The organism is Actinomadura madurae (assembly GCF_900115095.1).
GTDB classification, from domain to species: domain Bacteria; phylum Actinomycetota; class Actinomycetes; order Streptosporangiales; family Streptosporangiaceae; genus Spirillospora; species Spirillospora madurae.
The window spans coordinates 454062-567056 of record NZ_FOVH01000001.1 but is presented as its reverse complement, the minus strand read 5'-3'; the positions used below and the strand labels follow the sequence as shown (position 1 = coordinate 567056).

At 73.6% G+C, this 112995-nt stretch carries 110 protein-coding genes, 2 tRNA genes and 1 pseudogene (2 of these 113 running past the window's edge); 43 read left to right on the top strand and 70 right to left on the bottom strand.

Annotation, left to right across the window (positions count from 1 at the left end):
* The 5 genes from BM339_RS02725 to BM339_RS02705 form a co-directional block, all read right to left on the bottom strand.
* On the bottom strand, window positions 1-1194 hold the beginning of the coding sequence (locus tag BM339_RS02725) for a bifunctional [glutamine synthetase] adenylyltransferase/[glutamine synthetase]-adenylyl-L-tyrosine phosphorylase (protein ID WP_075019799.1). It extends 1860 nt beyond the left edge of the window; only the first 1194 of its 3054 coding nucleotides appear in the window; it begins with the start codon at window positions 1192-1194; its stop codon lies beyond the left edge, outside the window.
* 28 nt (window positions 1195-1222) lie between these two features.
* The gene (locus BM339_RS02720) at window positions 1223-2584 is read right to left on the bottom strand and encodes a glutamine synthetase family protein (RefSeq protein WP_021599040.1); all 1362 of its coding nucleotides are present in this window, start codon (window positions 2582-2584) and stop codon (window positions 1223-1225) included.
* Between the two features lie 144 nt (window positions 2585-2728).
* Window positions 2729-3538, bottom strand: a complete 810-nt coding sequence (locus tag BM339_RS02715) for an amino acid ABC transporter ATP-binding protein (RefSeq protein ID WP_021599041.1) — start codon at window positions 3536-3538, stop codon at window positions 2729-2731.
* On the bottom strand, window positions 3535-4419 hold the full coding sequence (locus BM339_RS02710; protein WP_256255182.1) for an amino acid ABC transporter permease: 885 nt from the start codon (window positions 4417-4419) through the stop codon (window positions 3535-3537). The genes BM339_RS02715 and BM339_RS02710 overlap by 4 nt, the downstream gene beginning before the upstream one ends.
* Window positions 4377-5204 carry a transporter substrate-binding domain-containing protein gene (locus BM339_RS02705; RefSeq protein ID WP_021599043.1) on the bottom strand — a complete coding sequence of 276 codons (828 nt, stop codon included), beginning with the start codon at window positions 5202-5204 and terminating at the stop codon, window positions 4377-4379. The genes BM339_RS02710 and BM339_RS02705 overlap by 43 nt, the downstream gene beginning before the upstream one ends.
* 160 nt (window positions 5205-5364) lie before the next feature.
* Here BM339_RS02705 and BM339_RS02700 point away from each other — a divergent pair, with 160 nt between their 5' ends.
* A complete protein-coding gene (locus tag BM339_RS02700; RefSeq protein ID WP_161791048.1) occupies window positions 5365-6396 on the top strand; it encodes a terpene synthase family protein in 1032 nt (343 codons plus the stop codon).
* On the opposite strand, the gene BM339_RS02695 is transcribed toward BM339_RS02700, so the two are convergent.
* On the bottom strand, window positions 6336-7361 hold the full coding sequence (locus BM339_RS02695; RefSeq protein WP_075019798.1) for an ArsR/SmtB family transcription factor: 1026 nt from the start codon (window positions 7359-7361) through the stop codon (window positions 6336-6338). The genes BM339_RS02700 and BM339_RS02695 overlap by 61 nt on opposite strands.
* 55 nt (window positions 7362-7416) lie before the next feature.
* Between BM339_RS02695 and BM339_RS02690 the strand changes: the two genes are divergently transcribed.
* The gene (locus tag BM339_RS02690; RefSeq protein ID WP_337959895.1) at window positions 7417-8676 is read left to right on the top strand and encodes an MDR family MFS transporter; all 1260 of its coding nucleotides are present in this window, start codon (window positions 7417-7419) and stop codon (window positions 8674-8676) included.
* Window positions 8677-8708: 32 nt separating this feature from the next.
* The gene (locus tag BM339_RS02685) at window positions 8709-10505 is read left to right on the top strand and encodes an NAD+ synthase (protein ID WP_075019797.1); all 1797 of its coding nucleotides are present in this window, start codon (window positions 8709-8711) and stop codon (window positions 10503-10505) included.
* Between the two features lie 82 nt (window positions 10506-10587).
* Here BM339_RS02685 and BM339_RS02680 read toward each other — a convergent pair whose 3' ends face one another.
* The 3 genes from BM339_RS02680 to BM339_RS02670 form a co-directional block, all read right to left on the bottom strand.
* On the bottom strand, window positions 10588-12720 hold the full coding sequence (locus tag BM339_RS02680) for a SpoIIE family protein phosphatase (protein WP_235206519.1): 2133 nt from the start codon (window positions 12718-12720) through the stop codon (window positions 10588-10590).
* Window positions 12721-12844: 124 nt separating this feature from the next.
* Window positions 12845-13474, bottom strand: coding sequence for a TetR/AcrR family transcriptional regulator (locus tag BM339_RS02675; protein WP_075019796.1), 630 nt, complete (start codon window positions 13472-13474; stop codon window positions 12845-12847).
* Between the two features lie 14 nt (window positions 13475-13488).
* Complete coding sequence (locus tag BM339_RS02670; RefSeq protein WP_021598171.1) at window positions 13489-15066, bottom strand: MFS transporter; 1578 nt, start codon at window positions 15064-15066, stop codon at window positions 13489-13491.
* A 143-nt stretch (window positions 15067-15209) separates the two neighbouring features.
* On the opposite strand from BM339_RS02670, the gene panB reads away from it, so the two are divergent.
* Entirely contained in the window at window positions 15210-16061 is an 852-nt protein-coding gene (panB, locus tag BM339_RS02665; RefSeq protein WP_075019795.1) for a 3-methyl-2-oxobutanoate hydroxymethyltransferase, read from the top strand.
* Window positions 16062-16153: 92 nt separating this feature from the next.
* On the opposite strand, the gene BM339_RS02660 is transcribed toward panB, so the two are convergent.
* From BM339_RS02660 to npdG, 4 genes are all read right to left on the bottom strand, one after another.
* Window positions 16154-16906: a hypothetical protein gene (locus BM339_RS02660; protein WP_021598169.1), complete on the bottom strand. Its 753-nt coding sequence runs from the start codon at window positions 16904-16906 to the stop codon at window positions 16154-16156.
* 10 nt (window positions 16907-16916) lie between these two features.
* Window positions 16917-17240, bottom strand: a complete 324-nt coding sequence (locus tag BM339_RS48375; RefSeq protein ID WP_021598168.1) for a hypothetical protein — start codon at window positions 17238-17240, stop codon at window positions 16917-16919.
* A 69-nt stretch (window positions 17241-17309) separates the two neighbouring features.
* Window positions 17310-18341 (bottom strand): potassium channel family protein, encoded by a 1032-nt coding sequence (locus BM339_RS02650; protein WP_021598167.1) that lies wholly within the window; start codon window positions 18339-18341, stop codon window positions 17310-17312.
* Window positions 18342-18358: 17 nt separating this feature from the next.
* Complete coding sequence (npdG, locus tag BM339_RS02645; RefSeq protein WP_075019794.1) at window positions 18359-19066, bottom strand: NADPH-dependent F420 reductase; 708 nt, start codon at window positions 19064-19066, stop codon at window positions 18359-18361.
* 91 nt (window positions 19067-19157) lie between these two features.
* Between npdG and BM339_RS02640 the strand changes: the two genes are divergently transcribed.
* Window positions 19158-19754 carry a hypothetical protein gene (locus BM339_RS02640; RefSeq protein WP_075019793.1) on the top strand — a complete coding sequence of 199 codons (597 nt, stop codon included), beginning with the start codon at window positions 19158-19160 and terminating at the stop codon, window positions 19752-19754.
* Between the two features lie 54 nt (window positions 19755-19808).
* On the opposite strand, the gene BM339_RS02635 is transcribed toward BM339_RS02640, so the two are convergent.
* A complete protein-coding gene (locus BM339_RS02635) occupies window positions 19809-19988 on the bottom strand; it encodes a hypothetical protein (protein ID WP_075019792.1) in 180 nt (59 codons plus the stop codon).
* 69 nt (window positions 19989-20057) lie between these two features.
* On the opposite strand from BM339_RS02635, the gene map reads away from it, so the two are divergent.
* Genes map through BM339_RS02620 form a run of 3 tightly spaced genes read left to right on the top strand, consistent with a single transcriptional unit; the run spans window position 20058 to window position 22712 of the window.
* On the top strand, window positions 20058-20909 hold the full coding sequence (map, locus tag BM339_RS02630) for a type I methionyl aminopeptidase (protein ID WP_024936102.1): 852 nt from the start codon (window positions 20058-20060) through the stop codon (window positions 20907-20909).
* A gap of 59 nt (window positions 20910-20968) precedes the next feature.
* Entirely contained in the window at window positions 20969-21658 is a 690-nt protein-coding gene (locus tag BM339_RS02625; protein ID WP_021598237.1) for a ComEA family DNA-binding protein, read from the top strand.
* 19 nt (window positions 21659-21677) lie between these two features.
* Window positions 21678-22712, top strand: a complete 1035-nt coding sequence (locus tag BM339_RS02620; RefSeq protein ID WP_021598236.1) for a DNA polymerase ligase N-terminal domain-containing protein — start codon at window positions 21678-21680, stop codon at window positions 22710-22712.
* On the opposite strand, the gene BM339_RS02615 is transcribed toward BM339_RS02620, so the two are convergent.
* Window positions 22713-23336 carry an NAD(P)-dependent oxidoreductase gene (locus tag BM339_RS02615; protein ID WP_075019791.1) on the bottom strand — a complete coding sequence of 208 codons (624 nt, stop codon included), beginning with the start codon at window positions 23334-23336 and terminating at the stop codon, window positions 22713-22715.
* Between the two features lie 85 nt (window positions 23337-23421).
* Here BM339_RS02615 and BM339_RS02610 point away from each other — a divergent pair, with 85 nt between their 5' ends.
* Both BM339_RS02610 and BM339_RS02605 read left to right on the top strand, forming a co-directional pair.
* Window positions 23422-23772, top strand: coding sequence for a winged helix-turn-helix transcriptional regulator (locus BM339_RS02610; RefSeq protein ID WP_021598234.1), 351 nt, complete (start codon window positions 23422-23424; stop codon window positions 23770-23772).
* Window positions 23773-23913: 141 nt separating this feature from the next.
* Window positions 23914-24630 carry a metal-dependent hydrolase gene (locus tag BM339_RS02605; protein ID WP_024936100.1) on the top strand — a complete coding sequence of 239 codons (717 nt, stop codon included), beginning with the start codon at window positions 23914-23916 and terminating at the stop codon, window positions 24628-24630.
* Here BM339_RS02605 and BM339_RS02600 read toward each other — a convergent pair whose 3' ends face one another.
* From BM339_RS02600 to BM339_RS02590, 3 genes are read right to left on the bottom strand one after another with little or no spacing between them, the layout of a single operon-like run.
* Window positions 24631-25152: a hypothetical protein gene (locus BM339_RS02600; RefSeq protein ID WP_143118264.1), complete on the bottom strand. Its 522-nt coding sequence runs from the start codon at window positions 25150-25152 to the stop codon at window positions 24631-24633.
* The gene (locus BM339_RS02595) at window positions 25149-26612 is read right to left on the bottom strand and encodes a sensor histidine kinase (protein WP_075019790.1); all 1464 of its coding nucleotides are present in this window, start codon (window positions 26610-26612) and stop codon (window positions 25149-25151) included. Before BM339_RS02595 ends, BM339_RS02600 begins: the two co-directional genes overlap by 4 nt.
* A complete protein-coding gene (locus BM339_RS02590; protein WP_021598230.1) occupies window positions 26612-27286 on the bottom strand; it encodes a response regulator in 675 nt (224 codons plus the stop codon). The genes BM339_RS02595 and BM339_RS02590 overlap by 1 nt, the downstream gene beginning before the upstream one ends.
* Window positions 27287-27387: 101 nt before the next feature.
* Here BM339_RS02590 and BM339_RS02585 point away from each other — a divergent pair, with 101 nt between their 5' ends.
* Window positions 27388-29124, top strand: coding sequence for a hypothetical protein (locus BM339_RS02585; RefSeq protein ID WP_075019789.1), 1737 nt, complete (start codon window positions 27388-27390; stop codon window positions 29122-29124).
* On the opposite strand, the gene BM339_RS02580 is transcribed toward BM339_RS02585, so the two are convergent.
* From BM339_RS02580 to BM339_RS02540, 9 genes and pseudogenes are all read right to left on the bottom strand, one after another.
* Window positions 29118-30215, bottom strand: a complete 1098-nt coding sequence (locus BM339_RS02580; protein WP_024936098.1) for a baeRF3 domain-containing protein — start codon at window positions 30213-30215, stop codon at window positions 29118-29120. The two genes, BM339_RS02585 and BM339_RS02580, sit on opposite strands and share 7 nt — an antisense overlap.
* 72 nt (window positions 30216-30287) lie before the next feature.
* Entirely contained in the window at window positions 30288-31229 is a 942-nt protein-coding gene (locus BM339_RS02575) for a TIGR03621 family F420-dependent LLM class oxidoreductase (protein WP_021599123.1), read from the bottom strand.
* Between the two features lie 17 nt (window positions 31230-31246).
* Window positions 31247-31903 (bottom strand): response regulator, encoded by a 657-nt coding sequence (locus BM339_RS02570; RefSeq protein WP_021599124.1) that lies wholly within the window; start codon window positions 31901-31903, stop codon window positions 31247-31249.
* The gene (locus BM339_RS02565) at window positions 31900-33132 is read right to left on the bottom strand and encodes a sensor histidine kinase (RefSeq protein ID WP_075019788.1); all 1233 of its coding nucleotides are present in this window, start codon (window positions 33130-33132) and stop codon (window positions 31900-31902) included. Before BM339_RS02565 ends, BM339_RS02570 begins: the two co-directional genes overlap by 4 nt.
* A 56-nt stretch (window positions 33133-33188) precedes the next feature.
* Window positions 33189-35243, bottom strand: a complete 2055-nt coding sequence (locus tag BM339_RS02560; protein ID WP_075019787.1) for a bifunctional copper resistance protein CopD/cytochrome c oxidase assembly protein — start codon at window positions 35241-35243, stop codon at window positions 33189-33191.
* Window positions 35236-35901, bottom strand: a complete 666-nt coding sequence (locus BM339_RS02555; protein WP_021599127.1) for a copper resistance CopC family protein — start codon at window positions 35899-35901, stop codon at window positions 35236-35238. The genes BM339_RS02560 and BM339_RS02555 overlap by 8 nt, the downstream gene beginning before the upstream one ends.
* A 106-nt stretch (window positions 35902-36007) precedes the next feature.
* The gene (locus BM339_RS02550; protein WP_075019786.1) at window positions 36008-37105 is read right to left on the bottom strand and encodes a DUF5685 family protein; all 1098 of its coding nucleotides are present in this window, start codon (window positions 37103-37105) and stop codon (window positions 36008-36010) included.
* Between the two features lie 67 nt (window positions 37106-37172).
* A complete protein-coding gene (locus BM339_RS02545; protein ID WP_024936096.1) occupies window positions 37173-38471 on the bottom strand; it encodes a helix-turn-helix domain-containing protein in 1299 nt (432 codons plus the stop codon).
* Between the two features lie 14 nt (window positions 38472-38485).
* A pseudogene (locus tag BM339_RS02540) lies at window positions 38486-38797 on the bottom strand (PucR family transcriptional regulator); the annotation flags it as partial.
* 192 nt (window positions 38798-38989) lie between these two features.
* Between BM339_RS02540 and BM339_RS02535 the strand changes: the two are divergent.
* From BM339_RS02535 to BM339_RS02510, 6 genes are all read left to right on the top strand, one after another.
* Entirely contained in the window at window positions 38990-40435 is a 1446-nt protein-coding gene (locus BM339_RS02535) for an NCS2 family permease (RefSeq protein WP_075019785.1), read from the top strand.
* Between the two features lie 126 nt (window positions 40436-40561).
* A complete protein-coding gene (locus BM339_RS02530; protein ID WP_075020128.1) occupies window positions 40562-41725 on the top strand; it encodes a glycerate kinase in 1164 nt (387 codons plus the stop codon).
* A gap of 117 nt (window positions 41726-41842) precedes the next feature.
* Window positions 41843-42652, top strand: coding sequence for an SAM-dependent methyltransferase (locus BM339_RS02525; protein WP_075019784.1), 810 nt, complete (start codon window positions 41843-41845; stop codon window positions 42650-42652).
* A 142-nt stretch (window positions 42653-42794) separates the two neighbouring features.
* Window positions 42795-43910 carry an alanine dehydrogenase gene (gene ald, locus BM339_RS02520; RefSeq protein ID WP_021598693.1) on the top strand — a complete coding sequence of 372 codons (1116 nt, stop codon included), beginning with the start codon at window positions 42795-42797 and terminating at the stop codon, window positions 43908-43910.
* 22 nt (window positions 43911-43932) lie between these two features.
* Complete coding sequence (locus BM339_RS02515) at window positions 43933-44523, top strand: histidine phosphatase family protein (protein ID WP_021598692.1); 591 nt, start codon at window positions 43933-43935, stop codon at window positions 44521-44523.
* Between the two features lie 84 nt (window positions 44524-44607).
* Window positions 44608-44907: a metal-sensitive transcriptional regulator gene (locus BM339_RS02510; protein ID WP_024936094.1), complete on the top strand. Its 300-nt coding sequence runs from the start codon at window positions 44608-44610 to the stop codon at window positions 44905-44907.
* Between the two features lies 1 nt (window position 44908).
* Here BM339_RS02510 and BM339_RS02505 read toward each other — a convergent pair whose 3' ends face one another.
* Complete coding sequence (locus BM339_RS02505) at window positions 44909-45427, bottom strand: MarR family winged helix-turn-helix transcriptional regulator (protein ID WP_256255176.1); 519 nt, start codon at window positions 45425-45427, stop codon at window positions 44909-44911.
* Between the two features lie 111 nt (window positions 45428-45538).
* Between BM339_RS02505 and BM339_RS02500 the strand changes: the two genes are divergently transcribed.
* Window positions 45539-47095, top strand: a complete 1557-nt coding sequence (locus BM339_RS02500) for a DHA2 family efflux MFS transporter permease subunit (RefSeq protein ID WP_021598689.1) — start codon at window positions 45539-45541, stop codon at window positions 47093-47095.
* 6 nt (window positions 47096-47101) lie between these two features.
* On the opposite strand, the gene BM339_RS02495 is transcribed toward BM339_RS02500, so the two are convergent.
* From BM339_RS02495 to ggt, 3 genes are all read right to left on the bottom strand, one after another.
* Window positions 47102-47968, bottom strand: a complete 867-nt coding sequence (locus BM339_RS02495) for an oxygenase MpaB family protein (protein ID WP_021598688.1) — start codon at window positions 47966-47968, stop codon at window positions 47102-47104.
* A gap of 86 nt (window positions 47969-48054) precedes the next feature.
* The gene (gene cutA, locus BM339_RS02490) at window positions 48055-48417 is read right to left on the bottom strand and encodes a divalent-cation tolerance protein CutA (RefSeq protein WP_021598687.1); all 363 of its coding nucleotides are present in this window, start codon (window positions 48415-48417) and stop codon (window positions 48055-48057) included.
* 50 nt (window positions 48418-48467) lie between these two features.
* Window positions 48468-50375 (bottom strand): gamma-glutamyltransferase, encoded by a 1908-nt coding sequence (gene ggt / locus BM339_RS02485; protein WP_476920299.1) that lies wholly within the window; start codon window positions 50373-50375, stop codon window positions 48468-48470.
* Window positions 50376-50745: 370 nt separating this feature from the next.
* Between ggt and BM339_RS02480 the strand changes: the two genes are divergently transcribed.
* The 7 genes from BM339_RS02480 (at window position 50746) to BM339_RS02450 (ending at window position 59966) form a co-directional block, all read left to right on the top strand.
* On the top strand, window positions 50746-52887 hold the full coding sequence (locus tag BM339_RS02480) for an APC family permease (protein WP_075019782.1): 2142 nt from the start codon (window positions 50746-50748) through the stop codon (window positions 52885-52887).
* Window positions 52888-53076: 189 nt separating this feature from the next.
* Window positions 53077-53910 carry an NUDIX hydrolase gene (locus BM339_RS02475; protein WP_075019781.1) on the top strand — a complete coding sequence of 278 codons (834 nt, stop codon included), beginning with the start codon at window positions 53077-53079 and terminating at the stop codon, window positions 53908-53910.
* Complete coding sequence (locus BM339_RS02470) at window positions 53907-54935, top strand: serine/threonine-protein kinase (protein WP_075019780.1); 1029 nt, start codon at window positions 53907-53909, stop codon at window positions 54933-54935. Before BM339_RS02475 ends, BM339_RS02470 begins: the two co-directional genes overlap by 4 nt.
* Window positions 54936-54947: 12 nt before the next feature.
* The gene (locus BM339_RS02465; RefSeq protein ID WP_021600392.1) at window positions 54948-55919 is read left to right on the top strand and encodes a hypothetical protein; all 972 of its coding nucleotides are present in this window, start codon (window positions 54948-54950) and stop codon (window positions 55917-55919) included.
* 4 nt (window positions 55920-55923) lie between these two features.
* The gene (locus BM339_RS02460; RefSeq protein WP_075019779.1) at window positions 55924-57204 is read left to right on the top strand and encodes an adenylosuccinate synthetase; all 1281 of its coding nucleotides are present in this window, start codon (window positions 55924-55926) and stop codon (window positions 57202-57204) included.
* Window positions 57205-57269: 65 nt separating this feature from the next.
* The gene (locus BM339_RS02455) at window positions 57270-59234 is read left to right on the top strand and encodes a hypothetical protein (RefSeq protein WP_256255175.1); all 1965 of its coding nucleotides are present in this window, start codon (window positions 57270-57272) and stop codon (window positions 59232-59234) included.
* A 24-nt stretch (window positions 59235-59258) separates the two neighbouring features.
* A complete protein-coding gene (locus BM339_RS02450) occupies window positions 59259-59966 on the top strand; it encodes a 3-keto-5-aminohexanoate cleavage protein (RefSeq protein ID WP_021598612.1) in 708 nt (235 codons plus the stop codon).
* A 23-nt stretch (window positions 59967-59989) separates the two neighbouring features.
* On the opposite strand, the gene BM339_RS02445 is transcribed toward BM339_RS02450, so the two are convergent.
* The 3 genes from BM339_RS02445 to BM339_RS02435 are packed head-to-tail and all read right to left on the bottom strand — an operon-like array spanning window position 59990 to window position 62928.
* The gene (locus BM339_RS02445) at window positions 59990-60601 is read right to left on the bottom strand and encodes an Rv1733c family protein (protein WP_021598613.1); all 612 of its coding nucleotides are present in this window, start codon (window positions 60599-60601) and stop codon (window positions 59990-59992) included.
* A gap of 42 nt (window positions 60602-60643) precedes the next feature.
* Complete coding sequence (locus BM339_RS02440) at window positions 60644-62245, bottom strand: MFS transporter (protein WP_083597199.1); 1602 nt, start codon at window positions 62243-62245, stop codon at window positions 60644-60646.
* Window positions 62242-62928: an LppX_LprAFG lipoprotein gene (locus tag BM339_RS02435; RefSeq protein ID WP_021598615.1), complete on the bottom strand. Its 687-nt coding sequence runs from the start codon at window positions 62926-62928 to the stop codon at window positions 62242-62244. Before BM339_RS02435 ends, BM339_RS02440 begins: the two co-directional genes overlap by 4 nt.
* A 157-nt stretch (window positions 62929-63085) precedes the next feature.
* Here BM339_RS02435 and BM339_RS02430 point away from each other — a divergent pair.
* A tRNA-Ile gene (locus BM339_RS02430) sits at window positions 63086-63159 on the top strand.
* A 215-nt stretch (window positions 63160-63374) separates the two neighbouring features.
* On the opposite strand, the gene BM339_RS02425 is transcribed toward BM339_RS02430, so the two are convergent.
* Window positions 63375-64148, bottom strand: coding sequence for an enoyl-CoA hydratase-related protein (locus BM339_RS02425; protein ID WP_024935992.1), 774 nt, complete (start codon window positions 64146-64148; stop codon window positions 63375-63377).
* 61 nt (window positions 64149-64209) lie between these two features.
* Here BM339_RS02425 and BM339_RS02420 point away from each other — a divergent pair, with 61 nt between their 5' ends.
* The 7 genes from BM339_RS02420 (at window position 64210) to BM339_RS02390 (ending at window position 69886) form a co-directional block, all read left to right on the top strand.
* Window positions 64210-64602, top strand: coding sequence for a DUF7715 family protein (locus BM339_RS02420; RefSeq protein WP_021598616.1), 393 nt, complete (start codon window positions 64210-64212; stop codon window positions 64600-64602).
* Window positions 64603-64612: 10 nt separating this feature from the next.
* Window positions 64613-64903, top strand: a complete 291-nt coding sequence (locus BM339_RS02415) for an MTH1187 family thiamine-binding protein (RefSeq protein ID WP_021598617.1) — start codon at window positions 64613-64615, stop codon at window positions 64901-64903.
* 137 nt (window positions 64904-65040) lie between these two features.
* Window positions 65041-65838 (top strand): ABC transporter ATP-binding protein, encoded by a 798-nt coding sequence (locus BM339_RS02410; protein ID WP_024935994.1) that lies wholly within the window; start codon window positions 65041-65043, stop codon window positions 65836-65838.
* A complete protein-coding gene (locus tag BM339_RS02405) occupies window positions 65835-66626 on the top strand; it encodes an ABC transporter ATP-binding protein (protein ID WP_075020125.1) in 792 nt (263 codons plus the stop codon). Before BM339_RS02410 ends, BM339_RS02405 begins: the two co-directional genes overlap by 4 nt.
* Window positions 66623-67513, top strand: coding sequence for a branched-chain amino acid ABC transporter permease (locus tag BM339_RS02400; protein WP_075019778.1), 891 nt, complete (start codon window positions 66623-66625; stop codon window positions 67511-67513). Before BM339_RS02405 ends, BM339_RS02400 begins: the two co-directional genes overlap by 4 nt.
* Window positions 67506-68606, top strand: coding sequence for a branched-chain amino acid ABC transporter permease (locus tag BM339_RS02395; protein WP_075019777.1), 1101 nt, complete (start codon window positions 67506-67508; stop codon window positions 68604-68606). Before BM339_RS02400 ends, BM339_RS02395 begins: the two co-directional genes overlap by 8 nt.
* Window positions 68603-69886, top strand: a complete 1284-nt coding sequence (locus BM339_RS02390; protein WP_244938845.1) for an ABC transporter substrate-binding protein — start codon at window positions 68603-68605, stop codon at window positions 69884-69886. Before BM339_RS02395 ends, BM339_RS02390 begins: the two co-directional genes overlap by 4 nt.
* Here BM339_RS02390 and BM339_RS02385 read toward each other — a convergent pair.
* The 5 genes from BM339_RS02385 to BM339_RS02365 all read right to left on the bottom strand — a co-directional run bounded on the left by BM339_RS02385 (window position 69883) and on the right by BM339_RS02365 (window position 74798).
* Window positions 69883-70347 (bottom strand): MarR family winged helix-turn-helix transcriptional regulator, encoded by a 465-nt coding sequence (locus tag BM339_RS02385; protein WP_075019775.1) that lies wholly within the window; start codon window positions 70345-70347, stop codon window positions 69883-69885. The two genes, BM339_RS02390 and BM339_RS02385, sit on opposite strands and share 4 nt — an antisense overlap.
* Window positions 70344-71810: an MFS transporter gene (locus tag BM339_RS02380; RefSeq protein WP_075019774.1), complete on the bottom strand. Its 1467-nt coding sequence runs from the start codon at window positions 71808-71810 to the stop codon at window positions 70344-70346. The genes BM339_RS02385 and BM339_RS02380 overlap by 4 nt, the downstream gene beginning before the upstream one ends.
* 75 nt (window positions 71811-71885) lie before the next feature.
* Entirely contained in the window at window positions 71886-72695 is an 810-nt protein-coding gene (locus BM339_RS02375) for an ABC transporter ATP-binding protein (RefSeq protein WP_075019773.1), read from the bottom strand.
* A 1-nt stretch (window position 72696) separates the two neighbouring features.
* A complete protein-coding gene (locus tag BM339_RS02370) occupies window positions 72697-73746 on the bottom strand; it encodes a FecCD family ABC transporter permease (RefSeq protein ID WP_021599228.1) in 1050 nt (349 codons plus the stop codon).
* The gene (locus tag BM339_RS02365) at window positions 73743-74798 is read right to left on the bottom strand and encodes a FecCD family ABC transporter permease (protein WP_075019772.1); all 1056 of its coding nucleotides are present in this window, start codon (window positions 74796-74798) and stop codon (window positions 73743-73745) included. The genes BM339_RS02370 and BM339_RS02365 overlap by 4 nt, the downstream gene beginning before the upstream one ends.
* 133 nt (window positions 74799-74931) lie before the next feature.
* Here BM339_RS02365 and BM339_RS02360 point away from each other — a divergent pair, with 133 nt between their 5' ends.
* The gene (locus BM339_RS02360; protein ID WP_075019771.1) at window positions 74932-75954 is read left to right on the top strand and encodes an ABC transporter substrate-binding protein; all 1023 of its coding nucleotides are present in this window, start codon (window positions 74932-74934) and stop codon (window positions 75952-75954) included.
* Window positions 75955-75965: 11 nt separating this feature from the next.
* The gene (locus BM339_RS02355) at window positions 75966-76790 is read left to right on the top strand and encodes a siderophore-interacting protein (protein WP_075019770.1); all 825 of its coding nucleotides are present in this window, start codon (window positions 75966-75968) and stop codon (window positions 76788-76790) included.
* Between the two features lies 1 nt (window position 76791).
* On the opposite strand, the gene BM339_RS02350 is transcribed toward BM339_RS02355, so the two are convergent.
* Both BM339_RS02350 and BM339_RS02345 read right to left on the bottom strand, forming a co-directional pair.
* On the bottom strand, window positions 76792-77406 hold the full coding sequence (locus tag BM339_RS02350) for a response regulator transcription factor (RefSeq protein WP_075019769.1): 615 nt from the start codon (window positions 77404-77406) through the stop codon (window positions 76792-76794).
* Window positions 77391-78545, bottom strand: coding sequence for a sensor histidine kinase (locus BM339_RS02345; RefSeq protein WP_052357773.1), 1155 nt, complete (start codon window positions 78543-78545; stop codon window positions 77391-77393). Before BM339_RS02345 ends, BM339_RS02350 begins: the two co-directional genes overlap by 16 nt.
* Window positions 78546-78615: 70 nt before the next feature.
* On the opposite strand from BM339_RS02345, the gene BM339_RS02340 reads away from it, so the two are divergent.
* A complete protein-coding gene (locus BM339_RS02340) occupies window positions 78616-78798 on the top strand; it encodes a hypothetical protein (RefSeq protein WP_024935998.1) in 183 nt (60 codons plus the stop codon).
* A 5-nt stretch (window positions 78799-78803) separates the two neighbouring features.
* Here BM339_RS02340 and mnhG read toward each other — a convergent pair whose 3' ends face one another.
* From mnhG to mbhE, 6 genes are read right to left on the bottom strand one after another with little or no spacing between them, the layout of a single operon-like run.
* The gene (gene mnhG / locus BM339_RS02335; protein ID WP_021599033.1) at window positions 78804-79136 is read right to left on the bottom strand and encodes a monovalent cation/H(+) antiporter subunit G; all 333 of its coding nucleotides are present in this window, start codon (window positions 79134-79136) and stop codon (window positions 78804-78806) included.
* On the bottom strand, window positions 79133-79399 hold the full coding sequence (locus tag BM339_RS02330) for an MrpF/PhaF family protein (protein ID WP_021599034.1): 267 nt from the start codon (window positions 79397-79399) through the stop codon (window positions 79133-79135). The genes mnhG and BM339_RS02330 overlap by 4 nt, the downstream gene beginning before the upstream one ends.
* The gene (locus tag BM339_RS02325; RefSeq protein WP_075019768.1) at window positions 79396-79923 is read right to left on the bottom strand and encodes a Na+/H+ antiporter subunit E; all 528 of its coding nucleotides are present in this window, start codon (window positions 79921-79923) and stop codon (window positions 79396-79398) included. Before BM339_RS02325 ends, BM339_RS02330 begins: the two co-directional genes overlap by 4 nt.
* Window positions 79920-81443 (bottom strand): Na+/H+ antiporter subunit D, encoded by a 1524-nt coding sequence (locus BM339_RS02320; protein WP_021599036.1) that lies wholly within the window; start codon window positions 81441-81443, stop codon window positions 79920-79922. The genes BM339_RS02325 and BM339_RS02320 overlap by 4 nt, the downstream gene beginning before the upstream one ends.
* Window positions 81440-81886, bottom strand: a complete 447-nt coding sequence (locus BM339_RS02315; RefSeq protein WP_075019767.1) for a Na(+)/H(+) antiporter subunit C — start codon at window positions 81884-81886, stop codon at window positions 81440-81442. Before BM339_RS02315 ends, BM339_RS02320 begins: the two co-directional genes overlap by 4 nt.
* Window positions 81883-84693 (bottom strand): hydrogen gas-evolving membrane-bound hydrogenase subunit E, encoded by a 2811-nt coding sequence (gene mbhE / locus BM339_RS02310; protein WP_075019766.1) that lies wholly within the window; start codon window positions 84691-84693, stop codon window positions 81883-81885. Before mbhE ends, BM339_RS02315 begins: the two co-directional genes overlap by 4 nt.
* A 138-nt stretch (window positions 84694-84831) precedes the next feature.
* Here mbhE and BM339_RS02305 point away from each other — a divergent pair, with 138 nt between their 5' ends.
* From BM339_RS02305 to BM339_RS02295, 3 genes are read left to right on the top strand one after another with little or no spacing between them, the layout of a single operon-like run.
* On the top strand, window positions 84832-85260 hold the full coding sequence (locus tag BM339_RS02305; RefSeq protein ID WP_075019765.1) for a hypothetical protein: 429 nt from the start codon (window positions 84832-84834) through the stop codon (window positions 85258-85260).
* 19 nt (window positions 85261-85279) lie between these two features.
* Window positions 85280-85672 carry a peptidase inhibitor family I36 protein gene (locus tag BM339_RS02300; protein ID WP_021596604.1) on the top strand — a complete coding sequence of 131 codons (393 nt, stop codon included), beginning with the start codon at window positions 85280-85282 and terminating at the stop codon, window positions 85670-85672.
* Entirely contained in the window at window positions 85673-86047 is a 375-nt protein-coding gene (locus tag BM339_RS02295; protein ID WP_075019764.1) for a peptidase inhibitor family I36 protein, read from the top strand.
* A gap of 45 nt (window positions 86048-86092) precedes the next feature.
* Here BM339_RS02295 and BM339_RS02290 read toward each other — a convergent pair whose 3' ends face one another.
* From BM339_RS02290 to BM339_RS02280, 3 genes are all read right to left on the bottom strand, one after another.
* Window positions 86093-86938, bottom strand: a complete 846-nt coding sequence (locus BM339_RS02290) for an AfsR/SARP family transcriptional regulator (RefSeq protein WP_177287608.1) — start codon at window positions 86936-86938, stop codon at window positions 86093-86095.
* 149 nt (window positions 86939-87087) lie between these two features.
* Window positions 87088-87843 (bottom strand): hypothetical protein, encoded by a 756-nt coding sequence (locus tag BM339_RS02285; RefSeq protein ID WP_075019762.1) that lies wholly within the window; start codon window positions 87841-87843, stop codon window positions 87088-87090.
* Between the two features lie 264 nt (window positions 87844-88107).
* Window positions 88108-88180, bottom strand: a tRNA-Asn gene (locus BM339_RS02280).
* A gap of 139 nt (window positions 88181-88319) precedes the next feature.
* On the opposite strand from BM339_RS02280, the gene BM339_RS02275 reads away from it, so the two are divergent.
* Complete coding sequence (locus BM339_RS02275; RefSeq protein WP_024936001.1) at window positions 88320-88598, top strand: YtxH domain-containing protein; 279 nt, start codon at window positions 88320-88322, stop codon at window positions 88596-88598.
* Here the strand turns inward: BM339_RS02275 and BM339_RS02270 are convergent.
* From BM339_RS02270 to BM339_RS02225, 10 genes are all read right to left on the bottom strand, one after another.
* Window positions 88595-89089 (bottom strand): hypothetical protein, encoded by a 495-nt coding sequence (locus tag BM339_RS02270; protein ID WP_021596599.1) that lies wholly within the window; start codon window positions 89087-89089, stop codon window positions 88595-88597. The genes BM339_RS02275 and BM339_RS02270 overlap by 4 nt on opposite strands.
* Window positions 89090-89106: 17 nt before the next feature.
* The gene (locus tag BM339_RS02265) at window positions 89107-90426 is read right to left on the bottom strand and encodes an MGH1-like glycoside hydrolase domain-containing protein (protein WP_021596598.1); all 1320 of its coding nucleotides are present in this window, start codon (window positions 90424-90426) and stop codon (window positions 89107-89109) included.
* Between the two features lie 125 nt (window positions 90427-90551).
* Complete coding sequence (locus BM339_RS02260) at window positions 90552-91358, bottom strand: HAD family hydrolase (protein ID WP_083597195.1); 807 nt, start codon at window positions 91356-91358, stop codon at window positions 90552-90554.
* On the bottom strand, window positions 91355-92467 hold the full coding sequence (locus BM339_RS49555) for a cysteine protease StiP family protein (RefSeq protein ID WP_021596596.1): 1113 nt from the start codon (window positions 92465-92467) through the stop codon (window positions 91355-91357). Before BM339_RS49555 ends, BM339_RS02260 begins: the two co-directional genes overlap by 4 nt.
* Window positions 92464-93819: a phosphoribosyltransferase family protein gene (locus BM339_RS49550; protein ID WP_075019760.1), complete on the bottom strand. Its 1356-nt coding sequence runs from the start codon at window positions 93817-93819 to the stop codon at window positions 92464-92466. The genes BM339_RS49555 and BM339_RS49550 overlap by 4 nt, the downstream gene beginning before the upstream one ends.
* Window positions 93816-94973 carry an HpcH/HpaI aldolase/citrate lyase family protein gene (locus BM339_RS02245; RefSeq protein ID WP_075019759.1) on the bottom strand — a complete coding sequence of 386 codons (1158 nt, stop codon included), beginning with the start codon at window positions 94971-94973 and terminating at the stop codon, window positions 93816-93818. The genes BM339_RS49550 and BM339_RS02245 overlap by 4 nt, the downstream gene beginning before the upstream one ends.
* A 22-nt stretch (window positions 94974-94995) precedes the next feature.
* Window positions 94996-95574, bottom strand: coding sequence for a TerD family protein (locus BM339_RS02240; protein WP_021596593.1), 579 nt, complete (start codon window positions 95572-95574; stop codon window positions 94996-94998).
* A 52-nt stretch (window positions 95575-95626) separates the two neighbouring features.
* Window positions 95627-96745: a DUF475 domain-containing protein gene (locus tag BM339_RS02235; protein WP_075019758.1), complete on the bottom strand. Its 1119-nt coding sequence runs from the start codon at window positions 96743-96745 to the stop codon at window positions 95627-95629.
* Window positions 96746-96806: 61 nt separating this feature from the next.
* The gene (locus tag BM339_RS02230) at window positions 96807-97385 is read right to left on the bottom strand and encodes a TerD family protein (protein ID WP_021596591.1); all 579 of its coding nucleotides are present in this window, start codon (window positions 97383-97385) and stop codon (window positions 96807-96809) included.
* A gap of 31 nt (window positions 97386-97416) precedes the next feature.
* A complete protein-coding gene (locus BM339_RS02225; protein ID WP_021596590.1) occupies window positions 97417-97992 on the bottom strand; it encodes a TerD family protein in 576 nt (191 codons plus the stop codon).
* Between the two features lie 223 nt (window positions 97993-98215).
* Here BM339_RS02225 and BM339_RS02220 point away from each other — a divergent pair, with 223 nt between their 5' ends.
* Window positions 98216-99466 carry a hypothetical protein gene (locus BM339_RS02220; protein WP_021596589.1) on the top strand — a complete coding sequence of 417 codons (1251 nt, stop codon included), beginning with the start codon at window positions 98216-98218 and terminating at the stop codon, window positions 99464-99466.
* 20 nt (window positions 99467-99486) lie between these two features.
* Here the strand turns inward: BM339_RS02220 and efeB are convergent, their stop codons facing one another.
* The 8 genes from efeB to BM339_RS02180 all read right to left on the bottom strand — a co-directional run bounded on the left by efeB (window position 99487) and on the right by BM339_RS02180 (window position 109765).
* Entirely contained in the window at window positions 99487-100731 is a 1245-nt protein-coding gene (efeB, locus tag BM339_RS02215) for an iron uptake transporter deferrochelatase/peroxidase subunit (protein WP_024936002.1), read from the bottom strand.
* A gap of 23 nt (window positions 100732-100754) precedes the next feature.
* Window positions 100755-101888 (bottom strand): iron uptake system protein EfeO, encoded by a 1134-nt coding sequence (gene efeO / locus BM339_RS02210; protein ID WP_021596636.1) that lies wholly within the window; start codon window positions 101886-101888, stop codon window positions 100755-100757.
* Between the two features lie 121 nt (window positions 101889-102009).
* Window positions 102010-102477, bottom strand: a complete 468-nt coding sequence (locus tag BM339_RS02205; RefSeq protein ID WP_021596635.1) for a YbjQ family protein — start codon at window positions 102475-102477, stop codon at window positions 102010-102012.
* A gap of 107 nt (window positions 102478-102584) precedes the next feature.
* Complete coding sequence (gene rpoD / locus BM339_RS02200; protein ID WP_033333009.1) at window positions 102585-103730, bottom strand: RNA polymerase sigma factor RpoD; 1146 nt, start codon at window positions 103728-103730, stop codon at window positions 102585-102587.
* 71 nt (window positions 103731-103801) lie between these two features.
* Complete coding sequence (gene dnaG / locus BM339_RS02195; RefSeq protein ID WP_075019757.1) at window positions 103802-105778, bottom strand: DNA primase; 1977 nt, start codon at window positions 105776-105778, stop codon at window positions 103802-103804.
* Between the two features lie 117 nt (window positions 105779-105895).
* On the bottom strand, window positions 105896-107422 hold the full coding sequence (locus BM339_RS02190; protein ID WP_021596632.1) for a M20/M25/M40 family metallo-hydrolase: 1527 nt from the start codon (window positions 107420-107422) through the stop codon (window positions 105896-105898).
* A gap of 79 nt (window positions 107423-107501) precedes the next feature.
* On the bottom strand, window positions 107502-108143 hold the full coding sequence (locus tag BM339_RS02185; RefSeq protein WP_075019756.1) for a Rid family hydrolase: 642 nt from the start codon (window positions 108141-108143) through the stop codon (window positions 107502-107504).
* A 14-nt stretch (window positions 108144-108157) separates the two neighbouring features.
* On the bottom strand, window positions 108158-109765 hold the full coding sequence (locus tag BM339_RS02180) for a flavin monoamine oxidase family protein (RefSeq protein ID WP_075019755.1): 1608 nt from the start codon (window positions 109763-109765) through the stop codon (window positions 108158-108160).
* A 269-nt stretch (window positions 109766-110034) separates the two neighbouring features.
* Between BM339_RS02180 and BM339_RS02175 the strand changes: the two genes are divergently transcribed.
* A complete protein-coding gene (locus BM339_RS02175; protein ID WP_024936006.1) occupies window positions 110035-111309 on the top strand; it encodes an ABC transporter ATP-binding protein in 1275 nt (424 codons plus the stop codon).
* Here BM339_RS02175 and pdxR read toward each other — a convergent pair whose 3' ends face one another.
* Complete coding sequence (gene pdxR / locus BM339_RS02170) at window positions 111310-112719, bottom strand: MocR-like pyridoxine biosynthesis transcription factor PdxR (protein ID WP_075019754.1); 1410 nt, start codon at window positions 112717-112719, stop codon at window positions 111310-111312. It abuts the gene before it with no gap.
* Between the two features lie 83 nt (window positions 112720-112802).
* Between pdxR and BM339_RS02165 the strand changes: the two genes are divergently transcribed.
* On the top strand, window positions 112803-112995 hold the start of the coding sequence (locus tag BM339_RS02165) for a TIGR03086 family metal-binding protein (protein WP_075019753.1). It continues 413 nt past the right edge of the window; 193 of the gene's 606 nt are visible here — the first part of the coding sequence; the start codon lies at window positions 112803-112805; its stop codon lies beyond the right edge, outside the window.

Sequence of the window (112995 nt, the reverse complement as noted above, 5' to 3'; positions counted from 1 at the left end):
CGTCTCGTCGGCGCGGCCGTGCACGAGCTGGAGCAGCTGCACCGAGAACTCCACGTCGCGCAGCCCGCCGGGGCCGAGCTTGAGCTGGCGCTCGGAGTCGGCGGTGCGCTGGTTCAGGTCGGCCTCGACGCGGCGCCGCATGTGCTGGACGTCCTCGACGAAGTCCTCCCCCTCGGCGGCCTTCCACACGATCGGGGCGATCGTGTCGAGGTAGCGGGTGCCGAGCCCCGGGTCGCCGGCGACCGGGCGGGCCTTCAGCAGCGCCTGGAACTCCCAGGTCTTGGCCCAGCGCTCGTAGTAGGCGCGGTGGCTGGCGAGCGTCCGCACGAGCGGGCCGGACTTGCCCTCGGGCCGCAGCGCCGCGTCCACCTCCCAGAGCGCGCCCTCCTCCGTGGAGGCCGAGCAGGCCCGCATCATCGCCGACGCCAGCCGGGTCGCGACGCGCAGGGCGGCGTCCTCCGGCTCCTCCGCCCGCGCTTCCGCCACGAAGATCACGTCGACGTCGCTGACGTAGTTCAGCTCGCGGCCCCCGCACTTGCCCATGCCGATCACGGCGAGCCGGCACGCCCGGTGCCCGGGGACCTCGGCGCGGGCGATCGCGAGGCCCGCCTCCAGCGCGGCGGAGGCGAGGTCGGCCAGCTCCGCGGCGACCTCGGCGACGTCGGCGACGCCGATCAGGTCGCGTCCCGCGAGCGCGAGGAGGCGCCGGCGGTAGGCGACGCGGAGCGCGAGGAGGGCGTCGGAGGCGGAGGCCACCGGCTCCTCGGCCGACGGGTCGGCGCCCACGGCGGCCAGCAGCTCCTCCCGCGGCGGCCGCGCCGGGCCGGCCGCGCCGTCGCGCAGAACGTTCCAGTGCTCCGGATGCCGGGCCAGATGGTCGCCCAGGGCGGCGCTCACCCCGAGGACGGCGGTGAGCCGCTCCCGCGTCCCCGGCTCGCGGGCGAGCGCGTCCCGCAGCTCCCCGCCCACGCCCCGCTCGCCGGCGCACGCCAGCAGCCGCAGCAGGCCGTCCAGGGCGAGGTCCGGGTCGGCGGTGCCGCCGAGGGCGTCGAGCAGCTCGTCGGACGGCCCGGAGCCGGTGCCGCGCCGCGCCTCCTCCAGGAGCCGCCCGGCCCGCGCGGCGTCGGTGAAGCCGAGCCTCGCCAGGCGGCCGGCGAGGGAGGGACGGCGGTCGGAGGTCCAGGACTCGGTCACAGGGTCAACCGTAATCCGGAGGAGTCGCTCAGAGGACCGCCAGCAGGCGCTTGCGCTCGAACTCGGTCACCTGGCGCCGGTAGTCCTCCCATTCATGGCGCTTGTTGCGCAGGAAGAAGTCGAACACGTGCTCGCCGAGGACGTCCGCCATCAGCTCGCTGCGCTCCATCGCGTGGATCGCCTCGTCCAGGTTCTGCGGCAGCGGCTCGATGCCGAGGGCGCGCCGCTCGGCCACGGTGAGCGCCCAGACGTCGTCCTCGGCGCCCGGCGGCAGCTCGTAGCCCTCCTCGATCCCCTTCAGCCCGGCGCCGAGGATCGCCGCGAACGCCAGGTAGGGGTTCGCGGCCGTGTCCAGCGACCGGAACTCGATGCGGGTCGAGTGGCCCTTGTGCGGCTTGTACATGGGGACGCGGACGAGCGCCGACCGGTTGTTGTGCCCCCAGCAGATGTAGGACGGGGCCTCTCCCCCGGCGCCGGCGGCCGAGCCGACGTTGCCCCACAGCCGCTTGTAGGAGTTGACCCACTGGTTGCAGACCGCGGTGATCTCGGCGGAGTGCCGCAGCAGCCCGGCGATGAACGCCCGCCCGACCTTCGACAGCTTGTACTCCGCGCCCGGCTCGTAGAAGGCGTTGCGGTCGCCCTCGAACAGGGACATGTGGGTGTGCATGCCGGAGCCGGGGTGCTCGGTGAACGGCTTCGGCATGAACGAGGCGAACACGCCCTGCTCCAGCGCGACCTCCTTCATCACCAGCCGGAAGGTCATGATGTTGTCGGCGGTGGTGAGCGCGTCGGCGTACCGCAGGTCGATCTCCTGCTGGCCGGGGGCGCCCTCGTGGTGGCTGAACTCCACCGAGATGCCCATCGCCTCCAGCATGGTGATCGCGTTGCGCCGGAAGTCGTGCGCCGCGCTGTGCGGGGTGTGGTCGAAGTACCCGCCCGCGTCGGCCGGCTCGGGCTCGCGGCCGTCCTCCGGCTTGTCGCTGAGCAGGAAGAACTCGATCTCGGGGTGGGTGTAGAAGGTGAAGCCGAGGTCGGCGGCGCGGGCCAGGGCGCGCTTGAGGACGTAGCGGGGGTCGGCGAAGCTCGGCGTGCCGTCCGGCATCAGGATGTCGCAGAACATGCGGCCCACGCCCGGGGACTCCGAGCGCCAGGGCAGCACCTGGAACGTGGACGGGTCCGGCTTGGCGATCATGTCGGCCTCGTACACGCGGGCGAAGCCCTCGATCGCCGACCCGTCGAACCCGATGCCCTCGCCGAAGGCGCCCTCCAGCTCGGCGGGCGCCACGGCCACCGACTTCAGGAACCCGAGCACGTCGGTGAACCACAGCCGGATGAAGCGGATGTCGCGCTCCTCCAGTGTCCGGAGCACGAACTCCTGCTGACGGTCCAATGCCCTCTCCCTCGGTGCTGCCCTCGTCGCGGACGCGGGCCGGGTATGCCGGCCGCGGACGCCGGTCCGGCTACCTTCGCAGTATGCCCGGCCGCTGTTACCGCGACGTTACGCGTCCGGGGCCGGTGCTCGGAACATACCCGACTACTCGGTCTCCCCGACCCGCGCGGCGGCCGGGTCGAGGACGCGGGACAGGAACGTCCTGGTCCGCTCGTGGGAGGGAGCGGCGATCACGCGCGAGGGCGGGCCCTCTTCCACGACCACGCCGCCGTCCATGAACACCACCCGGTCGGCGACCTCCCGCGCGAAGCTCATCTCGTGGGTGACCACGAGCATGGTCATCCCCGCCTCGGCGAGGCCGCGCATGACGCCGAGGACGTCGCCGACCAGCTCCGGGTCCAGCGCGGACGTCGGCTCGTCGAAGAGCATCACCTCCGGCCCCATCGCGAGCGCGCGGGCGATCGCCACGCGCTGCTGCTGGCCGCCGGACAGCTGCGCCGGGTAGGAGCCGATCTTGTCGGCCAGCCCGACCCGCTCCAGGTTCTCCCGCGCGATCCGCTCCGCCTCCGCCCGGCCCCGCCTCAGCACCTTCCGCTGGGCGATCATCACGTTGCCGAGCGCGGTCAGGTGCGGGAAGAGGTTGAACGACTGGAAGACCATGCCGATCCGGCGCCGGACGGCGTCGATGTCCACCTCGGGGTCGGTGACGTCGGCGCCGACCACCCGGATCGTCCCCGCCGACGGCTCCTCCAGCAGGTTGACGCAGCGCAGCAGCGTCGACTTGCCGGACCCGGACGGGCCGATCACGCACACGACCTCGCCCGGCGCGACGTGGAAGTCGATGCCGCGCAGCACCTCGTTCGTCCCGAACGACTTGCGCAGGCCGCTGATCTCCACGGCGTTCCCGCCGGGCGCGTCCTGCCCGCCGGAGGTGTCCTTGCCGAGGCTCGTCATCGCTGCCCCCTGCGCTGCCGCGCCTCCAGCCGCCGGGCCAGCAGGCTCAGCGGGATCGTGATGATCAGATAGCAGATCCCCGCCACGATGATCGGGGTGGTGTTGCCCTGCTCGCCCGCGAGGTCGCGGCCGAACTTGGTGAGCTCCCGCTGTTCGAGGGTGATGCCGAGGAACAGCACGAGCGAGGAGTCCTTGCAGAGCAGCACCAGCTCGTTCGTCAGCGGCGGGATGATGATCCGGAACGCCTGCGGGATGATGATCGACCGCATCGCGCGGGCGTGCGACATGCCGAGCGAGCGCGCCGCCTCCAGCTGCCCCCGGGGGACCGCCTCGATCCCGGCCCGGATCGTCTCGGCCATGTAGGCGGTGGCGGCGAGCCCGAGCGCCAGCCCCGCCTGCCCGGCCGCGCCGCCCGGGATGTTGGTGCCGGGGAAGGCCAGCGGCACGCCGACGCCCACGAAGATGAAGATCAGCAGCAGCGGGAGGCCGCGGAAGATCTCGATGTAGGTGGTGGCGAACCACCGGTACGGCGGGACCGACGACAGCCGCATCAGCGCGATGAGCAGCCCGCCGCCGAGCCCGATGCCGAACCCGACCGCGGTGTAGACGGCGGTGTTGCGCAGGCCGATCGTGATGATGTCCGGGAAGAGGCTCTTGGCGACCTCCCAGTTGGCGAAGTTCAGCCGCAGCGTCCGCCAGTCGGCCAGCACGACGACCAGCACGACGACGGCGGCGAAGAGCCCGTACTGGCCGCCGAGGGAGAGCCGCCGGCGGGTCCGGCGGGACATCCCGCCCGCCGCCCCCGGACCCGGCGGCCCCGCCTTCACGGGCTCGGCGGTCACGAGCCGCCGCCGGCGGTGGACGGCATTGGACCGATCCACTTCTCGTAGATCGCCTTGTAGGTGCCGTCCGCCTTCGCCTGCGCGATCGCCTGGTTGGTGAGCTTGACCAGCTCGGGGTTGTGGTTCTTGCGCATCCACATGCCGTACTGCTCACCGGTGTTCAGGTTGGCGACGATCTCGAATTTCGCGTTCGCCGGGTCCTTCAGCCAGCCCCGGACGACCGGGTCGTCCTGCACGATCACGTCCACCTGGCCGGTGCGCAGCCCGTCCAGCTCGGCGTTGGAGTTGTCGAACGAGCGCGGGTCGAAGCCCTTGCCCTTGACGAAGTCCTCACCGGTGGTGCCGGCCTGCGAGCCGAGCTTGAGCTTCTTGGACTTCACGTCGTCCAGCGACGCGACGCCGCCGCCCTTCTTCGCCATCAGCGCCTGGGTGGCGTCGAAGTAGGGGTCCGAGACGTCCATGAAGCGCTTGCGCTCGTCGGTGATCGTCATCCCGCCCATCTGGATGTCGCACTTGCCGGCGTTCAGCGCCGAGCCCGTCTTCATCGTCTCGAAGGGGGTGTCGACGACCTTCTGGGTGACGCCGAGCTTCTTGGCGACGAGGTCGATGATGTCGACGTCGAAGCCCACCACCTTCCCCGTCTTCTTGTCCTCGGACTGGAACGGCGGGTAGGGCAGGTGGGTGCACGAGGTGAGCGCGCCCTTCTCGATGAGCTTCACGCCCTGCACGGTGGCGCCGTCGTCGCCGCCGCACGCCGACGCGGCCAGCGCGAGGGCCGCGAGCCCCGCACCGAGGGCCGTCCGTCGCGGGGTTCGTCCGGACACGTTTCCTCCTGATTGAGCCGCTTGTCGATCATCGAACTATCCCACGTCCGCTCCCGCGGGGGCAGGGGCCGGCGGCGGGCTCGCCCGTGACCGTCCCCCGATATCCGTTTCCCGAAAATTGACGTGGCGATCATGTTCTGCGCACGGAGTGATCATTAACGTGAGCAGGGTCGTGGACATCTCACCTCTTCTCTCGATGACCGACCGGGTGACCGCGCTGACCAGTCCGTCGGCCATGCACCCGGAGTCGTGGCAGCTGTGCGCGCAGGTGGAGGCCTGGGCGCGCGGCCGGGGCCTGGTGCTCGGCGACCCGGACACCTCACCGCTCGGCCGGGCCCGCTGCGAGCGGCTCGCCGCCCGGGTGTTCCCGAACGCCGACCTCGCGGGCGTGGACCTGTTCGCCCGCTGGCTGACCTGGACGCTCGCGCTGGACGACACGCTGGACCACCCGCCGCTCGCCGACAGCGGCAGCGCCGTGCACGCGCTCTACGACGACCTGCTGCGCGCGATGCGCCGCGGCCACGCCCGGCCCGGCGCCCGGCCGCTGGAGGCCGCGCTGGTGGAGCTGTGGCACACCACGTCCAAGGACATGAGCCGCGACTGGCGCCGGCGCTTCATGCTGCACCTGGAGGCGCACCGGGACGGCTGCGCGGAGGAGTCGGTCAACCGGCGGATCGGGCACGTCCCGGACGAGGCCGAGTACGCGCCGCTGCGCCGCCGGGCGTGCGGGCCGTTCCTGTACGACCTGGTGGAGCCCGTCCTCGGCGTCGAGCTGCCGTCGCGGCTGCTGCGCACGCCCCGGTGGAAGACCCTCTCCGACAGCGTCGCCGACGCCGTGGCCTGGTCCAACGACCTCGCCTCGCACGACCTGGAGTCGGCGCGCGGCGACGTCCACGGCCTGCCCGCCGTCCTCGCGCGGGCGCACGGCCTGTCCCCCGAGCAGGCGGCGGCCGCGGTCGCGGGCCGCGTCGCCGACCGGCTGGAGGAGGCGTGGACGGCGGCCCGCCGGCTGCCGGAGATGCTGGACCGGCTGGAGATGACCGTCGCGCAGCGCGCCGCCGCCGCGCAGGTCGTCAAGGTGCTGCTGGACACGCCGCGCGCGCACATGGACTGGCTCGCCGAGTCGGGCCGCTACCTCCCGGACGCCGCGCCCGCGCCGCCGCGCCTGGACGCCCTCGCCTCGCTGCGCTGAGCCCCGGCGAGCGCGTCCCCGGCCGGCGTGCGGACGTAGAGGACGCGGCGGCCGAGGCGGTGCCCGGAGACGAGGCCGCAGGCGCGCAGCACCCCGAGGTGCTGGCTGACCGCCCCGGCGGTGACGCCCGCCCGCCGGGCGAGGTCGGTGGTCGAGGCGGGCGTGGCCAGCGCGGTGAGCAGCTCGGCGCGGCGGCGCCCGATCAGCGCGGCGAGCGCGTCCGCCCGGTCGTCGCCCGGCGGCCCGGTCTCCCACAGCGTCGCCACGCCGCGCGGAGGATAGCTGAGCATGGGCTGGTAGGGCGGCACCATCACCGACACGTGCGGCCACACGAAGGCGCTCGGGACGAGCAGGATCCCCCGTCCGGCCAGCTCGCCGCGGAAGCGCCAGCGGCGGTCGACGGTGAGGGTCCCGGCACGCCAGGAGACCCCCTCGTGCAGGTCGCCGAAGACCCCGGCGGCGCCCTCGGCGGCGAGCGCGCCGGCGCGGCGCAGGACGTCCCCCTCCAGCAGGTCGCGGATCCGCGGCCAGAACGGCTCGACGGCGACCTCCCAGTACCGTTCGAGCAGGCCGGCGAGCCGCTCCAGGGTGCGCCGCGGGTCGGCGGCCATCGCGAGGCGGGCCGCGCCCGCGCGGCTCCCGGGCTCGGTCCAGCTCAGCTCGGCGGCGACGACCTCCGGCGGGGTGGCGCGGACGGTCTCCAGCTCGGCGCCGATGTCGGGCAGCGGCGTGCGCGGCGGCGGGGTGAGGAAGTCCGGGATGTACCCGGCGGGCTGGACGACCTCGCGCAGCGGGCCCATGCCGAGCCCGCGCAGCCGCGGCCGGACGGTGCGCACCCACGGGAGGTGCAGCGCGTGGCCCGACGGATCGGCGAGGACCCGCAGGCTGCGCACCATCTCCCACAGCGGCGAGTACGCGAACCGGACCCGGGCGACGTCGTCCGGCGCGAGGACGAACTCGATCATTTAGCCCAGGCTAAATGATTATCTCCGCGTGCGCGGAGCCCTCACCATCGTGCGAGTGACCACTCTGGAAGACGCTCCTGTCGACCCTGCTCCGGGACGGTTCGCGGCGTTCCTGCGTCCCAAGGTCGGCGGCCTGCCCCGGACGTTCTGGGTCCTGTGGGCGGGAACGCTGCTCAACCGGCTCGGGACGATGGTCGAGCCCTTCCTCGGCCTCTACCTGACGACGACGCGCGGGCTGTCGCTGACCCAGGCGGGCATGGTGATGGCCGTCCTCGGCGCCGGGTCCCTCGGCGGCCAGCTCGCGGGCGGCGCGCTCGCCGACCGGATCGGCCGCCGCGTCACGCTGACGCTGGCGACCGTCGGCACCGGCGCGGCCATGCTCGCGCTCGGCTACGCCGAGGGCCTCGCCGCGATCGTCGCGGCGGCGCTGCTGCTCGGCCTGCTGCTGGACATGTACCGGCCCGCGTCGCAGGCGATGGTGGCCGACGTCATCTCCCCGCGGGACCGCCCGCGGGCGTTCGGGCTGCTGTTCTGGGCGGTCAACCTGGGCTGGGCGGTCGCCATGGTGCTCGGCGGGACGCTCGCGCGCCAAGGGTTCCTCTGGCTGTTCTGGATCGACGCCGTGACCTGCGCCGCCTTCGGGCTGCTGGTGTGGCGCGCCGTCCCCGAGACCTGGGCGCGGGGCGCCCGCGCGGAGCGGGCCGGCGGGTTCGGACGCGTGCTGCGCGACCGGGTGATGGTGGCGTACGTGCTGATCACGCTCGTCTACACCTTCGTGCTCATGCAGGGCATGACGACGATGCCGCTCGCCATGAAGGAGGCGGGGCTCGGCCCGCAGGACTACGGCCTCGCGATCGCCGCGAACGGGGTGCTGATCATCATCGTCCAGCCGCTGGTGAACGCGTGGCTGGCGCGGCGCGACCACAGCCTGGTGATGGTGGCGGGGTTCGTCCTGGTCGCGCTCGGCTACGGCCTGACGGCGCTCGCCGCGTCCCTGGCCGCCTACACCGCGACGATCCTGGTGTGGACGCTCGGGGAGATCACGGCCGCGTCCGTCCTGCAGGCCGTCGTCGCCGACCTGGCCCCCGCCGGCCTGCGCGGCCGGTACAGCGGCCTGTACGGGATGGCGTGGTCGGGCGGGTTCCTGCTGGCGCCGCTCGGCGGCACCCAGCTGCTCGGCGCCGGCGGCGCTCCCGCGCTGTGGCTGACCTGCGCGGGGCTGGCCCTGGGCGCCGCCGCGGCGCAGCTCGCGCTCGCCCCCGCGCTCAGGCGGCGGCGGACCGTGGCGCTCGACACACCCTTCTCGTCAGAGTGACGAAACCGGACCCGACGATTTACCCTGGGACGGTGGCACAGCTCAGGATCGCGCTCGCGCAGGTGAACTCGACCGTCGGCGACCTCGACGGGAACGCCGACCAGGTCGTCGCATGGACCAGGCGGGCCGCCGACGCCGGCGCGCACCTGGTCGCCTTCCCGGAGATGGCGCTGACCGGCTACCCGGTGGAGGACCTCGCGCTGCGCACGTCCTTCGTCGAGGCGTCCCGGCGGGCGCTGGAACGGCTCGCCCGCCGCCTCGCCGGCGAGGGCCTCGGCGACCTGCCGGTCGTCACCGGGTACCTCGACCGGCGAACGGTCGGCCGCACCGCGCGGGCCGCCCGCTCGGGGCAGCCCGCCGGGGCGCCGCTGGACGGCGCCGCGTGGCTGCACGGAGGGGAGGTCCTGGTCCGCTCGGCCAAGCACCACCTCCCCAACTACGGGGTGTTCGACGAGTACCGCATCTTCGTGCGCGGCGACCGGCTGCCCGTCGTCCGCGTCCACGGCGTCGACGTGGCCACCGTCATCTGCGAGGACCTCTGGCAGGACGGCGGCCCGGTCAGCGTCACCCACGCGTCCGGCGCGGGCCTGCTGCTCTCCATCAACGCCTCCCCCTACGAGCGCGACAAGGACGACGTCCGCCTCGACCTGTGCGCCGAACGCGCCCGCGAGGCCGGCTGCGCGCTCGCCTACGTCAACATGGTCGGCGGCCAGGACGAACTCGTCTTCGACGGCGACTCGGTCATCGTCGGCCCCGACGGGACCCCGCTCGCCCGCGCGCCCCAGTTCACCGAGCACCTCCTCGTCGCCGACCTCACGCTCCCCGCCGCCGACCCGTCGCGCGAACCCGGCAGCACGCCGGTCGACGCCCTGGACGGCACCACGATCACCATCGACCGGCACGTCCTGTCGCCGGACCCGCTGCCCGCCTACCCGGCCCTCCCGCCGGCCGCCGCCGAGCCCCTGGACGACCTGGCCGAGGTCTACGCGGCGCTGGTCCTCGGCACCCGCGACTACGTCCGCAAGAACGGCTTCCGCTCGGTCGTCCTCGGCCTGTCGGGCGGCATCGACTCCGCCCTGGTCGCCACCATCGCCACGGACGCGATCGGCCCGGAGAACGTCCACGCCGTCCTGCTGCCGAGCCGCTACTCCTCCGAGGGCTCCGTCGTGGACGCCGAGGAGCTCGTCAAGCGGCAGGGGATCAACTCCCGCATCGTCCCCATCGCCGAAATGGTGGAGGCGTTCGAGAAGCACCTGGACCTGCACGGCCTCGCCGAGGAGAACCTCCAGGCCCGCATCCGCGCCAACGTGTGGATGGGCCTGTCCAACGAGCACGGCCACCTGGTCCTCACCGGCGGCAACAAGAGCGAGCTGGCGACCGGGTACTCCACCCTCTACGGCGACTCCGCGGGCGGCTTCGGCCCCATCAAGGACGTCTTCAAGCTCACCGTCTGGGAGCTCGCCCGCTGGCGCAACGCCCAGGCGGGCCGCGAGCCGGCCCTGCTGCACCGGTTCGCGCAGGAGCCCATCCCGGAGGCGATCATCGAGAAGGAGCCGTCCGCCGAGCTGCGCCCCGGCCAGCGCGACCGCGACTCCCTCCCCGAGTACGCCGAGCTCGACCCGGTGCTCACCGACTACGTCGAGGGCGACATGGGCCGCGACGCCCTGGTCGCCGCCGGCCACGACCCGGCCCTCGTCGAGCGCGTCATCCGCCTGGTCGACATCGCCGAGTACAAGCGCCGCCAGTACCCGCCCGGCCCGAAGATCACCCCGAAGAACTTCGGCCGCGACCGCCGCCTCCCCATCACCAACGGCTGGCGCGAGAGGTAACGGCTGGCGCGAGAGGTAACGCCCGGCGCGAAAGGTGGCGCCCGGCGCGAAAGGTGGCGCCCGGCACGAGAGGTGGCGCGCGCTACTCGCGGTGGTGGTTCTCGCCCGGCCAGGCCTCGTCCGGCCAGGCGGGGACCTGCTCGGAGGCGTCGGGGTCGATGCCGGGGACGATCTGCTCGCACCAGACGACCTTGCCCGCGGCGGTCCGGCGGGTGCCCCAGCGGTGGGCGAGCTGGCTGACGACGAGGAGGCCGCGGCCGTTCTCGTCGTCGTCCTCGGCGCGGCGGAGGCGGGGCAGCGCGGCGGAGCGGTCCAGGACCTCCAGGACGAGCGTGCGCTCCAGCAGGAGGCGCAGCTCGATCGGGCCGGGGGCGTAGCGGAGCGCGTTGGTGATCAGCTCGGACGCCAGCAGCTCGGTGGTGTAGTCGAGCTCCTCCAGCTCCCACTCCTCCAGCCGCGCCCTGACCAGGCCGCGGGCGCGGCGGACGGCGGCGGGGTCGGCGGGCAGCGTCCAGGACGCGTAGCGGTCCTCGGGGAGCCGGCGCAACCGGGCGATGAGGACGGCGATGTCGTCGCGGTGCTGGTCGGCGTAGACGCCGGCGAGGGTGGCCTTGGCGAGGTCCTCCATCGAGCGGTCGACCGAGTCGGGCCCGAAGATCCGCTGCAGCCGGGCGAGGCCGTCGTCGATGTCGCGGCCCCGGTTCTCCACGAGGCCGTCGGTGTAGATGACGAAGAGGCTGCCGTCCTCGACGGTGAACTCGCGGCTCTCGATGGCGGCGCCGCCGGCCACGCCGAGCGGCGGCGCGGGCGGCACCTGGAGGTACTCGTTGTCGCCGCCCGGCGCGGCGAGCAGCGGCGGCAGGTGCCCGGCGGACGCGATCTCGATGGTGCCGGTCGTCGCGTCGTAGACCGCGTACACGCAGGTCGCGAAGTGCGGCTCCTGCTCGCCCAGCTCGATCATCAGCTCGTGCATGACGTGCAGCGCGTCGGCGGGCGGCAGCTCCAGGTTCGCCAGCGTGTGCAGCGCGGTGCGCAGCCGGCCCATCGTCACCGCGGCGCGGACGCCGTGCCCGGCCACGTCCCCGACGATCAGGGCGACGCGGGCGCCGGGCAGCGCGATCGACTCGTACCAGTCGCCGCCGACCTCGACGAGCTTGCTGCCCGGCAGGTAGCGGTGCCGGACCTCGACCGAGGACGGCGCGGACAGCCGCATCGGCAGCAGGCTGCGCTGCAGCGCCAGCGCGGTCGCGCGCTCCCGGCTGTACCGCCGGGCGTTGTCGATCACGATCGCGGCGCGGGCGGCGAACTCCATGCCGATCTCGACGTCGTAGGCGTCGAACTTGCGGAACCCGGGGACGCGGGTGCAGGCGATGAAGCCGAGCAGCGTGTCGCGGGCGATCATCGGCAGCAGCACCATCGACACGTTGGACAGCAGCTCGCCCGCCGGGCCGCGCCGCCACAGGCGGCCGATCTCGCTCGCCCTGTCGAGGTCGATGTGCGGCAGGTGGACGGGCCGGGCCGTCTCCATCACCTGCCGGTAGGGGGTGCCCTCCGGGAAGACGAGCACCTCGCCGACGGGGAACGTGGACGTCCACGCCGGGTTGCCGTCGTCGGAGGTGACCGCGATGCGGCGCAGCACCGCCGAGCCCGACTCGGTGTGCACCTCGTCGGCGGCGACCAGGCTCTCCAGCACCAGCACGGACGCGGCGTTGCAGAAGTGCGGGACGACGACGTCGACGAGCCCGCGGGCGGACTGGTCGAGGTCGAGGGTCGCGCCGAACCGGGTGAGCGGGTCGTCCATCAGCGCGCGCCGCATGAGCGCCGGGTCCTGGTAGCGCTCGCTCGGCGGCAGCTCGACCCGGACGAACAGCAGCGCGGCGGGCGCCGTGCCCGTGTCGCCGCCGACCATCGGCTGGACGGTGACGAGCGCGCTCGCGGTCGCGCCGTCGTCGCCGCGCAGCACGGCCATCACGCCGTTGCGCTCCTGGCCGGCGTCGTTCGGCTCCAGCAGCGCCTCCAGCTCGGCCTTCGCCTCGTCGCCCACCAGGTCGGTGGCGGGGCGGCCGATCAGGTCGCCGGGGGCACGGCCGAGGACCGCCTTGGCGTTCGGTCCGCACTGCACGACGCGCCGGGCACCGTCTATGCCCAGGACAAGGGTCCGGGACGCCGAATCGGTGGCGGGCGCCTCGCCTCGCGGCGCCATCACGGATCTCACCTGCGCGCTCCAGACAGCCGGTCGTCTCAGCACTACCCAGCGACAGTATGGGGCATGACACCGCCGGAGTGGGAGAAGATCACGCTTACCACGCCGAAATAGGCGCGGTTCTCCCGCCCCGGCGTCATCGCGGCCCGGTCCCGATGCCGCGCAGGAGGGTGTCGACGGCGGCCTCGGCGTAGCCGGCGGGGACCGTCTCCCGCGGCCGCCGCGCGGTCAGGGAGCCGAGCAGCAGCGACAGGACGACCTCGACGTCGAGGTCGGCGCGCAGCTCGCCGGTCTCGATCCCGTTCCGGATCACCCGGCGGATGACCTCGCGCCGGGGTTCGATGACGTCCTGCTGGTAGCGGGCGTACAGCTCGGGATATTTCTCCGCGCTGCCGGCGACGTTCCAGAAGCACCGCGAGTACCTGCTGTGCCGGCGGCCGGCGAGCCGGCGGGCGATCTCGGTGAGGTCCTCCCGGGCGGACCGGCCGGACGGCTCGGGCAGCGGCTCCTTGACGGCGCCGAGCGCGTGCACGATCAGCGCCTCCTTGCTGGGCCAGCGCCGGTAGATGGTCGTCTTGCCGACGCCGGCGCGGGCGGCGACCGCCTCGATGGAGACGCCCGCCACCCCCGACTCCTCGGCCAGCAGGTCGAGGGTCGCCTCGACGATGGCCTTGTCGGCGCGCTCGCTGCGGGGCCGGCCCGCCTGCCGCCGCTCGGTCTCGGTGCCCGGCTCGGTCTCAGTGCCCGGCTCGGTCTCAGTGCTCATCGCGCATCACGCTCTCACACGCCGGCCCTCTCCGGCCGCGACTCAGGCTCCGGCTCCGGCGCGGGCGCGGGCGCGGCGGGCGCCGCGGCGCGTCCCGGCATCCACTTCAGGACGACCAGGGCGCCGAGGAAGGAGACGACGGCGGCGGCGACGGACGCGGTGTGCATGGCGTGCACGAAGGCGGCGTCGGCGGGGCCGACGAGGCTCTGCCCCGCCGGGCCGAGCTGGGCGGCGACGGCGTGCGCTCCCTCGATCGACTCGCCGGCGGCCTCGCGCGCGCCCGCGGGCAGCGCGGCCAGCCGGTCGCGCAGGTCGCCGCGGTACACCGACGCGACGACGGAGCCGAGCACGGCCACGCCCATCGCGACGGCGACCTGCCGGGCGACGTTGTTGACGGCCGACCCGGCGCCCGCCTTCTCGCGGGGCAGCGCCGACATGACCGACTCGGTGGCGGGCGGCATGACGTTGGCCATCCCGGCGCCCTGCACGAAGAAGATCGCGCCGAGGATCCACAGCGAGGTGTGGGTGCCGACGAACTGGTAGCTCGCCAGCGCGACGGTGACCAGCATCAGCCCGGTCGTGCAGACCGCCTTGGCGCCGAAGCGGCGGACCATCGCGGCGCTGCGCGGCGCGAAGGCGAGCTGGGCGACGGCGAACGGGAGCACCATCGCGCCGGACTGCAGCGGCGTCAGGCCGCGCACCGACTGCATGTAGAAGTTGGCGAAGAAGAACACGCCGGTCGCGGCGAAGAAGCACAGCGCGATGGAGGCGACGGCGGCCGACATCCGCGGGTCCTTGAACAGCTTGACGTCGAAGGCCGGGGACACGGTGCGGGCCTCGTGCCACGCGAACAGGGCGAGCACGGCCAGGCCGGCGAGGATCGGGCCGAGCACGGGGAACTCCAGCCAGTTCCCCTTCTCGCCGCCCTGGATGATCCCGTACGACAGGACGACCAGGCCGACGACCGACAGCGCGACGCCCAGCGGGTCGAGCCGTCCGGGCTCGGGGTTGCGCGACTCGGGGACCAGGAAGGCCATCAGCACGACGCCGACCGCGATGACCGGCACGTTGATCAGGAACACCGAGCCCCACCAGAAGTGCTGGAGCAGCAGGCCGCCGGTGAGCGGGCCGATCGCGACGCCGAGGCCGACCGCGCCGGCCCAGATGCCGATGGCGCGGGCGCGCTCGTGCGGCTCGAAGACGTTGGTGATGATCGACAGGGTCTGCGGCATCACCGCGGCGCCGCCGAGGCCCATCAGGGCGCGGGCGTAGATGAGCTGCTCGGGGGTCTGCGCGTACGCCGACACCAGCGAGGCGACGGCGAACACGATCATGCCGCCGGTGAGCACCCGCTTGCGGCCGAGCCGGTCGCCGATCACACCGAAGGTGAACAGGAGCCCGGCGAAGACCAGCGTGTAGGAGTTGATGGCCCATTCGAGCTGGCTCTGGGTGGCGCCGAGCCCCTTGTGAGGGTCGGCGATCGTCTTGAGCGCCACGTTGAGGATGGTGTTGTCCAGCACCACCACCAGCAGGCTCATGGTCAGGACGCCGAGGGTGTACCACCGGCGCCGCTGGATCGTGTGTGGGTCCATAGCGATACGCAACCGTATCGTTTTTGAATTCATTCCCGCGCGGGCGGGGAATCTCCGGGGCTACCGAAATCGTTTCCCAAGTGGCACGATCGGTTCCGTCTGGGTACGCCACCGTGGCGCCTCAAGACCGGAGGTTCACACGCATGTCCTCATCCGTCGCACCCCCCGCACAGCCGACCGCACTCTACGGCGGGACGAGCGGGCGAAGGGTCACCGTACGCGACATCGCCGCCGCCAAGGAGCGGCACGAGAAGTGGCCGATGCTGACCGCGTACGACGCCCTCACCGCCCGGATCTTCGACGAGGCCGGCATCCCGGTGCTCCTCGTCGGCGACTCCGCCGCGATGGTCGTGTACGGCTACGACTCCACGATCCCCGTCACCGTCGACGACCTGATCCCGCTGACCGCGGCCGTCGTCCGCGGGTCCGAGCGCGCGATGGTCGTCGCCGACCTGCCGTTCGGGTCGTACCAGACGGGCGTCCCCGAGGCGCTGTCGGCCGCCACCCGGTTCCTCAAGGAGACCGGCGCGCACGCCGTCAAGCTGGAGGGCGGCCGCCGGATCCTCCCGCAGGTCGAGGCGATGGTCGCCGCGGGCATCCCGGTGATGGGCCACCTCGGCCTCACCCCGCAGTCGGTGAACGTCTTCGGCGGCTACCGGGTGCAGGGCCGCGGCCAGGACGGCGACGAGCTGATGGCGGACGCGAAGGCGCTGCAGGCCGCCGGCGCGTTCTCCCTCGTCCTCGAATGCGTGCCCGAGGACCTCGCCGCGCGGGTCACCGCGTCGCTGTCCATCCCGACGATCGGCATCGGCGGCGGCAACCAGACCGACGCGCAGGTCCTCGTCTGGCAGGACATGGCGGGGCTCACCCCGCGCACCGCGAAGTTCGTCAAGAAGTTCGCCGACATGAACACCCTGCTCGGCGAGGCGGCGCGCAGCTACGCCGAGGAGGTCGTGAGCGGCGCCTACCCGGCGCCCGAGCACAGCTACCACTAGCCGGACCCTGTCCCGCCCGCACGGCCGCCCCCGCCCCGGCGCGGCCGTGCGGGCGTTCCCGCGTCCGGGCCCGGCCAGGTCCGCCGGGCGGGCTACTGGTCGGGGTTCGAGCGGGCCGGCTCGGGAGGATGCGTATCGCTCTCGCGCGTCCCACTTTCCAAGAGCCGGCCGTCGCGCGGCGCCGGGACGCGGCGCGGCTCCGCCCCGTCCGCCATGATCTCGCCGTGCAGCGTCTCCACGGCGGAGCGCAGCACGTCGGGGCCGGCGACGTTCATCAGCAGCAGCCCCAGGTTGAGGGCCATCTGCCCGTCGGTCATCTCGCTGCCGGCGAGCGCGTCGACGGCGGTGCGCAGGTCGGCCTGGTCCTCGGCGGACACGTTCTGCAGCAGGCCGAGGCAGTAGGTCGGCAGCGCCAGCCGCGACTTGGCGAACGAGACGCCCCGCATGATCTCCCCCGCCTCGTGCGCGCGGGTCTTGGCCTGCATCCGGTCGACGCCCCGGTCGGCGGCGGCGAGCAGCGAGGTCAGCAGCGTGCTCGGGCCGACCGCCACGTCCTCGTCCCCGACCCGGACGGTGAACACCGCGCTGCGGAACACCATCATCGAGCCGAGGCTCGCCACGAGCACCTGCGTGGCCGCGGCGACGTCCCCCGACCGGACCCCGAACCGCCAGTCGAAGGTGTGCAGGAGCAGCAGCGAGCCCGCGCCCGCTCCCCCGTTGATCAGCACGTACGCCCAGGTGCTCGGCACCCGGACCAGCGTGGTGGGCCGGTCCCGGTAGCGGCTGACGAGCTCGGCGATGCCGACCAGGCAGCTCAGCGAGACGGCGACGACGTATCCGATCATCGGGCCGCGGTCACTCCCCGGTCAGCCGGACGACCTCGTCGATCTCGCGTTCGACGGCGACCAGGCCGCGCTCGCGCAGCATGTCCACGGCCTCGGCGACCTCCATCAGCCCGAGCCGCGTCGCGTGGTGGATCTGCTCCAGCGACAGCGGGCCGCCCGTCGACCTCAGCTGCGCCAGCACCCGCCGGCACGCGTCCTCCGCGCCGGGCTCGGCATGCGAGGGGGTGTGGCCGGGCTCACCCGCGGGCGCCGCGCCGGGGGTCCGCCGCCCCGCGTCCCGTCCCGAAGGCGCGAGGAACGCGCTCCACGGATCTGCCGACCGGATCTCTCTCATCTCCACCCCGCATGTCGCCACCACGATGGTACGTCAGCATTTGGACGCGGCAGGGGCGCGAACCGCTCCCTATTTCCGCGCGGAACGCACCACGATCAGCAGGTCGCCCGGTTCGAGGGCGCCGCACCCGGCGTCGTCGAACGGCAGCGTCCGGCCGTCCCGGACCAGCGCGAGCGCCGGCTCCCGCACCGCGCCGAGCGGGCCGCCGACCTCCTCCGGCCGGACCTCGCGCTGAACCAGGTCGAGGCCGCTGCCCTGGTCCAGCAGATCCTCGATGACCTGGCTGACGCTCGGCTGGGTCGTGGACACCCCGAGCAGCCGCCCCGCCGCCTCCGACGAGATCACCACGCGGTCGGCGCCCGACTGCAGCAGCAGCGGGACGTTCTCCGACTCGCGCACCGACGCGTGGATGCCGGCGTGCGGGTTGAGCTGCCGGGCGGTCAGCGTGATCAGCACCGCGGTGTCGTCGCGGGCGCTCGCCACCACGATCTTGCGGGCCCGGTGGACTGACGCCTGCCTCAGCACCGAGCTGCGCGTCGCGTCCCCCGCGACGCCGACGAACCCGGCCTCCGCCGCCTCGGCGACCACCCGGGGGTCCGGGTCGACGACGACGATCGAGGTCTTCTCCACCCCGGTGCTCAGCAGCGTCTTGATGGCGCTGCGGCCCTTCGTGCCGTAGCCGGCCACCACGATGTGGTCGCGCACCTGCGCCCTCCAGCGGGACTTGCGCCAGTCGTCGCGGGTGCGCTCCGCCAGCACCTCGAGGGTCGTGCCCACGAGGACGATGAGGAACAGCACCCGGACGGGCGTGATGAAGACGATGTTGACGAGCCGCGCTCCGTCGCCGACGGGCGTGATGTCGCCGTACCCGGTGGTGGAGATGGTCACCGAGGCGTAGTAGAAGGCGTCCAGCAGCGACACCGTCCCGTCGCTGCCGTCGCGGTAGCCGCCGCGGTCGGCGTACACGACCGCCACGACCGCGAACATCAGCAGCAGCGCGATGCCGACCCGCCGGGCGACCGCGCGCAGCGGCCCTTGCCCGGCGGAGGGCAGCAGGACAAGCGGGCGCCGCGCCGCCTCCGCGTCGTCGATGCTCGGCACCGTCCCGAGACTAGCGATCAGACGTCGGTGATGCGCAATCCGGCGTGTGCCTTGTAGCGGCGGTTGATGGAGATGAGGTTGGCGGTGAACGCCTCGATCTGGCCCGCGTTGTGCAGCCGGCCGCCGTAGACGCCGCGCATGCCGGGGATGCGGCCGGCGAGGGCCTGGACGAGGTCGGTCGCCTCCCGGTCGTTGCCGAGGACGAGCACGTCCAGCTCCATCTCGGCCACCCCGGGGTCGAGCAGCAGCCTGGCCGACACGTGGTGGAACGCGGCGACGACCCGGCTGTCCGGCAGGACGGCGGCGGCCTGCTCGGCGGCGCTGCCCTCCTCGACCGGCAGCGCGAACGCGCCCTTGCCCTTCTCGAAACCGAGCGGGTTCACGCAGTCGACGACGATCTTGCCGGCCAGCTCGGCGCGCAGCGACTCCAGCGTGGCCTTGTGGCCGTCCCACGGCACGGCGACGATCACCACGTCGGACTCCCCGGCCGCGACCGGGTTCTCCGCGCCGGAGACCGGCAGGTCCGCGCCGCCCTCACCGGCCAGGTCGTCCGCCGCGGCCTGGGCGCGCTCCGCCTTGCGCGACCCGATCGTCACCCGGTGCCCGGCGAGCGCGAAGCGGCGCGCGAGCCCCTTGCCCTGGTCGCCCGTCCCGCCGAGGATGCCGATGGACAGGCCGCTCACGTCGGGGAGGTCGTAGGGCGTCTTCTGCTGCTGCTCAGTCATGCGGCCGAGTCTGCCAGGCGGCCCGCGCGGCGCGGCGCGGAGGGTTCCCGCATCGCGGAAACCGCCTGACCAGGACGTCCGATGCGGCACCATGGTGGCCGTGGACGCCGAGCAGATCACGATGTTGCGCGAGGTCCTGTCGACGACCGGCTGGCTGGACCGGACCCGCGAGTTCGGGCGCGCGCTGCGGGCCACGTCCCGCACGCCCGGCGGGCTGCTGCTGGTCGGCACGCCCGCCGGCGACCCCTGGCATCTCGCGGCGCACCTGGACGACGAGAGCCGGCTCGGCGACGCCCCCGGCCTGGCGCCCACGCTGGTGCGCTGGCGGCCGCCCGCGGACGCGCCCGGGCACCTGCGGATCGGGCTGGAGCGGCTGGAGGCGGCGCGGCGCGGCGAGACGCTGTTCGTCGTCGCCGAGGAGGACGCGCCCGTCCCGCTGCTGGAACGGGTCGACGACGCGCGCCGCACCGGCGCCACGGTCCTGGCCCTGGAGGGCGGCGACCGCGAGCTGCGCGGCCTCGCCCACGAGGCGCTGACCGTCCCGCCGGGCGAGGCCCTCCTGTCGTTCGACGGCGCGCAGCACCTCGTGAGCGCCGCGGCCGGCGAGGAGCCGGGCCGCGGCCCGCGCGGGCTCCGGCACCGCCTCGCCCGGCTGCTCGACGCGGTGTCGGGCCCGGTCGTCGACTAGCCCCCGCCGCGTTCAGTCCGCGCCGTTCAATCCGCGCCGTTCAATCCGCGCCGTTCAGTCCTCGCCGTTCTGCTTGCGCCACGCCTCGTTGCGCTCGCGCGCGAGGGCGAGGGCGCCGGCGGCGGCGCTCTCGGTCTCGTACGGGCCCATCCGGTCCTTGCCGGGGCAGCCGGGCCCGTGCTCGACCTTCATGTGCTTCAGGCAGAACCACCAGTCACCGTCGTCACCGGCCATCGGCGCTCCTCTCGATCACGCGTTCGCGGGGATTCGTCGCCCCGAGCCCGCTGACTACACTCCATCACTATGACGACCCAGCTTCTCCGGCCCGGCCGGGTTTCCCCGATGCGCAAGGTCCCGTCGAGCATCCCGCGCCCGGAGTACGTGGGGAAGCAGCGGCCCAGGACGGGCGAGCCGGACGTCAAGACGCCCGAGATCATCGAGCGGATGCGGGTGGCGGGGAAGATCGCGGCGCAGGCGCTGGAGGAGGTCGGCCGGCACGTCCGGCCCGGCATCACCACCGACGAGCTGGACGTCATCGGGCACGAGTTCCTCCTCGACCACGGCGCGTACCCGTCCACGCTCGGCTACCGCGGCTTCCCCAAGTCGCTGTGCACCTCGATCAACGAGGTGATCTGCCACGGGATCCCGGACGACACGGTGCTGCGCGACGGCGACATCATCAACGTCGACATCACCGCCTACATCGACGGGGTGCACGGCGACACCGACGCGACGTTCCTGTGCGGGGACGTCGACGAGGAGTCGCGGCTGCTGGTGGAGCGGACCCGCGAGGCGGCGATGCGGGGCATCCGCGCGGTGAAGCCGGGGCGGGCGCTCAACGTGATCGGGCGGGTCATCGAGTCCTACGCCAGGCGGTTCGGGTACGGGGTCGTCCGCGACTTCACCGGCCACGGCATCGGCACGACGTTCCACTCCGGCCTGGTCGTGCCGCACTACGACGACCCGCGGGCGACCACGATCATCGAGCCGGGGATGACGTTCACGGTCGAGCCGATGCTGACGCTCGGCACCCACGACTACGACATGTGGGACGACGGCTGGACGGTCGTGACCAAGGACCGCAGGCGCACGGCGCAGTTCGAGCACACGCTCCTGGTGACCGAGGACGGCCACGAAATCCTCACCCTGCCGTGACCCATCTCTTGATCTAGAGTCCGATTCGCCCCCACTTCCGGCCGGGAGACCCTCTAGAGATGAACGCCCCAGCGCCGTACGAGCCGAGGGTTCCGTCCGACAGCATGCCTCCGGGGCGCGCGGCGCTGAGCGTGACGTGGGCGGCGCTGCCGTTCCTGACCCTCGGGTACGCCACGCCGTTCACCTTCGCGGCGGCGCTGCTGTGGCGGCGGAGCATGCATCTGCTGGTGTCGACCGCGGTGTACGCGGGCGTGTTCGCGCTGATGCTGGTCCTGCTGCCGGACATCGGCGAGGAGGAGGGCACCGAGCGGGCCGTCGGGGTGCTGCTGTTCCTGCTCGCGGTGGTCGGCTGCGGGCACGCGTTCCTGATCCGGCGCCGGGTGTTCGATCCGCACGGGCTGTCGGCGGTGGACAACGAGGCCGTGGTCGAGCGGGTCAAGCGGCGGCGGCTGCTGCGGGAGAAGGCGCGCGAGCTGGCCGCGTCCGACCCGGGCCTCGCCAAGGAGCTGCGCATCGGACGCCCCGACCTGCCGCGCCAGTACAACGACGGCGGGCTGATCGACGTCAACCACGCCCCCGCGGAGGCGCTGACGCTGCTGCCGGGCATCACCCCGGAGCTGGCGGCGAAGATCGAGCGGGTGCGGGCGGAGACGGGCGGGTTCATGTCCGCCGAGGAGCTGTCGGCGGTGGCGGGGCTGCCGCCGTCCCTCACCGGCGACGTGGCCGACTACGCCGTCTTCATCCGCTGATCGCGGGTATGCATCGGGCGTGAGCCCGAAGAAGCCGAGAAAGCCCCCCGCGCCCCCCGCGCCCGAAGGCGACCGGCTCGCCGAGTACCGGGGCAGGCGGGACGCCGGGAGGACGCCGGAGCCGGTCCCGGAGGAGAAGGCCCTGCCGCACGGCGACGACGACACGTTCGTCGTCCAGGAGCACCACGCGACCAGCCTGCACTGGGACCTGCGCCTCGAACGCGACGGCGTGCTCGTCTCCTGGGCCGTCCCGAAGGGCCTGCCGTGGAGCCCCGACACGAACCACCTGGCCGTGCACACCGAGGACCATCCGCTGGAGTACGCCTCTTTCGAGGGCGAGATCCCGCGCGGCGAGTACGGCGCCGGAAAGATGATCATCTGGGACCGCGGGACGTACGAGACGGAGAAGTGGTCCGAGCGCGAGGTGAAGGTGGTCATCCACGGTTCGCGCGTGTCCGGCCGGTACGTGCTGTTCAAGACGCGGGGCAGGAACTGGATGATCCACCGGATGGACCCGCCGGCGGACCCGGACGCCGAGCCGCTGCCGGAGTCGCTGCGGCCCATGCGCCCGGTCGAGAGGGCGCGGCTGCCGCGCGACCAGGAGGCGTGGGGGTTCGAGTTCGCGTGGGGCGGCAGGCGGCTGCTCGCCTACGTCGAGGGCGGCCGGACGCGGTTCACCGACGAGCGGGGCCGCGCCGTCGACGGCCCCGGCGGGCTGGGCTCCCGGCTCGGCGCCGAGCTGGGAGCCCGGCCCGCGGTGCTCGACGGGGAGCGGGCCGTCCTGGACGGCCGCGAGACGTACATGATCTACGACCTGCCGCATCTGGACGGCCGGCCGCTGCTGGACGTCCCCTACCGGGAGCGGCGGGAGCGGCTCGACGGCCTCGGGCTGTCGGGCCCGCTGTGGCAGACCGCCCCCTGGTTCCCGGGCGACGGCCACGCCGTCCGGGACGCGGCCCGCGGCCAGGGCCTGCCCGGCGTGGTCGCCAAGCGCCTCGACTCCCCCTACGCGGCCGGCGAGGAGTCGGACGCCTGGCGTTTCATCCCGTCGTAGCTAGTACCCCACCGTGATGCGGCGCTGGACGGCGTTGCCCTTCTCCAGCTCGTCGACCAGCGCGATGGCGTAGTCCTCGGCGCTGATGCGGCTGACCCCCTCGGCGTCGGTGAGGAGCTGCTCCGTCCCGAGGCGGAACGTGCCGGTGCGCTCGCCGGGCTCGATGAACGCGGGCGGCGAGAGGTACGTCCAGTCCACGTCGCCGGCCTCGGCCCGGATGACGCCGAGCTGCTCGGCCGCCGCGAGCGCCTCGCCCTTGTAGATGTCCGGGAACTCGGGGGTGTCCACGAGCCGGACGCCCGGGGCGGCCTCCAGGCTGCCCGCGCCGCCGACCACGATCAGCCGCCGGACGCCGGCCCGGCGCAGGCCGTCGAGGACGCCGCGGGTGACGGCCAGCAGCGGCCCCGTCGTCTCCGAGCCGTCCCGGGGCGGCGGGACGGTCAGCACGGCGGCGTCGTGCCCCGCGGCCAGCCGGGCGATCGCGTCCGCGTCGCTCGCCTCGGCGGCGGCCGTGCCCTCGTTCCCTGTACGGGTGACGCCGGTGACCTCGTGGCCGCGCCCGCGCGCCTCGTCGGCGATCCGCCGCCCGATCATGCCCGTCGCGCCGATCAGCAGAACCCTCATGAAACCCTCCTCTGACGTCGTCGGACTGGAAGGTATCCATCGGATACTGGTTACTTCAACGTGCTATTGGTACCCTATGGAAACCATGAGAGGTGACGCGTTCGACCCGAACTGCCCGACCCGGCTGATCCTGGACCGCATCGGCGACAAGTGGTCGGTCCTCGTCGTGCTCCTCCTGACCGGCGGGCCGCGCCGGTTCACCCAGCTGCGCGACATGATCGGCGGCGTCACGCCCAAGGTCCTCACCCAGACGCTCCGCGCGATGGAACGCGACGGCCTCCTCACCCGGACGGTCTTCGCCGAGGTGCCGCCGCGCGTCGAGTACGCCCTCACCCCGCTCGGCCACTCCCTCCAGACGCCGATCCAGGCCGTCGCCGACTGGGCCGAGGAGAACGTCGAGGCGGTCGTGTCCGCGCGCGAAAGGCACGCCGGCTAGGGCGGAACCGGCGAGCCGCGTCCGGCATCAAAGGGACACGGCACCCCGTACGGCGCGTCGCCGCTGAAACCGATCAGGAGCGGAATAGAGTCCCGCCCTGAGACGGGCGGCGGTACGCGCTGGAAGGCGGGGGAACGGCACATGATGGGCAAGACGCACGCCCTGAGCGGCGCGCTGGCATGGCTGGCGGCCGTCCCGGTGATCGCGCAGGAGCGGCTGCTGGGCGACCACGCGGTCTCGCTGTCGGTGGAGCAGATCGCCGCCGGCGCCGTGGTGTGCGCGGGCGCGGCCATCCTGCCCGACATCGACCACCACAACGGACGCATCGCCAACACCTTCGGCCCGATCACCGGCCACATGTGCAAGTGGATCGGCAAGCTGTCGGGCGGGCACCGGCAGGCGACCCACTCGATCCTGTTCGCGGTCGGCATCGGCTGGGCGATGGACGCCCTCGCCACCCACTACGTGTACGCCTGGTGGGCCTGCCTCTTCATGATCGTCGGGCTGGGGCTGCGCGGCGTCGGCCTCGACTTCGAGGGCAAGGAGCCGCAGTCGGCGCTCGCGGACTGCGCGCTCGCGCTCATCGCGGTCTGGCTGATGCACAACCTCGACATGAGCTTCGTCGGGTTCGCGGTCACGCTCGGGTGCCTGGCGCACGTCGCCGGCGACTGCCTGACACCGCGGGGCTGCCCGGTGTTCTGGCCGCTGCCCTGGCGGATCGACGTCCCCGTCATCCCGAGGACGGACGGCAAGGTCGAGCGCTGGGTGGTGATGCCGTTCCTGTCCCTCGGCATCGCGATCCTCGCCGTCCGCTCGGTCCTCGGCGACACCACCACCGCCTGGCTGACCCGGGGCTGATCAGCCGAGCAGATCGGAGAACCGGTCGCACCGGACGAGCCCCCATCCGTAGTCGTCCGCGTCCGGGGCGTCCCACAGCCTGATGGCCCGCACGCCCGGCACGGCCTCCGCGGTGCACGCGATCTGGGCCAGCGCCACCCGGGACCAGCCGGTCCGCCGGCGCGGGACCTCCGGCCGCAGATCGATGACCAGCACGCCGGGCGAGCCGACCGGCCCGCCGGCCCTCCTGTCCACCCACGCGGTCAGCGGGCGGCGGACCTCGGTACGCAGCCCGGCGGCGCGCTCCGCCGCGGTCGGCGGCACGGCCAGCTGCTCGATGGACAGGTACGGGTGGCCAGGCAACCCGGGCCGCGTGACGGGCCGCAGACCGCCGCCGTGCACCAGGTACACGGTCACGGTGTCGGCGTTCCCCTCGGCGTGCGGCAGGTCGCCCCCGCTGATGACGCCGGTGGGCCGGACGCCGCAGCCGGCCGCGGCGAGGGCGGCCGCCAGGGCGGCCGCCACCGGGCGCGCCCCTCTCATGACGGTTCACCGCCGTCCCCGCGCGGCAGCCACAGGGTGAACACGGCTCCGCCCTCCTGCCGGTTGGCCGCCTCCAGGGTCCCCCGGTGCAGCCTGGCGTTCTCCCTGGCGATCGACAGGCCGAGACCGCTCCCCTCGCTGCGCGAGCGCGCCGCCTCCGCCTTGACGAACCGGTCGAAGACCACGGGCACCAGGTCGGCGGCCAGGCCGGGGCCGCGGTCGGCGACCACGACCTCCACGCCCGCGACGCCGTCGCGGTCCGCGGGCCCGAAGCGCAGCGAGACCGGCGGCCGCCCGTGGCCGAGCGCGTTGCCGGCCAGGTTGGCGATGACGACGTCGAACCGCCGCGGGTCCAGCCGGGCGGTCAGGTCCGCGGGCCCCTCGGCCGCCACCTCGTCCCGCCAGCCGCGCGCCTCCAGGGTGCCCGCGACCGCCTCCGCCACGTTCACGTCGTCCAGGACGAGCGCGGCGGCGCCGGCGTCGAACCGGCTGATCTCGATGAGGTGCTCGACGAGCCGCCCGAGCCGCCGGGTCTCGGCCGCGACGAGCCGCGCCGCGGCGCCGTCCCCGCCCGCCGCCTCCCCGGCCAGCACATCGGTCGCGGCGATCATCGAGGTCAGCGGGGTGCGCAGCTCGTGGGACACGTCGGCGACGAACCGGCGGGACGCGGCCTCCATCGCGCGCAGGTCCGTCACCGTCCGCTCCAGAGCCTCCGCCGTCCGGTTGAAGGTGCGGGCGAGGTCGGCGAGCTCGTCGCGGCCCCGCACGCCCACCCGGGTCTCCAGGTCGCCCTCGCCGAGGGCGCGCGCGGCGGCGCCGAGCCGGCGCACCGGGCGCAGCACGCCGCGGGTGGCCAGCAGCGCGAGCCCGAGCGCCAGCACCAGGGCGGCGGCGTCCGCGACCATCAGCGTGCGGGTGAACAGCCGCAGGTCGGCCGCCTCCCGGCGCAGGCTCGCGGAGACGAACACCATCGGCGGCGTCGTCCGCCACGGCTCGTCCACGGTCGTCTGGTAGCCGGTGACGCGGGCGCCGACGAGCAGGAAGGGGCGGCTGCCCAGCGGACGGCCGCGCCGGACGATGCGCTGGAACACCATCCCCCGCATCGCGCGCCGGGCGAACTCGCGGGTGACGGGGACGTCCAGGCTGCCCGGCGGCGGGACGGCGACGCCGCCGTCCAGCCGCACCGGCACCGCCACCGCCCGGCGCCCCGGCACCGAGCCGAGGGTGCGCGCCAGCTCGGCGCCGACGAGCGCCGTCACGTCGGGCGGCAGCCGGGACGGGATCTGCCGGGTGAGGGCGTCGCGGACGTCGGTCAGCACCGCGTCCTGCGCGCGCTGCAGCATCACGCGGCGCAGCAGCACGTACGAGATGCCGGACGCCAGCACCGACGCCAGCAGCGCGACCGCGGTGAACGCCGCGGCGAGCCGGATCCGCAGCCCGGTGAACCAGCGGCGCCGCATCACGTCGCCGCGAAGCGGTAGCCGAATCCCCGGACGGTCTCGATCAGCCGCGGCTCGGCCGGCTCGTCCTCGATCTTGGCGCGGACGCGCTGGACGCAGGCGTCGACGAGCCGGGAGTCGCCCGGGTAGGTGTGCTCCCACACCTCGGCGAGCAGGTGCCGGCGGGTGAGGGCCTGGCCGGGACGCCGGGTCAGCTCAAGCAGCAGCCGCAGCTCGGTCGGGGTGAGGCGCAGGTCTGCGCCGCCCTTGGTGACCTTCAGCGAGGCCCGGTCGATCACGAGGTCGCCGTACACGGACCGGTCGAGGCGGGTCCGGTCGGCGCGGCGCAGGACCGCGCGGATCCGGGCGTCCAGGACGCGGGGCTCGACGGGCTTGACGACGTAGTCGTCGGCGCCCGCCTCCAGGCCGAGCACGACGTCGAGGTCGTCGCCGCGCGCGGTCAGCAGGATCACCGGCAGCGGGTCCTCCCGGCGGATGCGGCGGCACACCTCGATCCCGTCGATGCCGGGCAGCATCACGTCCAGGAGCGCGATCTCGGGGCGCCGCGCCCGCAGCGCCTCCAGCCCGTCCTCGCCGGTGGCGCGGGACGTCACGCCGTGCCCCTGGCGGGTCAGCGCCAGCTCCAGGGCCGCCCTGGCCGACGGATCGTCCTCGATGAACAGGATGCTCGCCACCCGGACATTATCGGCGGTTCACGATCATCTGGCGGGTTGTGTCACGAGATCTGGACATCACCGGCACAAGATCATGACGACGTGCCGGGACGGTGGGCCACATGGTGCTCACGAGCGTTCCGCCCCCTCGGCACGTCCCGCCCGCTCCCCCGCACGCCGCCCGGCGGGGTCACCGCGCGCTGCCCTGGCTGCTGGCGGCGGGCGTGCTCGCGCAGGCGGCCGTCCGGGCCTGGCTCGCCTGGGCGCGGACGGGCCCGGCCGCGAACCCGGACGAGACCGGCTATCTGATCGCCGCCCGGTCGCTGGCCGGCGGAGCGGGCGGCGACCTGTCGGGGCACACCTTCTACCAGGCCGGATATCCGCTCCTCCTGGCACCGGCCTACTGGCTGTCGCACGAGCCGGCGACGGTCTACACGATCGTCATGGTGATCAACGCGTTCCTCGGCGCGGCGCTGTTCCCGCTCGGCTACGCGGCGGCGCGCCGGTTCGGGCTCGAGCGCCGGCCCGCGCTGCCGCTCGCGTTCGCGGCGGCGCTGCTGCCCGCCACCACGTTCTTCGGCGCGTTCGCGCTCGCGGACGCCGTGCTGCCGGCGGTCGCGCTGGCCTGGCTCCTCGCGCTCGACCGCTTCGTCCGAGATGGTCGGGGCCTCGACGCGGCCCTCGCGAGCATGCTCACGTCCTACCTGGCGACCGTGCACACTCGCGGTACAGTCCTGCTCGTCGTGCACGCGTGCGTCCTGATGGTCATGGCGCTGCGCGGGCGGTTCCGGGCGGCGCTCGCCGGTGGCGGTGTCGCGCTCGCCGGATACGCGGCGGGGGCGGCGCTGAACGCGCACGTCCGCGGCGAGCTGTATCCGGGAGGCACGCGGAGTCTCGCAAGGATCCTGGAGTCGCGGCTGATCACGGTTCCCGGTCAGGAATGGGCGCTGTCGGGGGCCGCAGGGCAGCTCTGGTACCTGGTCGTCTCCACCTGGGGCCTCGCCGGGGCGGGGCTGGTGGTCGCCGCGGCGACGCTGGTGCGGCGGCGCGCACCGGCGGCCGACCGGATCATGGCGGGCGCCCTGCTCGCGGCGACCTGCGGGGTCGCCTACGCCTCGTCGGCGGCGCTGCCGGACGAGCACCGGGTGGGCAACTTCGCCTACGGCCGGTACCTGTCCTGCCTCGCGCTGGTCTACGCCCTCGCCGGAGCGGCCGCGCTCTCGCGCGCGGGCGCCAGGACGGCGGTCCGGCCGGCGGCGGCGTCCGCGCTCCTGGCGGTGGTCACCGGGCTCTGGGTCGCCGCCTACGCGGGCGGGCGGCTCCGCACGCATTCGTTCATCGCGTTCGACTTCCCGGAGGCCACGTTCCTCGCGGGTGACCGCGGCGCGCTGCACCTGCGCGAGACGACGCTCGCCGCATGCGCCCTGCTCTGCGGGCTGGTCGCGTCGTCCAGGCTCGGCAGGCGGTACGCCGTGCCGGTGACGGCCGCCGCACTGGCCGCCGTCAACGCCGCCGCGCTGGCCTTCGCGATGGGGGTCCCGGCGCGGCGCGTCCACCCGGAGCCGCCGTTCCCCGGCCCGGAGGCGGGCGGCGTCGTCGCGGACAGGTCGCTGCACTGGGCGGTCAGGACCGCGCTCCTCCATCCGGTGTGGTGGACGCGCGTCGGCACCGTCGACATCCGGGACGGGCGTCCGCCCGCGCCGGGCGTGTGCACGGTGCTGGTGCCCCTGCCGGACGGGACGCCGCCCGCGCGGTCGTGGCCCGCGCACCCGGCGGGCTGGCGGCCGCACGCGGCGCGCTCATGGTCGATCGGCTGGGTGAGCTGGCACGCGCCCTCCTGCGGGGACGCGGATCAGTAGCGCGTCACCAGGGCGATGCGGTCGTGGTCGATCAGGAAGCCGTCCGAGACGAAGGTGACCTCGCCGCCGTACTCCAGCGTCGTCTCGATCACGTCGTCCACGGCGTCGTCGACCACGTCCGCGCCCTTGAGGACGCCGGGCATGCCCTCCACCGGGACGAGCTCGCCCTCGGTCCGCACGGCGGGCGCGTAGTAGCCGCGCTCGACGACCAGGTGCTCGCCGCGTCCCTCCTCGGCCAGGCGCGCCACCTCGCGGAGCCCGCCCGCGTAGCGCTGGATGCTGCGCGCGGCCTCCAGCTCCGACAGCACGCCGACCTCGCGGAGGTCCTCGTAGGCGGCGAGCGCCGGGCGGGCCGCCTCGGCGAGCACGCTCGGCGGGGCGCCCTCGAAGCCGCCCTCGACACGGCCGGCCACGGTGACGTGCGGTCCGGCGATCTCGTCGAAGAGCGCCTGGTGGCGGGTCACGCCGGCGACGATCAGCGGGCGGCGGTCGCGTGCGAGGACCCGCTCGACGGCGGCCACCGCGTCCCGCACCGCCTGGCGGCGGCGCTCGCCGTCACCGCCCTGGGCGGGGCGGCGCGCCAGCCGCCCGGCGCTCGCCTCGTCGATCGGCGCGGGCGCGAGCGGGAACCCGCCGCGGGTGTGCTCGGTCAGGTCCCCGCCGAGGCCGTCCCACAGCCGCGTCCGGTGGTCCGACAGGGACAGCAGCCAGTAGCGCGGCCTGCGGGTGAAGTCGGCGACGAGGTCGCGGGTCGCGAACCCGGTGTCGACGACCACCCGCTCGTCGACGGGCTGGCCGATCGTGAACGCGTGGTGCTCGCCGTTCGGGGCGGCGAACAGCACCAGCCCGTCGGAGCCGTGCCGCGGGTCGACCTCCTCCGCCGCGCGCTCCAGCCCGCGCAGCACGTGGTCGGCGGCGTCGGGCACTACCCGGGGATCGTCCCGCAGCCGGTGCCGCACCTCCGCGAGCAGGTTGCGCAGGCGGATCCGGTCCTCGCGGTTCTCCCTGGCGGACCGGTGCGTCGGCATCAGCACCGACACCGCCGGATAGGGCCTCGGCTTGCGCAGCTCGGACAGGGTGACGGCGTCCATGATCCCCCGATCGTCGGACCTGTTCGCTTATGTCTCTTTTCTAGCTACCCGCAGGTAAACCGGGCGTAAGCGCTACCCGAAGGCGCGTTCGATCACCGGGCCGAGGACGTCCATGAAAGGGGAATGGACCGTGACGTAGGAGAACCCGAACCGCTCGCGCCGCTCCCGGATCTGCTCGGCGATCTGCGCCTCGGTCCCGAGGAGGACGAACGGGGTGTCCAGGATCTCCTCCACCGGCATCTCCGGCATCCGCTCCGCGTGGATCCGCTCCGCCTCGGCGCGCCGGTCGGGAGTGACCTGGACGTGCTGGACGAGCACGTTCCACTCGACGGCGTCCGCCCGCCCGCCCGCGTGCTCGCGGACGAACCGGACCCGCTCCTCGGCCTCGGCGGCGGTGCCCAGCCGGAACGTCCCCGGCGGACGCCCCTTCACCTGGTAGGCCCCGGCGATCCCGACGATGTCGGCATGGCGGGCGGCGGCCCGCAGGACGGTGTCGCCGGTCCCGCCGACGAGCAGCGGCGGGCCCGAGCCGCCGAACCCGGCCCGCTGGACGGGCGCCAGCTCGGCCAGCCCGAAGTGCTCGGCGATCGGCCGGTGCGCCTCGTAGCCGTCGCCGCCGAACAGCCCGCCCAGCTCCGCGATCAGCTCGGTCATCCGCTCCGCGCGGGCGCCGAACGGCTCCCAGGGGAGGCCGGCCGCGTCGAACTCCCACTTCATGTGCCCGGCGCCGAGGCCGAGCTCCACCCGTCCGCCGGTGAGCCGGTCGGCGGTGGCGACCTCGCGGGCGAGCAGGTGCGCGTTCCAGAACCCGGCGTTCAGCACCAGCGTGCCGACGCGCAGCCGTTCGGTCGCGTCCGCGGCGGCGACCATCGTCGGGAACGGCGCCGGAGCGCCGAGGTGATCGGGCACGAGCGCGGTGGCGTAGCCGTAGCGCTCGGCCCGGCGGCACCGCTCGGCGAAGTCGCCGTGCGAGGCGATGTCGAAGACGTTGAACCCGAACCGGAAGTCCCTCATGGGCTCACCCTGCCAAATCAGCCGGGGGTGATGAAGCCCGTCTCGTAGGCGAAGATCACCGCCTGGGTGCGGTCGCGGGCCTGCAGCTTGGCGAGGATGTTGCCGACGTGGGTCTTCACCGTCTGCGGGCTGACGAACAGCTCCCGGGCGATCTCGGCGTTCGAGCGGCCCTTGGCCATCAGCCGCAGCACGTCCCCCTCCCGCTCGGTCAGCCGGTCGTGCCAGCGCGCGCCGCCGCCCTCGGCGCCGGGCGTCCCGTGCCGCGCCGCCAGCTCCCGGATCGCCGCCGGGAACAGCAGGCTGTCGCCGTGCGCGACCATCCGGATCGCCTGCAGGATCTCCTCCGGCCGCGTCCGCTTGAGCAGGAAGCCGTTCGCGCCCGCCTTCAGCGCGTCGTAGACGTACTCGTCGTTCTCGAACGTGGTGACGACGATGATCCGCGGCGGCTCCGGCACGGTGTCCAGGATGTGGCGGGTCGCCTGGATGCCGTCGAGCCGCGGCATCCGCACGTCCATCAGGATCACGTCCGGGCGCAGCCGCTTCACCTCGCCCGGCACCTCCGACCCGTCGGAGGCCTCGCCGACGACGGCCAGGTCGTCCTCGGCGTCGATGATGGCGGCGAGGCCCGCCCGGATCAGCCGCTCGTCGTCGACCAGCAGAACCTTGATCGTCATGTTCCGGACCTTAGCGGCAGCGAGACGCGGAATCGCCAGCGGCCGCCCTCGGCGCCGGCGGTCATCTCCCCGCGCAGCACGGTGACGCGCTCGCGGACGCCGCCGAGGCCGCGCCCGCCGCCGTGGTCGGCGCCGTCGCCGCGATGGGAGCCCAGCGGATTGCTCATCTCCACCTCCAGCCGTTCCCCGTCGGTGCCGAGCCGCAGCCGCACCGGGACCTTCCCGGCGTGCCGCAGCGCGTTGGTCAGGCCCTCCTGGACGATCCGGTACGCCTCCCGCGACACCGCCGCCGGGACGTGCTCCACCTCCGGGTCCACCTCCGCGTCCAGTGTCACCCCGGCGATCCGCGTCTGCTCCAGCAGCCGGTCGAGATCCTTCAGCGTGGCCTGCGGCGCCGGGCGGGACGGGTCGTCGCGCAGCAGCCCGAGCACGTGGTCGAGGTCCTCCAGCGCGGCGCGGGCCGACTCCTCGATCGCGCCGAGGGCCTCACGGGCGAACGCGGGGTCGCTGTCGAGCACCCGCCCGGCCGCCCCGGCCTGCAGCGTCACCACGCTGAGCGCGTGCCCGACCGAGTCGTGCAGCTCCCTGGCCAGCCGGTTGCGCTCGGCGAGCTTGACCGCCTCGGTCTCCATCGCGGCGATCCGCTCGGCGGCCGACGGCCCGAGGAACCAGGGCGCCGCCCGGGACAGCAGCGCCCCCGCCACGACGATCAGCGCGAGCAGCACCGCCATGGACGCCGTCCCGATCAGCGGCGCGGGCCACTGGTGCCAGGTGCCCTCCCAGCCCCAGGAGTCCAGGAACCGGGTGTCCCAGGCCACCGCCGGCGCCAGGATCATCACGACCGCGAACGGCGGCACCGCCAGGCTCAGCCCGCTGACGACCACGCCGGTGACCAGGTGCAGCGTGAACCACGCGGCGGCCCGGATCCGGCTCTCCCACGAGGCGGCCGACCCCGGCACGAGCGCCGCCGCGGGGCCCTTGAGCAGCTCCTTGGCGAGGGAGCTCTCCAGGAGCCGCACGGTCGGCACGAGGCCCGTGACGAACGTCGCCGCCGTCGGCAGGACGACCAGGATCAGCACGATGATGACGACGGGGTCGCGGACCCGCAGCACCGGCGCCAGGCTCATCGCGAGGAACCAGTACGGCATCAGCAGCGCGCCGCCCACGACGAGGTGGGACCAGCGCCGCCAGGTCGTCCGCTCGATCAGCGGCCGGAGGACACGGAGCACACACCGATCCTGGCAGACCGGGCGGGCCGGCCCCTCCCCCGCGGGAGGGAGCCGTGTCAGGTCTTGGGCTGCCTGCGGGGCTTGGCCCGCTCTCCGGCCGCCTCCCGGTCGCGCTCGGCGAGCTTGGCCAGGCGGGCGTTGTAGGCGGCCAGCTCGTCGTCCTCGCCGCCCCCGCCGCCCTTCGCGGCCCGGTCGGCCTTGCGGTCCAGGCGCCGGGCCTGCCGCTGGTCGTCCAGATACCACTGGATCGCCAGGACGATCAGGACGATGAACGTCGGCACCTCGCCGAACCCCCACGCGATCGCGCCGCCGGTGTGCTGGTCGTGCAGGGTCGTCGTGCCCCACGGCGGGTCGACGGAGGCGTACCAGCCGCGGGCGAGCGCCTGGCTCATGTTCATCAGCGCGATGCCGAAGAACGCGTGGAACGGCATCGTCACGAACAGCAGCAGGAGCCGCCCGGGGTAGGGCAGCTTCCTCGGCGCCGGGTCGACGCCGAGCAGCACCCAGAAGAACAGGGATCCGGAGGCCAGGAAGTGCACCATCATGGCGATGTGCCCGAGGTGGTTGCGCATCGCGGCCTCGAACAGCGGCGTGAAGTACAGCGCGAAGGTGCTCGCCACGAAGATGACGGTCGCGACCGCGGGGTGCGCGATGACCTTGAGGTACCTGCTCTTCAGCATCGTGGTCAGCCACTCGCGAGGGCCGCGGTCGCCGCGGATCCGGGCGGGCTTGAGCGCCCGCAGCGCCAGCGTGACCGGCGCGCCGACGACCAGGAAGATCGGTGTCAGCATGTTCAGCACCATGTGCTGCGCCATGTGCACGCTGAACAGGATCGGCGCGTACTTGGCGACGCCGGTCTGGGTGACGGCCACGATGGTCAGGAGCCCGAGGAACCAGGAGACGGTGCGGGCGGTGGACCAGGAGTCGCCGCGCTTGCGCAGCCGGACCACCGCGGCCAGGTACAGGCCGCCGAGGACGACGACGAGGACCGCGAAGAACAGGTCGAACTGCCACAGCGTCAGCAGCCGCGCCGGAGTGACCTCCGGGGGCATGTCGTAGCCGAGCTGCGCCTTGACCGCCGACTCCGGCTCGGCCGGCGGGGGCGGCGCGGTGCGCGCCAGGGCGACCGCGAGGCCCATGGTGGCGGCCATCACGGCCGTCTCGACCGTGGCGAACCGGCCGAACGACCACGGCCGGCCGGCGGCGAGGGCGGGCAGCGTCCGGCTCCGGTGCCACCAGCCGAACCAGCCGAGCGCCCCGAACGCGATGATCTTGCCGAGCGCGAGCCGCCCGTAGTTCGTCTCGACCAGCTCCGCCGGGTCGGGCAGCCGGGCGACGACGTTCACCAGGCCGCTGACGCCGACGGTGATGTAGCACCACAGGGCCATGCGGCTGAACCGGCCGGCCATGAGCGGCAGCCGGTCGCGGCGCAGCAGGGCGTGGACGCAGACGACGGCGAGCCCGCCGACCCACGGCGCGACCGCGGCCACGTGCAGGGCGACGCCGGTCGTCGCGACGGAGTGGTTGGCGGCCGAGGCCGAGTGCCCGGTCAGCGGCGCGGGCAGCAGCGCGATCCCGGCCATGGCGAGCAGGCCGAACGCGGCGGCGGGCGTGGTGGTGGTGCGGGCCAGCAGCGCCACGACCACGGCGAGCAGCACGACGATCATGAGGGCGGTGCCCTGCGGCAGCGAGCCGACGTAGCTGCTCAGCTCGCTGCCGGTGAGGACGCTCCCGGCCGGCTGGCCGAGGACGTCCGCGACGGTGAAGACCAGGGTGGCCGCGGCGGCGGCGGCCCATCCCGCGGCGAACCAGGACGCGGCGTTGAGGTATCCGACGGCGTCCTTCGACAGCCGCGGGGCGCCGCGCCCGCCCTCGACCGGCAGGAACGCGGCGGCGGCGAGCAGGGCGCCGACGGCCAGCGCGGACAGCAGGTCCATCGCCGTCCGGGAGGCGGGCAGCCCCCACCGGGTGAGGGCGCCCGCGTCGCCGAGGCCGGGAACGACCTTCTCGGTGACCGAGCCGCCGAGCACGAGCCCGGCCACCAGGGCGGTGGCGGACGCGGCCAGCGCGGCCCCGCCGCCCGCCCAGACGGCCCGGCTGCTCCTACTCACTTCCGGTCGTCACCTGCTGCTTCTCGCTCTCGGCCGGCGCCGGCGGCTGCTTGCGCCTGGCGCGGAACACGATGGCGACGCCGATGCCGACGCCCACGAGGAGCCCGGCGCCGATCAGGACCCACAGCACCATGCCGGAGCCGGAGTCCTCCTTCTTCTCCGCGGCCTGCTCCTGGTCGATCTTGAGCGGCTGCTCGTCGGCGGTGGCGGCGTCGCCCGTCTGCTGCTCCGCGCCGACCCCGCCCGCGGCGGGCGCCCCGGACGCCGCGGCACCGTCCCCGCCCACGCTGAACGTCAGGTCGTTCTTCTCGATCGGGTGGCCGTCCTCGCCGACGACCCGGTAGGCCACCGTGTAGGACCCGGCGGGCAGCGGGCCCGACAGCTTCTGCGTGACCGTCGTGCCGGAGCGCTCGGCGGCGCCCGCCTGGAACTCCTTCTTCGCGCCGTCGGTGACGACGACCTTCGCGAGGCGGATCTTGTCGCTGAAGACGAGCTTGACCTCGGACACGGAGGCCGCTCGCGCGCCCTTCTCGGGCGTGCTGCCGACCAGCTCCGAGTGGGCCAGCGCTGGCGGCGCCGTGAACGCGCCGAGGGCGAGCGCGAGGGCGGCGACGAGTCCGAGACGGCGCACGGGCCGCCGGGGCTTGAAGATGTTCATGGATGGCCGGGTTCTCTAGTGAGTCGAAGGGCTTCATCTACCCTACTGAGCCCGCCACCATGGCATGTTCCGGGTCGGACGATGGGGCGTTTCGGCAGAAAGGCCGCTAGCAGTCACAGCCGCAGCAGTCGCAGTCGCAGTCGCAGCAGCAGCCGTCGCAGTTGCAGCAGTCGCAACAGCAGTCGCAGCCGTCGCAGTTCCGGGTGCACCAGCACCGGTCGCCGCAGGACTCGCCGTGGTGGGCGCTCCACTCCGGCTGGAAGACCCCGCAGGTCACGCAGACGAGCGTCCCGGTGAAGCACGGGATCGGCCAGCCGGGACGCGGCGGCCTGGGTCCGTGCTTCGCCAGGCTCTCGGGGGCGAAGGCGCGCTCGACGGAGCGGCCCGTCTCGCGGTCCAGGAGGGCCCGGACGAGCCGCGGCCTCTCCATTTCCAGCTCGGCGAGCGCGAGCCGCAGGCCGTGCAGCGCGTCGTCGGCGTACCGGCGGGCCTCGGTGAGATCGGTGCCGGTCGCGAGGAGGGGGTTGTACGCGCCCGCCGCCTCGTCGTCCGCGAGGTCCTCGACCGCGTCGATGAGGTGCGCGAGGCGGCCGAAGAACCGGCCCGCCTCGGCGAGGGTCTCGGCGTTGCCCTCCTTGCCGGCGAGGACGGCGGTGTGCGCGAACACGGCCGCGACGGCCGTCTCGGTGGGCTCGGTCAGATCGAGCAGCCCGAGGCCGGGCGTGGACTCCAGGGCGGGCTGCCGCGCGACGGCGTCGCGCAGCACCGAGGGGTCGAAGCCGACGGCGGCGCCGGTGCGCTCGCCCGCGGCGTCCCACCGCCCGGCCGCCCGGCCCGCCGCGGCGGCGACGAGGCGGCGGGCGTAGGGGCCGTCGCCGTCCGCCACGTGGTCGCGGGTCTTGCCGGCCGCGAGGAGCAGGGACGCCGCGGCGGCGAGCCGCGCGCCCTGCGCCCTCGCGGTGACGACCTCGGCGGTCCGCATCCCGCGCAGCGCGCACGGCCCGGCCTTGCGGCGCGGCGACAGCTCCGGCGCCTGCGCCTCCACCAGGACCGACACCAGCAGCCCGTCGTAGTTGGTGACGAGCCGCGCGGCCTGGCCGTGCTCGGCGCGCAGGGTCAGGCACAGCCCGCACAGATGGGCCATCCAGTCCTTGAACAGGGACCCGCACAGGACATGCCGACATGGCCGTACTACACCGAACACGACTTCTCCCACATCTCAGGCGCCCGCAGCTTTATTCATGGACGCGGCGGAGCCCGCGACGGTTCGCCTAGACCCCCACGCAGGTGAGCGCGCGGCGGTAGGCGGCCATGCGGGGCTCCTCCGCGGTCCCCGCCTCGGCCAGCACCTCGGCCAGGTCGAACCACGCCTGCGCGGCCTCCCGCGAGGACTCCATCTCCTCCAGGCAGGTCGCGGCCCGGGTGAGCGCCTCGACGGCCCGGTCGCGGCGGCCGAGCCGCACCGACGCCTCGCCGAGCACCGTCAGCGCCCCGGCGGTCGCCCGGCGCGGGGCGTCCCCGAGCAGGTCGATGGCCTCCTCGGCGAGCGCCACCGCCTCGCCGGGGCGGCCGAGCGCGGTCTCGGCGCGGGCCAGCTCCGTCAGGCACCAGGCGACGTCGATCTCCCCCGACGAGCTGGCGCTGATCTCGCCGCGCACCCGGGTGAGCAGCTCGCGGGCGTGGGCGGCCTGGTCGGGCCGGGCCCGCAGCAGGAGCCCGGCGTAGATGACGCGGAGCCGGTTGAGGTTGCGCGGGTCCTCGCCGTCGCCCGCGAGCATCAGCGCGCGCTCGGCGAGCGCGACGCCATCCTCGTACTCGCCGCGGATCTCCGCGACGTAGGCGGCCTCCCAGTAGGCGACCATGCGGGCGCGGGGGCTGCCGATCCGCTCGGCCCGCTCGACGAGCTGGCCGGCGAGCTGGCGGGCCCGGACGAGGTCGCCGCGCTCGATGAACGCCGACAGCAGCGCCGCGCCGAGGTGCACGGCGGCGTCGGTGGAGTCGGCGCCGGTCGCGATGAGGTGCCGCAGCGCGCTCTCGGCGGCCTCCACGCCGGCGCTGATGTCGCCGCGCTCGCGCAGGCAGCGGCTCAGCGCGACGTGCACCTTCGCCCAGTGGTCGAGGTCGGCCTCGGCGGAGGCCTCCCGGGTCAGCGCCGTGAGCCCGGCGATGGCCTCCTCCAGCTCGCCGGCGGCCTCCAGCGCGAGGGCGTGCCCCCAGCGGGCCTGGTGCAGCATGTCCGGCAGCGCAACCGCGTCCGCGCTGGCGAGCACCTCGGCGAACCGGGCCCGCGCCTCGGCCGCGGCGCCGTTGCTGAGCGCGATCTCGGCGTAGTCGAGGGTGACGCGCAGCTCGTCGACGACGTCCTCGCTGACGCCGCTGACGAGATAGGTCGCCGAGCAGTTCAGCTTCGCCGCGAGCAGCTCCACCACGCTCGGGGCCGGCACCCGCTTGTCGCTCTCGATGAGCGAGATGTAGCTGTCGGACAGCTCGGGGAAGGCGAGCTGGGCCTGGCTCACGCCCTGCCGGATGCGCAGGGCGCGAATGCGCTGCCCCAGTGTCTCCCGATCCATCGTGTGACCACCGCCTACCAGGTGCTCGCCGGCCGCGTCGCGCGCAGGGCGAGGAAGAAGTCGACTCGATCCTCCAGTGTGCCGAGGTCCCGCCCGGTCAGGTCCTCGATTCGCCGGATTCGGTACCGAAGCGTGTTCACATGGACGTGCAGCCGTGTCGCGCTGCGGCTCCAGGAACCCGAGCAGGACAGGAAGACCTCCAGCGTGTGCACGAGGTCGGCCTGCCTGGTGCTGTCGTACTCCTCCAGCGGGCCGAGCATCCGGGCGCGGAAGGACGAGCGCGTCCGCTCCGGCACTGAGGCCAGCAGCCGCGCGTAGGAGTCCAGGCACGCCGCCTCGGAGGAGTCTCGCATTCGCACCAGGGCAGGCTATAGCGGACGCGCTCCCCCGTCACGCTGCGGAGACCGGGACTCACGTCGCGACACCGCCCGCGGAGCGGGACCGGTTCACCACCGCCGCGAACCGGGCAGCTACCCTGTGCTCGCCCTGATCACGCTGCGGAAATCGGAGCCCCCGTCATGTCCGATACGACTGCCGCCGACACCGCGGACCCGCCGCCGGCGGGCGGGCGCGGGCCGCTGGAGCGGCTGTTCGACCTCACCGGGCGCGGCACGACCGTGCCGCGCGAGCTGCGCGGCGGCGTGACCACGTTCTTCGCGATGGCCTACATCATCCTGCTGAACCCGATCATCCTCGGCGGGGCCAAGGACGTCACCGGGGCGGCGCTGTCGATCCCGCAGCTGACCACGATGACGGCGCTGTCCGCCGCGGTCGCCACGGTGATCATGGGGCTGGTCGGGAACGCGCCGCTCGCCCTCGCCGCCGGGCTCGGCATCAACGCGGTCGTGGCGTTCCAGGCCGCGCCGGTGATGACCTGGCCGCAGGCGATGGGCCTGGTGGTGATCGAGGGCGCGGTGATCGTGCTGCTGGCGCTCACCGGGGTCCGCGAGCGGATCATGAACTCGATCCCGCTGGCGCTCAAGCACGCGATCGCGGTCGGCATCGGCGCGTTCATCGCGCTGGTCGGCCTCTACGACGCGGGGTTCGTCACCTCCAGCGCGACGAGCCCGCCGCTGTCGCTCGGCACCGGCGGCCGGCTGGAGACGCTGCCGTCGCTGGTGTTCGCGCTCACCCTGCTGCTGATGATCGTGCTCTACGTGCGGCGGGTGCCCGGCGCGATCCTGATCAGCATCATCGCCGGGACGTCCGGGGCCGTGGCGATCCAGGAGAACGCGACCGTCAAGGAGGGCGGCTGGGGCGTGGTCACCCCGAACATGCCCGACAAGCTCTTCGCCGTCCCCGACTTCGGGCTGTTCGGGGAGATCGACCTGTTCGGCGGATTCGGCCGGGCCGGGGTCATCACCGCGCTCGTCGTGCTGTTCACGCTGGTCCTGTCCGGGTTCTTCGACGCGATGGGCACGATCCTCGGCATCAGCGACGAGGCGGGCCTGGTGAGCGAGAAGGGCGAGGTCCCGCGGCTCGGCCGGATCCTGTCGGTGGACGGCCTGTCCGCCGCGTTCGGCGGCGTCACCAGTTCCTCGGCCAACACGGTGTTCGTCGAGTCGGCGGCCGGCGTCGGCGAGGGGGCCAGGACCGGTCTGGCCAACCTCGCCACCGGCGCGCTGTTCGCGGTCACGCTGTTCCTCACCCCGCTCGCCGCGACCGTCCCCGCGCAGGCCGCCGCGCCGGCCCTGGTGGTGGTCGGCGCGCTGATGATGACGCAGGTCGCCAAGGTGGACTGGAACGACCTCGACCTGACGATCCCGGCGTTCCTCACCATCGTGCTGATGCCGTTCACCTTCTCGATCACGACCGGGATCGGCGGCGGCATGGTCGCCTACGCGCTGATCAAGCTCGCCCGGGGCCGGTGGCGCGAGGTCTCGGTCTGGCTGTGGCCGGTCGTGGCGCTGTTCCTGGTCTTCTTCGCGCTCCATCCCGTCGAGCAGTGGCTGAACGTGCGGTGACCGTCGCGTGACGCGACTTCCCCGCCCATTTGAAACTCTGGGACGCGGTTGCGGGTGTCAAATAGTGCCGTCATGGCGTAAGCAGAAGGTAGGGCCTTACCCCCCGGCGTGAAAGGCGTGGCTGTGGTGTCCCCGGACTCTCCCTCCCGCCCGTCGCCGCACGGTCACGTCCTGCTGGCACCTGACAGGTTCCCGGGAGGGCTGACCGCGGCGCGGGCCGCCCGGCATCTCGCCGCCGGGCTGCGGCGCGCGCGTCCCGGCGTCCCGCTGGTGGAGCTGCCCGTGGCCGACGGCGGCGACGGCACCGTCGAGGCCGCGGTGGCGGCCGGATGGCGGCGGGTCGAGGTGGAGGTGTGCGGGCCGACGGGGCGCCCGGTCACCGCGCGGCTCGCGGTGAACGGCCGCAGCGCGGTGGTCGAGCTGGCGGAGGCGTCCGGGCTGCGCCGGCTGCCGGGCGGCGAGCCGCGGCCGCTCGTGGCCTCCAGCATCGGGACGGGGCAGCTGGTCGCGCACGCCGTCCGGCTCGGCGCCCGCCGGATCGTCCTCGGCCTCGGCGGCGGCGCCTGCACCGACGGCGGCGCGGGCCTCGTCCAGGGGCTCGGCGGCCGGCTGCTGGACGCGCTCGGCAAGGACCTGCCGCCCGGCGGGGCGGCGCTGCGCTCGCTGCACGCGCTCGACCTGCGCGGCCTGCCCGACATGTCGGCCATCGAGGTGGTGGTGGCGGGCGACTCGGCGGGGCCGCTGCTCGGCCGCACCGGCGCCGCCGCGGTCGACGGGCCGCGCCGCGGCGCGACCCGCGACGAGGTGCGGCTGCTGGACGCGGGCCTGCGCCGCTGGGCCGACCTGGCGGAGGCGGCGGCCCGCAGGGCGGCCCGCGACCTGCCCGGCGCCGGGACCTCGGGCGGCGTCGCGTTCGCCGCGCTCACCTTCCTCGGCGCGACGATCGAGCCGGGCCCGTCCCTGATGCTGGACCTGCTCGGGTTCGCCGGGAAGGCGCGCGGCGCGCGGCTGGTGGTCACCGGCGAGGGCGTCCTGGACACTCGGTCGCTGCGCGGCAGCGCGCCGATCGGGGTGGCCCGCGCCGCCGCCCGCGCGGGCGCGCCCGTCGTCGCGGTGGCCGGCCGCCGCGGCCTCACCGGCGAGCAGCTGCGCAAGGCCCGCATCCATGCGGCGTACGCGCTGGCCGACATCGAACCGGACGAGGAGCGCCGCGTCCGCCGGGCCGGCCCGCTGCTGGAGCAGCTGACGGTGGCGATCGCCGACGAGTGGCTGCCGCCCGCGCGCCCGTGAATCGGAGCGCTCCAACGAATATTCGCCACTTTCGTGGCGACCGTGTGGTCAGCCCTTTACGATCGACGGGAGCGGCAGGTCATCGGGAACTCAACAGCGGCGCTAGGCGGGCACGGCATGGCGGAAGAGCAGTACGACTGGGCGTCCCTCGGGATCGACGTCACCAAGCCGAGCATCGCTCGGACCTACGACGTGGTGCTGCGGGGCAAGGACAACTTCGAGGTCGACCGCGCCTTCGTCGCCGAGATCGTCAAGATCATTCCGGAGATCTACGACGTGGCCACCTACAACCGGGAGATCCTCGGCCGCGGCGTGCGCTACCTGGCGGCCGAGGCCGGCCTGCGCCAGTACCTCGACCTCGGCTCCGGGCTGCCGACCGTGCAGAACACCCACCAGGTCGCGCAGAGCGTCTCGCCCGGCTCGCGGGTGGTGTACGTCGACAACGACCCGATCGTGCTCGCGCACGGGCGGGCGCTGCTGGCCGAGAACGCGAGCACCACGGTCGTCACCGCCGACATCCGCGAGCCGGAGAAGATCCTCGCCCACGAGGAGGTGCGCCGGCTGATCGACTTCGGCGAGCCCGTCGCGGTGATGCTCGTCGGCATCCTGCACCACCTGCACGACGACGAGGGGCCGCAGCAGATCGTGGAGACGCTGATGGAGGCCGTCCCGTCCGGCAGCCACCTGTTCGTCACGGCCTTCTGCCGGTCCAGCCAGGAGGCCGCGGACGCCGAGGTGCAGTACCAGGGCCTGCTCGGCACCGGCCGGTTCCGCACCCCCGAGGAGATCACCCGCTACTTCGACGGCCTGGAGCTCCTGGAGCCCGGCCTCGTCCCGCTGCCGCTGTGGCGGCCCGAGGAGAACGTCCCGGACGAGCTGACCGTCGGCCAGCGCCTCATGTACGGGGGCATCGCCCGCAAGCCCTGACGACCGCGGCCCGCCGCCGGGAGCGCTTTACACGGTGTCATCGGAACAGCCGATGCCCTGACACCCTGCACATGGCCGGAGGGTTCGTCCGCCCCGCACGCTGGAGGCACAGGTCCTGGTCAGCGTCACGGAGGAGCTTGCGGTGAAGATCGGCGTCCCGCGAGAGATCAAGAACCACGAGTACCGGGTGGCGATCACCCCGGCGGGGGCGCACGAGCTCACCCGGCACGGCCACGAGGTGTTCGTCGAGCGCGGCGCCGGGCTCGGCTCGGCGATCCCCGACGACGACTACGCCGCCGCGGGCGCCAAGATCCTGGACGGCGCGGACGGCGTCTGGGCCGAGGGCGAGCTGATCCTCAAGGTGAAGGAGCCGGTCGCGCCGGAGTACCACCGGATGCGCGACGGCCAGATCCTGTTCACCTACCTGCACCTCGCCGCGTCCCGGGCGTGCACCGACGCGCTCCTGGCGGCCGGCGTCACCGCGATCGCCTACGAGACCGTCCAGCTCGCCGACGGCTCGCTGCCGCTGCTCGCGCCGATGTCGGAGGTCGCCGGGCGCCTCGCCGCGCAGGTCGGCGCGTACAACCTGATGTCCTTCACCGGCGGGCGGGGCGTCCTGCCGGGCGGGGTGCCCGGCGTCGCGCCGGCGAAGGTCGTCGTCATCGGCGGCGGCGTGTCCGGTCTCAACGCCGCCCAGATCGCCGCCGGCATGGGCGCGGACGTGACCGTCCTCGACGTGGACGTCGACCGCCTCCGCCACATCGACGCCATCTACCAGGGCCGCCTGCGGACGCTGGTGTCCAGCGCGTACACGGTCGAGCAGGAGGTCCGCGCCGCCGACCTCGTCATCGGGGCCGTGCTGATCCCGGGCGCCCGCGCGCCCAAGCTGGTGTCCAACGACCTGGTCGCCCGCATGAAGGCGGGCTCGGTCCTGGTGGACATCGCGATCGACCAGGGCGGCTGCTTCGAGGACTCCCGCCCCACCACGCACGACGACCCCACCTACAAGGTGCACGGCTCGACGTTCTACTGCGTGGCCAACATGCCGGGCTCCGTCCCGAACACCTCCACCTACGCGCTGACCGGCGTCACGCTCCCGTACGCCGTCCAGATCGCCGACCGGGGCTGGCGCGCCGCCCTGCGCGCCGACGCCGCGCTCGCCCGCGGCCTCAACACCCACGCCGGCGCGCTCGTCTACGACCACGTCGCCGAGGCCCACGGCCTGCCCCACACCTCTCTCGCGTCGGTCCTGGACTGATCCGCCCCCCTAGAGTTGCCTCGTGGGCGAACTGGTGCTGGTGCGTCATGGGGAGACCGAGTGGAGCCGGGAGCGCCGGCACACCGGGCGGACGGATCTTCCGCTGACCGAGCGGGGCGAGGAGCAGGCGCGGTCGCTGCGCGAGGCGCTCGCCGGGCGGCGGTTCGCCCTGGCGCTGGCCAGCCCGGCGGAGCGGGCCCGGCGGACCGCGGAGCTGGCGGGGCTGCGGGTGGACGGGACCGACCCCGACCTGTGGGAGTGGGACTACGGCGGCTACGAGGGGATCACCTCGGCCGCGATCCGCGAGGAGCGTCCCGGCTGGTTCCTGTGGGACGACGGGGTGGTCCCGGGCGACGCCGGGCATCCGGGCGAGACCGTCGAGCAGGTCGGCGGGCGGGCGGACGCGGTCCTCGCGCGGGTGCGGGCGGCGCTCGCGGACGGCGACGTGGCGCTCGTCGCGCACGGCCATCTCCTGCGCGTCCTGACGGCGCGGTGGCTCGGCCTGGAGCCCGCGCGGGGCCGGCTGTTCGCGCTCGGCACCGGGACCGTGTCGGCGCTCGGCACCGAGCACGGCAGACCGGTGATCAGCGCCTGGAACGTCCCGGTTCGGTAATCACGGCCAGCGCATAGGGTACCTGGTGGGGATGTCCCCCAGGGGTACCCGGGCGAGCGCCCCGGAAGGATTGCGAGGTTGGAGATGACGGCCAGCGAGGCCCCCGTCCGGGGGTACACCGCCACCAAGGACCAGCTGCAGACCCGGCTGGCGCGGATCGAGGGCCAGGTGCGCGGCATCGGCCGGATGGTCGAGGAGGACCGCTACTGCATCGACATCCTCACGCAGATCAGCGCGGTCCAGGCGGCGCTGGACAAGGTGGCGCTCGGCCTGCTGGACGGGCATGTGCGGCACTGCGTGGCCGAGGGCGCCGAGGAGGGCAAGGGCGAGGCGATGTCCACCGAGCTGATGGCGGCCGTCGGGCGGCTCATGCGGCGCGGCTGACTCACCCGCCGGGGCAGCCCTCGCCGTCCGGCGCGGGCGCGCTCGTGCGCTCGATGGTCTCGACCAGGACGCGCCAGCCGTGCAGGAACTGCGCCCGCTCGTCCGGCGTGAGCGCCTCCAGCGCCATGCGGAACGGCCGCAGCCGGCGCCAGGTGAACCGCTCGACCATCTCGCGGTGCCGCTCGCCGAGGCTGACGATCATGCGCCGGCGGTCCCGCTCGTCCGGGCGGCGCTCCACGAAGCCGCCGCGCTCCAGCTCGCCGACCAGCTGGCTGACCGTGGCGGGGCTGAGCGCCATCCGCCGGGCCAGGACGCCCACGGCCATGGGGCCCTGCAGGACGAGCTGGATCAGCGCGGGCACGTGCCGGGGCCCGAGGCCGGCGGCGCGCACCCGGTCGACGAGCTCCTCCGCGCCGTCGTGCCCGCCCTTGATCCCGCGCATCATCCTGGCCGTGAGCTGGACCATCGTCTCCAGGTCCGCGTCCACCGCCGCGGCGGCGGCAGATCCATTCTCGGACATACCTTGAAGTTCAACATATTCCGTGATGCACTGCAAAATGTTGAACTTCAAGGCGTTTTCACGTCTTGATCGACGGGGAGACGGGGCGCGGAGCAGGCGAGGGGACCGACCATGGCCGAGAGCCCGATCACCAAGGCGGCACCGCCGGACGACACCGCCGGAAGCGAGCGCCTGGACCGCCGGACGATCCTGCTCGGCCTGGTGATCGTGTCGGGGACCGTGATGGCGATCCTCGACACCACGATCGTCAACGTCGCGCTGGAGACGCTCGGGCGCGACTTCTCCACCGGGCTGTCGACGATCCAGTGGGTCATCACCGGCTACATGCTGGCGATGGGCACCGTCATCCCGCTGACCGGCTGGGCCATCGACCGGTTCGGCGGGCGCCGCGTGTGGATGACCTCGATCGTGCTGTTCGTCCTCGGGTCGGTGCTGTCCGGCGCCGCCTGGAACATCGAGTCACTGATCGTCTTCCGGGTCGTGCAGGGCCTCGGCGGCGGCATGCTGATGCCGACCGGCATGGCCATCCTGACGATGGCGGCGGGACCGCGGCGGATGGGCCGCGTCATGAGCATCGTCGGCGTCCCGATGCTGCTCGGCCCCGTCCTCGGCCCGGTGCTCGGCGGCTGGCTCGTGGAGGACGTCGACTGGCGCTGGATCTTCCTCGTCAACCTGCCGGTCGGGGCGATGGCCCTGGCGCTGGCCTGGTGGAACGTCCCGCGCCACCGCGGCGAGCACGCCGCGCCGGGGCTCGACTGGCGCGGGCTGGTCCTGCTGCCGCCCGGATTCGTCCTGCTGATCTACGGCCTGTCCACCGCGAGCAGCAACGGCGGGTTCGGGGAACCGTCCACCATCGCCTGGCTCGCGGGCGGCGCCGTCCTGGTCGGCCTGTTCGCGCTGCACAGCCTGCGGCTCCGCGAGCGCTCCCTGATCGACGTGCGGCTGTTCACCGACCGGACGTTCGCGGCCGCCGCCGTCGGGGTGTTCTTCGTCGGCCTCGCGCTGATGGGCTCGATGCTGCTGATCCCGCTGTACTTCCAGATCGGCCGCGGCGAGGGCGCGTTCGCGGCCGGGCTCCTGCTGGCGCCGCAGGGGCTCGGGGCCGCGACCGCGATGCCGCTCGCCGGAATGATCACCGACAAGCTGGGCGCCGGGCGCGTCGTCCCGGTCGGCGTCGTCCTCCTGGTGGCCGGGACCGTCCCGTTCGCCCTGGTGGGGGCGGACACGTCCTACTGGCTGCTCGCCGCCGCCCTCTTCGTGCGGGGCCTCGGCCTCGGCTGCACGATGATGCCGACCATGTCGGCGGCGCTCACGACGCTGAGCCGGGCCGTGGTCCCGCGGGCCAGCAGCACCCTGAACATCATCGTCCAGCTCGGCGGATCGGTCGGCACGGCGCTGCTCGCCGTCATCCTGGCCCGCCAGATCGGCGACCGGGTCCCGGGGGCCGGAGCCGGCGGGGACGGCGCCGCCGCGGGCATGGGCGAGATCCCCGAGCGGGTCCGCGAGCAGGTCGCGCCGAACCTGGCGGACGCGTTCGGCCACACGTTCTGGGTCGCGCTGATCCTCACCGCGGTGCTGATCCTCCCGGCGCTGCTGCTGCCGCGGCACGGGGCCCACGAGAAGGACCACGAGGGGGACACGGTGCCGGACGCTCCCCCGCCGGCCTGACCGGGCTCAGGAGGCGATCGACAGGCCCGCCAGATCCGCCTCGTGCTGGCGCGTGATCCGCCTGGCCCGCTGGGCGTCCGGCGAGTACCGGAACCGCTCGGGGACGACGTGCGTGGTGCGGTAGAGGCCCTTCAGCGTCAGTGTCGCGGCCAGGTCCGACGTCGGCAGCCCCGGCAGCCCGTACATGCGGCGGGCCCAGCGCGGCAGCGTGGAGACGACCAGCACCCCGAGGCCGGGCGCGGCGAGCTTCAGCGGCAGCAGCGGGCGCGGGAGGGCGGGGCTGAACATGCGGCGCAGTCCCACGCGCGCCTCCCGGCACGCGTAGATCCGGCGCCGCATCCGCGCGTAGTAGTCCCTCATCTCCCCGACCGTGGCGGGCACGTCCGCCGGGTCGAGGCCGACGACGGCGGCGGCGCGGCGCTGCTCGTCCACGAACGTGTCGGCGTCCCGCGCGGTCAGCGGCACTCCCGCGCGGCGGGCCACGTCCAGGTAGGAGTCGACCTCGCCCATGTGGACCCACAGCAGGTTCTCCGGGTCGTCGACCGGGAACGTCTCGCCGGTCCGCATGTCCAGGCCGGTGAGCTTGGAGTGCAGCCGGCGGACGCGGCGGCCCACCCGCTCGACCTCCTCGTGCGTCCCGTAGGTGCGGACGCGGACGAACTCGACCGTCCGGCCGAGCCTGGCCCAGGCCGCGGCGGGGTCCATGAGCTCGGAGTTCTGCGCGGTCCCCCACATCGTGCGCGGATGCAGCGCCTGGAGCAGCAGCGCCCTGATCCCGCCGATGACCAGCACGGGCTCGCCCATGACCTCCCAGGTCACCGAGCCCGGGCCGAACAGCCCGTGGTCGGCCCGCTCCTCGCTCTCGTCGTGCACGTCGACCGCCTTCCGTCGCCGCGGCCGGGAGTCGGCACCGGCCCGGTAATCGAAGGCTTACCCTGCCACGCCGGACGTCACACGATCTAGTCCTCGATGAGGTCGTCTACCGCTTCGTCCCGTTCGCCGGGTTCGGTCTGCTCGGTGATCCAGGCCAGGTAGTCCATGCTCCCCGCCACCACCGGCGTCGCGATGATCTCCGGGGTGTCGTAGGAGTGGCCCTCGGTGATCAGGGAGGCCAGCTCGTCGAACCGGTCGGCGGAGGTCTTGAAGAGCACCATCCACTCCTCCGCCGACTCGATCTCGTCCTCCCACCAGTAGGTGCTGGCGATCGGCCCCACGAGCTGGGCGCAGGCCGCGAGCCGCTCGGCGACCGCCGACCGGGCCAGCTCGGCGGCCTCGGCGCGGGAGTCGGTGGTGGTCGTCACCTGCACGTAAGAGTGGGCCATGGCACGACTCCTTCCCGCTCCCCGCCCGCGCACGCCCCCGGCACGGGCGGCTACCTGGACGGACGGACGACGAGCGCGCTGCCGCCGCCCCGCCTGGTGGGCTCCGCGACCGCCTGGACGAGGCCGGGCCGCAGGAACTCCAGCCCCGTCGCGGCGCCGATCACGCCCGCGGGCGGCCCGGGGAACGGCTCCAGGCGGTGCCCCCGCGCGGCCAGGTCGCGGCCGTACCGGTCGATGAACGGCTGCTCGGCGAAGACCTGCGGGGTGTTGCGCTGCGTGGCGCGGGGCGCGTTCAGCGCGGTGGGCAGGTCCATGCCGAGGTCGATCCGGTTGACCAGGATCTGCAGCACGGTCGTGATGATCGTCGACCCGCCGGGCGTGCCGACCGCGAGCTTCGGCCGCCCGTCCTTGAGCACGAGGGTCGGGGACATGCTGCTGCGCGGGCGCTTGCGCGGGCCCGGCAGGTTCGGGTCGGGCGCCTGGCCCGGCGCGGGCGGCTGGAACGAGAAGTCGGTCAGCTCGTTGTTCAGCAGGAACCCGCGCCCGGGAACGGTGATGCCGCTGCCGCCGAACTGCTCGATCGACAGCGTGTAGGCGACGACGTTCCCCCACTTGTCGGCGACGTTGAGGTGAGTGGTCTGCGGGCCCTCGAACGCCAGCGCCCTGGTCTGGGTGCCCGGCGGGACGCACGGCGCGTAGGACCCGTCCGGCGAACCGGGGGCCACGGGGGCGGCCGCCGCCCGGTCCGGCTTGATCAGGCACGCGCGCTCGCGGGCGAACCCGGACGACAGCAGCTCGTCCAGGGGCACGTCCACCTTGTCGGCGTCGCCGACGTAGCGGCCTCGGTCGGCGTAGGCGAGCTTGGACGCCTCCAGGTAGTAGTGGAGGGCCGTGACCGGGTCGCGCGCGTCCAGGCGGAAGTTGCCGAGGATGTTGAGCGCCTCCCCCACGGTGGACCCGCCGGACGACGAGGGCGGCATGCCGTACACGTCCGTCCCCCGGTAGGGCACGTGGGTGGGCTCGCGCGGCACGGCCCGGTAGGCGGCGAGGTCACCGCGCTCCATGAGGCCGGGACGGACGTTGCGCGTCGCCTTCGGGTCCACCGGGGGCTTGGCGACCGTCCGGGCGATCTCCTCGCCGAGCCCGCCCTCGTAGAACCAGTCCGTGCCGCGCCGCGCCAGCTCCCGGTAGGTGCCGGCGAGGTCGGGGTTGCGGAAGACCGAGCCGACCGCGGGCACCTTCCCGCCCGGCAGGAACAGCCGGCGGGTCGGGACGATGTCGCGGAAGCGCGCCTCGTTCGTCGAGGTCTGGTCGTGGAACTCCTGGTCCACGACGAAGCCCCGGTCGGCGACCTTGATCGCCGGGCGCAGCAGGGTGCCGAGGTCGCGGGTGCCGAACCGGCGCAGCGCGAGGTCCCACTGCGCGAGGGTGCCGGGCACGCCGACGCCGAGCCCGCTCGTGACGGCCTGGTCGAACGGGAGCGGCCGTCCCGTCGCCGGGTCGATGAAGGCGTCCTGCTTCATCCGCTTCGGCGCGAACTCGCGCCCGTCGAGGGCGTGGACCCGGCGCGTCCTCGCGTCGTAGTAGGTCATGTAGCCGCCACCGCCGATCGCGGCCACGTACGGCTCGGTGACCCCGAGCGTGGCGCCCGCGGCGACGGCCGCGTCCATCGCGTTGCCGCCGCGCCGGAGGACCTCCAGGGCCGTCCGGCTGGCGTCCGGGTCGACCGTGGACACGGCGCCGCCGTACCCCGTCGCGACCGCCTGCTTGACCGGCTGCTTCGCGGGGGGCCGCGGGTGCGCCGGCATGGTCGCGGGCGCGGCGGCGGCGGGCGCGGCCGGGACGGTGAGGGACGCGGCGACGGCGAGCGCGGCGGCGGCGGCCGTGCGGCGGGACCCGCGGGACGGCTTCGGCGCCCGCGCGGGCGGCGCGTGCGAGGGCGATGGGGAGCGGAACACCGGACCTCCAGACGAACGCGGCGTCCCTACGGTGCCACCGATCTTCGTCGGACGCCACCGTCCGCACCGGCCGACCCCGGACGCGGCGCCGGACCGCGGCACCGAAAGATCATAAAGCGCTTTCCCCCTCTGGAAATGGGACCTATTGCCGCGGAACGGTCCACCGGAAAGTCATTCGGCCGTCCTCGCCCAGCGTGAGGGGGCCATTGCGGCACGTCGCCGACCTGCGGTTTGGCAGGATGCGACAACGGCGAGACGGCGGGAATCCGGGCGAAAACGTTGCGATTATGCTCATACCTGGTGAATTCTTAGGGACTTCGGCAAGCACCTCGCGATCAGCGGCGCGGGTTCAGGCCTTGGGGGACCACCTATGACCTTGGACATGCGCATGCGCAACAACATGTTCCGGCGGCTGCCGGTCGAGCAGGCCACCGGCCGGCTCTACGGCGGCAGGCACCGTCTCCGCGTGGTCTACCGGACCCGCGATCTCGTCGTGCTCGGCCTCGGCGTCATGATCGGCTCCGGCATCTTCAAGATCGCCGGCGAGCAGGCGTCCTCGACCGCGGGCCCCGGCGTGCTCGTCTCGTTCCTCATCGCGGGCGGCGTGTGCGTGCTGGCGGCGCTGGCCTTCGCCGAGCTGTCCTCGATCGTCCCGGTCGCGGGCAGCGCCTACTCCTTCAGCTACGTCGCGTTCGGCGAGGTGTGGGCGTGGGTCGTCGGCTGGGCGCTGATCATGGAACTGCTGCTGGCCGCGTCCGTGCTCGCCCGGGTCTGGTCGCTGTACGCCGCGCAGGCGCTGCAGGACTTCGGGGTGGGGGTCCCGAGCTGGCTCGGCGAGCTGATCGGCCAGCAGAAGGGCCCCGACCTGTTCGCCCTCGGCATCCTGCTGCTGGTCGTCCTGATGCTCGCCACCGGCAGCCGGATGAGCCTGAAGTCGCTGTGGTTCATGGTGATGGCCAAGGTCATCGTGATCGGGCTCGTCATCGCCACCGCGCTGAAGTTCTTCAGCCCGGGCAACCTCACCCCGTTCCTGCCGCCGTCCCAGCCCGCCCCCGAGGCCGACCAGACGGTGCTGGACGCCGTGCTCGGCGCGCTCGGCGGCGGGACCCCGCACGTGTTCGGGGTCTGGGGCATGTTCGCCGCGGCGCCGGCCATCGCGTTCGCCTACATCGGCTTCGACCTGATCGCGACCGCCTCGGAGGAGACCGACGACGCGCCCCGCAAGGTGCCGCGCGGCATCCTCACCGCGCTGGTCACCACCATCGTGCTGTACGCGGCCGTCGCGGTCGCGCTCGTCGGCATGGTCGGGATGGACGGCATCGCGAACCTCAACCCCGACAAGCTGCTGCTCGCCGCCGCCTTCGACTCGGTCGGCGCGGGCGCGATGGGCAAGATCGTCGACGTGGGGGCCATGCTGGCGCTCACCACCGTCATCCTGGTGCTGATGATCAGCCTGACCCGGGTGGTGTTCTCCATCTCCCGGGACGGGCTGCTGCCGCGCCCGCTCGCCGCGATGAGCCGCTACAAGGTGCCCTCCCGCGCCACGCTCCTCGCGGGCGGCGCGGCCGTGGTGATGTCGCAGACGATCGACGTACTCACCCTGGAGCAGCTCGTCGTGATCGGCTCGCTGTTCGCGTTCCTGTTCGTCGCGGCGGCGGTGCTGGCGCTGCGCCGCTCCCGGCCGGACCTGCACCGGCCGTTCCGGATGCCCGCGGCGCCGCTGGTCGTGATCGTGACGATCTTCGCGATCGGCTGGCTGATGCTGAACCTGAACGTCGAGACGTGGGCCTATTTCGCGATCTGGATGATCGTCGGCATCGGCATCTACCTGGTCTACGGGCGCCGCAAGAGCCAGATGAAGCTGCTGCTGGACGCACCGCCGCCCGCGCGCCCGGTCGCCGCGCCGATGGCCCCCGCCCCGCCGCCGGGCGCGGCCCTTCCCCCGGGCGCGGCCCCGCCGCCCCCGGGCGCGGTGCCGGGGCCGTGGGACGTGCGCCCCACCCCCGGGCAGGTCGGCCAGGGGACGTGGCCGGGCGAGGGGCGCCCCGGCACGCCGGAGAGCCCCTACCCCACCGGCCGGTACTCGGCGGGACGCCGGCCGGGCGGCCGGTTCGCGCCCGAGCCCTACCCCACCGACCCGGCCCCGCAGGGCGGGCCACCGGGCCGCGGCCCGTCCGGGGCGTACTCCGCCGGGCCGCCCGAGGACCCGTACGCGGTCGATCCGGGCGTGCCGAACCCGTACTCGTCCGGGCCCCACGAATCCCGGCCGTACGGATCCCAACCCTCCGGGCCGTACGAATCCGGGCCGTACGAATCCGGGCCGTACGAATCCGGGCCGTACGAATCCGGGCCGTACGAATCCGGACCCTCTGAATCCGGACCCTACGAGCCCCGGCCCTACGAGCAGGGCGGCCAGGAGCAGAACCCCCGCCGGCCCGGGCCGTACGGTCCCGGGTACGGTCCGGGCGACGAGCCCCAGGAGCCGCCGCAGGGGGGACGGCACCGCCGCTGAGGCGGTATCGCCCAACACCCGTTTTGTAGAGTTCCGCCGAACGCCGAGGGCGCCCCCTTCCCGGGGGGCGCCCTCGTTCCGTCTCGGGTGAGGGGTGGACAACGGGTGATGTGCGGGCTATGTTGTTCTCAGCTAGAGATGAACTCTATTTGAGACTTACTCAGTCAGAGATCGACGGGAGGGACACCGATGGCACCGGACCCGAGGCGCGACGAGAGCGAGTTCCTCGCGAACTACGACCCGCGCGACTACGACCCGGTCTCGGTGACGGTGGACGTGGTCGCCCTCACCATCCGCGACGGCGCCCTGCACGTCCTGCTCGTCCGGCGGGGGAACGCCCCGTTCGAAGGGATGTGGGCGCTCCCCGGCGGTTTCGTCCAGGCGGGCGGCCCCCTCCAGGGCACCGACGCCGAGGACCTCCCGGACGCGGCCGTCCGGGAGCTGGCCGAGGAGACGGGGCTGAGCGCCAAGGGCGGCGCGCTCGGCCGCGTCCACCTGGAGCAGCTCGGCACCTACGGCGCCCCCGGCCGCGACCCGCGGATGCGGGTCATCTCCGTCGCCTACCTGGCCTTCGCCCCGGAGCTGCCCGACCCGGAGGCCGGCGGCGACGCCGCCGACGCGGCGTGGGTCCCGGTGGACGCGCTCGGCCTGACCGAGTCCGGCGACCAGCGGCCCGGCACGACCCGGCGGCTGGCCTTCGACCACGCGCGGATCCTGTCGGACGGGCTGGAGCGGGCGCGCGGGAAGCTGGAGTACACCCCGCTCGCCACCGCCTTCTGCGGCGGCGAGTTCACGATCCCCGAGCTCCGCGCCGTGTACGAGGCGGTGTGGGGCGAGGAGCTGCACGCCGGCAACTTCCACCGCAAGGTTTTGTCGGTGCCCGGGTTCGTGGAGAGCACCGGCGCGACGTCCGACCGCGGCGGCCGGCGCGGCGGCCCCCGCCCCCGCCTCTACCGCCCCGGCGACGCGCGCCTCCTGCACCCCGCCCTCCTGCGCCCCGGCCGCGAGGAGGAGATCCGATGAGCGGGCACCGGCTGGACGAGGCGCTGGCGCGGCTGGACCGGGCGCGGGTGCCCGCCGACCTGTTCGGCGACGACGAGGCGGAGGCGGCGCGGCGCTACCGGCGGCTCGCCCGGCTCGTCCACCCGGACGCGACCGGCGGGCGGACCCGCGACGCGTTCATCCGCCTCAACGACCTCTGGCGGGGCTACCGCGGCGGCGACCCGGCGACGATCACCACGCGCCGGCACGCGTACCGGCTGGACGGCGGCGCCATCGGCGGCGACCTCGCCGAGCTGTACCGGGCGCGGGTCGGCCCCGGCCGCGACGTCCTGCTGAAGATGCCGCGCGACCCGCGCGACGGCGACCTGGTCGAACGCGAGGCCGTGGCGCTCCGCCAGCTCCCCAAGGACGGCGACGGGAAGTTCCTGCCCTACGTCCCGCGGCTGGTCGAGTCGTTCCGGCACCGGGACGCCGCCACCGGCGCGCAGCGCCAGGTCAACGTGATCACCGCGCTGGACGGGTTCCACAGCCTGGCCGAGGTCGGGCGGGCGTATCCGGACGGCGTCGACCCGCGCGACGCGGCCTGGATGTGGCGGCGGCTGCTGGTCGGCCTCGGCTTCGCGCACCGCGCGGGCGTCCTGCACGGCGCGGTGCTCCCCGACCACGTGCTGATCCACCCGGAGGAGCACGGCCTGGTCCTGGTCGACTGGTGCTACTCCGTCCCCGGCTGCTACGCGCACACCGACCCGTCCGGGCGCGTCCCGGCGATGGTCGACCGGTACGCCGGCTGGTACCCGCCCGAGGTGCCGGGACGGCGGACGGCGAGCCCGGCGACCGACATCTTCATGGCCACCCGGTGCATCACCGACCTGATGGGCGACAAGGCGCCCAAGGCGATGCGCTCGTTCGCGCGGGGCTGCACGCTCCCCGCGCAGAACCGGCGCCCCGCGGACGCCTGGCGGCTGCTCGCCGAGCTGGACGAGCTGCTGGAGCGGCTCTACGGCCCGCGCCGCTTCCGCCCCTTCCACCTGCCCGTTCCCCGCTGAAGGAGAGAGATCATGGGAAGCGGAAACTGGTCCACCGACGTCTACGCCGCACGCGCGAGCTACCGCGCGTCCACCGGCGCCAGCGCGTTCGCCTACTCCGACGGCGGCGCCACCACCGTCCACCCCGACCTGGACCCGCGCGGCGTGACCGTCCGGGAGAGCCGGGACTCCGAGGACCACCCCGAGTCGCTCGCGATCGGCGTCCTGTTCGACGTGACCGGCTCGATGGGGACCGTGCCGCGGACGCTGCAGACCAAGCTCCCCGACCTGCTCGGGCTGCTGCTGCGCAAGGGGTACGTCGAGCACCCGCACATCCTGTTCGGCGCGGTCGGCGACGCGACCTGCGACCGCGCGCCGCTGCAGGTCGGCCAGTTCGAGGCCGACAACCGGATGGACGACGACCTCGGCAAGATCCTGCTGGAGGGCGGGGGCGGCGGCCAGATGCGCGAGTCGTACGAGCTGGCCATGTACCTCATGGCCCGGCACACCTCGATCGACTGCTTCGAGAAGCGCGGGAAGCGCGGCTACCTGTTCATGATCGGCGACGAGCTGGCCTACCCCAAGGCCAAGCGGCGCGAGATCGCCAAGGTCATCGGGGGCGAGCCGGACGAGGACGTCCCGGTCGCCGCCCTCGTCCGCGAGCTGCAGCGGATGTACGACGTGTACTTCATCATCCCCGAGGGCGCCTACCACGCCGGAAGCCGCGAGCTGAAGGACTTCTGGCAGGAGCTGCTCGGCCAGAACGTCCTCTACCTGGACGACCTGGACGCCGTCTGCGAGACGATCGCGCTGACCGTCGGGCTCGCCGAGGACGCCATCGACCTGGACGAGGGCCTGGAGCACCTGGAGGAGGCCGGGTCGGACGCGGGCGCCTCGGTGTCGCGCGCCCTCGCCCGGCTGGAGGCGTCCCGCGCCCCGGTCGCGGTGGCGCCCACCCCGCCGGGCCTGGACGCCGCCGCCCCGTCCGCGACGACCCGGCTCTGACCCCGTGGACCACGTGATCGTCGTCGACCTCGGCTTCGGGGACGCGGGCAAGGGCACGGTCGTCGACCACCTCTGCCAGGCGGGCCCCGCGGCCGCCGTCGTGCGGTTCAACGGCGGGGCCCAGGCGGCGCACAACGTGGTCGCCGGGGACGGGCGGCACCACACGTTCGCCCAGTTCGGCTCGGGGACGTTCACGCCCGGCGTGCGGACGCACCTGTCGCGGTTCATGCTCGTCGACCCGCTGGCGCTCGCGGCCGAGGCCGCGCACCTGCGGGCGCTCGGCGTCCGCGACGCGCTCGACCGGCTGACCGCCGACCGGGACGCGCCGCTCACGACGCCGTACCACCGGGCCGCCAACCGCGCGCGGGAGTCCGCGCGCGGCGCGGCCCGGCACGGGTCGTGCGGCATGGGGATCGGCGAGACGGCGTCGTACGCCCTGGCGCACGAGGACGCGCCGCGCGCGGGCGACTGCCTGTCGCCCGCGCGGCTGCGGCGCCGGCTCGCCTCCGTCCGCGACTGGTACCGGGACGCCTTCCCTGATGGGGAGGAGGTCCCGGACGTCGAGGACTGCGCCGCCGCCTTCACCGCCTTCGCCGAGCGGGTGCGGATCGTCGGCGGCGCCCACCTGCGCCGCCTGCTGCGCGGCGGGACCGTGGTGTTCGAGGGCGCCCAGGGCGTCCTGCTGGACGAGTGGCACGGCTTCCACCCGTACACGACGTGGTCGACGACGACGTTCGCCAACGCCGAGACGCTGCTCGCCGAGGCCGGCGGGACCGCGCTGCGGCTCGGCGTCCTGCGCACCTACGCGACCCGGCACGGCCCGGGGCCGTTCGTCACCGAGGACCCGGTGCTCACCGCGGACCTCCCCGAACCGCACAACGGCACGGGACGCTGGCAGGGCGCGTTCCGCGCCGGCCACCTCGACGCCGTCGCGCTCCGGTACGCGCTGGACGCGGCGGGCGGCGTGGACGGCCTGGCGGTCACGCACCTGGACGTCGCGGGGGCACGTCCTGACCTGCGTGTCTGCCTGTCCTACGAGATGGACGGCGAAGGGGTCGGGCGCCTGGAGACGGGCCCACCCGACCTGGACCGCCAGGCCGCCCTCACCGAGCGCCTGCTCAGGGCGCGTCCCGTCTACGCGCCGCTCGGGGAGGCGGTAACGACGATCGAGGAGGTGGCGGGCGCGCCGGTCGTCCTGCGGTCCCACGGCCCGACCGCGGCCGACAAGACCGGCGTCCCCGCACGTGGCGGCCGCGTGGCCACCTCCGGACGGCCATTGACCTGAGCCTCCGGCAGGTCCAAGATCGCTACCGATCGGCCGAGACCCGGCGGATCCAGCGGAGGTGGACGTTGCGTATCCCCCAGCGCACCCTGTCGGCCCTCGCGGCGCTCGCCGCCGCGGTCGCGCTCCTGACCGTCCCGGCCGCGCCGGCCGCCACCGCGGAGACCGGCGACGGTTGCGACCCGATCGATCCGGCCGCGTGCCTGCTGCCCTTCCCGAACGACTGGTACACGGTGGCGGACGGCGCCACGTCCACGGGCCGGCGCGTCCACCTGCGCACGACGATCAAGAACGCGCTCGGCGTCCCCGTCGCGCCGGGCGAATGGAACCGCGCGGACGGCTTCTCCCCGGGGTCGATGCTGCTCAGCCGCGTCCCCGGCCTCGACCTGGCCCGCACCGGCGCGGCGCCGGTCACCGACATCGGCGCCTCGCTGCGCGACGACGCGCCGATCGTCCTCGTGGACACCGCGACCGGGGAGCGCTGGCCGTACTGGGCGGAACTGGACGCCAACGCGCCCGGCGACCGGAAGGCGCTGATCATCCGTCCGGCCCGGAACCTCCGCGAGGGCCACCGCTACGCCGTGGCGCTGCGCGACCTGCGGGACGCCTCCGGTGACCCGATCGGGCCGAACGCCGCCTTCGCCAAGATCCTCGGCCCGGACCTGCCGGCCGCCGACCCGCTCGCCCGGCGCCAGCGGGACATGGGCCGGGTCCTCGCCGCCCTCCAGGCGAACGGTGTGGGCCGCGACGGCCTCTACCTCGCCTGGGACTTCACCGTCGCGAGCCGGCAGAGCCTCGCCGGGCCCGTGCTCCACATGCGCGACGACGCGCTGCGCGGCCTCGGCGACCGCTCGCCCTCGTTCCTCGTGACCGAGGTCAGGAACGACGTGGACGACACGATCGCCCGCGAGGTGAAGGGGGTCGTCTGGGCGCCGAGCTACCTCGACCAGTACGGCGGCCTGCCCGGATCGTCCCTCCACCGGGGCGGGGACGGCCTGCCGTCCCGGCTGCCGGGCAACTCCCAGGCCGTCCCGTTCCAGTGCGAGATCCCCAGATCGGCGCTCACGCGGCCCGCGCGCCCCGCCCTCTACGGGCACGGCCTGCTCGGGAGCGAGGGCGAGGTCGACGCCGGCAACGTCAAGGCGATGGCGTCCGAGCACGGCTTCGTGTTCTGCGCGACCAAGTGGATCGGCATGGCTGACGAGGACGTCCCGAACGTCGTTTCAGCGCTCGCCGACCTCACCCGCTTCCGGACGGTCGCCGACCGCCTCCAGCAGAGCCTGGTGAACTTCATCTTCCTCGGACGCGCCATGACCCGCGGATTCGCCGGGCACAAGGCCTTCCAGAGCGACGCGGGCGCGCCCCTCATCGACACCGGCGCCCCGCTGACCTTCGACGGCAACAGCCAGGGCGGCATCATGGGCGGCGCGCTGACCGCCGTCTCCCCCGACATCCGCCGCGCCGTCCTCGGCGTCCCGGCGATGAACTACAGCACGCTGCTCAACCGCAGCGCGGACTTCCCGCAGTACGCCCGGGTCCTCGACCTGTTCTACCCGGACAGGCTCGACCAGCAGATCGGCATCGCGCTGATCCAGATGCTCTGGGACCGCGGCGAGGCCGACGGCTACGCCTGGCACATGACGGACGACCCGCTGCCCGGCACCCCGGCCCACCGGGTGCTGATGCACGTGGCCTTCGGCGACCACCAGGTCGCGCCGGTCGCCGCCGAGGTCGAGGCCCGCACGATCGGCGCCCGCGTCCACGCCCCCGTCGTCACGCCCGGCCGGAGCCCGGACAAGGTGCCCTACTGGGGCATCCCGACGTTCGGCGCGTCCCACGAGGGCTCCGCGATGGTCGTCTGGGACAGCGGCTCCCCCGTCCCGCCGCTCACCAACACCCCGCCGACCGCGGGCCGCGACCCGCATTCCGACCCGCGCAACAACGCCGGCGCCCGCCGGCAGAAGGCGACGTTCCTCACGACCGGCACCGTCGTGGACGCGTGCGGAGGGGGACCCTGCGTCATCACGCCCTGACCTGCACCTGAGATGATCGGCCCCATGCTCCAGGTCTGCCCGAACGGAAGCCGGACCGAGGGCGTTCCCACGTCCCCGGACGAGATCGCCGCGGCGGTCCGCGCCGCCATCGACGTCGGCGCCGAGGACGTCCACGTGCACCCGAAGGACGCCGCCGGCGCCGACACCATGGCCCCGCTCCACGTCGCCGAGACCGTCACCGCCGTCCGCACCGGGACGCCCGGCGTCCACGTCGGCGTGACGACCGGGGCCTGGACGGCCGCCGGCCCGGGCGAGCGCGCCGCGCTCGTCCGGTCCTGGACGGTCCTGCCCGACCACGCGTCGGTGAACTTCCACGAGGAGGGCGCCGAGCTGGTCGCCGAGGCGCTCTTCGAGCGGGGCGTCGCCATCGAGGCCGGGATCTTCTCCGGCACCGACGCGGCGCAGCGGTTCCTCGCCTGGCCGCACGCCCACCACGTGCTACGGATCCTCGCGGAGGTCACCGACCCCGACCCGGAGACCGCGACCGGCACCGCCAAGGAGCTCCTGCACGACCTCGGCACCCGGCTCTCCGTGCCGATCCTGCTGCACGGCGAGGACGGCGGCGCCTGGCCCGTGCTGCGCCTCGCCGCCCGGCTGAACCTGGACGTCCGCATCGGGCTGGAGGACACCCTCGGCCTTCCCGACGGCTCCCCCGCCGCCGACAACGCGGCCCTGGTCCAGACGGCGCGCGCCCTCATCGCCGTGGACTGACGCGCCTCATCCGGCGGGCGGCGTCACGAACGGGGGTTGTGGCCCGCGGAGTCCATCCGCGCCCAGTCGGCCTCCCACATCGCGTCGCGATGCCGGTCGCAGCGGCGCCGGACCAGGGCGTAGGCGAGCAGGATCGGCAGCGAGCAGCCGAGCACGGTGGCGCCGCCCGCATAGGCGGCGTCGGTGACGGTGCGGCTGTGCGGGCGGGGGCGGACGGTCGGGTCGCCCTGCCGGTCCACCCAGATCGTCCGGTGTGCGCCGACCTTGGCGTTCTTCCAGCTCGGCAGCGTCCCCACCCGGGGCTTGCCGTCCGCGCCGGGCCAGCTGGCCTGGACGGTCTCATGGATGTAGCGGTCGCCCGAGGAGCCGATGCCGCCGGTCGAGGTGACCGTCGCGACGACCTGGTGGCGGTCGGCCCGCTCCGCCTTCTCCGCGCGCATGCCCGCGTCGTAGGACCAGGACGCGGCCCAGGCCGCGAGCGGTGGCGCGACGCCGAGGAGCAGCAGGACGAGCCCGAGGCCGACCAGCCGCTGGACGCGGTCGACCCGGCGGCGCAGCTCGTTGTGCTCCAGGCCGAGGCGCCTGCGCAGCCTGGTGAGCGGCGTGCCTCCGCGGCCGATGCGGGACCTGCGCATCTGCGTTCACCTCCCCGGGGAGTGCCCTCCCGGCAAGAGGCCTTAGCCATCCTTTCCCAGGATATTCCCGAGTTCGTTGATCGGCACATCGCCGGTGGCCGAATCCTTTCCCGATTCGCGCCCGTTATGCCCGGGTGATGACCAAATCCGGCTATTGTCCTGATCAGCGGCGCTCCGGCGCGTCCCCACCGCCAGCGCCAGCAGCGCGCCGAGCGCGCACATCCCGGCGGTGATCCAGAAGATCTCCTGGTACTCGGTCCGCAGCGCGTCCTGCAGCGCCGCGTTGTAGACCTTCGTCTGCCGCGCGAACTCCTCGTCCGACATCAGGAACGGCAGCGGCGGCTTCAACTCGGCCGTCAGCGCGTGGAACCGGTGGAACCCCCACGCCGACAGGGCGGAGATGCCGAGCAGCATCCCCATCATCCGCGCCACCACCACCGCGGCGGACGCCACCCCGTGCCGCGCCGCCGGGACGAACGCCAGCACCGCCGACGACACCGGCGCGATCACCAGGCCGAGCCCGAGACCGGTGACGACCAGGTCCACGTCCATGCGCGGCAGCGGCCCATAGCGCGCGTTCGCCAGGTCGGCCGGCCAGCCCGCGATCAGCAGGTATCCGACCGCGGACACCGCCATCCCCGCCGCCATCGGCCAGCGCTCCCCCACCCGCCGCGCGACCAGCCCGCCGGCCACCGCCGCGACCGGCAGCGCCACCAGGAACCTCGTCAGCAGCAGCGCCCCCTCGGTCGCGTCCTTGTCCAGGACGGTCTGCGCGACCAGGACCACGTCCACCAGCGTCACCATCAGCGCCGCGCCCGACAGCAGGCTCACGCCCAGCGTCGCCAGCAGCGGGACGCGCCGCACCCCCGACAGGTCGAACAGCCGCGTCCTCGCCCGGACCTCCCACAGGACGAACGCCACCAGCACCACCGCGCCCGCGCCCAGCACCGGCGGGCCCCACGACGGCAGCGCCGCCTTCTGCGGCTCCGGGTTGTAGACGGCGGCGACCAGCAGCGCCAGACCCAGCGCCAGCAGCAGGCCCCCGACGACGTCCACCCCGGGCCGCGGCCCCTCCCGGCGCCCGCCGGGCACCGCGTACTGCACGGCCGCCATGGCGGCCGCCACCAGCGGCAGATTGATCCAGAAGATCGCCCGCCAGTCCAGCGCCGCCGCGATCCCCGCCCCGTACAGAGGGCCCAGCACGCTCCCCAGTTCCTGCGCCGCCCCCACCGCGCCGAGCACCACCGGCCGCTGCCGCTCGTCCCACAGATCACCGGCCAGCGCCATCGTCACCGGCAGTAGCGCGCCGCCCGCGACGCCCTGCACCACCCGCCCCGCCGTCAGCACCGGGACGTCCTGCGCCAGCGCCGTCACCACCGACCCCACCGCGAAGAACACCAGGCACGCCTGCAGCAGCGGCCGCCGCCCGAACCGGTCCGACAGCTGCCCGAGCAGCGGCATCGCCGCCACGTACCCCAGCAGGAACCCCGTCAGGACCGGCGTCACCCGCTCCAGCCGGTTCACCGCGATGCCGAGATCCTTCACGACCGGCAGCAGGACCGTCGTCACGACATAGGCGTCCAGCGCCGCCAGCAGCACCACCGCGCCGCCGGCGCCGATCGCGACCCGGCGACGCTCCCTCACTTCGGTGCGCTGATCTTGTACGGGGCGTCGTACTCGGTGAACTTGATCACCACCGCGCCCTTGCCCCCCGGGAACGCCCCCCGCACCTTCACCGGCCGGTTGTCGGCCCGGCTCACCCACACCTGGCCGTCCATGTCCGCGGTGATACCCGGGATCAGCCCCGCGATCTGCGCCTTCGGCAGCTTCGCGCCCACCCGGTAGGTCTCCGTGCCGTCCACCTTCTCCACCGCCTGCGGCTCCGGCGCCTGCGCCGCCGACAGCAATCCGGCGATGCCCCGCTGCGGATCGAGCACCGCCGAAGGGTCGTACACGCCGGACGCCAGCGCCTTCGGCAGCTTCCGCCAGCCGCCCGTACCCGCGTCCAGGAAGATGCTGTCGCCGACCGCGACGACCTTCATCTCCACGTTCTGGCCCTGCTGCTCCACCGTCAGCGTCCCCTCCGCGTCCCCGCTCCGCAGCAGCTTCATCTCGCCGCTCTTCACGATCACCGGAGTGGTCCCGTCCGACTCCAGGGAGAACGCGATGCTCTTCACGTTCCCCATGGCCTGCGCGGACTGCCGCAACGTCTGCGCGGCGTCGAAGTTCGCCTTCTTCGCGGGCTCGCCTCCCCCGCCACCATCGCACGCACCGGCGAAGACCAGCGCCAGCAGCACGGGGACGAGAGCGAGATTGCGTCTGGACATACGCGGGACCCTACCGACGGGTACCCGCGCCCGTCCTCGGTACCAGGTATGACATCGCCCCCTCCCAAGGATGACATCGCCATTCACGGTGGCCCTCGCAAAAAGGCCGCCGCTAAGATGGCACCCGGCAAACCCCGGCCGTCACCGGGAACGCCCCGGGGCGGTAGCTCAGCTGGTCAGAGCAGAAGACTCATAATCTTCCGGTCGCGGGTTCGAGTCCCGCCCGCCCTACGGAGTGGCCGAGGCATGCCCACGGAAAGCGTGGGCCGGGCTCCTCCGGCATGCCGACCCGGGGGACGACCCCCGGACCCCCGATGTGGGGGCTCCGCCCCCACGCCCCCTTGGGGCTCCGCCCCTCGCCCCCTGGTGGTTGGGGTGGGCGGGGGCCTGGTGGTTGGGGTGGGCGGGGGCCTGGTGGTTGGGGTGGGCGGGGGCCTGCGGGTGGGCTAGGCGGGCCAGTGTGGGGGGCGTTTTTCCAGGAAGGCGGTCATGCCCTCTTGGGCCTCGGGGGTCTGGCTTGAGGCGGCCATGACCTCGATCGCGTAGGCGTAGGAGTCCTGTTCCGGGCGGTCGAACTGGGCGTACATGGCCTGCTTGCCCAGGGCCTTGCTGCGGGGGCTGCCCTGCGTGGCGCGCTCCAGGAGCTCGCGGGTGGCCTTGTCGAGCTCGTCGTCGGGGACGGCGTAGTTGATCAGGCCCCACTCGGCGGCCGTGGCGGCGCTGAAGACCTCGCCGGTCAGCGCCATCTCCGCGGCGCGCTTGCGGCCGATGTTGTGCGCGATCGCGACGAGCGGGGTGTGGCAGAACCAGCCGCCCTTGCCGCCCGGGGCCGCGAAGCCCGCGCTCTCGGCGGCGACGGCCAGATCGCAGCTGGCGGCCAGCTGGCAGCCCGCGGCGGTGGCGAGGCCGTGCACCCGGGCGACCACCACCTGCGGGATGGACTGCATCGTCTGCATCAGGCCCGTGCAGACCCGCAGGAGGTCCCGGACGTCGGCGTGGGACGCCCCGGCCATGTCGGCGAAGTCGTGGCCGGCGGAGAAGACCGGGCCGTTCGCCGCGAGGATCACCCCGCGGGCGTCCGTCGCCCCGACCTCGCGGAACGCGTCGGTGAGCGCCAGGAGGAAGCCGCGCGACAGCGCGTTGCGGCGCCGCGGGCGGTTCATCGTGATCGTGGTGAAGGCGCCGTCGCGGTCAAGCAGGACGTCGTTGTCTTCGCTCATGGTCCCGACGTTACGTCAGACCCTCGTCGTACGGTGGTCGGGTCCACCGTGCCGAGGGGGTATGGCCTTGAAACTGCTCACCGCCACCAACTCCAGCCAGGGATTCCGCGACAACGACTTCGACTGGTGCGTCGAAGGCGAACTGGTCCACATCGGGCTGGTGTGCGCCAGCGACCGCGACGACCCCGACGGCGGCTGCGGCTGCGGCCGCTCCTTCGCCGGGCTCAACTCGCACCGCGCCACGACGACCGCGATGGTCCGCGAGGTCCCCGGGTTCACCGGCGACGACTACGTCCTCGCGATCAGCAGCAGCCTGGAGCAGCAGGGCTGCGACCCCTCGTTCGCCGAGCACGAGGCGGCGCTGCTGCGCTGCCTCGTCCGCGACTGGCCGGTGGGGGTGATCGTCGAGCGGCGGCTGGATGAGATCGTGGTACGGCAGGTCGTCCAGCCCTAGGAGGTGCTCGATGCTCGTCGCTTTCTCGGTGACCCCGCTCGGCGTGGGCGAGGAGGTCGGCGAACTCGTCGCCGAAGCGGTCCGGGTGGTGCGGGCGAGCGGCCTGCCCAACCGGACCGACGCCATGTTCACCACCGTCGAGGGTGAATGGGACGAGGTCATGGCCGTGGTGAAGGCCGCCACCGACGCGGTGGCCGCGCGGGCGCCGCGGGTGAGCCTCGTCGTGAAGGCCGACCTCCGCCCCGGCGTGACCGGCGCGCTGGACGCCAAGGTCGAGTCCGTGGAGCGCCACCTCCGGTAACCCGGTCCGCCGCTGTGCTCCCCGCACAACGCCGGCGACCTTCGATTGGACCCCCGCCCCGTCTTGCCTCCGGGCCGTGGACGTGGGCCGGCGCCCCGTGCTGGGGTGCCGGTCACACGACCTTCTGGAGGGGGCGCATGGCGAACGGGACCCTCGCGGTCCGCGGGCTGTCGGTGAGCTACGGGCGGGCGGTGCGGGCGCTGCGCGAGGTCTCGCTGGACGTCCCGGCGGGATCGGTCACGGCGGTGCTCGGCGCGAACGGGGCGGGCAAGTCCACCCTGCTCCGCGCCATCTCGGGCACGCTGCCGTTCCATCGCGGGGCGGTCGACGCGGGCACGGTGCACCTCGGCGGGCGGCCCCTCGTCGGCCTGCACCCGTCGACCGTGGTGGCGGCCGGGGTGGTGCAGGTGCCGGAGGGCCGGCGGGTGTTCGGCCGGCTCAGCGTCGAGGAGAACCTGCGGGCGGGCGCGCTCGGCGCGCCGGCCCGGGCGGAGGCCGCGAAGGCCCGCGCCCGGGTGCTGCGGCTGTTCCCGCTGCTGGCCGAGCGGGCCCGGCAGCGCGCCGGGCTGCTGTCCGGCGGGGAGCAGCAGATGCTCGCGATCGGGCGGGCGCTGATGGCGTGCCCGTCCGTCCTGCTGCTGGACGAGCCGACGCTCGGCCTCGCGCCGCTGATGGCCGCGCGGATCGCCGAGACGGTGCGGGAGATCAACCTGCAGGGCACGGCGATCCTGCTGATCGAGCAGAACGCGGCCCTGGCGCTGGAGCTGTCGTCGTCCGCGCATGTGCTGGAGGTCGGCGCGGTGACGCTGCACGGGCCGTCGGCGGAGCTGGCGGCCGGCGACGAGGTCCGGCGCCGCTACCTCGGCGTCGCGGGCGAGGAGGACGAGGGCCCGGATGGCGAGAGCGGCCCCGCGCTCGGGCGGTGGGCCGGATGAGCGAGCTGGTGGTCAGCGGGCTCACGGTGCGGTTCGCCGGGCTCACGGCGCTGGACGGGGTCGGCTTCACCGTCGCGGCCGGCAGCGTGCACGCGGTGATCGGGCCGAACGGGGCGGGCAAGTCGACGTGCTTCAACGTGCTGTCCGGGGTCTACCGGGCCACGGAGGGCAGCGTCCGGTTCGGCGGGACGGAGCTGACGTCCCTGCCGCCGCACCGCATCGCGGGCCTCGGCATCGCCCGGACGTTCCAGAACATCGCGCTGTCCGGGCGGCTGTCCGTCGAGGACAACCTGATGCTCGGGCGGCACCGCCTCACCCGGGCCGGGTTCGCGTCCGCGGGCCTGCGGGCGCCCTGGGCGCGCGGGGAGGACGCCCGGCACCGGGCGCGGGTCCGCGACATCGCCCGGTTCGTCGGCGTGGACGCGCACCTGGGCGCGCCCGCCGCGGCGCTGCCCTACGGCGTGCGCAAGCGCGTCGAGCTGGCCCGCGCCCTCGCGATGGAGCCCCGGCTGCTCCTGCTGGACGAGCCGGTCGCCGGGATGAACGGCGCGGAGCGGCGGCGGATGGCCGCGGTCATCCGCCGCGCCCGCGCCGACCTCGGCGTCTCGGTCCTGCTGGTCGAGCACGACATGGGGATGGTCATGCGGCTGGCCGACGAGGTCACCGTCCTGGACTTCGGCAGGCGCATCGCGGGCGGCGAGCCGGCCGCGGTGCAGCGCGACCCGGCGGTGGTCCGCGCCTATCTCGGCGGCGCGCACGCGCCGTCCGGCCCGGAGGGGAATCCGTGAGCACGTTCATCGAGCTGGTGGTCAACGGGGTGTCGGCGGGGTCGGTGTACGCGCTGATCGCGCTCGGCTTCGTGATCATCTTCAAGGCCACCGAGGTGGTCAACTTCGCGCACGCGTCGCTGCTGCTGGCGGGCGGCTACGTGACCGCCGTCCTGCACGACGACATCGGGTTCCTGCCGGCGCTCGGCGCGGGCGTCGCGGCCGCGGCCGCCGCCGGGGCGCTGGTGGAGCTGCTGGTGCTGCGGCGCGCACGCGTGGAGGACCACGCGGTGCTGGCGATCGTCACGATCGGCGTCGACATCGTGCTGACCACCGCGCTGACGCGGGAGATCGGCACGCGGGTCCTCTCCCTCGGCGACCCCTGGCAGGACCGCGTCGTCGACGTCGCGGGCGTCGGCATCGCCCAGTCGCGCATCGCCGCGCTCGTGGCCGCGACCGTGCTGATCGCGGCGTTCCTGGCGGCGTTCCGGTTCACGTCCTGGGGCGTGGCGATGCGGGCCGCGGCCGAGGACGGCGAGACCACCGCGCTGATGGGCGTCCGGCTGTCGCGGGTCTCGCTCGCCGCGTGGGCCGTCGCGGGCGGGCTCGCCGCGGTCGCGGCGCTGTTCCTGACCGTGTTCCCGACGCCGGGCCTGGACCGCGGCACGTCGTTCGCGGCGATGAAGGCGTTCCCGGCCGCGATCCTCGGCGGGCTCGACTCCACGACGGGCGCGCTCGCCGGCGGGCTCATCGTCGGGCTCACCGAGTCGCTGGTCACCGGCTACCAGGGCGACCTCGCGTTCCTCGGCCGCGGCATCGGCGACGTGGCGCCCTTCCTCGTGATGCTCGCCGTGCTGCTCGTCCGCCCGGCGGGGCTGTTCGGGACGAGGGAGCTGTCCCGTGTCTAGGCCCTCACCGCGAGCCGTCGCGGCCCTCGCGGCCACGGCCGTCCTGCTCGCGCCGCCGTTCTACCTGGACGCCTTCTGGCTGCAGACCGGCCTGTTCGCGATGTCGGCCGCGATCGGCGCGATCGGCCTGAACCTGCTGACCGGCGCGACCGGGCAGCTGTCCATGGGGCACGCGTTCTTCCTGGCCGTCGGCGCCTACGGGTACGTGTACCTGGCGTCCGGCCCGGAGCCGCGGCTCGCCGGTCTGGGGCTGCCGACGCCGCTGGCCTTCGCCGGCGCCGTCGTCCTGGCCGGCGTCGCGGGCGGCCTGTTCAGCCCCATCGCCGCGCGGCTGCGCGGCACCTACCTCGGCATCGCGTCCCTCGCGCTGATCTTCATCGGGCAGCACGTGCTGTTCAACGCCGAGCGCGTCACCGGCGGGTTCAACGGGCGGGACGTCCCGCCGCTGGAGCTGGCCGGGTTCCGCTTCGACGACTCCCCCGAGCTGGTGGTGTTCGACGTCCCGCTGGGCGCGCTGGAGCGGCTCTGGTTCCTCGCCGTCCTGCTGCTGGTCCCGGCGGCGTGGATCGCGCGCGGCATCCTGCGCGGGCGGCCGGGACGGGCGATGAACACCATCCGCGACCGCGAGGTGGCGGCGGCCGTGATGGGCGTCCCGGTGGCGCGCTACCGGGCCGGGGTGTTCGTGCTGTCGTCGATGTACGCGGGGGCGGCCGGGGCGCTGCTCGCGCTGTCGTTCCGGCGGACCGTCCCCGACTACTTCGGCATGTTCCTGTCCCTGGACTACCTCGCCATGATCGTCATCGGCGGGCTCGGCACCGCGGCGGGGGCCGTCGCGGGCGCGGTGTTCGTGTCCGTCCTGCCCCAGCTCCTCACCCGCTTCGGCGACGACCTGCCGCTCGTCGCCGCGCCGGGCTCCGGCGGGGTCTCCCCCGCCGAGGCGGCCCGGATCCTGTACGGCGCCGCCGTCGTCGCCGTCGTCCTGTTCCTGCCCGGCGGCCTGACCGGGACCTGGGCGCGGCTGCGCGCCGCCTCGTCCCGGCGCCGGGCCGCCCGTTCCCTCACCCGACTCGAAAAAGAGGAGCAACCGGTATGAAACGCCCCCGTATGACGGGCACGGCACGGCTCACGGCGGCCGCCGCGCTGGCCATGGCCCTCCCGCTGAGCATGGCGTCCGGATGCAGCGGCAAGGCGTCGGGCGGATCCGGCGGCACCGGCGCGGACGGCGTCAGGACCGGCCCCGGAGTCACCGCCGGCACGATCCGCGTCGGCATCGAGACCGACCTGACCGGCGTCTACGCGCCGCTCGGCAAGAGCCTCACCCAGGCCCAGCAGATGTACGTCGAGCAACTGAACGCGCAGGGCGGCGTCTGCGGGCGCAAGATCGAGCTGGTCGTCCGCGACCACGGGTACGACGTGCAGAAGGCCGTCGCCGCCTACAGCGAGATGCGGTCGAGCGTCATCGGCATCGCCCAGTTCGTCGGGTCGCCGATGGTGACGGCGCTCGGCAAGCGCATCACGTCCGACGAGATGCTCGTCATCCCGAACGCGTGGGCGACGACGCTGCTCGGGAACAAGTACATCCAGGTCACCGGCACCACCTACGACATCGACATGATCAACGCGCTCGACTTCCTCACCGAGGAGAAGGGGATCAAGAAGGGCGACAAGATCGGGCACGTCTACTTCGAGGGCGACTACGGGGAGAGCGCGCTCGCCGGGTCCAAGTACGCGGCCGGCGAGCTCGGGCTGACGCTCGTCGAGCAGAAGATCAAGGCGACCGACAACGACATGACCTCCCAGGTCGCCGCGCTGGAGAACGCGGGCGTGGCGGCGATCCTGATGAGCGCCGGCCCCCGGCAGTCGGCGTCGCTGGCGGGCGTCGCCCGCGCCAAGGGGATCACGGTGCCGATCGTGGCGAGCAACTCCGGGTTCTCCCCGCAGCTGCTGCGGACGCCGGCCGCGCCCGCGCTGCTCAAGGACTTCTACCTCGCCAGCGCCGGCGCGCCGATCTCCTCCGGCCTCGCGCCGATCAAGAAGCTCGCGGACGACTACGGCCGCGAGTACCCCGGGCAGCCGCGCGACAACGCCGTCGTCAACGGCTACACCAACGCCGTGATCTTCACGGACGCGCTGAAGAAGGCGTGCGCCGCCAAGGACCTCACCCGCGAGGGCCTGATCACCGCGCACCGGGCCACCACCGCCCACGACGGCGGCTACGGGACGCCGATGGACTTCTCGAAGGTGGACGAGCCCGGCACCCGCAAGACCTACATCCTGCGGACCGACGCCAAGGCGCTCGGCGGGCTCGTCGTCGAGCGGGACGCCCAGGAGTCCGAGGCCGCCGAGACCTACCGGGTCCCCGCGGGCGCCTAGCCCTCCGCCGGCGCCTCCGGGTCGGTGACGAGGCGGGCGGCGACGCGGTCGAGGACGGCCAGGTCCTCGGGCGGCAGGTCGTGGAGCTCCGGCGGCGGGGTGTCGAGGATCCGCTCGGCCTCCGCCGCCGCCGCGCGCCCGACCTCCGTCACCGTCACGATCTTGGACCGGCGGTCGGCGGGGTGCGGGGACCGCTCGACCAGGCCGCGCCCGACCAGGTCGTCCACCACGAGCGTGGCGTACGGGCGGTCGGTGACCAGCGCCTCGGCAAGGTCGCGCAGGGTCAGCGGGGTCGTCGCCGCGGCGATGCGGCGCAGCGCCTTGACCCGGAAGAAGCTCATGCCGAGCGCCTCGGAGACCTCGCGGCGCCGGTCGGCCCGCTCGTGCAGCAGGACGCGAAGGTTGTGCCACGCCCGCGCCGCGGTCGCGGCGTGCCGGGCGGCCGGGTCGGGCTCGGTCATGGGGCGGTCGCTCCCGTCGCGTGGCGGGCGTCCGGCGGCGCGTCGCCGGACCCGAGCAGGGCGGACGTGCGCGCGGCGCTGCGGGCGGCCCGCGGGCCGGTGGTCAGCGTGCCGAGCACGAGGAGGGTGGCGGCGCACCCGGCGAGGATCCAGTATGCCGGGCGGGCGGCCGACACGAAGGTCGACGCGGCGTAGGAGCCGGACGTCCCGGCCGCGAGCACCGCGCCGATCACCGCGACGCCGAGCGCCTGCCCGACCTGCCGGCCGGTGGAGGCGACGGCGGCGGCCACGCCCGCCTGCGAGCGCGGCATCCCGGAGACCGCGGTGTTGGTGACCGGCGAGTTCACCATGCCGAACCCGATGCCGAACAGCACGTAGGCGGCGAACAGCGTGGGATCGCCGGTCTCGGCGTCGAACGCGGCGAACAGCAGCGCGCTGGCGAGCATCGTCGCGCCGGCGATCTGGAACGGGAGCCGCGGGCCCCGGCCGCCGACGAGCCGCCCGGACAGCGGGGCCGTCGCCGCGGTCATCGCCGCCATCGGCAGCAGGTACAGCCCGGCCTGCAGCGCCGACATCCCGCGCACGTTCTGCAGGTAGAGCGTGTTCAGGAAGAGGAAGCCGCCGAGCGCCGCGAGCCCGCTGAGGCCGATGACCGTCGCGCCGGAGAACGGGACGCTGCGGAAGAAGCGCAGGTCGATCAGCGGCTCGGGACTGCGCAGGGCGTGCCGGACGAACCCGGCGAGCGCCGCCGCGGCCAGCAGCGCGGCGCCGAAGACGGCCGGGTCGCGCAGGCCGTGGCCGGGCGCCTCGATGATCGCGAACGTCAGCGCGCCGAGCATGACGATCAGGAGGATCTGGCCGAGCGGGTCGAGGCGGCGCGGCCGGGCGGCCCGCGACTCGGGGACGAAGCAGGCGGTCAGCACGAGCGCGGCCAGCCCGATCGGCACGTTCAGCCAGAAGATCGAGCGCCAGCCGACGGAGTCGACGAGCAGCCCGCCGACGAGCGGCCCGAGCGCCATGCTGAGGCCGACGACCCCGCTCCACACGCCGATGGCGCGGGCCCGCTCGCGCGGCTCGGTGAACACGTTCGTGATGATCGACATCGCGACCGGGTTGAGCATCGACCCGCCGACCGCCTGGACCACGCGGGCGCCGACGAGCCAGCCGAGGGACGGCGCGAGGCTGCACATCACCGACCCGGTGACGAACAGCGCGAGCCCGGTCTGGAACACCCGGCGCCGGCCGATCCGGTCGGCGGTCGAGCCGGACAGGATCAGCAGCGACGCCAGGACGATCAGGTAGGCGTCGATCGTCCACTGGAGGCCGGACAGCGAGCTGCGGAAGTCCTCCTGCAGCGACGGCAGCGCGACGTTGAGGATCGTGTTGTCGAGGCTGACGACGAGCAGGCTCATCGAGCAGATGGCCAGCACCAGGAGCCGGCGCCGGGGACTGAGTTCGGGCACGCGCCCTCCCACCGTTGTAGCCGTACAACCATTGCAAGACTACAACCGTTGTGCGACTGCAACGATTCCGGGCGCCTAGTGCGGGGCGGGCGTGCGGGCGCGGGCGGCCGGGACGACCAGCGGGTTCCCGGTCTCCGGGCAGTCGATCACCTGGCACGGGAGCCGGAAGACCCGCTCCACCAGCTCGGACGTGACGACCGCGGCGGGCTCGCCCTCGGCGACGATGCCGCCGTCCCGCATCGCGATCATGTGCGTGGCGTACCGGGCGGCGTGGTTGAGGTCGTGCAGGACGGCGACGACGGTGCGCCCCTCCTCGTGCAGCCGCGCGCACAGGTCGAGCACCTCGATCTGGTGGGCGATGTCGAGATAGGTCGTCGGCTCGTCCAGGAGCAGCAGCGGCGTCTGCTGGGCGAGCGCCATCGCGATCCAGACGCGCTGGCGCTGCCCGCCCGACAGCTCGTCCACGGGCCGGTCGGCGAGGTCCCCGACGCCGGTCGCGTCCATCGACTCGGCGACAACCCGCTCGTCCTCCCGCGACCACTGCCGCAGCAGGCTCTGGTGCGGGTACCGGCCGCGCGCGACCAGGTCGGCGACCGTGATGCCCTCCGGCGCGATCGACGACTGCGGGAGCAGGCCGAGCGTGCGCGCCAGCTTCTTGGCCGGCCAGTCGGCGATGGGCCGGCCGTCCAGGACGACCGTCCCCGCGGACGGCCGCAGAATCCGCGCCAGCGCCCGCAGCAGCGTCGACTTGCCGCACGCGTTCGGCCCCACGATCACAGTGAACGAGCCCTCCGGGACGGCCACGTCGAGGTCCTCGGTGATGATGCGCTTGTCATAGGCGAGCGTCAGCCCGGTTCCGGTGAGGCGCGCGTTCCCGTCCTTCAATTCAGATCCGTCCCGTCTTGCGTTCGGTCACGAGGAGCCAGACCAGGTATCCGCCGCCGAGCAGGCCGGTCACGACGCCGACCGGGAGCTGATGGCCCGGGAACGCGCGCTGCGCGGTCCAGTCGGCGGCCACCATCAGCGCCGCGCCCATGCACGCCGCGGGCAGCAGGTTGGGGCCGGCCGTGCGGGTGAGCCGGCGGGCGAGCTGCGGCGCGGTCAGCGCGACGAACGCGACCGGGCCGGCCGCCGCCGCGGCGAGCGAGGTGAGCAGCACGGCCGCGGCCAGCATGACCAGCCGGACCCGCTCGATCGGCACGCCGAGGCCGTGCGCCGCGTCGTCGCCCATCTCCAGCATCCGCAGCGCCCGGCCGCAGCCGACCAGGACCAGCGGGCCGAGGACGGCGAGCGCGGCGATCACCGGCGCGGCGTCCGCCCAGTCGCGGCCGTCCAGGCTGCCGGTCAGCCACAGGACGGCGCGGGCGGCGTCGACGATCTGCGCCTGGGTGAGCAGGTAGCCGTTCACGCCGGTGAGGATCGCGGCGACGCCGATGCCGACGAGGATGAGCCGCTGCCCGTGCGCGCCGTGCCGGCCGGCGACCGCGTAGACGAGCAGGCCGGTGAGCAGGCCGCCGCCCGCGGCCCCGGCGGCGACCGCGGCGCTGCCCCCGCCGGTCAGCACGATCACGGCGAGGACGCCGGTCGCGGCGCCCTGGCTGAACCCGAGGATGTCGGGGCTGCCGAGCGGGTTGCGGACGAGCGACTGGAAGATCGCCCCGGCCAGCCCGAGCGCGGCGCCCACCGCGAGCGCGGCCGCCACCCGCGGCAGCCGGATCTGGTTGACGATCAGGGAGTCGGCGGGCGAGCCCTGCCCGAGCAGGGTGCGGACGACCTGCGCGGGGCTCATCGGGAAGTCGCCGCTGCCGATGAGCAGGACCCCCGTCCCGAGCGCGACCGCGAGGCAGACCGCCGCGACGACGAGCGCGCGCGGGCGGAACCGGAACGACGGCCCGGCGGGCACCCGGACGACGGCGAAGTGCGGGGCCCTGCTCATGAGGCGGCCGCCCTCCGGTGCCGGACGAAGTAGAGGAACACCGGGCCGCCCGCGACGACCATCACGATGCCGACCTGGAGTTCCGACGGGCGGACGACCACCCGCCCGAGGACGTCCGCGGCGAGCATCAGGGCCGGGGAGAGGACGGCGCAGTACGGGATCAGCCGGCGCAGGTCGGGGCCGGTCAGCGCGCGGACGAAGTGCGGGATCATCAGCCCGACGAAGATGATCGGCCCGCAGGCGGCCGTCGCCGCGCCGCACAGCAGGGTGACCGCGACGATCGCGGCGACCCGGACCCGGCGCGGGTCGGCGCCGAGCGCGCGGGCGGCGTCCTCGCCCATCGCCATCGCGTTCAGCGGGCGGGCCAGCAGCAGCGCCATGGCGAGCCCCGCGAGGACGAACGGCGCGACGCGGACCACGGTGTACCCCTGCGCGGCGCCGAGAGAGCCGACCGTCCAGAAGCGCATCCGGTCGAGCGACGCGGTGTCGAGGAGCTGGACCGCGTTCACGTAGGAGAACAGCGCCGCGTTCAGCGCCGACCCGGCGAGCGCGAGCCGCGCCGGGGTGGCGCCGCGCCCGCCGCCGACCGCGTAGAGCAGCACCGCGACGGTGCCGGCGCCCGCGAACGCGAACCAGACGAAGCCGGTGAACGAGGTGATGCCGAGGAAGGAGATCGCCGAGACGACGGCCGCGGAGGCGCCCGCGTTGATGCCGAGGATCCCGGGGTCGGCGAGCGGGTTGCGGGTCAGGGCCTGCATCACGGCGCCGGCGAGCCCGAGCGCCGTCCCGGCGAGCAGGCCGAGCAGCGTGCGCGGGACCCGCATGTCGTGGACGACGGTGTACGCGGGCGAGTCGTCGTGGAACAGCCCGTCCCAGGCCTGCGCGAGCGACAACGGCTTCGCGCCGACCGCGAGGCTCAGCACGACGGCGGCGAGCAGGAGCAGGACGGCGGCGAGGAGCCCGGCCGCCCACGGCGCGCGCCCGGCGGCCGGGCGTCCGGCGGGCAGGCGTTCGGCGAGCTGGCTGAGCGGCGGCGACTTCGTCAGCAACACCTGGTGGGCTCCGGGGGACGTGCCTGGGGCCGCACTGGCGGGCCCCGCTCTGGACAAGATCTTAGGTTAGGTTAACCTAAGCCCGCAGCGGTCACCATCACACCACCGTAGTTGATTTGGGAGAACGTCCGTAATGTCATACATCGGTGCTGGTCACCTCACCCGCCGCGGCTTCCTGGGCGCGAGCGGCGCCGCCGCCCTTGGAGCGTTCCTCAGCGCCTGCGGCGGCGACGGAGGCGGCACGGCCTCGTCCGGCGGCGGCGCGTGGACGTTCACCGACGACCGCGGCACCAAGGTCGACCTCAAGGCGCGCCCGCAGCGGGTCGTCGCCTACGTCGGCGCCGCCGCGGCCCTCTACGACTTCGGCGTCGACCGGCAACTCGTCGGCGTGTACGGCCCGACGAAGCTCAAGGACGGCAAGCCGGACCCGCAGGCCGGGAAGCTGCCCGTCGACCGGCTGGAGATCATCGGCAACGCCTACGGCGAGTTCAACATCGAGAAGTACGCCGCGCTGCGCCCCGAGCTCCTCGTCGACAACATGTTCGTGCCGCCGGACCTCTTCTACGTCCCGGCCGAGAGCAAGGACAAGATCTTCGCGCTGGCCCCCAGTGTCGCCATCTCCACCGGGGCCGTGCCGCTACCGAAGCCGATCGAGCGGACCGGCGCCCTCGCCGCCGCTCTCGGCGCCGACCTGAAGTCGGCGAAGGTCACCGCCGCCAAGGCCCGGTTCGACAAGGCGTCCGAGACGCTGCGCGCCGCCGCCAAGGCCAGGCCGGGCCTGAAGGTGCTGGCCGCGTCCGCGAGCCCCGACCTGTTCTACGCCTCCAGCCCGAACAAGAACACCGACCTCATCTACTTCAAGGAGCTCGGCGTCGAGCTCATCGTGCCGGAGAAGCCGAGCCAGGACGGCTACTTCGAGGAGCTGAGCTGGGAGAACGCCGGCAAGTACAAGGCCGACGTCATCATGCTCGACACCCGGACGCAGGCGCTCCAGCCGAAGGACCTCGGCTCCAAGCCGTCCTGGAAGGACCTGCCCGCGGTGAAGGCCGGCCAGGTCGTCGCCTGGCAGCCCGAGCCGCGCTTCTCCTACGAGGGCTGCGCGCCGATCATCGAGTCCCTCGCCCAGACCATCCAGTCCGCGAAGAAGACCGGCTGAAAGGCGGCGCGATGACGACCCCTGCCCACCCGTTCGCGTTCTTCGACCTGCACGTCCTGCGGTCCGAGCGGCTCGGGCCGTCGATGGTCCGGGTCACCTTCGGCGGCGCGGACGGCTTCGTCACCGCCGGGCGCGACCAGCGCTTCAAGCTGTTCCTCCCGCACCCGCACCAGGACGCACCGGTGATGCCGCGGAACAGCAACGGCGACACGTGGTTCGCCGACTGGCGGGCGCTCGACCCGGCCGAGCGCGGCATCATGCGGTCCTACACCGTCCGCGGCACGCGTCCCGGCGAGCTCGACGTCGACTTCGCCCTGCACGCCGACGGCACGTCCGGCCCGGCCGCCCGCTGGGCCGGGTCGGCGGGCGCGGGCGACCGCGTCACCGTCCTCGGCCCGACCGGCCCCGACAACGGCGGCTACGACTTCCGTCCGCCGCCCGGCACCCCGGTGGTGATCGCCGGCGACCTGACCGCGCTGCCCGCGATCGCCGGGAACCTCGCCTGGCTGCCCGCCGGGACGCCCGCGAAGGTGTGGATCGACGTCCCGTACCCCGAGGACCGGCAGGACCTGCCGACCGCCGCCGACGCGGAGGTCACCTGGGTCTCCCCGGGCGGCCTGGTGGACGCGGTCCGCGCCGCGACGATCCCCGCCGGCGCCTACGCGTGGATCGCCGGTGAGTCCGCCGTCGTCAAGGCGCTGCGCCGGCACCTGGTCAAGGAGCGCGGCCTGGACCGCCGCGCCGTCACCTTCACCGGCTACTGGCGCCGCGGCGCCACCGAGGAGGACCTGCTCGCCGAGGTCGTCGCCGGCGGCAGCCCCGCCACCGAGGAATAAGTCACGGGGGTGGGAGGATGCGGCGTTCCAGGGCGGTCATGACGGCGGCGGTGCGGTCGGAGACGTTGAGTTTGCCGAAGATCCGCAGCAGGTGCGTCTTCACGGTCGCCTGGCCGATGTGGAGGCGGCCGCCGATCTCGGCGTTCGTCAGGCCCTCCGCCACCAGGGCGAGCACCTGCGACTCCCGGGCCGACAGGACGGGCGGCGGCGCGGCCGCGCTCGCCGCCGCCAGCCGGGCCGACACCTCGGGCGACAGCACCCGCCGCCCCGCCGCGACGTCCCGGACGGCGGCCGCGAGCGCGGCCCGCGACGCGTCCTTGAGCAGGTAGCCCGCGGCGCCGGCCTCGATCGCCCGGACGATGTCGGCGTCGTCGTGGAAGGTCGTGAGGACGAGGATCCGGTGGCCGGGCAGCCGCTCGATCGCGCTCACCCCGTCCCCGGACGGCATCCGCAGGTCCATCAGGACCACGTCCGGGCGGACGGCCGGCACCACCGCGACGGCCTCGTCCCCCGACGCGGCCTCCCCCGCCACCTCGATGTCCGGCTCGGCCGCGAGCATCCCCCGCAGCCCCTCCCGGACGATCGGATGGTCGTCGACGATCATGACGCGGAGCACGGCACCTCCGCCTCGACCCTGGTGCCGTCCGCGCCGTTGACGGTGAACGTCCCGCCGGCCTGCTCGACCCGGCTCCGCATCCCACGCAGCCCGAACCCGCGTCCGGCCCGTTCCGGGTCGAACCCGCGCCCGTCGTCGGCGACGGTCAGCCGCACCGTGCCCCCGTACTCCAGCATGATCATCACCGACCCGGCGCCCGAGTGCTTGCGGACGTTGGCGAGCGCCTCCTGTGCCACCCGCAGCAGGACGACCTCCACGGCGTCCAGCGGGCGCGGCTCCCCCTCGACGACCAGGTCGGCGGGCAGGTCGAAGTCGCCGGCCATCCGCCGCAGCGCCTCCACCAGCGAGCCGCCGTCCAGCGCCGGCGGCGCCAGCGCCGCGACCAGCCCCCGCGTCTCGGCGAGGTTCTCCCGCGCCGTGCGGACCGCCAGCTCCAGGTGCCGGTTCGGCCCGGTGTCGGCCTCCGCCGCCTGCAGCAGCATCACGATGGAGGTGAACCCCTGCGCGATCGTGTCATGGATGTCGCGGGCCAGCCGCTCCCGCTCGGCGAGCACCCCCGCCTCGCGGCTCACCTCGGCGAGCTCGCCGCGCGTCCGGTCCAGCTCCTCGATCAGCCGCAGCCGCTCGCGGTTCTGGCGGCCGAGCCGGCCGATGAACACCGCGAGCAGGACGCTGCACGCGACGCCGCCCGCGACGATCACGACCGTCATCGCGCGGCTCGCGCCCGACTCCGCCAGCGCGAGCCCGACCGGGCCGGAGAGCAGCACGAGCATCAGCGCGAGGCCGCGGGCCGTGCCGTACATCATGTAGACCTGCGGCGCCAGCGCGGACAGGCCCGTCGCCGTCACCGGCGCGAGCAGCGTCGCGGGCACGAACATGCAGATCAGCGCCACCGCATAGATCTTGCACCCGGGCCGCGGCACCTCCTGCGACCGCAGCGCCTTCCGCCCGATCGCCACGTACGCCAGGCTCAGCAGGACCAGCAGCAGGATCGCCGCCGCCCGCCGGCCGGGCGGCGCTCCGTCGGCGGCCGTCGCGGCGATCGTCCCGACCAGCACCATCGCGAAATAGGCGTCCCAGAACGGATACGAGCGCAGCCAGACGCTCTCCGCACGCGCCCCCTCCGGTCCGCCGGTCATGTCCGCCACCCCGCTCTGTCCACCGACCGGTGGATACTACCGACCGCCAGGTCGCAGCATGATCGTGCCCATGAACAGCACCGCCGTCCGGCAGGCCCTCCTCGCCCTCACCGTCGTCTACGGTCTCCTCATCGCGCTCCTCGCCGTCCTCGACGTCGCCGCCCTCGGTCTGGTCGCCTCCGCCGGCGCGGTCCTCATCGGCCTCGGCTGGGGCTTCGCGGGCAGGCTGACCCGGCGCGGGCCCCAGGGCTGACCGGCTCACCGGTCCTTGTCGCCGGGCTCGTCGAGGACGAGGGTGGCGCGGTCGACGGCACCGGCGCGGTACGCGGCGGCGCCGATCGTCTGGGCGGCGACCGGGGCCGTGATCAGCTGGAAGACCGCGACCAGGAGCAGCGGGGCGGCGGCGGACACCGAGCCGGCCTGGGGCGCCGCCCCGGCGAGGACGAGCAGGAGCCCGATGGTGTGCGGCTTCGTGGCCGCGTGCAGCCGGGTGAGCAGGTCCGGGAACCGCAGGACGCCGAGGGCGCCGACCGCCGTGAACGCGGCGCCCGCGGGAAGCAGGACGGCGGTGAGGACGTCACCGGCGCTCACGCGCTCCCCTCCCGCTGCGCCGCCAGCCGGGCCGCGGTGACCGAGCCGACGAAGCCGAGCAGCGCGATCACCACGAGGATCGTGCCGTGCGCGGGCTCGCCCCAGACCGCCGCGTGCACCGCGACGCCGCTGACGAGCAGCACCGACAGCACGTCCACCGCCATGATCCGGTCGAAGACGGTCGGGCCGCGGACGAGCCGCGCGGTCGTCATGAGGGCGGCCGCGCCGAGCAGGGCCAGGGTGACCGTGTAGACGACGTTCATCGTTCCTCCTCGTCCTCGGGTGTCCCGAAGGCACGGACCAGCCTGTGCTCCGTGCCGAGCACGCCGTCGCGGGCGGCGTCCGCCTCGTCCCGGTCCCGGACCGGCATGGCGTGGACGCGCAGAATCGACCGCTCCCAGTCGAGGTCGACGAGGAGGGTCCCGGGGCGCAGCGAGATGCTCATCGTCACCGCCAGCAGCACCAGCTCCGAGCGGGACCGGGCGCTCACCTCGACGATCGCGCCCCGCACCCGGCGGGGAGCGCGCACCGCGTGCCATCCGATGACCACGCTGGAGGCGACCAGGTCCCACGCGAACTCCAGGGCGGCCTCGGCGAAGCGGAGCGGCCGGACCCGCGTGACCAGCGGGACGGTCGGCAGCCGGCTCACCCCGTAGGCGACGACGACGGCCGCGATGCCGCCGATGACCGTCAGCGCGTCGATCCGCCCCCAGAGCAGCAGCCACACCGCGAGCAGCCACACGGCCATGCCCAGCCGGGAGCCGAGCCCGCGCAGCGCGTCGTTCACGGCGTCCTCCCGTCCAGCACGGCCTGCCGGTAGGGCGCCGGGTCCACCAGGTCGGCCGCGGCGCGGCGGCTCCACGACGAGAGCGGGCCCGCGAACACGGCGATGACGAGGCCGCCCACCACCATGACCGCGGTCACCGACCGCATCACCCGCACGCCGCCCGGCGTGTAGGCCTCGCTGGAGGGCGGCTCGCCCGCGTCCTCCGGGCGTGGCCGCCAGAAACCGAGCGTCCAGATCCGCGCCATCGCCATCAGGGTGAGGACGCTCGCGAGGACGGCGACGCCGGTGACCGCGTACGCCATGGGCCGCCCCGCGCCGAGCCCCGCCTGGAACAGGGCGAGCTTCGCGACGAACCCCGAGGTCGGAGGCACGCCGCTGACGCTCATCGCCGGGACGAAGAACACCACGGCGATGAACGCCGACAGGCGCGCGAGGCCCCCGAGCCGGCGCAGCGACGTCTCCCCCGTGCGGGCCTGCATCAGGTCGCTGACCAGGAACAGCGTCGCCTGCACGACGATGTGGTGGACGAGGTACAGGATCGCCCCGGTGAGCCCGGCGACGCTGAACAGCGCGAGCCCGAAGAGCATGTACCCGATGTGGCCGACGAGGGTGAACGAGAACACCCGGTGGATGTCGTCGTGCGTCAGCGCGCCGAGCGTGCCCACCAGCATCGTCCCGGCGGCGAGGACGAGCATGACCCGCGACCCGTCCTCCCGGGGGAACACCAGCGTCTCCACCCGGATGAGCGAGTAGACGGCCGCCTTGGTCAGCAGCGCCGCGAACACCGCCGTGACCTTGGTGAGCGCGACGGGGTAGCTGTCGGGCAGCCACATGTGCATCGGCACGATGGCGCCCTTGATGCCGAACACCACGAGGAAGAGCAGCCCGAGCGCCGTCCGGGTGGCGGCCGGCAGGTCCGGGACGCGCTCCGACAGGTCGGCGAGGTTCACCGTCCCGGCCGCCGCGTAGGTCAGGCCGAGCGCGGTGAGGAACAGGATCGAGGACGTGAGGCTGACCACCGTGTAGGTCATCCCGGCCCGGAGGCGCTCCGCCGTCGGCGTGAGCGTCATCAGGACGTAGCTCGACGCGAGCATGATCTCGAACGCGACGAACAGGTTGAACAGGTCACCGGCGAGGAAGACCAGGCAGACCCCGGCGGTCAGCGCGAGGTAGGCCGGATGGAACACCCCCGGCTCGGTCCGGCGCTCCAGCCCGCCGGCGCCCTCCGCGACGGCGTGCACCAGGATCGCCAGGAGCACCGCCGCGGACACCACGAGCAGCAGCGCTGACAACCGGTCGGCGACGAGCGTGATGCCGAGCGGCGCCGCCCATCCCCCGATCTGGACGGCGAGCACCCCCTCCCGGGCCACCGCCGCCAGCAGCGCCGCGGCGGCCCCCACCACGCCCGCGGCGACCAGCGGCGCGAGGACCCGGAGCCAGACCTTCCGGCGCCGGCTGATCAGCGCCAGGGCCGCCCCGAGCAGCGGCAGCACGAACGGCAGCGGGACCAGCACGGTCATCGGCCGTCCCCCTCGTCCCGGCCGGGCTCGTCGCCCTCTTCGAGCGGGTCCCTCTCCTCGGGCGGCACGTCCCAGGTCTCGCGGCGGCGCTCCGCGGCGATGCGGCGGTCCTCGACGTCGTCCTGCACCTCGTCCTCGCCGAGCAGTTCCCGGCCGCGGTAGGCCAGCGCGAGCAGGAAGGCCGTGACCCCGAAGGTGATCACGATGGCGGTGAGCGCCATGGCCTGCGGCAGCGGGTCGGCCATCGCGCGCTCCGAGCCGCCGCCGAGCAGCGGCGGCGCGCCGGCGGCCCCGCCCGCCAGCAGCAGGACGAGGTTCGCGCCGTGCCCGAGCAGCATGAAGCCGACCACGACGCGGATGAGGGAGCGCTGCATCAGCAGGTTGAACCCGGCCGCGAACAGCACCGCGACGGTGAGGACGAGGACGAGGGCGGGCCCGGTCATGACGCCTCGCCTTCGTCCGGGGCTTCCTCGGGCTCCTGGACGTCCAGGCTCGCGCCGAGGGTGGTGAGGAACACCAGCACCAGCCCGAGGACCAGCAGGTACACCCCGAGGTCGAAGAACAGGCTGGTGTAGACGTCGACCTCGCCGACGGCCGGCGGCGTGGCGTGCAGGACCTCGCTGTGCAGGAACTCCCCGTGCGGGAACCCGCCGGACGCCCAGCCGGCCGCGCCGGTGGCGATCGCCAGGCCCAGCCCGGCGCCGACCAGCGCGCTCGGGCGCACCGGCAGCGCGGTGGCCAGCTCCCGCCGGCCGCCCGGCAGGTACCGCAGGACGAAGGCCATGCCCGCGACGAGCCCGCCCACGAAGCCGCCGCCGGGACGGCCGTGCCCGGCGAGGAGGAGGTAGAGGGAGAAGACGAGGAGGGTCGGGCCGAGCAGCCGCGCCGCCGCCTCCAGGACGACCGACGATCCGCCGAGCGGCGGGCTGCCCGGCGTCGCCAGCCACCGGCTCCCCGCCGCCCGCCCGCGCTGCGCGGCGAGCGGGTACGGCGGCGTCCGGCCGCTGGTCACCAGGCTGACGACGCCCATCGCCGTCACCCCGAGCACCGCGATCTCGCCGAGGGTGTCGAGGGCCCGCACCTCGACCAGGATCAGGTTCACCACGTTCTTCGCCCCCTCGGCCTCGGCGAGCCGGGTGTACCCCGGGCCCACCGGGCGGGCGCCGCGGCTCAGCGCCGCGACCACCAGGAACAGCGCGACGAACCCGCCGAGGCACAGGCTGACCACCGCGGTCGCGATCCTGGCCGGGGTCGCGCGGCGGCGCGGCGGATACCGTTCCGGGAGCCGCCGCAGCACCAGCACCAGCATGATCAGCGACAGCGTCTCCACGACGACGAGGGTGAGCGCGAGGTCGGGCCCGCCCTGCGCCACGAACAGCCCGGCGGTCCCGTAGCCGGTCCCGGCGAGCAGGAGCGCGGCCGGCAGCCGGCGGCGGGCGCGCAGCGCGCCGAGCGCGCAGGCGATGACGACCAGGGCGAGGACGGGCTGCACCGGGTCGTCCCATGCCCGCAGCCGGTCCGCGGCGAGGTCCGGGCCCGTCCCCCGGACCAGGCCGGTCACGAGGGCCGTGCCTGGCACCACCAGCACCATCGCCCCGATGACGCCGAGGTAGACGGGCAGCGACCCGACCTGCACCCGCTTCGTGATCGCGTACGCGCCGGAGAGGACCCCCTCGACCAGCCCGTCGTAGGCCCGCCGGCCGTCCAGGAACCGGGTCCGTGGCCGCCGCGCGGGGAACGTCCGGCCGAAGAGGAGGTACAGCGCGGCACCGAGGAGCAGGGCGAGCGCGGACAGGGCGAGCGGCAGGCCGAGTCCATGCCACAGGGCGAGCTTGTACTCCGGATCTCCCGGCAGCGTCTCGGCGTAGGGGCCGACGGCCGTCCGCACGGCCCCCGGCACGCATCCGAGGACGAGTCCCGCGGCGGCGAGTACCGCGATCGGCCCGGCCAGCCCCCACTCGGTCGCCGAGCGGGCCCCGCCCTCGCCGCCGAACGCCCCGTCCAGGAAGCGCAGCCCGTAGGCCACGGTCAGCGCCGACCCCGCCACCACCCCGGCGAGGACGGCGGCGTCCGTGCCGCCGTGGGCGAACGCCTCCATCGCCGCCTCCTTCGCCACGAACCCCAGCAGCGGCGGCAGGCCGACCATGGACGCGACCGCCAGCACCGCCGCGGCGGCCGGCACGGGCAGGCGCCGCCAGGCCCCCGACAACCGGTCCGCGCGGCGGGTCCCCGTCTCGTGCTCCAGCGCGCCGACCGTCAGGAACAGCGGCGCCTTGAACAGGCCGTGGGCCAGGAGCAGCGCGGTGCCCGCCAGCGCCGCCGTGCGCGTCCCGTCCCCGAGCAGGACCATGAGCAGGCCGAGCTGGCTCACCGTCCCGTAGGCGAGCAGGCGCTTCAGATCGTCCTGCCGAAGCGCGATGACCCCGCCCGCCAGCAGGCTCAGCAGCCCCGCCCCGATGACCAGCGGCCGCCACGCGCCGGCGCCGGCGAACGCGGGCGCCAGCCGCGCCACCAGGTAGACGCCCGCCTTCACCATCGCGGCGGCGTGCAGGTAGGCGCTCACCGGCGTCGGCGCCACCATCGCCGCGGGCAGCCACCCGTGCAGCGGCACCTGCGCGGACTTGGCGAACGCGCCCAGCAGCACCAGCACCACGCCCGCCCGCGCCGCGCCGCCGCCCGGCGGGTCCGCGACCAGCGCCGAGATCCGGTACGTCCCGGCGGCCTGGCCCAGCAGGACGAAGCCGGCGAGCATCACCAGGCCGAACGCCGTCGTCGTCAGCAGCGCCTGCGTGGCCGCCCGGCGGTCCTCCGCGCGGTCCGGCCGCACCGCGCCGATCAGGATGAACGAGCTGAGCGTCGTCAGCTCCCAGAACACGTACAGGACGAGCAGGTTGTCGGCGAGCACCAGGCCCGTCATCGCGCCCGCGAACGCCACCAGCGTCCCGGTGAGCAGCCTCTCGGAACGCTCGAAGTACCAGCCCGCGTAGCAGAGGACGACCGCCCCCACACCGCCGACGAGCAGCAGCATGACGACGGCCAGCGCGTCCAGCCGGAAGTCGATCGCCAGGCCGAGCTCGGGGGCCCAGCCCAGCCGCGCGGTGAGGTCGTCCCGCCCCGCCCGCACCGCGGCCCAGGCGGCCGTCCCCGCCGGCAGCGCCGCCGCGGCGCACGCCATCGCCCGCCGGTGGCGCCCGAGCGCCCAGGGCACGGCGACCGCGGCGACGGCGTAGGCGAACACCAGCGTCAGCATGCCGCCGCAGACCCCCTCAGCAAGGCACCTCGGAAGCTGATCTACCCGGTCGGTGCCCGCGAAACGGGACCGATAAGCGTTCGATAACGGGCCTCCCTAGCGTGTTCGGCGTCCACCGACACCAACGGGGAGAAGGGGATGAGAAGGACACAGATCATCGGGGGCGCCCTGGTCGGGGCAGCCGTACTGGGTGCCGTCCCGGCCGGGACCGCGGCCTGGGCCGACGGCCCGGACACGCGGCGCCAGGCCTGCTGGACCGACGCGAAGATCGACGGCAGGCAATGGGTGAGGACGTTCGACAAGGCGTTCGCCAACCCGAACTACCTCAAGTGCGGGTCGCCCGTCGGCTACCTCTACCAGGGCGAGAACTACGTCTACTGCAAGAAGTGGGGCCAGGAGTACGACGGCAAGTACGGCACCAACCACTGGTGGCTCTACACCGACCTCGACCAGGGCGCCAAGCGCGGCTGGGTGTCGGCCTACTTCCTGACCGGGCCCGGCAACGGCGACGACAAGGCCGTGGACGTCAACGGCAAGACCATCCGGACCTGCTCGAAGGTCTACTGACACACGCGACGGGGAGAACATGAACAAGATCCGGATCGGGCTGCTGGCCGGCACGGTGGTGGCGGGGGCCATCACCGCGGCGGCCCCCTCGGCGGCCATGGCCGCGACGACCACCACCGGCACGTGCCCGAAGGGCGACGTGTGCGTCTGGAGCGGCAAGAACGCCACCGGCACCCGGTGCAACTGGACCGGCGACGACCCGGACTGGCAGGGCGGGTCCGTCCGGTGCCGGCCCTACGGGTTCAAGGTCAACACCATCTGGAACAACGGGTACACCAGCGACCCGTACCACTGGGTCCGCTTCTTCCACGGGGCGAACTACCGGAACGAGGTCTCCGACGCGGTCCCGGTCACCGCCAAGCCGATCAACGCCGGCAACGTGTCCATCCGCTCTCACAAGTGGGCGAAGTAGATGAAGAAGATCACCGTGGCCGCCATGGCCGCCGCCGGGCTCGCGACGCTCCTGACTCCCACCACGGCCCAGGCCGACGCCGCGTGGCAGGGCTCCTGCGCGAAGGGCGACTTCTGCGTCTGGAGCGACAAGAACGGCACGGGCATCAAGTGCGCCTGGACCGGCGACGACCCCGACTGGTACGGCGGCGACATCCGCTGCAACCCGAGGTTCTTCGTCGTCTCCTACTGGAACAACGGCTACACCGGCTCCTACAGCAAGGTGAAGGTGTACATGCAGGCGAACTACAAGCGCCACTGGGCCACCATCCCCGCCGGTAAGCGGGAGAGCCTCTGGGAAGGCCAGCCCTTGCGCTCCCACAGATGGGCGAACTGAGCAACACCAAAGGCCGCCGGGCTAGCGCCCGGCGGCCTTTCGCTTTCAGCAGGTACGAACACCCCGCGCGGGCCCCGACGTACGCCGCCACCGGAGCGCCCGCCCGCGCGGGCCGGCGCACGTCTGGGGCCGCGTCACGGGATCGTCCCGCAGGACGGCGGCGTGGACCTCCTGGAGCTCCCGGCCCGGCTCCAGGCCGAGCTCCTCGTCCAGGCTCCGGCGCCCCTCGTGGTAGACGTCGAGGGCCTCGCTCTGCCGCCCCGCCCGCGCCAGCGCGATCATCAGCAGGACCCGCAGCCGCTCCCGGAACGGGTGCTCCCCCACCGGCCCCATCAGCTCCCCGACGAGCTCCCGGTGACGCCCGAGGGCCAGCTCCACCTGCGCCGCCTCCTCCAGGGCGGTGAGCCGCAGCTCCTCCCACCGCAGCGCGCTCGCCTCGATCCCCGGACGGTCGAGGCCGGCGAGCACCGGGCCGTCCCACAGCCTCAGCGCGTCCTGGAACAGGTCCGCGGCCTCCGCCGGCCGCCCCGCCGCGACCGCCTCCCGCGCCCCGCCGATCAGCTCCTCCGCCGCCAGCGCGTCGATCGCACCGGCCTGCGCGGGGACCCGGTACCCGGGCCGGACGGTCTCGATCACATGATCGGCGCAGCCCGCGCACCGGAACGCCCGCCGCAGGCCGGACACCGCGATGGCGATCTGGGTCCGGGCGGACGCGGGCGGGCGGTCCCGCCAGACGACGTCCACGAGCCGGTCCACCGGCACCGGCCGGTCCGGCTCCAGCAGCAGCGCCGCGAGCACCAGCCGCGCCCGGTCGCCGCCGAGATCGACCGGCGTCCCGCGCACACCGGCCCGCAATGGACCCAAGATCTGGAAACTCACACCCTCGGTCACCCGTCGCGTCACCCTTTCCCTGGCGCTCACTGCCGTGGACGGTCGCGGGGTGCGGGGTACCCCAGAACCTTAGACAACGAGCCGCCGGAACGGTTCGTCCGGACGCCCTAAGACCTGTTCCGATCCGTTCAGAACAGAGAAACCGCAGGTCAGCACCGCCGGGTGATCGCGGGATCGGGAGCGCGCCCGACCCGCAGATCGGACGCGGGCACGTACCCCCAGGCGTCCAACTCGGGCATCCGGGTCGAGTGGTCCCCCTGCGTGTAGTACCAGATGTCGTTCCCGCCCGAATGCCGCTGGCCGCGCGTCCAGCAGATGAACCAGCTGGGATCGGTCTCCAGGACCGCGATCTCGCTACCGAACGCCGCCTTCTCGTACACCCCGACCCGCGGCCTGTTGGGACACTGGAACAGATCCCCCCACGTCCGCTTCATCCGCGTGTCCTTGACATTGCCGCTGACCCGCTGACACGACCCCGACCCGTCCCCTCCCGCAAGCAAGAAGACGCCGACGCCCACCACCAAGACCCCGACGAGCCCGCCCGCGTACCACCGCCACCAGCGGACTCCGGGGCCCGGCGGCACCTCGTCCGGCACCGAACCACGATCGACCACACCCCAATGCGAGATCCACCGCTCGACCTCGCTCTCCGGAGCGTCCTGACCGCGATAGCGCAGGCACGCCTCGACGAACCGGGCGGTGGCGGTCTCCGGCGGCCGGGTCAGCGGGTTCTTCCCGATCAGGTTCGACACCGCCGCGGGCGACAGCCCCGGCGACCGCGCGCACAGCGCCCGGTACTTGGGCCGTCCGCACCACTCGTACAGCGCGCGGAGCCGGGCGATGAACTCCGACCAGGTGTTCGCTTCTTCGGGAGCGGGCGGCGGGGGGTCGTCCTCAGCGGGCAAGTCTCACTCCTGCGGTCGAGCGGGGCCACACCCATTGTCACTACCCCACCACACCGCATCCCGAAGAACACGACAGGAAAGCGCAGAGTGCCCGCGCGCAGGCGTCAAGAAAGAAACCCAACCCCGAGAACACGCTCAAGAGCCACAACCGGAAGGGGGCGTGGGGGCGGAGCCCCCACATCGGGGGTCCGGGGGTCGCCCCCCGGAAGACACCGCGGCCCCGCGAAGACGAGGCAAAAGCCCGTCGAGTACACGCAGCCACCGCTCCCGCGATTGGACTCGAACCAATAACCTGCCGGTTAACAGCCGGCTGCTCTGCCGATTGAGCTACGCGGGATCGTGCGTCCGATGGGGTCGGGCCCCTGTCGGCGGGTCCTAGGTTAGCGCATGTGCGGAGGTGTTCGCGCACCGTTATGGATGGGGGCGGCGGCGGTGGGTATGGGGGTGTCACGATTCCGCCCGAGTGGGAGTTGGACATGAAGACCCGCATGATGTTCATGGCAGGAGCCGCGATCGGCTACGTCCTCGGGACGAAGGCCGGGCGCGAGCGGTACGAGCAGATGAAGCGGCTGTCGAAGCAGGTGTCGGAGAACCCGAACGTGCAGGAGGCCGCCGGGATGCTGCGGTCGAAGGGCGAGGAGTTCGCCGGGGCGGCGCGCGGCAAGGCGGGGCAGTTGAAGGAGCGGGTGCCCGAGCAGATGCCGGGGCGGCACAAGGCGGAAGAGGGCGAGCAGCCGCCCGTCTATCCCGGTTAGAGGCCGGTCTGGCGGCGCAGGTCCTCCAGGATCTGCTCGGCCTGGGCGCGCAGGCCCGGGTCGGCGGGGTCGAGCCCGGCGTCGAAGACGAACGTCCAGCGCACGTCGCCTCCGGCGGCCGGGCGCCGGCCGGCGATGCGCACCTTGCCGCCGGAGGGCAGGGTGGCGTGGTGGGTGACGGCGATGGTGGCGGTGACGCGTTCGCGGACGGTCTCGGGCACGGAGCCGGGGTCGGTGAGCCGGACGTGGTGCTCGGCGCCGCCGGAGGTCTCCTTGACGTGCAGCCAGCCGTCCTTCCAGGTGGCGTGGTCGACGCGTTCCCAGGGGATGCGGACGAAGCCGCCGGAGGGGGCGGGGACGTGCAGCGCGGTGACGGTGGCGACGACGTGGGAGCCGCCGCGGGTGGGGGCGGAGGCGAGGACGCGTTCGCCGCGTTCCAGTGTCAGCGTGCCGCGGAGCGCGGGCGGGAGGGGGCCCCGGAGTAGGCGCATGGGTCCACGGTAGGCGATCAGGCGGCCTGCGGGGCGCGCCGGGCGCCGAGGAGGTCCAGGACCAGCGCCGCCGACCAGGCGTAGTCGTGGCTGCCGCGGCCGGTGCCGTCGAACGGGTCGAAGAACTCGCGGAAGCCGGACTGGCGGACGAGCCGCATGGTGGAGCCGTAGAGCAGGTCGGCGACGACCGGGAGGTCGTGGCCGAGGGCGCCGTACCAGATGAGCCAGTTCGTGCTGATCCAGGTGGGGCCGCGCCAGTAGCCGGCGCGGTCGAACGCGGGGGCCTGGATGTCGCAGGTGGGGACGGGGTATCCGGCGGCGCCGGCGAAGCGGGCCGACAGGAGCAGGTCGACGAGGTTGCGGACGATCGGGGCGGGCAGCTCGGGGTCCAGCAGGGGGCCGAACGAGCCGGCGGTGATGACGGGCAGCAGCCGGCCGTCGCGCAGGTCGCGGGCGCGGAAGCAGCCGGTCTCGGCGTCCCAGAGGCGCTCCAGCATGGCCCGGTGGACGAGGTCGGCGCGCTCGCGGTGCGGGACGGGGTCGGCGCCGATGATGCAGGCGACCTCGGCGAGGGCGTGGGTGGACGCCAGGTAGGTGGCGTTGACGAGGGGGTCCTCGACGGCGAACGGGTGGGTGTCGCGCAGGTAGTCGGGCCGGTATCCGGCCTCCCGCATGAGGGCGACGAGCCACACGTAGCGGTCGTAGTCCTCGCCGGTCGGGAGCGCGTGGGTGCGCAGGCCGGGCGCGTAGGAGGACGGCGGGAGGCGGAGGGCGCCGAGGGGGCGGTCCCAGGCGGGGCTGTTGTCGAGGCCCGACTCCCACGGGTGGCAGATGGCGACGAGGCCGGTGGAGCCGAGGTCGCGGCAGCGGGTGAGGTAGCGGTGCTGGGCGTCCAGCTTCGGGTAGAGGTGCGCGAGGAACGCCCGGCTGGCCTCCAGGTCGGTGGCGCATTCGTGCAGGCGGAGGGCCGTGAGGGCGTGCAGGGGAGGCTGGGTGAGGCCGGAGGTCTGGACGCCGTGCGGGGCGTCCGGCTGCCGTTCGCTGTGCCACAGGTCCGGGCCCGGGAAGAACGCGTGCCGGTCGAGGGTCGTGTTGAACACGATGTGGGGGAGCATCCCGTCCGCCCACTGGCCGCGGAAGAGGGAGAGCAGCTCGGCCTCGGCCCGGTCGCGGCGGTGGCGGGCGAGCCCCATGCTGACGAAGGCCGAGTCCCAGCTCCACTGGTGCGGGTAGAGGCCGGGCGAGGCGGCGGTGGCGGTCCCGGTCCAGTTGGCGTCGAGGACCCGGGCCGCGGCGTTCCACAGCGCGGTCTCGTCGCCGGTGAGACGGGAGCTCATGTGGTCCAGGTGACCTCCTCCTGAAGCGAGAGGGGTTCACCGTGATTGTCGCCTCATAACGCGGCCGGGGCGACCCCTGGGCGTGCGTCGGTTGTCAACGGGGCGCCGGGGCGGGCCGTGATTAATTACGGCGTGGCCGCCCGTTCCAGCAGCCAGCGGGCGATCTCCTCGCCCGCGCGGATGCCGCGGGCGGCGGTGACGGCGGTGGCCGGGGACGTCCAGCCGGTGTCGTGCAGCTCGCCGTGGGCGGGACGGATCGAGCGGTCGGCGGCTTCGAGCAGGTCGATGTCGAGCAGCGAGTCGCCGGCCGCGAGCATGCCGGACGCGGCGGCGCGGCGGGCGGCCTCCGCCGCGGCGGCGGCCTTGGTCAGGCAGGCGGGCAGGCAGTAGACCTTGCGGCCTTGCAGGGACGTCCGCCAGCCGCGTTCGGCGCACCAGCCGGTGAGGTCCTCGACCCAGCCGGGCGGCAGCGAGGCCCGGTCGACGACGGTGTAGGCGAACAGGTCCGAGGCGGTGCGCCGCTTCAGGACGAAGTCGCCGCCGGACTGCGTGAGATGGTGCTGAACGTCCGAGAGCGGCGCGCACGCGTCCGCGACCCGGCTCCGGACGGCCGCGGCCCATTCGGGGTCTTCCCGGCCGTCCACGAGAAGATGGCCGCCGTTCGCGCAGATGGCGAACCGGGGCGGCTTGTCCAGGAGCTGCACGCGCCGGTACTGCTCAGGCGTGCGCGTCGTCGTGGGGACGAACGTGGCCGCCGTCGAGAGGGCCTCCAGCGTCCGTGCGGCGGCCTCCGTCATGTAGGAGAGGGGCGCGCCCTGGTAGAACTCGACGCACAGAAGGCGGGGCATGGTCTCGTCCTGGCCGTCCAGGGCGAAGGCGGCGGCCGAGTAGATGAGCGTGCGGTCGAGGTCCGCGCACACCAGGACGGTCACTGGGCGGCTCCCTTGCCGAACCGGGGATGGATGAGACCCATGCACGCGTAGGGGAACCGTCCGGGCTCGACCTCGTGGACGGGGACGCCGCGTTCACCGGCGAGCAGCCGGATGTGGGCCACCTCGGAGCCGGCGTCGGCGCGGACGAGGACCTTCCACGGGACGCGCCGCAGCAGCACCCGCGTCGTCTCCCCGATGCCGGGCTTGACCAGGTTCAGGTCGTCGATCCCTTCCGCCTCGGCGCAGCGGCGGACGGCCTCCCAGCCCGACCAGTCGGGCGTCCGGTCGGCCGCGAGGGCGTCCGGCAGGTCCTTCGCGACGGTCGCGGCCACGTCGCCGAACCGGGCGCACACCGTGTCGAGATACATCGCCGATACATCGTCGGAGGCCAGCTCGGCATAGAACTTCGCGCCGTGGAAGTCGCCGGGCCCGATCAGGTCGTCGTTGAGGACCGTCCGGCTCACCAGGCCCGACACCGTGGAGTTGAGGCACGCGGACGGGATCAGGAAGTCGTCCCGGGTGCCGTGCAGGGATGCGCACCGCCCCGGGTCCGCGAGGACGGCGAGGTCGGAGGCGAACGGGTGCGCGGCCAGGGCGGCGGTCAGCTCCCGCGTGATGGCGCCCTTGCCCGTCCAGCCGTCCACGAACATCACCGTCGCCGGATCGTGGTGCTCGGCGAGGTACCGCAGCGCGACGGTGTCGATCCCGCGGCCCCGGACGATGCTGACGGCGTAGTGCGGCAGGTCGAGGCCGTGCGCGAACCGGGCCCAGCGCCGCATCAGGATCCCGACGGGCGTGCCGGCGCGGGCGAGCGACACCAGGACGGCGTCCGGGCCCCGCTCGGCGAGGATCATCTCGGTGACCAGCCCCGTCGCGTGGGCGATCCGCCCGGCGGACGCCTCCAGCGCCTCGTGGAACAGCCTCCGGTACTCGGGACCCGGCTGGTATTCGACGGGCAGCGACTCGGCGTAGTGCGCACGCCCCGACTGGATGGCCGCCTCACGTTCCTCCGTGGGCGCTTCCAGACGCACATGCGAGAGGTCCTTGAGCAGCCATGTGACGTCCTCGGCCCGGTAGCTGCCGAAGGAGGGCCCGTGCAGCGGCTTCACGAGGCGCTCCTATAGGACGGGACGTTGGCGACCAGCACCGGCGCGAGCGCGCGCAGCCGTTCCAGGAGCCCTTCGGCGAGCGCCGGGGTGTCGCCGACGTCGTCCACCATGAACACGATCCGGTCGAACCCGCTCTGGCCGGTGCCAGGGGCGACGTTGTAGGCGTACCGCTCCCCCGGCCCGTCGGCTGGGTCGTCGTGTGCGGGAAAGGCCAGCCGCGTCCTGATGGCGTATCCGGCGTCGTCCACGGGCACGACGGGCGAGCGCGTGGTGGTCGAGTAGCGCACGTCCACGTCCGGAAGCGCGTCGGCGAGCGCCTCCGCGAGGCGCAGCGGCGCGTACATCAGTTCCTCGAAGCCCAGCACGAGCACGCGGGAGGCCTCGCCCCTGAACCGCGTCGCCAGGACGTCGGCCATCCGGGCGAGCTCCTTCTCCAGCCGTGCCCGGTGCTCCGGCAGGAACCCGTGCCGTCCTCCGTCCGGCAGCCCGGCGGGCCACTCCAGTGCGATCCGGGCGACCTCGAACCGCGGTCCGCCGTCGTCCCGCACGCTCGGAGGGAGGCCGGCGACGAGCGCCTTCCCGGCCTCCAGAAGGCCCTCGGGAAGCTCGACGTGCCCCCCGGCCAGCGCCACCGCGTCTATGCGCGTGCCCAGCCTGGCCGCGAGGTCGTCCATTCGGGCCCGGTCGGCGGCGCCGCGCAGGTCGACCAGGGCCGCCAGCACGTAGTGGCCCCTGGGACGGACGGCGTGCAGCGCCTCGATGGTGTTCAGCACCGTGCGTCCGGTGGAGAGCTCGTCGTCCACCAGCACCATCGGCACATCGCGGTCGAGCGCCGATCCGTCGGCGGGAAGCAGCAGATGGCTGGTGGCGTGGCTGTGCTCCTCCTCGAACCCCCCGTAGGTGGCGAACCCCTCGACGGGACGCCGCGTGGAGTGCAGGTAGTAGGCGCCGCCCAGAGCGTCCGCCACCGAGTGGCCCAGCGCCGTGGCCGTCTCGGCGTAGCCGAGCACGATCGCCTCCACCGGGATCCGCGGTTCGCGCATCAGGTCGCGAAGCCCGCGGGCCGCTCCGGCCTCGCCTCTCAGCGCGCCCGGGAGCAGCGGACCGGGACGGGACGGCTCCTCCCCGCGCAGCCGCGCACGCACGAGCTCGCCCAGCAACAGCCCCGACCCGTACACCAGACGGGGATCGGTCGGGACGTGCTTGCCCAGCACCGCCGAGACCAGCAGGTGCGCGCGCTTCGGGTTCCGGCGCACCGCGAGCCCCACGAGGGACGACAGGCCGGCCCCGCCCGCGCACGGGCCGTCCACGAGGCGCACCCCGAGACGCGACGCCACCCACGAGGCCGTCACGGGATGTCCGCCGCTTCCAGCAGCTCGACGAACGTGACGCCCTCCGCCGCCACCCCGAACACCCGGGCGCGCAGCATCAGCCGCTGCGCCCACGCGCGGTGCGGCTTCGCCTCGTTCATCTTGTTGGCGTACGAGCTGGCCATCGCCCCGCCCCCGGCGACGCCGAGGATGTCGGCGGCGTCGCAGTACTCCTCGTGGGTCACCACCGACAGCGCGTGGACGGCCGCGACATGGCTCGGGTGGATCACGGTCTTGCCGGTGAGGCCGTTGGCCTTGTCCAGGTGCACCTCGCGGATCAGCCCGTCCAGGTCGGAGGTGATCAGCCGCTGCCGCAGCGGCGCCGCCCGCTGCCGGTCGAACGGCGACTGCCGCAGCTGCGGCTTGAACATCCGCTCCCCCTGCGAGAAGTATTCCCACACGGGCCCGGTGACCACGTACCCCGTGCCGTCGGCGCGGCCGAGGATGTTGACCACGTCGCAGATCACACCGGCGACCGGCCGGATGTCGTAGATCGTCAGGTCGGGCGGCCGGCGCAGCCCGTACGCGGCGGACATGTCGGCCGCGCCGAGCCGGACGGCGACGATCCGCGACCGGTGCTTGGCGAGCAGCCGCGCCACATCGTGGAGCATTTCCGTGCGGGACTCGGCGTACACCGCGTCCGGGCTCTCGATCACCGGCATCGCCAGCAGCCGCAGCCCGGTGCGGGCGGCGGTGTCGGCCAGCGCGTCCAGGAACGCTCCACCGTGCGCCGCGGTGAACTTCGGCAGCACGAACCCGGTCACCAGCTCGGCGGCGCCGCCGAGCCGGTCGGCCAGGTCGCCGATCTGCCGGGGGTCGCGGACGCGGACGAACAGCAGCGGCACCTGCGCCCCGCGCGCGTGCAGCGCCCGGAACCGGGCGACGAGGTTGGCCTCGCCGACCGCGACCTCGTCGTCGCCGATCGCGTCCTCCAGGCACACGACCATGCTCATCACGCCCCGCCGCAGGGCGCGCTCGATGTTGGCGTCGAGGGCGGGCCGGGTCGCCGGGCAGTACAGCGTTGCACCGAGCGCCACCCCCAGCACCGCCGGGTCGTCGTGGCGGCCGAACGGGCGGGGGTGGCGGTAGAACAGGTGCTTACGACGCGCGGCGTCGATGTGCTCGAAATGCCGCATGGAGCCCGTCAGACGCCCGGGGTCACAGGTGCGTCGCCACGGCCGGCAGCAGGTGCTGGAACGTGCGGCCGGTCGCCGTCGCGCCGATCGCCGTCATCGACCAGCCCTGCCCGTCCCGCGCCACCTTGGCCATGATCTGCGCGTTGTGCTGGCCGGCGCCGCTCAGGTCGTAGCGGGCGATCTCCTGGCCGGTGCTCTCGTCCACCAGGCGGCAGAACGCGTTGGCGATCTGGGAGAAGTCCTGCCCGGTGAAGGAGTTCACCGTGAACACCAGCTGGGTGACGTTGGCCGGGACGTTCTGGAGGTCGACGTTGATGACCTCGTCGTCACCCTCGCCCTCGCCGGTCAGGTTGTCGCCGGTGTGCTGCACGGAGCCGTCCTTGCTGCGCAGTTGCCGGAACCACACCTGGTCGGCGAGGTTCCCGGCGGCGTCGAACAGCAGGCAGGACGCGTCCAGGTCGATGGACTGCGCCTTGCCCTTGCCGAACAGCCCCTTCTTGGGCACGGCGTCCCAGCCGAGCCCCATCTTGACGCGGGTGAGGGCGCCACCGCCGGGCTTGGCCAGCGATACCTTCTGCCCCTTCTGCAACGAGATTGACATCGGTCCGTCTCCTTTGATGATCGATGTGTGTCGCCGGGGTCTCGGTGGCCGGTCAGACGTTGCTGGAGTGCAGCTGCTTGTCGCCCTCGCCGCCGGCCGCCGGGCCGGAGGACTCCCCGCCCCCGTTCCGGTTGCGGACGACGGAGCTGGCGAACGCGGCGATGATCAGGCCGGCGCCCAGCCCGCCGGTGATCCATTCGGGCACGTGGTGGCCGATGCTGATCAGCATGCAGACCGCCAGGGCCCCGATCGCCCAGTGCGCGCCGTGCTCCAGGTACACGTACTCGTGCAGCGTGCCCTTGCGGACCAGGAACACCGTCAGCGACCGGATGTACATGGCGCCGATGCCGAGGCCCAGCGCGATGACGATGGGGTCGGTGCTGATCGCGAACGCGCCGATGACGCCGTCGAAGCTGAACGAGGCGTCCAGCACCTCCAGGTACAGGAAGAGGAAGAACCCGGCCTTGCCGGTGGCCAGCGCCAGCGAGCTCGGCCCGGACCGGCCGGCCTCGCCGTCCTCCTCGCCGGCCTCCTCCTCGTCGGGCTCGCTCGCCTCGGAGAACAGCTCCCCCAGCCCGTTGACGAGGATGTAGGTCACCATGCCGAGCACGCCGGCGATCATGACGTTGCCGGGGTCGTCGGCCGCCAGCCAGGCGACGAACGCCAGCGAGCCGCCCGCGACGACGACCGCCAGCTGGTCCAGCTTGCCGATGCGGGCGAGCGGCCGCTCCAGCCACGGCAGCCACTTGTCGGCGCGTTCCTCGAACACGAAGTCCAGGAACAGCATCATCAGGAACATGCCGCCGAACGCCGCGATCATCGGGTAGGCGTCGTTCATCAGCTCGTGGTAGCGGTGCGAGTCGTTGAGCGCCAGGTCGAACGCCTCGTAGGGGTTCAGCTTGGCGGTGATCCCGACGATCAGCAGCGGGAAGACCAGCCGCATGCCGAACACCGCGATCGCGATGCCGATCGTCAGGAAGATCTTCTGCCAGAAGGGGCTCATCCGGTCCAGCACCTTGGCGTTGACCACGGCGTTGTCGAACGAGAGGGAGATCTCCAGAACGGCCAGCACGGCGACCAGGGCCAGCCCGGTCGGCCCGTCGTACAGCAGGGCGAGGAGCAGGCCGACGGCCGTGACGCCGAAGGACCACCCGAAGGTGCGAAGAATCATGCGCGTATCTCTGCTAGAAGGACGGCCGGGCGTGGCGGCCGCGGTGCGGGGGCGTCGGCGGTCAGCCGACGTTCACGCCGAAGTCCATGGCGATGCCGGCGAGACCGGAGGCGTACCCCTGCCCGACGGCCCTGAACTTCCATTCACCGCCGTGCCGGTACAGCTCGCCGAAGACCATGGCGGTCTCGGTCGAGGCGTCCTCGGTGAGGTCGAAGCGGGCGAGCTCGTCGCCGTCGGTCCGGTTGACGATCCGGATGAAGGCGTTGCGTACCTGCCCGAAGCTCTGCTGCCGGTTGTCCGCGTCGTAGATCGAGACGGGGAAGACGATGCGCTCGCACTCGGGCGGCACCGCCCGCAGGTCGACGTTGATCGACTCGTCGTCGCCCTCGCCCTCACCGGTCAGGTTGTCACCGGTGTGCTCGACCGAGCCCTCCGGGCTCTTCAGGTTGTTGAAGAACACGAAGTGCTGGTCGGACATGACCTTGCCGGTGCTCGCGAGCATCAGCGCGGACGCGTCCAGGTCGAAGTCGGCACCCGTGGTGGCGCGCACGTCCCAGCCGAGGCCGACGGTGACTGCGGTGAGGTTGGGCGCGGCCTTCGTCAGTGAAACATTGCCGCCCTTGGCGAGTGAGACTCCCATGAACGGGCCTCTCCCTTCCTGCTGAACCTGATCAGATGTTGACGCCGAAGTCCATCGCGATGCCCGCCAGGCCGGACGCGTAACCCTGGCCGACCGCCCTGAACTTCCACTCGGTGCCGTTGCGGTACAGCTCGCCGAAGACCATCGCGGTCTCCATCGAGGCGTCCTCGGACAGGTCGTAGCGCGCCATCTCCGACCCGTCGGCCTGGTTCAGCACCCGGATGTAGGCGTTGCGGACCTGCCCGAAGTTCTGCCCGCGGCTGTCGGCGTCGTAGATGGACGCGGCGAACGCCACCCGCTCGGCCGCGGCCGGCATCGCCCCGAAGTTGACCTTGAGCTGCTCGTCGTCGCCCTCGCCGGCGCCGGTGGTGTTGTCGCCGGTGTGCTCGACGGCGCCGTCCGGCGTGCGAAGGTTGTTGAAGAACACGAAGTGCTGGTCGGTGATGATCTTGCCGGAGGCGTCCAGGACCATGGCGGAGGCGTCGAGGTCGAAATCGGACCCGGTGGTGGTGCGCAGGTCCCACCCGAGACCGACGGTCACCGCGGTCAGGCCGGGAGCCTGCTTGGTGAGCGATACGTTGCCGCCTTTGCTCAGGCTGACGGGCACGATGGGCCTCCAAGATCGCATGCCGAATCGGACGGACGCCGACCCGGCGCCCAGCCTTATCGACGTAGCAGCGATGCTATCCGTTCCATCCTTTGCGGAGCGATGGCGAACATCATTGTGCTAAGGCACCGCCGTCCGGCCGTCCGGCACCGGACCGGCCGCGCGCGTGCGCGCAACCTGACCCTTTTGCGCAAGACTGGGGCTGGGACGAAGGGAGGCTGCGTTGCGGGGACCGGGTGACCAGCGCCGCCGGGGCGGCCGCGGGGCGCAGGCGGCGGCCGGGGCGGTCGAGGCCAGGGAGGCGGCGGCCGCCGCCTTCTACGACATGGACCAGGCGCAGAAGTACATCGACGGCCGCGTCACCGTGTTCGAGGACCTGGACGCCGCGGCGGCCGCGCCCGCGCGGCGGGAGTTCGCCGGGCTGTCGGAGGCGGCCGACGCCGCGTCCGTCGCCTACATCTCCGTCCTGGACGCGCACGACCTCGATGACCGGGACCGGTCACCGGCCGAGTACGACGCGGCGCGGCGCGCGTTCGTCGCGTCCACCGAGCGGCTGCAGCAGATCACCCGGAACCTGAACGGCTTCGCCGAGCGCCTCGCCCCGCAGATGGCCCGGCTGGAGTCCGCCCTCGACCAGCTCCCGCCGCGGCTGGCCGCCGCCCGCGACGCGGTGGCCGCCGCCGACGCCGCCGTGGCCGCCGCGAAGGACGCCGGGATGGACGCCTCCGAGCCCGAGGCGGAACTGGAGCGCGCCAGGCAGGTCCTCGCGCAGCTCGGCTCGCAGGGGCTCGGCGGGCTCGGGCTGGACGGCGCCATCCGCAAGGCCGAGGAGGTCCGCGACATCGCCGAGCGGGCGCGCGAGGCCGCCGCGGAGCTGCCGCAGCTCGCGCAGAAGGTCCGCAACTCGCTCGCCTCCGTCCGGACGCGGGTGGACGTCGTCGCGAACCGCGTCGGGCCCGTCAAGGAGGCGATGCGGGTCCTCGTGCGCGGCTACTCGCAGGCCTGCTGGCAGGACCTGAAGGGCGCACCGGACTCCATCGAGGCGGCCGTCACCCGGGCCCGCGAGCGGCTGAACGAGGCGTCCGCGCACGCCGCCCGCACCGAGTGGAACCAGGCGCAGCGGGCGCTCACCGCGGCGCGCACCGAGCTGAACGCGGCCGACCGCAGGGCCGGCCAGGTCACCGGGCGGGTGGAGGAGCTGAAGGCGGTCGCCGAGGACCCGTCCAGGCCCGCCGAGGGCGTGCGGTTCGCGGTGCGGGACGCGCAGCGGCTCGCGATGGCGCAGCCCGGAGGGCCGGCACCCCAGCACGTCCGGGTCCTCGACTCGCTCGTCGAACGGCTGGAGAACGCGCCGAACCGGCTCACCGGAGCCCACCCGGACTACTGGGCCTACCTCCAGGAGCTGGAGTCCATAAAGACGGCCGCCGGCGACGTGGTGACGCGTATCCGAGCCGAACGTGCCGGGCAGGGGTGACCGCTAGGCGAACAGCGTGTCTAGGTGAACAGCGTGTCGCCCCAGTGGCCGCCCTCGCCGACGCCGGGCGGGCACGCGTAGACGCCCGATCCGACGTGCTGGATGTACTCGTTGAGCGCGTCCGCCGCCAGCGAGTTCTGGATCCGGATGAAGCCCGTGCGCGGGTCGCGCTGGAAGGCGATGAAGAACAGGCCCGCCTCCAGCCGCCCGAGGCCGTCCGACCCGTCGGTGAACGAGTAGCCGCGCCGCAGGATCCGCGACCCCCGGTTGCTCTCGGGATGGGCGAGCCGGACGTGCGCGTCCGGCTTCATCCGCGCCAGGACCGGCTTGTCGCGCTCCTTGCGCTCCCCCACGGGCGCGCCCTCGCCCTTGCTCCGGCCGAAGATGTCCTCCTGCTCGCGCAGCGACGTCCGGTCCCAGGTCTCGATGTGCATGCGGATCCGGCGGGCGACGAGGTAGGAGCCGCCCGCCATCCACTCGGCGCCCTCGCCCTTGCCCGCCCACACGTGCTCGTCGAGCAGCGCCCCGTCGTCCCCGCCGATGTTGTCGGTGCCGTCCTTGAACCCGAACAGGTTGCGCGGGGTCTGCGCGTCCGGCGTCGTGGAGGAGGTCTTGCCGAACCCGAGCTGCGACCACCGGACCGCCACCACGCCGAAGCCGATGCGGGCCAGGTTCCGGATGGCGTGCACCGCGACCTGCGGGTCGTCGGCGCACGCCTGCACGGCGATGTCCCCGCCGCTGCGGGCGGGGTCGAGGTCGTCGCCCGGGAAGTGCGGCAGGTCGACCAGGGCGGGCGGGCGGCGCGCCTTGATCCCGAAGCGGTCCTTCCCGTCCTTCTCGAACAGCGTCGGGCCGAACCCGATCGTCAGCGTGAGCCGGGACGGCGGCAGCCCGAGCGCCTCGCCGGTGTCGTCCGGCGGCGCCACCGGGACCCCGCCCACCGCGCCGTCGCCGACGGGCCGGCCGGCGGTCATGGCGGCGGCCGCGTCCGTCCACTCCCTCAGCATGCGCACGAGCCGGTCGCGGTCGCCGGTCGTGACGTCGAACGCCGCGAAGTGCAGCCGGTCCTGGACGGGGGTGGCGATGCCCGCCTGGTGCGCGCCGCGGAACGCGACCGCGGCCCCCGCCCCGGCGTCCTCGCCGGCGGAGGCGACCCGGTCGACCCCGGCCCCGGCGGCGGCGCCGGCGAGCAGGCTCACGCCGGAGAAGCCGAGCATCCTGCGCCGGGACATCCCCGGCCGCGACGCGGTCCCGTCGCCGGTCATCTCGCCACCGCCCTCTCGGCCCGCTACTTCGCCACGACCTCGGCGAGCTTGGACAGGGGCTCGCCCAAAGCGTTCACCGCGTCGGCCAGCTCCTTGCGGTCGTCCTTGCCGACCTTGTCGTAGGAGACGTAGCCGTCGCCCTTCGCGTGCTTCTTCAGCAGCGCGTCGACCTTGGCGAAGTTGGCGTCGAGGTCCCCGGCGAGCTGCGCGTCGCGCTCCTGGACGACCGGCTTGAGCAGCTCGTAGATCTTCCTGGCGCCGTCGACGTTGGCCTTGAAGTCGACGAGGTCGGTGTGGCTGAACGCCTCCTCCTCGCCGGTGACCTTGCCGGTGGCGACCTCGTCCAGCAGCTCCTTCGCCCCGCCGGCCATGTCGTTGACCGGGTCGAGGGTGAGGCCCGGAAGCCGCGACTTGAGCTCTTCCAGGTCCTTCAGCAGCCGGTCGCCGTACTTCTCCTTGCCCTTGACCGAGCCGTCCTTCCAGAGGGCCTTCTCCAGCAGGTGCCAGCCGGACCAGTCCTTCTTCTCCTCCGGCTTCAGGTCGGCCTCGCGGGCGTCGACCTTCGGGTCGATGTCGCCGAACTTCTCGGCGACGGGCTCGATCGTCTCCCACCCGACGCGGGACGGCGCGTACAGCTCCTTGGCCTTCGGGACGTCGCCGGCCTTGACCGCGTCCACGAACGTCCGGGTCTTGGCGAGGGTGTCGTCGAGCCGCGCGATGACGAAGGTCTTGTAGTCGGCGGCGGCCTTGTCGAGCCGCTGGTCGCCGCCGCCCGCGGAGGCGCCGGTGACCGTGACGTTCTGGGACGGGCCCTTGCCCGTCTGCCCGGCGCTGCACAGCATCCTGTACTGCCCGGCGGGCAGGTTCACGACGAAGTCGACGCTGGTCCCCGGGCCGATGTTCTCCCGCTCGGCGAGGATCTTGCCGTCCGGCTTCAGGACCTCGAACTCGTTGACCTTCGAGCCCTCGTTGGTGACCTTGAAGGTGGTCTTGCCCGCGGGAAGGTCGGTCTTGGCCACCTCGCAGGTGTCGTCGGTGGCCTTGACGGCGATGGCGCCCGCCGCGTCCGCCTCGTCCCCGCCACCGCCGCACGCCGCCAGGAGGGACATCGACACCGCGGCGGCGCCGGCGAGTGCGAGAACGGAGACAGGACGCATGAGGGACTCCAGGGGCGTGCAATTTGGTTAGGCAAACCTAAATTAGCGCTGCCCCGGCTCACCAGGTCAAGCGCCCCCGCGACAGTGCGTCCTCGCTCGTCGCGGATCCTGGAGGAGGGTGTCAGCGCGGCCGGTCGTGCAGGCCCATCGTGAGGTTGCGGGCGACCATCGGCGGACCGCCGGCCTGCGGCTCCCCGTACGGCGGGAGCTGGCCCTGCTGCTGCGGCGGCTGCTGCTGGTACTGGGGCGCCTGCTCGCGCTGCTGCGCCGCGGGCTCGGCCCACACGGCCGTCCCGTACGCGCACACCTCGAAGCCGCCGCCCACCGCGGCGGTGTCGTACCGCATGCCGACCACCGTGTTCGCGCCCTTGCGGCGGGCCTCCTCGCCGAGCCGCTCCACCGCCTCCCGGCGCGCCGCGGCGAGGCTCACGCCCGGCTGCTCCCCGGTCACCCGGAACGTCGCACTGCTGCCGCCCTGCCCGGGGGCGGGCGCGCCGCCCTGAGCCGCCTGCACGGCCGTCCCGAGGACCTCCCCGAGCACGCTCCTGATCTCGTACCCCGCCACGCCATCAGTCGTCACGATCAGCATGACCACCACGGTAGGACACGGTACGGACGAAATGCGACGCAATGACCAGATGACCAGGCACGGACACGGGCGAGGTCCTCCCGGCCCGCCGGCCGGGAGGACGCCCGTCAGTCGAGGTACTCCCGGAGCATCTGCGCGCGCGAGGGGTGACGCAGCTTCGCCAGGGTCTTGGACTCGATCTGGCGGATCCGCTCCCTCGTCACGCCGAACTCCCGGCCGACCTCCTCCAGCGTGCGCGGATGCCCGTCGGTCAGGCCGAAGCGCAGCTGGATGATGCGCTGCTCCCGGTCCGACAGGGTGCCGAGGATGTCCTCCAGCTGGTCCTGCAGGAGGATGAACGCTGCGGCCTCGATCGGGACCACCGCGTCCGCGTCCTCGATGAAGTCGCCGAGGTCGGAGTCCTCCTCGCCGATCGGCGACTGCAGCGACACCGGCTCCTGGGCGATCCGCTGGATCTCCACGACCCGGACGGGCGACAGGCCCATCTCCAGGCCGATCTCCTCGGGGCTGGGCTCGCGGCCGAGGTCCTGGTGCATCTGGCGCTGCACCCGGACCAGCTTGTTGATAGTCTCCACCATGTGGACCGGGATCCGGATCGTCCGGGCCTGGTCGGCGATCGCCCGGGTGATCGCCTGCCGGATCCACCAGGTGGCGTAGGTCGAGAACTTGAACCCTTTCGTGTAGTCGAACTTCTCGACCGCGCGAATCAGTCCGAGATTTCCCTCCTGGATGAGGTCGAGGAAGAGCATCCCCCGGCCCACGTAGCGTTTCGCGATCGAGACCACCAGCCGCAGGTTGGCCTCGATCAGGCGTTGCTTCGCCCGCATCCCCTCGCGGGAGAGCAGTTCGAGGTCGATCAGCTCGCCGCGGGCGAGGACGGCGGTACGCGCCATCTTCTCCTCGGCGAACAGTCCCGCCTCGATCGATTTCGCGAGTTCTACTTCATCTTCTGCCGTGAGAAGCGGTACGCGACCGATCTCTCTCAGGTAGATCCGAACCAGGTCGCTCGTCGGCGCCCGCTTGCCGAGGTCTCCCTCATCCGCTCGCGCGACGTCCTCGGTCTCCTGCTGAGACTCGAGAACCTCCACCCCCTGCTCTGCGAGCATCCGGACGACCCTTTCCAGGGAGTCGTCCGGCAAGTCCGAGCGATCGAGCGCGGCAGCGACGTCCTCGACGGTCACACCGCCGCGTTCTCTGCCACGTGCGACGAGGTCCGCCACCTGATCAACCGATGGCGCCTCGCTTGGCAGCACCGAAGGGCCCACGCAGACAGTCTGCGTCAAATGGAGCCAAGATCACAGGACCCATTTTTGCGTCCGTTGACCTACTGCGCCCCAAGCCCTCTCTCACGCAACACCCGTCGCTGCCGCTCAAGTGCGACAAGGTCGCCGAACAGCTTCTTGTACTCGTCGGCGGCCTCGACCGGATTCAGCCGCCCGAGTTTAGATTTCGCGTCGGCGATCATGCGGGTGAGCTGGCGTTCCTGTATTCGGGCCAGCAGCTCCGCCGCATAACGGTCGTCCGATTCCTGGACGGCCCGGACCGGCTCCACCCCGAGCTTGGTGATCAGATCCCTGACCTGGTCGTTCGGCGCGCGCTCCAGGAGCAGCGCGACCCACTCCGCGACGTTCCCGGCCGCCGTCACGCCGCCGGCCGCGGCGATCACCGCCCGCACCGCCGCGTGCGGCGGGGCGAGGAACGCCTCCGCCGGAACCTCCTCGAACCCCGGCCCGAGCAGCGCCGGGTGCTGGACGGCCAGTTTCAGCAGCTCACGCTCGCGCTGGACCTCGGGGTCGGCCGGGTCGAACGCCGGACGCGGCGGCGCCGCCGGCTCGCCGGCCGGCCCGTTGCGCCCGTCGCGCCCGTTCCGGCCGCGGCCGCTCCCGTCCTGGGGGCGGCCGTTCCCGTTCTGCGCACGGCCGTTTCCGGCCTGCGGGCGGCCGTTTCCGGCCTGGGGGCGGCCGTGCCGGCGGGCGGCGAGCTCCCGGACGCGGCTCAGCACGAACTGTTCGTCCATGATGCCGAGCCAGCGGTCCAGGTTGACCGCGTACATGTGCCGGCGGGAGCGGTCCTTGATGGCGGCGACCACCGGGGCCGCCGCGTCCAGCGCGCCCAGCCGCCCCTCGACCGTGTCGAGGTCGTACTGCTCGATCGTGCTGCGCACCGCGAACTCGAACAGCGGCAGCCGGGAGGCCACCAGGTCGCGCACCGCCGCGTCGCCGTGCCGGATCCGCAGGTCGCACGGGTCGAGCCCGTCCGGCTGGACGGCCACGAACGTCTGCGAGACGAACTTCTGCTCGTCGTCGAACGCGCGCAGCGCCGCCTTCCGCCCGGCCGCGTCGCCGTCGAAGGTGAAGATCACCTCGCCGCGGAACTCGTCCTGGTCCATCAGCAGCCGGCGCAGCACCTTGATGTGGTCGTCGCCGAACGCCGTCCCGCTGGTGGCGATCGCCGTCGGGACGCCCGCCAGGTGGCAGGCCATCACGTCGGTGTAGCCCTCGACGACCACGGCCTGCCGCCGCCGCGCGATCTCCTTCTTCGCGAGGTCGGCCCCGTACAGCACCGACCCCTTGTGGAACAGCGGCGTCTCCGGGGTGTTCAGGTACTTGGGGCCGTCGTCGTCCTCGTAGAGCCTGCGGGCGCCGAAGCCGATGACGTCGCCGGACAGGTCGCGGATCGGCCACATCAGCCGGCCGCGGAACCGGTCCATCGGGCCACGGCGGCCCTCCTTCGCGAGGCCGCCGGCGACGATGTCGCGGTCGGCGAAGCCGCGTCCGCGCAGGTGCCGGACCAGGCCCTCCCACTCGCGGGGGGCGAAGCCGACGCCGAAGCGCGCGGCGTCGGCCTGCTCGAAGCCGCGCTCGGCCAGGAACGTCCGGCCGATCATGCCCTCGGGCGAGGCGAGCCGCTCCGCGTAGTACTCGGCGGCGGCCTTGTGCGCCTCGATGAGCCGGGCGCGCTGACCGCCGTCGTGCCGGGGGCCGCGCCCGCCGTCCTCCTCGTAGCGCAGCTGGATCCCGGCCTGGACGGCGAGCCGCTCCACCGACTCGCTGAAGGACAGGTGCTCGATCTCCTGGACGAACTTGATGACGTCGCCGCCCGCCTCGCAGCCGAAGCAGAAGTACAGCCCGCGCGAGGGCGTCACGTTGAACGAGGGCGACTTCTCGTCGTGGAACGGGCAGAGGCCCTTGAGGTTGCCGCCGCCCGCGCTGCGCAGCTGCAGGTACTCGCCGATCACGTCGGCGATGGACGAGCGCTCCCGCACGAGCGCGATGTCCTCATTGCGAATCCGGCCTGCCACGACCAAGGAGTCTACGGCGGCCTCACGACAGCGCGGGCATCACATCGGAACCCGGCATCGGTGCGCTCCCGGCCCCGCGACGGGACCGGGAGCGCACCCCGCCTCATCGCGCCGGTCTCACCGGACGCGGAACCGGTCGAACAGCCGGTACATGAACTCCGTTCCCTGCTTGAGCGCCTCGACGGTGATGCGCTCGTCGTTGCCGTGCATGGCGATCAGCTGGTCGTTGTCCAGCACGTACGGGTAGACGCCGTAGCCGGGGACGCCCTTGGACGTCCACGGCCCGAGGCTCGTCCCCGCCTCGAACAGGGCGGGGGCGAAGACGGCGCCCGGGTAGGTCTCGGCGGCGGCCTCGCCGATCGCGGTGTACAGCGGGGAGTCGAGGCTGGACGGCTGCCTGGCCCAGGTCTCGTCCAGCCTCTTGAGGGCGTCCTCCTCCGACTCCCCGGGGTTGCCGGCGAGCTTGACGGTGACGTCCCGGTCCGCGAGGCGCTTGCGGAACGCCGCGAGGAAGTCGCGGGGACGCTGGCCGCCGGGCACGCCCCGGCAGTTGATCCGGAGCGTGGCGGAGGACGGGATGACGTTCTCCTTGTACCCCGCGTCCTCGATCACGAAGGAGTGCGTGGTCCGCAGGAGCGCCTGGTGCAGCCACGGGTACGAGCTGCGCTTGACCACGAGCGCCGCCGCCCGCTCGCGGGCCGGCTGCGACCGCGCCGCCAGCAGCAGCCGCAGCGCCCGCTCGAACGGGCCGTCGTCGGTGGCCTTGGCCAGGGCGCCGAAGTACTCGCGGGTGACCGGGGTGAGCGCGACGGGCGCGAGCCAGGTGTCGATGTCGGTCACGGCGCGGGAGAGCCGGGCGATCGCGGACTCGGGGTTGGGCTTGGACGAGTGGGTGGCGATGCCGTCGGCGACGAGGTCGAGGTTGAAGTAGACCTTGTCCTGGCGGGTCACCGTGATGAGCATCGGCGTCCTGCGGTCCTTCTGGGCGAGGAACCAGCCGCCCTCGGTGAGCACCATGCCGGCGTTGATCTTGTCCCAGTGGTTCTGGGCGAGCCAGGCGGAGCCGTACTGCCCGGCCTCCTCGTCGCAGTCGGTGAGGACGATGATGTCGCGGTCGAACTTGGCGCCCTCGTTCACGTGCCGCAGCACGGCGGCGATGTTGGCGGAGTTGGCGCCCTTCATGTCCAGGGCGCCGCGGCCGTAGATCTCGCCGTCCTTGACGACCCCGGCGAACGGGTCGACGGACCACTTGTCGCGTTCCACGGGCACGACGTCGGAGTGTCCGAGCAGGAGCAGCGGCGGGGCGGCGGTGGTGCCCTTGATCCGGGCGATGAGGTGGACGTTGTCCTTCTTCGGCGTGGGGATGATCTCCGCGGGCACGTTCGCGGAGTCCCACACCGCCTTCAGCATCTCGGCGTGCGGCCGGGTGACGCCGCCCTCGCCGAAGTTCTGGGTGTCGAAGGCCAGCATCTTCTTCAGCAGGGCCAGCGGGTCGAGGTCGGCGGGAGCGGGCGCGGCGGGCACGCGGGCCGGCGCGGCGGCGGCGGTGCCGCCGGCGAGGACGCCGCCGGTGAGCAGGACGGCGCCCGCGCCGCCGCGGCGCAGGAAGGTTCGGCGGGTGACGGGGGTCGGGGAGTCGGACATGGGAGCTCCTCCTTCGCTGGGCGGGAGCGCCCCGCGGGGGGCCGCGGAGCGCTCCCGGACCGTGGCGGTCGCGGCCGCGCTACCGGAACGCGGCGACGATCTCCACCTCGACGAGCCAGCCTGGCACGGGGAGGTTCTCGATCTCCAGAGTGACGCGTGACGGGCGTGCGGAATTGACGTACGTGGGAAGCGCGGGCGGCGCGGTGCCGAGCGGGACCTTGACGGGCGCGCCGGTGGACAGGTCGGTGTTGGCGAAGTACTGCCGGTAGGCGCGGTTCCATCCTGCGAAGTCCGCCGTGTCGCTGCCGGGGGCGTTGGCGAGGTAGGCCCGCATGGAGATCACGTCCCGGAGCGTGAGGCCTTGGGCCTTGAGGTTCGCGGCGATCTGCTTGAGGACGTTGAGCGCCTGGGCCTCGGTGATGGTGACGCCGGGCGGCGGCGTGATGTACTCGCTGTAGCGTTCGGGGCTGCCCGCCGGAGCGGAGGTGTTGGCCTCCCTGGGGCCGAGGCCGCTCGCCGTGTAAGTGGCGACGCGTCCTCCGACGGCGACACCGTCGGCGATGGCCGGGTTGCTCTGCCCGGCGGGAAGCGCGGGGCGCACTTCGTTCGGGCGGGGCGGTCTTCCGAAATGCCCGGGCGCGGCGGACGCGGCGGAGGCGACCCCGACGAACGCCGCGGTGGCGAGCCCGCCGACGAGAATCCTGCCTCGGAGCACGGTCATCCCTGGTAGCACGGTCATCCCTTCAGTACGCGCTGGTGGAGTTCGGTCACGACCTTGCGCGCGGACTCGAAGGAGCCGTGCTGCCAGGCGATCTCGTAGCTGAGCCAGTCACCGGCGTAGTACACGTTTTCCTGGGGCTGGTTGAGGAGCTTGTACTCGGCTCCGCGCGACGGCCAGTCGACCCAGCCGCCCTCGATGTGCGGCTGCCGGATCCAGGCGATGGACGCGGACGCGGCGATGCCCTCGCGGTAGCGGTCGCCGTGGATCTTCGCCCCCTGGTCGAGGGCGCGGGCGAGCCGTCCGGCGTGCCCCAGCCTCGCGTAGGTGTCGGCCTGCGCGCCGAAGTTGTAGTAGCCGACGAGCAGGCCGGAGCGGCCGTGGTACCCGGACGAGGGGTACCAGATGGTGGAGATGTCCAGATCGGTGTTCGTGATGCCGCCGTAGATCTTCTCCTCGGTCTCCCACCAGCGGTTCCGGTACTCCAGCCCGATCTTGCCGGTGGAGACCGGGACGGGCGTCCCCAGCGCGGACTGGACCGCCGCGCCCAGGTTGTGCGGGATCTTCGCCAGCACCTGCGGCGGCAGGGTGGCGACGCAGTAGTCCGCCTCCAGCAGCCGGGTGCGCCCGCCCGTCTCGTACTGGATCCGCACGCCCCCGGCGAGGTTCGTGATCTTGGTGACCCTGGCGCCGGTGCGGATCCGGTCCCGCCCGACGGCCTTGGCCAGCGCGCGCGGGATGGCGTCCATGCCCCCGACGGGCTGGAACATCAGCATCGCCTGGCTGTAGCCGAACTCGAAGGAGAAGTAGCGGCCCACGCCGCCGGCGAAGACGTCCGAGAGGGAGGGCGGGGGCCCGAGGACCGTCCCCTCCACGTCGCCCGCCCCCGGGTCCACGGTGAAGCCGCGCCGGTCGCCGCCCTTGTAGGCGTACCCGTCGGCCTTGGGGCCGATGGCGCCGAACCCCGACAGGAACGACAGCAGCCTCTCCTTGTCGGTCGAGGTGAGCCTCTGGTCGAGGGCGCCCTGGTCGGTGGCCTTGGCGAGCAGTTCGGAGATGTACCCGTAGACGTCGGCCTTCGCGGTGCGCCACCGCACCGGGGCCTCCATCCCGGCCGACTGGTTGAAGAGATAGGCCTGGGCGTTGGAGTTGGTGAAGACCTCCAGCGGGACGCCCAGCTCCCGGCAGTAGTCCATCGTCGTCATCCACTGCGCGATGCGGGCCGGGCCCGCGTTCATGTACGTGCCGTCGCCGAATCCGACCCGCTGGGTCTCGCCGCCCGTCTCGGTGAGGCGGTCGCCGCCGCGCAGCGTGCGGTTGCGCCCGCCCACCCGGTCCTGCGCCTCCAGGACGGTGACCCGGTAGCCGGCCTTGCCCAGCTCGTACGCGGTGGCCAGCCCGGCGACGCCGGCGCCGAGCACCACGACCTTCGCGGCCGCGCGGCCGCGCAACCGGAAGTCCGATTCCCGCGGGGGCTGGAAGGGGACGCGGGGCCGCGCCTCCGCGCTCGGGGCGAGGCCCAGCGCGCCCATGGTGGCGAACATGGCCCCCGCCCCGCCGGTGGCCCCGACCCGGGTGAGGAAGCCACGTCTGCTGACGCCCGTCGGCTCTGCCGAAGTCGCCAAGGAGCACCTCCAAGATCTCGTCGTCCGGGCAGTCTGGGACCGTTCCATTGCGAGAAATGGCGAGATCTGTAAGAGGTACGTTGCCGACCGGCTTCTCCCGTGATCAACCGGTTTCGTAATCCTCACCGCGGGAAGGGGGCTCCGCCGCCGCCGGCATGGCCGGACTCGGCCGGGTCGACGGGCGGTAACTCCGGTTTGACTCTGGACAACCTCGACCGTCGCGCGGTGTGATGACGGACCGAAGTTTCACCCACCCCCAGGCGGCCCCGATGACGGATGTTGTGCTGGACGGCGTCGACAAGGTGTACCCCGGCGGGCAGGCGGCCGTCCGGAACGTCCGCCTCCGGATCAACGACGGCGAGCTGTTCGTCCTGCTCGGGCCGTCCGGCTGCGGCAAGTCCACCATCCTGCGGATGATCGCCGGGCTGGAGGAGATCACCAGCGGCGACCTGTGGCTGAACGGGATCGTCGCCAACGGGCTGCCGCCGCGCGAGCGCAATGTCGCGATGGTCTTCCAGGAGGGGGCGCTCTACCCGCACCGCACCGTCAAGGGCAACATGATGTTCCCCCTGGAGGTGTCGGGGGACGACCGGGCCGAGGCCAGCGCGAAGGTCGTCGAGCTGGCCCGCGCGCTCGGCATCAACACGATGATCGACCGGATGCCGCGCACGCTGTCGGGCGGCCAGCGGCAGCGGGCCGCGATCGGGCGGGCGCTGATCCGCGAGCCGTCGCTGTTCCTGATGGACGAGCCCCTGTCGAGCCTGGACGCGGGGCTGCGCGCCGAGCTGCGCGTCGAGATCGCCGCGCTGGTCCGCTCCACCGGGACCACCACCGTCTACGTCACGCACGACCAGATCGAGGCCATGACGATGGCCGACCGGATGGCGGTGCTGCGCGACGGCGTGCTGGAGGACGTCGGCACCCCCGAGCAGATCTACGAGGACCCGGCGACGGTGTTCGTGGCCGCGTTCCTCAGCTCGCCGCCGATCAACCTGCTGCAGGCCACGCTGTGGGCCGTCGAGGGCGAGGGGCTGCTGCTCGACTTCGGGCCGCAGCGGCTGACGCTGCCGTGGAACGATCCCCGCGCATCCGCGCTGATCAGCCACCACGGGCGTCCCGTGATCGTGGGCATCCGCCCGGACACGCTGATGCCGATCGCCCCCGGTTCGCCGGCCCCGCACGGCAGCGTCCTGTCCGGGCAGGTCCGCGCGCTGGAGTTCCACGGGCACGAGTGGCTCGCCTACGCCGAGGCGGGCATCCCCACGGTCGACGCGACCGAGGTGGGGCGGCCGGAGGCCCCGCCGGCCCGCGAGCCGGACCGGCCCGGCCTGCGCGGGCGCCTGCGGGGGGTGTTCGGGCGCCCGTCCGGCGAGGAGGAGTACACCGAGGAGCACGCCGGCCACCACCGGCGCTCCGACCTCGTGTTCCGGATCGCGCCGGGCGGCCGGCCCGACCGGGGCGACCATGTCGCGCTGACCATCGACTTCGGCCGCGTGCTGTTCTTCGGGGCGGACGGCCGGCGCGTCACCCCCGTCCAGCGGTAGTCAGGCCACGATCCGGCTGAGCCGGCGCAATCCCTCGTCGATGGCGGGCGGCGGCGCGGCCCCGTACCCGAAGACCAGCCCCGGGACGGGCGGCGCGGACACCGCGAACTCCGACAGCGCGAACAGGCCGATGCCCGCCTCCAGCGCCCGCGCGGCGATCGCGGCGTCGTCCGCGCCGGCCGGGAGGGTGGCGCTCAGATGCAGCCCGGCCTCGGACGGGACGAGGGTCAGCCGGTCGCCCATCAGCCCGCCGACCAGCTCCGCGACGCGCTCGTGCCGGGCCCGGTACTCGCGGCGCGACCTGCGCAGGTGCCGGGCGAGCAGGCCCTCGTCGATGAACCGGGCCAGCGCCGCCTGCGCGGGCAGCTCGGCGTGCCAGGACGAGACGTAGCGCGCCATCCGGAACGCGTGGTGCAGCGCCGGCGGCACGACGAGGAAGCCGAGCCGCAGCACCGGCCGCATGACCTTGGAGAAGGTGCCGGTGTACAGGACGCGGCCGTCCCCGTCGAGGCTCTGCAGCGGCTCGACCGGCCGGCCGCCGTAGCGGTACTCGGTGTCGTAGTCGTCCTCGACGATCACCACGTCGCGCCGCCGCGCCCAGCCGAGCAGCGCCCGGCGCCGCGGCAGCGACATCGGCATGCCCAGCGGGAACTGGTGCGACGGGGTGACGTAGACGGCCCGCGCGTCGCCGGGGAGCGCGTCGACGCGCAGGCCCTCGGCGTCGACCGGCACCCCGCGCACCCGCATCCCGGCCGCGGTGAGCAGCATCCGCGCGGGCGGGTACCCCGGGTCCTCGACGGCGACGACGTCGCCGGGTTCGAGCAGCACCCGGACGATGAGGTCGAGCGCCTGCTGGACGCCCGCGGTGACGACGATGTCGGCGCCGGCCGCGCGCACCGAGCGCGACACGCCGGCGTGCCGGGCGATGGCGTCCCGCAGGGCGGGCAGGCCCGCCGGGTCGCCCGCCGACGCGGGGTCCCCCAGCGCCGACGGCCGGAGCACCCCGGCCATGATCCGCCGCCAGGCCTCGTACGGGAACAGCGTCACGTCGGGCAGCCCGGCGCGGAAGTCCCACCTGATGCCCGGCATCCGCGCGGGCCAGGCCGACACCCCGTCCCACACCCGGCGCGACCGCAGCGGCGAGGCGGCGGGGGCGCCGCGCGGGGCGGACCCGGTCTCCCGGACGAACGTCCCCGCCCCCACCCGGCTCGTGAGGAAGCCCTCGGCGGCGAGCCGGTCGTAGGCGACGCCGACGGTGTTGCGGGAGATCGCGAGGCGCCGCGCCAGCTCCCGCGTCGGCGGCAGCGCGTCGCCCGCGCGGAGCCGTCCGTCCAGGATCGCGGCGCGCAGCTGGCGGTAGATCTGCCCGGCGATGTCGCGGCGGCCCACCAGGCTCACGTGCAGATCCACGCCGCCGAGCCTAAATCGGCTCAGTCATTTCCCGCAATTTTGGCCCTGTACCTGGTCCTCTGCCGGTTCCTAGCGTGGACGGCATGGATCTGCTCACCGAACTGCTCACCGCCGACTTCCGCCCGCTGGACCGGAAGGCGGCCGGCCTCTACGTGGCCACCGTCGCGCGGGTGAAGCCGGACGCGCTCACGCTGCCCACGCCATGCCCCGACTGGACCCTGCACGGCCTCCTGCGCCACCAGGTCAGCCAGGACGAGGGCTTCGCCGCGGCCGCAC

Coding starts and splice junctions, on each gene's coding strand:
- BM339_RS02715 (WP_021599041.1), bottom strand. CDS start 3,538: ATGACGAGCCTCGGCAAGGACACCTCCGGCGGGCAGGACGCGCCCGGC.
- BM339_RS02695 (WP_075019798.1), bottom strand. CDS start 7,361: ATGATCGAGTTCGTCCTCGCGCCGGACGACGTCGCCCGGGTCCGGTTC.
- BM339_RS02675 (WP_075019796.1), bottom strand. CDS start 13,474: ATGAGCACTGAGACCGAGCCGGGCACTGAGACCGAGCCGGGCACCGAG.
- BM339_RS02670 (WP_021598171.1), bottom strand. CDS start 15,066: ATGGACCCACACACGATCCAGCGGCGCCGGTGGTACACCCTCGGCGTC.
- panB (WP_075019795.1), top strand. CDS start 15,210: ATGTCCTCATCCGTCGCACCCCCCGCACAGCCGACCGCACTCTACGGC.
- BM339_RS02660 (WP_021598169.1), bottom strand. CDS start 16,906: ATGATCGGATACGTCGTCGCCGTCTCGCTGAGCTGCCTGGTCGGCATC.
- BM339_RS48375 (WP_021598168.1), bottom strand. CDS start 17,240: ATGAGAGAGATCCGGTCGGCAGATCCGTGGAGCGCGTTCCTCGCGCCT.
- npdG (WP_075019794.1), bottom strand. CDS start 19,066: ATGACTGAGCAGCAGCAGAAGACGCCCTACGACCTCCCCGACGTGAGC.
- BM339_RS02640 (WP_075019793.1), top strand. CDS start 19,158: ATGGTGGCCGTGGACGCCGAGCAGATCACGATGTTGCGCGAGGTCCTG.
- BM339_RS02635 (WP_075019792.1), bottom strand. CDS start 19,988: ATGGCCGGTGACGACGGTGACTGGTGGTTCTGCCTGAAGCACATGAAG.
- map (WP_024936102.1), top strand. CDS start 20,058: ATGACGACCCAGCTTCTCCGGCCCGGCCGGGTTTCCCCGATGCGCAAG.
- BM339_RS02625 (WP_021598237.1), top strand. CDS start 20,969: ATGAACGCCCCAGCGCCGTACGAGCCGAGGGTTCCGTCCGACAGCATG.
- BM339_RS02615 (WP_075019791.1), bottom strand. CDS start 23,336: ATGAGGGTTCTGCTGATCGGCGCGACGGGCATGATCGGGCGGCGGATC.
- BM339_RS02610 (WP_021598234.1), top strand. CDS start 23,422: ATGAGAGGTGACGCGTTCGACCCGAACTGCCCGACCCGGCTGATCCTG.
- BM339_RS02605 (WP_024936100.1), top strand. CDS start 23,914: ATGATGGGCAAGACGCACGCCCTGAGCGGCGCGCTGGCATGGCTGGCG.
- BM339_RS02600 (WP_143118264.1), bottom strand. CDS start 25,152: ATGAGAGGGGCGCGCCCGGTGGCGGCCGCCCTGGCGGCCGCCCTCGCC.
- BM339_RS02595 (WP_075019790.1), bottom strand. CDS start 26,612: ATGCGGCGCCGCTGGTTCACCGGGCTGCGGATCCGGCTCGCCGCGGCG.
- BM339_RS02585 (WP_075019789.1), top strand. CDS start 27,388: ATGGTGCTCACGAGCGTTCCGCCCCCTCGGCACGTCCCGCCCGCTCCC.
- BM339_RS02580 (WP_024936098.1), bottom strand. CDS start 30,215: ATGGACGCCGTCACCCTGTCCGAGCTGCGCAAGCCGAGGCCCTATCCG.
- BM339_RS02575 (WP_021599123.1), bottom strand. CDS start 31,229: ATGAGGGACTTCCGGTTCGGGTTCAACGTCTTCGACATCGCCTCGCAC.
- BM339_RS02570 (WP_021599124.1), bottom strand. CDS start 31,903: ATGACGATCAAGGTTCTGCTGGTCGACGACGAGCGGCTGATCCGGGCG.
- BM339_RS02555 (WP_021599127.1), bottom strand. CDS start 35,901: ATGAACATCTTCAAGCCCCGGCGGCCCGTGCGCCGTCTCGGACTCGTC.
- BM339_RS02545 (WP_024936096.1), bottom strand. CDS start 38,471: ATGGATCGGGAGACACTGGGGCAGCGCATTCGCGCCCTGCGCATCCGG.
- BM339_RS02535 (WP_075019785.1), top strand. CDS start 38,990: ATGTCCGATACGACTGCCGCCGACACCGCGGACCCGCCGCCGGCGGGC.
- BM339_RS02525 (WP_075019784.1), top strand. CDS start 41,843: ATGGCGGAAGAGCAGTACGACTGGGCGTCCCTCGGGATCGACGTCACC.
- BM339_RS02510 (WP_024936094.1), top strand. CDS start 44,608: ATGACGGCCAGCGAGGCCCCCGTCCGGGGGTACACCGCCACCAAGGAC.
- BM339_RS02505 (WP_256255176.1), bottom strand. CDS start 45,427: ATGTCCGAGAATGGATCTGCCGCCGCCGCGGCGGTGGACGCGGACCTG.
- BM339_RS02500 (WP_021598689.1), top strand. CDS start 45,539: ATGGCCGAGAGCCCGATCACCAAGGCGGCACCGCCGGACGACACCGCC.
- cutA (WP_021598687.1), bottom strand. CDS start 48,417: ATGGCCCACTCTTACGTGCAGGTGACGACCACCACCGACTCCCGCGCC.
- BM339_RS02480 (WP_075019782.1), top strand. CDS start 50,746: ATGACCTTGGACATGCGCATGCGCAACAACATGTTCCGGCGGCTGCCG.
- BM339_RS02475 (WP_075019781.1), top strand. CDS start 53,077: ATGGCACCGGACCCGAGGCGCGACGAGAGCGAGTTCCTCGCGAACTAC.
- BM339_RS02470 (WP_075019780.1), top strand. CDS start 53,907: ATGAGCGGGCACCGGCTGGACGAGGCGCTGGCGCGGCTGGACCGGGCG.
- BM339_RS02465 (WP_021600392.1), top strand. CDS start 54,948: ATGGGAAGCGGAAACTGGTCCACCGACGTCTACGCCGCACGCGCGAGC.
- BM339_RS02450 (WP_021598612.1), top strand. CDS start 59,259: ATGCTCCAGGTCTGCCCGAACGGAAGCCGGACCGAGGGCGTTCCCACG.
- BM339_RS02445 (WP_021598613.1), bottom strand. CDS start 60,601: ATGCGCAGGTCCCGCATCGGCCGCGGAGGCACGCCGCTCACCAGGCTG.
- BM339_RS02435 (WP_021598615.1), bottom strand. CDS start 62,928: ATGTCCAGACGCAATCTCGCTCTCGTCCCCGTGCTGCTGGCGCTGGTC.
- BM339_RS02425 (WP_024935992.1), bottom strand. CDS start 64,148: ATGAGCGAAGACAACGACGTCCTGCTTGACCGCGACGGCGCCTTCACC.
- BM339_RS02420 (WP_021598616.1), top strand. CDS start 64,210: ATGGCCTTGAAACTGCTCACCGCCACCAACTCCAGCCAGGGATTCCGC.
- BM339_RS02415 (WP_021598617.1), top strand. CDS start 64,613: ATGCTCGTCGCTTTCTCGGTGACCCCGCTCGGCGTGGGCGAGGAGGTC.
- BM339_RS02410 (WP_024935994.1), top strand. CDS start 65,041: ATGGCGAACGGGACCCTCGCGGTCCGCGGGCTGTCGGTGAGCTACGGG.
- BM339_RS02405 (WP_075020125.1), top strand. CDS start 65,835: ATGAGCGAGCTGGTGGTCAGCGGGCTCACGGTGCGGTTCGCCGGGCTC.
- BM339_RS02390 (WP_244938845.1), top strand. CDS start 68,603: ATGAAACGCCCCCGTATGACGGGCACGGCACGGCTCACGGCGGCCGCC.
- BM339_RS02385 (WP_075019775.1), bottom strand. CDS start 70,347: ATGACCGAGCCCGACCCGGCCGCCCGGCACGCCGCGACCGCGGCGCGG.
- BM339_RS02370 (WP_021599228.1), bottom strand. CDS start 73,746: ATGAGCAGGGCCCCGCACTTCGCCGTCGTCCGGGTGCCCGCCGGGCCG.
- BM339_RS02360 (WP_075019771.1), top strand. CDS start 74,932: ATGTCATACATCGGTGCTGGTCACCTCACCCGCCGCGGCTTCCTGGGC.
- BM339_RS02355 (WP_075019770.1), top strand. CDS start 75,966: ATGACGACCCCTGCCCACCCGTTCGCGTTCTTCGACCTGCACGTCCTG.
- BM339_RS02345 (WP_052357773.1), bottom strand. CDS start 78,545: ATGACCGGCGGACCGGAGGGGGCGCGTGCGGAGAGCGTCTGGCTGCGC.
- BM339_RS02340 (WP_024935998.1), top strand. CDS start 78,616: ATGAACAGCACCGCCGTCCGGCAGGCCCTCCTCGCCCTCACCGTCGTC.
- BM339_RS02330 (WP_021599034.1), bottom strand. CDS start 79,399: ATGAACGTCGTCTACACGGTCACCCTGGCCCTGCTCGGCGCGGCCGCC.
- BM339_RS02320 (WP_021599036.1), bottom strand. CDS start 81,443: ATGACCGTGCTGGTCCCGCTGCCGTTCGTGCTGCCGCTGCTCGGGGCG.
- BM339_RS02315 (WP_075019767.1), bottom strand. CDS start 81,886: ATGACCGGGCCCGCCCTCGTCCTCGTCCTCACCGTCGCGGTGCTGTTC.
- mbhE (WP_075019766.1), bottom strand. CDS start 84,693: ATGCTGACGCTGGTGTTCGCCTACGCCGTCGCCGCGGTCGCCGTGCCC.
- BM339_RS02305 (WP_075019765.1), top strand. CDS start 84,832: ATGAGAAGGACACAGATCATCGGGGGCGCCCTGGTCGGGGCAGCCGTA.
- BM339_RS02300 (WP_021596604.1), top strand. CDS start 85,280: ATGAACAAGATCCGGATCGGGCTGCTGGCCGGCACGGTGGTGGCGGGG.
- BM339_RS02295 (WP_075019764.1), top strand. CDS start 85,673: ATGAAGAAGATCACCGTGGCCGCCATGGCCGCCGCCGGGCTCGCGACG.
- BM339_RS02275 (WP_024936001.1), top strand. CDS start 88,320: ATGAAGACCCGCATGATGTTCATGGCAGGAGCCGCGATCGGCTACGTC.
- BM339_RS02270 (WP_021596599.1), bottom strand. CDS start 89,089: ATGCGCCTACTCCGGGGCCCCCTCCCGCCCGCGCTCCGCGGCACGCTG.
- BM339_RS02265 (WP_021596598.1), bottom strand. CDS start 90,426: ATGAGCTCCCGTCTCACCGGCGACGAGACCGCGCTGTGGAACGCCGCG.
- BM339_RS02245 (WP_075019759.1), bottom strand. CDS start 94,973: ATGCGGCATTTCGAGCACATCGACGCCGCGCGTCGTAAGCACCTGTTC.
- BM339_RS02240 (WP_021596593.1), bottom strand. CDS start 95,574: ATGTCAATCTCGTTGCAGAAGGGGCAGAAGGTATCGCTGGCCAAGCCC.
- BM339_RS02235 (WP_075019758.1), bottom strand. CDS start 96,745: ATGATTCTTCGCACCTTCGGGTGGTCCTTCGGCGTCACGGCCGTCGGC.
- BM339_RS02230 (WP_021596591.1), bottom strand. CDS start 97,385: ATGGGAGTCTCACTCGCCAAGGGCGGCAATGTTTCACTGACGAAGGCC.
- efeB (WP_024936002.1), bottom strand. CDS start 100,731: ATGACCGGCGACGGGACCGCGTCGCGGCCGGGGATGTCCCGGCGCAGG.
- efeO (WP_021596636.1), bottom strand. CDS start 101,888: ATGCGTCCTGTCTCCGTTCTCGCACTCGCCGGCGCCGCCGCGGTGTCG.
- BM339_RS02205 (WP_021596635.1), bottom strand. CDS start 102,477: ATGCTGATCGTGACGACTGATGGCGTGGCGGGGTACGAGATCAGGAGC.
- BM339_RS02190 (WP_021596632.1), bottom strand. CDS start 107,422: ATGTCCGACTCCCCGACCCCCGTCACCCGCCGAACCTTCCTGCGCCGC.
- BM339_RS02185 (WP_075019756.1), bottom strand. CDS start 108,143: ATGACCGTGCTCCGAGGCAGGATTCTCGTCGGCGGGCTCGCCACCGCG.
- BM339_RS02175 (WP_024936006.1), top strand. CDS start 110,035: ATGACGGATGTTGTGCTGGACGGCGTCGACAAGGTGTACCCCGGCGGG.